The sequence below is a fragment of the Novosphingobium sp. FKTRR1 genome (genome assembly GCF_020404405.1).
Taxonomy (GTDB): domain Bacteria; phylum Pseudomonadota; class Alphaproteobacteria; order Sphingomonadales; family Sphingomonadaceae; genus Novosphingobium.
In genome coordinates, this window is sequence record NZ_JAIZDA010000002.1 from 284,408 (window position 1) to 397,922 (window position 113,515).

Sequence of the window (113,515 nt, forward strand, 5' to 3'; positions counted from 1 at the left end):
CGGGTGATCGGCCCCCCATGGCGGACCGCATAGACGACCATCGAGGCGATCCCGACGGCTACCAGCAGCACAGCGATCAGAACGCGCGCGCCAGACTTCGCCTTTTGGCTGATCATTCAACACCCTTTCGTCCCCGTTCCGCCATGGCACGGTGGTTCCGGCAAGATCGGACGTCTATCGGACACATGGTAAAAACCCGAGGTTTGCGCAGGCAGGGGGAACTGCGTAATCGCGCGGCGCGACCTCGCTTGCGGGGCAAACCGGACGACTGCCGACTTGCCCCGGCGGCGATCGCGCGGCATCCATGGATCATCCGGTTCATCAGGAGAATGCCCGTGCCCCGATACCCCGCTGCCCTTCGCACCACCGCGCTGGGGCTCGCTCTGCTGACCATCGCGACAGGCTGTCCGGCGATGGCGGCGGCTCCGGCTGCCAGCGGGGTGGAAAGCACTGCTGCCGCGACCCGTTTCGAAGGGCGCGACATCTTTGCCGTGCAGGTCGTCAGCGACCCGCAGATCAACCCCGATGGCCGTACGGTCGCCTATGTCCGACGCCAGGGCGATATCATGTCAGACCGGCAGAAGGGCGCGATCTGGCTGGTCGATGTGGCATCGGGCACCGAGCGTCCGCTGGTAACCGATGCCAGCCAGCCGCGCTGGTCGCCTGACGGCAAGCGGCTCGCTTATGTCGCGGCCGACGCCAAGGGCAATGCGCAACTGTTCGTGCGCTATATCGCCGAGGGCACCAGCCTGCGGCTCACCGCCCTGCCCGACGGACCGCAAGCGCTGGCCTGGTCGCCCGACGGCACGCGAATCGCCTATGTCATGCGCGTGCCCGGCGAGGCAGCACGACTGGGCAAAGCCCCGGACAAGCCCGAAGGGGCTGACTGGGCCAAGCCGCTCGAAGTGATCGACCGGATCGACTATCGCAGCGACGACGATGGCTATGTCCAGCCGGGCTACACCCACTTGTTCGTGGTGTCGGCCGAAGGCGGCCCGCCGCGCCAGATCACCGGCGGGGATTTCCCCGATGATGGCCCGCTCGGCTGGACGCCCGATGGCAAGTCCATCGTGTTCAGTGCGGTGCGCAAGCCGGATTGGCAGCGACAGGTGTTCGACAGCGAACTCTACGCGGTCGATGTCGACAGCGGTCGGATCGGCGCGCTGACCAGCCGCGTCGGCCCCGATCACGATGCGACCGTATCGCCCGATGGCCGCCAGATCGCCTATCTGGGCTATGACGACCGGCGCCGAAGCTATCAGAACACGCAAGTCCATGTCGCCAACCGCGACGGCAGCGGCGCGCACAGCATCAGCGCAGGGCTCGATATCGGCTTCAGCGCCGTGGTGTGGAGCGCGGACGGCCGCTCGCTGGTGGTGCAATATGACCTGAAGGGGGTCAACCGCATCGGCCGCCTGTCGCTCGACGGGCAGTTGACCGAACTGGCCGGGGGCCTGACAGGCACGGCGTTCGACCGACCCTACAGCGGTGGCGGGTTCTCGTTGGCCCGCAACGGCACGCTGGCGTTCACGGCGGGCAATCCGTTGCAACCGGCCGAACTGGCGATCGCGAGCAATGGCAAGATCCGCCAGATCACCCACCACAACGCCGAATTCCTGGCGCACAAGGCGCTGGGGCAGGTGAAACCGCTGGCGGTCAAGGCGCCCGACGGCAAGTCCATCGACGCCTGGCTCGTCACCCCGCCCGGCTATGTCCCGGGCCAGCGGGTGCCGTTGATTCTCGAGATCCACGGGGGACCGCACACCGCCTATGGTCCGCACTTCTCGTCCGATTTCCAACTTTATGCCGCTGCCGGGTACGCCGTGCTCTATGCCAACCCGCGCGGGTCGACGTCGTACGGCGAGGCGTTTGCCGAAGAGATTCAAGACAAGTATCCGGGCGATGACTATGGCGACCTGATGGCCGCAGTCGATGCTGCCATCGCCAGCGGCGTGGCCGATCCCGACAACCTGTTTGTCACCGGCGGATCGGGCGGCGGGCTGCTGACCGCATGGATCGTCGGCAAGACGGATCGGTTCAAGGCGGCCGCCACACAAAAGCCCGTGATCAACTGGATCAGCGAAGCGCTGACGATGGACAACACCCAATTCACCTCGCGCTATTGGTTTGCGAAGCTGCCGTGGGAAGACCCGATGATGTATTGGAAGCGTTCGCCGCTGAGCCTTGTCGGCAACGTCAAGACGCCCACGCTGGTGGTCGTCGGCAGCAACGATTACCGCACCCCGGTCAGCGAATCAGAACAGTACTATGCCGCCTTGCAGATCCGGGGCGTGCCGACCGCGCTGGTCAAGATCCCCGACGCCAGCCATGGCGGCATCGCTGCGCGGCCATCGCAAGCAGCCGCAAAAGCCAGCGCGATCCTGACCTGGTTCGACCGCTATCGCACCGCGAAGCCCGACGCCAGATAACCCCGGCGCGAAACGCACCGCCCAACGAAACAGGCCCCAAACGAAAAGCCCCGCCGGATCGCTCCGGCGGGGCTTTTGCTGTTTGGTCAGGTCAACCCTGGGTCAATCCCGCAGGATCAATCCTCGTCGCCCTTGATCAGGTAATCACCGGCATCGGCGTCGGTGCCGTGGGTTTCGCCCTCGACCGCCGCCAGCGGATCGTTGCCGATCGCCGCTTCCGGACCTTGCGCCAGTTCAGCGGCATGCTCTTCGGCCGCGCTGTGCGGAGCGACGAGCACTTCCTGCAGGCGACGGTTGGCCGCACGCAGGGCCGCATCGCGGCTGTTGGCGGTCACGCGCAGGCGATTCATGCTCGCGCCGGTACCGGCGGGGATGAGACGGCCAACGATGACGTTTTCCTTCAGACCGATGAGCGAGTCCTTCTTGCCTTCCACGGCCGCCTGCGTGAGCACGCGGGTGGTTTCCTGGAACGACGCGGCAGAGATGAACGAACGCGTCTGCAGCGAAGCCTTGGTGATGCCCAAAAGCACCGGCTTGCCTTCCGCCGGGCGCTGACCCGGCTGAAGCTTGGCGTTATATTCGTTCATTTCTTCCAGATCGACCTGCTCGGCCGCCAGCAACGTGGTGTCGCCGCCATCGGTGATCTCAACCTTCTGCAGCATCTGGCGAACGATCACCTCGATGTGCTTGTCGTTGATCTTCACGCCCTGCAAGCGATACACTTCCTGGATTTCCGCCACGAGGTATTCGGCCAAGGCCTCAACCCCCATGACTTCCAGGATATCGTGCGGATCGGGTGAGCCTGAGATCAGGTTGTCGCCCTTCTTGACATAGTCGCCTTCCTGCACGTCGATCACGCGGCTCTTGGGCACCAGATACTCGACCGGTTCACCCTCTTCCGGGATGATCGCGATCTTGCGCTTGGCCTTGTAATCGCGGACGAATTCGATCCGGCCGGCGATCTTGGCGATGATCGAGTTGTCCTTGGGCTTGCGCGCCTCGAACAGTTCGGCAACGCGCGGCAGACCACCGGTGATGTCGCGGGTCTTGGCGGCTTCGCGGCTGGCACGGGCCAGAATGTCGCCCGCGTTGACCGTCTGACCGTCCTCTACCGACAGCGTCGTGTTCGGCGCCATCATGTAGCGTGCCGCTTCACCCGAGTTTTCATCGAGCAAGGTCAGGCGCGGACGCAGATCGTCCTTCTTGCCACGGCTGTTGCCGCGGTTCTCGGTGACGACGCGCTGCGCGATACCGGTCGCTTCGTCGACCAGTTCGGTCAGCGTGCGGCCGTCGATCAGGTCCTGATAGCGCACGACGCCCGGCTTTTCGGTGATCACCGGCGTGGTGAACGGATCCCATTCGGCCAGGCGTTCGCCCTGCTTGATGGTGGCACCGTTCTCATGCAGCAGGTGCGTACCGTAAGGCACGCGGTGCATGGCGCGTTCGCGGCCGTCGGTGTCCATCACCACGATCTCGCCGTTGCGGGCAAGGCTGAGGCGACGGTTGCGGCTGTCGGTGATCGTCGGGATGTCGCGATAGATCACCGTACCGTCGCACAGCGATTCAAGGTTCGACTGCTCGTTGACCTGCGCCGCACCACCGATGTGGAAGGTACGCATCGTCAGCTGCGTACCCGGCTCACCGATCGACTGTGCCGCGATCACGCCGACCGCTTCACCGATGTTGACCGGGGTACCGCGAGCAAGGTCACGACCATAGCAGGTGCCGCAAACGCCCTGCGGCGCTTCGCAGATCAGCGGCGAACGGATGCGCGCCGACTGAACGCCAGCCGCCTCGATCCGCGCCACGGCGGCTTCGTCGAGCAGCGTGCCCTTGGTCACCAGCACCTGACCGGTCTTGGCCTCGATCATGTCCTCGGCCAGCGTGCGGCCCAGGATACGCTCGCCCAGCGAAGCGATGGTCGAACCGCCCTGCACGATCGCGCGCATTTCCAGCGCCCGTTCTGTACCGCAATCGATCATCGTGACCACACAGTCCTGCGACACGTCGACCAGACGGCGGGTCAGGTAACCCGAGTTTGCCGTCTTGAGCGCGGTGTCGGCCAGACCCTTGCGGGCGCCGTGGGTCGAGTTGAAGTATTCAAGAACGGTCAGACCTTCCTTGAAGTTCGAGATGATCGGCGTCTCGATGATTTCGCCCGAAGGCTTGGCCATCAGCCCGCGCATACCCGCCAACTGCTTCATCTGGGTTGGTGAACCACGCGCGCCCGAGTGCGACATCATGTAGATGGCGTTGATCGGCTTTTGACGGCCGGTTTCGGGATCGATCGGCGAAGCCTTGAGCTCCTCCATCATCGCGTTGGCGACCTGATCGCCGCAGCGCGACCAGGCGTCGATCACCTTGTTGTACTTTTCCTGCTGGGTGATCAGGCCGTCCTGATACTGCTGTTCGTAGTCGGCGACGAGTTCCTTGGTCTCACCGACCAGCGCATCCTTGCTGTCGGGGATGATCATGTCGTCCTTGCCGAACGAAATGCCCGCCTTGAACGCGTTGCGGAAGCCCAGACTCATGATCGCGTCGGCGAACAGAACCGTGTCCTTCTGCCCGGTGTGGCGATAGACCTGATCGATGACGTCAGCGATTTCCTTCTTGGTGAGAAGGCGGTTGACGACCTCGAACGGCACCTTGTGGCTCTTGGGCAGGCATTCGCCGATCAGCATGCGGCCCGGCGTCGTCTCGAACCGGCGCATGTACTGCTTGCCGGCCTCGTCGGTCTGCGGAACGCGCGCGATGATCTTCGAGTGCATGGTCACGGCACCGGCATGCAGCGCCTGATGCACTTCGGCCATGTCGGACATCAGCATGCCCTCGCCCGGCTCGCCGATGCGGTCCATCGACAGGTAGTACAGGCCCAGCACCATGTCCTGCGAGGGCACGATGATCGGCTTGCCGTTGGCGGGCGACAGGATGTTGTTGGTCGACATCATCAGCACGCGCGCTTCAAGCTGGGCTTCCAGCGAAAGCGGCACGTGGACGGCCATCTGGTCACCGTCGAAGTCGGCGTTGAAGGCCGAGCAGACCAGCGGGTGAAGCTGGATCGCCTTGCCCTCGATCAGCACGGGTTCGAACGCCTGAATGCCCAGACGGTGAAGCGTCGGCGCGCGGTTGAGCATGACCGGGTGTTCGCGGATCACCTCGTCGAGGATGTCCCAGACTTCCTTGCGTTCCTTCTCGACCCACTTCTTGGCCTGCTTAAGCGTCATCGACAGGCCCTTGGCGTCGAGCCGGGCGTAGATGAACGGCTTGAACAGTTCGAGCGCCATCTTCTTGGGCAAGCCACACTGGTGCAGCTTGAGTTCGGGACCGGTCACGATCACCGAACGGCCCGAATAGTCGACGCGCTTGCCCAGCAGGTTCTGGCGGAAGCGGCCCTGCTTGCCCTTGAGCATGTCGGACAGCGACTTGAGCGGACGCTTGTTGGCGCCGGTGATGACGCGGCCACGGCGACCGTTGTCGAACAACGCGTCAACCGCTTCTTGCAGCATGCGCTTTTCGTTGCGGACGATGATGTCCGGCGCGCGCAGTTCGATCAGCCGCTTCAGACGGTTGTTGCGGTTGATGACGCGGCGATACAGGTCGTTGAGGTCCGAAGTCGCGAAGCGGCCACCGTCGAGCGGCACCAGCGGGCGCAGTTCGGGCGGAATGACCGGCACCACGTCGAGGATCATCCACTCCGGACGGTTGCCCGAATCGATGAACGATTCGACGACCTTGAGGCGCTTGATGATCTTCTTGGGCTTGAGTTCCGACTTGGTGGTGGCGAGTTCCTGCAGCAGGTCTTCGCGCTCCTGAACCATGTCGAGGTCCATCAGCATGTGCTTGACCGCCTCGGCGCCGATCCCGGCGCTGAACGCGTCCTCGCCGTATTCGTCCTGCGCGTCGAGCAGTTCGTCCTCGGTCAGCAGCTGGTAACGTTCGAGCGGGGTGATGCCCGGCTCGATCACCACATAGCTTTCGAAGTACAGAATGCGCTCAAGCTGCTTGAGCTGCATGTCGAGCAGCAGGCCGATGCGCGAGGGCAGCGACTTGAGGAACCAGATGTGCGCAACCGGCGCGGCCAGTTCGATGTGGCCCATGCGTTCGCGGCGGACCTTGGTCACAGTCACCTCGACGCCGCACTTTTCGCAGACGACGCCCTTGTACTTCATGCGCTTGTACTTGCCGCACAAGCATTCGTAGTCCTTCACGGGACCGAAAATGCGCGCGCAGAACAGGCCGTCACGCTCGGGCTTGAACGTGCGGTAGTTGATGGTTTCGGGCTTCTTGATCTCGCCGAAGGACCACGAGCGGATCCGGTCCGGGCTCGCCAGACCGATCTGGATCTGGTCGAACGCTTCGGTCTTGGCGATCTGGTTGGTGAATTTGGTCAGGTCGTTCATCTGTTGCCGTTCCCTTGCCTCATATCGAGGCGCTGGACGTGAATTTCGGGGCCGTAAAACCTTGAGCGGAAAGTCGGGCGACAGGCTGGCTGCCGCCCGGCAATCTTACTCTGCGGCCTGTGCCAGATCGTCGTCGTCGGGCTCTTCGATCGAGGAGAGTTCGACGTTGAGGCCCAGCGAGCGCATTTCCTTGACGAGCACGTTGAAGCTTTCGGGAATGCCGGCCTCGAAGGTGTCGTCGCCCTTGACGATCGCCTCGTAGACCTTGGTCCGGCCGACAACGTCGTCGGACTTGACCGTGAGCATTTCCTGCAGCGTGTACGCCGCGCCATAGGCCTGGAGCGCCCAGACCTCCATTTCCCCGAAGCGCTGGCCACCGAACTGGGCCTTGCCGCCCAGCGGCTGCTGGGTGACGAGGCTGTAGGGCCCGATCGAACGCGCGTGGATCTTGTCGTCGACCAAGTGGTGCAGCTTGAGCATATAGATGATGCCCACGGTGACCTTGCGGTCGAACGCCTCACCCGTGCGGCCGTCGTACAGCGTCGACTGGCCCGAAGTATCGAGACCCGCCATCGTCAGCATCGCCGACACGTCGGCTTCGCGCGCGCCGTCGAACACAGGCGTGCCCATCGGCACACCGGCCTTCAGGTTTTCGGCCAGCTCGATGATCTCGGCATCGTTGCGCGCCGCGATCTCCTCACGATAGTTCTCGCCATAGATCTCGTGCAGCTTTTCCACGATGACCGAGGGCGGAGCCGCCGTTTCGGGGTTCGGGTTGGCATGGCGCCAATCCTCGAGCGCGTGCTTGATCTGCTGACCCAGCCCGCGGGCGGCCCAGCCAAGGTGCGTTTCGAAGATCTGCCCGACGTTCATGCGCGAAGGCACACCCAGCGGGTTGAGCACGATGTCGACGTGGGTGCCGTCCGCCAGGAACGGCATGTCCTCGATCGGCAGGATGCGCGAGATGACGCCCTTGTTGCCGTGACGGCCGGCCATCTTGTCGCCCGGCTGCAGCTTGCGCTTCACCGCGACGAAGACCTTGACCATCTTGAGCACGCCGGGCGCCAGTTCGTCGCCGCGTTCGAGCTTCTCCTTGCGGTCCTCGAACTTCTCCTGGATCGCCTTGACGGTCGCGTCGTACTGCGCCTTGACCGCTTCCAGCTGCTGCTGGCGCGCATCGTCGGCCACCGCGAACTTCCACCATTCGTGGCGTTCGACATCGGCCAGCACCTGCTCGTCGATCTCGACACCCTTCTTGACGCCCTTCGGACCGGCCGCGGTAACCTGACCCAGCAGCATGTCGCGCAGGCGGTTGAAAGTGGCACGGTTCAGAATGCCGCGTTCGTCCTCACGGTCCTTGGCGAGGCGTTCGATTTCCTCGTTCTGGATCGCGCGGGTACGGTCGTCGATCTCGATACCGTGACGGTTGAACACGCGCACTTCGACGATCGTGCCCGAAACGCCCGGCGGCAGACGCAGCGAGGTGTCGCGCACGTCGCTCGCCTTTTCGCCGAAGATCGCGCGCAGCAGCTTTTCTTCGGGCGTCATCGGCGATTCGCCCTTGGGCGTGATCTTGCCGACGAGGATGTCACCGGGGTGCACTTCGGCGCCGATGTAGACGATGCCCGCTTCGTCGAGGTTGCGCAGGGCTTCCTCGCCGACGTTGGGAATGTCGCGGGTGATGTCTTCCGGCCCGAGCTTGGTGTCGCGAGCCATGACCTCGAACTCCTCGATGTGGATCGAGGTGAACACGTCATCCTTCACGATCCGTTCCGAGATCAGGATCGAGTCTTCGTAGTTGTAGCCATTCCACGGCATAAACGCGACGAGGGTGTTGCGACCCAGCGCCAATTCGCCCAGCTCGGTCGAAGGACCGTCGGCGATGATGTCACCCGGATCGACCACGTCGCCCACCTTCACCAGCGGACGCTGGTTGATGCAGGTGTTCTGGTTCGAACGCTGGAACTTCTGCAGCGTGTAGATGTCGACGCCCGACTGGCCGGCCTCGATATCACCCGATGCGCGGATCACGATGCGGGTGGCGTCGACCTGATCGACGATGCCGCCGCGCAGTGCCGCGATCGCAGCGCCCGAATCGCGCGCCACGGTCTCTTCCATGCCGGTGCCCACGAACGGAGCATCGGCCTTGACCAGCGGCACCGCCTGGCGCTGCATGTTCGAGCCCATCAACGCGCGGTTGGCGTCGTCGTTTTCCAGGAACGGAATCAGCGAGGCCGCGACCGAGACGAGCTGCTTGGGGCTGACGTCCATCAGCGTCACGCTGTCGCGCGGCGCCATCACGAATTCGCCGTTCTGGCGGGCCGAGACGAGTTCCTCGGCGAATGAGCCGTCCTCAGTGGTTTCGGCCGAAGCCTGCGCCACGGTATGCTTCTGCTCTTCCATCGCCGACAGATAGACCACATCCTTGGTCACCTTGCCGTCGATCACCTTGCGGTACGGGGTTTCGATGAAGCCGTACTTGTTGACGCGGGCGAAGGTCGACAGCGAGTTGATCAGACCGATGTTCGGGCCTTCCGGCGTTTCGATCGGGCAGATGCGGCCATAGTGGGTGGGGTGAACGTCGCGCACTTCGAAACCTGCACGCTCACGCGTCAGACCGCCCGGCCCGAGCGCCGAAACGCGACGCTTGTGCGTCACTTCGGACAGCGGGTTGGTCTGGTCCATGAACTGCGACAGCTGCGAGGAGCCGAAGAATTCGCGCACCGCAGCCACGGCCGGCTTGGCGTTGATCAGGTCGTTGGGCATGACGGTCGAGACGTCGACCGACGACATGCGCTCCTTCACCGCGCGTTCCATGCGCAGCAGGCCGACGCGGTACTGGTTTTCCAGCAGTTCGCCGACTGAGCGCACACGGCGGTTGCCGAGGTTGTCGATATCGTCGACTTCGCCCTTGCCGTCCTTCAGGTTCACCAGTTCCTTGACCACGGCAAGGATATCCTCGGTGCGCAAGGTGGTGATGGTATCCGCCGCATCGAGGCTGAGACGCATGTTGAGCTTGACGCGGCCGACCGCCGACAGGTCATAACGGTCGGGATCGAAGAACAGGCCATCGAACAGCGCCTCGGCGGTTTCGCGCGTCGGCGGCTCGCCCGGGCGCATGACGCGATAGATATCGGCCAGCGCATGGTCGCGATCCTCGGCCTTGTCGGCCTTCAGCGTGTTGCGGATCCACGGACCGATGCCGACATGGTCGATGTCGAGCAGTTCGAGACGGTCGACGCCCGAACGGTCGATGGCATCGAGGTTTTCCGGCGTGACTTCGTCGCCAGCCTCGATCCAGATGCGACCGGTCGATTCGTCGATCAGATCCTTGGCCGAATAACGGCCGAAGATTTCCTCGGTCGGGATCAGCAGTTCCTGCAGACCGTCCTTGGCTGCCTTGTTGGCGGCACGCGGGCTGATCTTGGTGCCGGCCGGGAAGATCACTTCACCCGAACGCGCATCGACGATGTCGAAGGTCGGCTTGACGCCGCGCCATTGGTCGAGCGTGAACGGCACGCGCCAGCCGCCATCGCCGCGCGCCCACACAACCTTGTCATAGAAATGGTCGAGGATCTGTTCGTCCTGCAGGCCCAGCGCGTGCAGCAGCGCGGTGACCGGCAGCTTGCGCTTGCGGTCGATGCGGACGTTGACGATGTCCTTGGCGTCGAATTCGAAGTCGAGCCACGAACCGCGATACGGAATCACCCGCGCCGCGAACAAGTACTTGCCCGAAGAGTGCGTTTTGCCGCGATCGTGGTCGAACAGCACGCCCGGCGAACGGTGCATCTGCGACACGATCACGCGCTCGGTGCCGTTGATGAAGAACGTGCCGTTATCGGTCATGAGCGGGATATCGCCCATGTAGACGTCCTGCTCCTTGATATCGATGAGCGACTTGGTCTCGGTCTCGCTGTCGACTTCAAAGGTCGCCAGCTTGAGCGTGACCTTCATCGGCGCGGCATAGGTGATGCCACGCTGACGGCATTCGTTCACGTCGTACTTGGGCGCTTCAAGGACGTAGCCGTCGCGCTCCTTGATATCCAACGAGGCGGTTCCGGCGAAATCCTGGATCGGGAACACCGATCGCAGCGTCTTTTCCAGACCCGAAACGTAGCCGGTGGCGGGATCGGAGCGGAGGAACTGCTCGTACGATTCGCGCTGCACTTCGATCAGGTTGGGCATCTGCACGACTTCGTGGATGTCACCGAAGATCTTGCGGATACGCTTCTTCACGCCGGGGCGTGCGGGGGCTTTGGATGCCATGGAGGGAGCTTGCCTCTTGTCTAGTCCGATGCCGGAAAACCGGCGGAAATTCTGCCACGCGCGGCGTGTGGCGCCATCAAACACGAAAAGGCCGCATGGCACGACACTCCGATTTCGGAGTACCCTTGCCCGCAGCCTTGCGTCAGATGGATGATCCGAAGCTTCCTTCCTGAGCTATCCCCCGCGCATGGGAAAGCCTTGCTCGAAGCAACGAACTTGTCCGCCATATAGGCACGCCGCCGCCAAAAGTCAAAGCATGGCTGGTGCCATCCCGATCCAGTTGCACCCAAACTGGATGGGACATCGAATGCCTTATCGTTTTGCGATATTATTGATTGACGATATGTCGGCGCGCACTTATTGAATGTCGATATGACGCATATCGGAGAACGATCAATGATTCGTCCCACTCGCTCCATCGGGAACCACCTTGTGCGGATCATCGGCGCATTCGCCCTGCTGCTGCCGGCCACCGCCTGTTCGCCGCTGACGGCCGACGCGCACGATTACACCCCGCACTACCAACCACCGCTTGCCTGACAATCCCAGTTTACCGGAGATCTTGCCATGACGTTACGCCCACGCGATCCGCTGCTGCTGGCAGCCAGGGTCGTCACCCTCATCGGCATGAGCCTTGCCGCGCTGGTTGCCAGCGTGACGTTCATCGCGACGCCGGCCGTCGTGGTGATGCGCGACATGATCCTGCGCGAACTGGCCGCAAACGGCGACTGCGCCGCGCTATCAGCTTCCACCCCCTACGCCATAGCCCTGATCCTGCTGCTGATTTCGGCGATGGCGACTTGCGCCTTCCTGTTCCAGCGCCACTTGCTGCGCATTATCGACAGCGTCGGGCAGGGCGACCCGTTCCGGCCGGACAACGCCATCAGGCTGGCGGCAATGGGCTGGCTGACGCTGGCGATCGAAGCCCTTTCGGCACCGGTTTGCGCCATCGGCCAATGGGTTGCCGGGCAAGTGCAGGATGCCACTTCCGAATTCGGCATCGACATGAGCGGCGTGCTGCTGGCCCTGATCCTGTTCGTGCTGGCCCGCGTGTTCCGCGAAGGCGCGCGGATGCGCGAAGACCTTGAAGGGACCGTGTGATGCCCGTGTTCGTCAAACTCGACGCGCTGCTGCACGACCGGCGCATGACCATGACCGAACTGGCCGAGCGGATCGACCTCACGCTTGCCAACCTGTCGATCCTCAAGACCGGCAAGGCCAAGGCGATCCGCTTCGCCACGCTCGAGGCGATCTGTCGCGAACTCGATTGCCAGCCGGGCGATGTGCTCGGTTATCGCGAAACGGCGCCGGAATCGGACGACGAAAGCCGCTGAGCGCTTGACTCCAGCTTTGCCAATGCTAATGGCGCGCCCTGATCGACGGGCTCGCCCGCCGCTCATCCGTCCAAGACCGCTGGCGCAGGCTTCCTGCTTAATCGTCCAGCCTAGACGGGGAAAAGAGTTTACGGGGTTCGCCCCGACTGGCCCGAAGGTTCCATTCTCGGAACGTGCGGTGCCCTTGGCGCTCCTGCAGCGCAAACCTCCTTCCCTTGTCGCAACGGACCCGCCCGTGCCCTTTACCGGGTGCGGACAAACGTAGCCGGCTGTCATGGTTCGCCAGGACAGCCATTGTGAAGGAGTAAGGCATGGATCGTTCGCAAAAAGCCGATTCGGTCGCCTACCTCAACGGCGTGTTTTCCGAGGCCGGCGCGGTGATCATCACCCGCAACCTCGGCCTGACGGTGGCGCAAACCACTGTTCTGCGTAACAAGATCCGTGAAGTTGGTGCGACCTACAAGGTTGCGAAGAACAGTCTTGCCAAGCTTGCCGTCGCAGGCACCGATTACGAAGGTCTGGGTGATTTCTTCACCGGGCCGACCGCGATCGCTGCCTCGGTCGACCCGGTGGCTGCCGCCAAGGCAATCGTCGAGTTCGCCAAGACCACCGACAAGATCGAAATCGTCGGCGGTTCCATGGGGACGCAGGTTCTGAACGCGGATGGTGTCAAGGCTCTCGCCTCGATGCCCTCGCTCGACGAACTGCGCGGCACGCTCATCGGCCTCATTCAGGCTCCGGCGACGAAGCTCGCCCAGCTCGCAACCGCTCCGGCGGCCAAGCTGGCGCGCGTCTTCTCCGCTTATGCCGAGAAAGAAGCCGCATAAGACTGTTTGTTTTCCGCCGGGCCGTTGAACGGCCGGGCACCACACCATCTGGAGTGATATATCATGGCTGACATCGCCAATCTCGTTGCCGAACTGTCGAAGCTGACCGTTCTTGAAGCCGCTGACCTTGCCAAGGCTCTGGAAGAAGCATGGGGCGTTTCTGCCGCTGCTGCCGTTGCCGTGGCTGCTGCTCCGGCCGCTGCTGCCGAAGCCGTTGAAGAAAAGACCGAATTCGACGTCATCCTGACGGGCGACGGCGGCAAGAAGATCCAGGTCATCAAGGAAGTCCGTGCGATCACCGCGCTGGGCCTGACCGAAGCCAAGACCCTCGTGGAATCGGCTCCCAAGGCGATCAAGGAAGGCATCTCGAAGGCTGAAGCCGAAGAGATCAAGGCCAAGGTCGAAGCCGCTGGCGGCACCGTCGAAATCAAGTAATTCGACGCGATCGGGTCATGTGCTGCGGGGCAACCCGCAGCGCCTGAAGATCAGGAAAGGGCGGCTCCATCCGGGGCCGCCCTTTTCGTTTCAGGAAAAGATCTGGTTCAGGAAAAGACCGCGCCCGCGTTCTCCGGCGTCCTGACCGGCGGCAGGGCAAAGGCAAACAGCGCGGCGCCCACCGCACTGACTGCGGCGCACAGGGCAAAAGCGCCGCCGAAGCTGCCCGTGATATCGACGATCAACCCCGTCACGACCGGGCCGATGATGCCCGAAAGGCTGCCGATCGCGTTCTGGATGCCGATCCAGCTCGCCGCGCGCCCAGGCCCGGCATACAACTGCCCCATCGCATAGACCATCGTCGGCAGGCAGCCGAGGAACACCCCGGTTACCAGCAAGGCCGCAAGCAACCCGCCCGCATTTGGGGCAAGCGCCACCGCAATCACCGCCAGTGCCGATCCGGCAAGGCCGATGACGCTCAAGCCCCGGCGGACCGCGCCTTCATCGCGACCCTTGCGCACCAAGGCGTCGGACAGGTAGCCCCAGCCGAGCGATGCGAGCGCCTGCATCGCATAGGTCAGCCCGGCGTAGAGCGCCATCGTACCGATCGGCAGCCCGCGGCTCTTGACCAGATAGAGCGGTAGCCAGGTCGACACGAAGAAGAAGCCATAGTTGGCGCAGGCGTGGCACAGCCCCATCAGCCAAAGCGCCGGGTTGCGCAGCAAGGCGACGTAGCCGCCAGCCACAGCCGTGCTACGCTGCGCGACCACTGGCAAGCGGCGCGTGACCAGCAACCACGGCACCAGCCACAGCAGCGTTGCGGCGCCCGAGATCACGAACACGGCGCGCCATCCCGCTTGCGCCAGAATCGCGCCCCCGGCCAGCGTCCCCGCCGCCGGCCCCAATGCGAGGCCGACCGCAACGACCGCATTGGCCATCCCGCGACGGGCCGCCGGAACGTGCCCGGCAATCAGCTTGGACACGCATGGGAACAGAAAGCCCTCGCCAAGCCCGAGCACCAGCCGCAACCCGACCAGTCCGCCAAGTCCGGTCGCATGGCCAGTGAGCAGTGTCGCCAATGCCCACAAGGCAACCCCACCCGCCAGCACCAGCGCCGCCGACCAGCGGTCCGCCAACCAGCCGAGCAGCGGTTGCAGGGGGCCATACGTCCAGAAGAACGCCGACACCGCGATGCCGAACGCGGTGGCCGACAGGCCAAGATCCTGCTTCATCAATGGCGCCGCTACGCCGATTGCCCCGCGATCGACGAAGTTGAGCAAGACCGCGATCGCCAGCAATGCGACCAGTCCGGTCGCCTGAAACCGCTTTTCCCCCGCCACCGATTTGCCGTCGTTCAACGCTGTGCCCCCTGCTGTTCGCGCTGCCGACAATAACAAGCATACCGTGGAACGGAACCGCAAAGCCTGCTGACTACCAAGGCTGCGCTTTCCTTCGCCCCGTTCGGCCCCTATGGCGCACACTCGCCGCAAGAAAAGGCCGTCCCGTCGTGTTCGAGAATCCCCCCGGCAGCTGGCGCGAGGAACTGCGCGCAACGCTGCGCCTCGCCACCCCGCTGGTCGGCGCCAACCTGCTGCAAATGATGGTCTTTGCGCTCGATGTGGTGTTCGTGGCGCGGCTGGGGCCCGAGGCGCTGGCCGCCTCATCGCTGGCGGTGGCGCTGTTCGGGCTGCTGATCTGGAGCCTGACCGGGCTGGTCGGCGCCGCCTCGCCGCTGATCGCCGCCGAACTCGGCCGCCGGGCGCATGCCGTGCGTGAAGTGCGCCGCACCGTGCGCATGGCGGCATGGGCAGGCCTTGCCGCAGCGTGGGTGGTGATCGGCGTATGCAGTCTGGGCGGACCGTTGATGCGCCTGACCGGCCAGCACGAAGCGGTGATCGTGCGCGCGGTGCCGTTCCTGCAGATCTTGATGTGGGCGGTGTTCCCGATGATTCTGGCCGCGCTGTTGCGCACGGTCATCGCCACGCTCGGCCGCCCCGGTGTCGGTACCGCGGTGACCGCGCTGGGTGTCGCGGTCAATGCGCTGGGCAACTGGACCTTCGTGTTCGGCCACCTTGGCATGCCGGCGATGGGCCTTGCCGGCTCGGCCATGTCGAGCGTGGTCACCAGCACCGCCATGCTGGCCGCTTATATCGTGGTCATCTGGCGCGACCGTCGGCTGCGGCGCTATCACTTGTTCGGCAAGTGGTGGAAGCCGCACTGGACGCGGCTGGCCGATGTCTTGCGTATCGGCTTGCCGATCTGCGCCACGATCGTGGCCGAGGCCGGACTGTTCAACGGCGCCGCCTTTCTGATGGGACGCATCGGCGAGCAGGAACTGGCCGCCCACGCCATGGCGCTGCAATTTGCCGCAATGTCATTCCAGGTGCCGTTCGGGATTGCGCAGGCCGCCACCATCCGCGTCGGCCTTGCCTATGGTGCGCGCGACAACGCCGCGATCACCCGCGCAGGGTGGCTGGCGCTGGCGCTGGGCGTCGGCTTCATGGCGGCCACCGCGCTGATCATGCTGTTTGCGCCAGGACTGATCCTGTCGCTCTACATGGACCCGCACGATCCGGCCAACGCGCGCGTGGTCGCCTTCGCCCTGCAGTTCATGATGGTGGCAGCCGCATTCCAGTTGTTCGACGGCGCGCAGGCGGTTGGACAGGGCGTGCTGCGCGGGCTGCAGGATGCGCGGGTGCCGATGGCCATCGCGATCTTCGGTTACTGGGTGCCCGGCCTCGGCAGTTCGATCGTGCTGGGGTTGTACACCCCGCTTGGCGGTGTGGGGGTGTGGATCGGGCTGCTTGTCGGGCTGGTGGTCGTCGCCGCGCTGGTGCTGTGGCGCTGGAGCGCGCGGGGGCGGCTGGGACTGCTGCCCGTCTGACCTGCACACCCGACTGGCGCTGCGGACCAGAGCGGTGAAAATTTTCTGATAGCCCTGCCTTGACGCTGTCATGTGCGGTGACCATATCCGCCTCGCTGGCACTCACCCATGGAGAGTGCCAAGCAAAAATTCTGTCACCAACTGACTTATTGGAAGAGGGAGCAACCCCATGACTTTCCGTCCGCTGCACGACCGCGTGCTGGTACGCCGCGTCGAAGCCGAGGAAAAGACTGCCGGCGGGATCATCATCCCCGACAGCGCCAAGGAAAAGCCCGCCGAGGGTGAAATCGTTGCCGTTGGCACCGGTGCCCGCGCCGAAAACGGCACGATCACCCCGCTGGATGTCAAGGTTGGCGACCGCGTGCTGTTCGGCAAGTGGTCCGGCACCGAAGTCAAGGTCGGCGGCGAAGACCTGCTGATCATGAAGGAATCGGACATCCTGGGCGTGGTCGGCTGATCACCCGGATTTCCTGAATACTCATCTGATTTTCAAAGGAACACATCATGCCAGCCAAGGACGTAAAGTTCGGCCGTGACGCACGCGAACGCATTCTGCGCGGCGTCGACATCCTCGCCGACGCGGTGAAGGTCACGCTGGGCCCCAAGGGCCGCAACGTCGTGATCGACAAGAGCTTCGGCGCCCCCCGCATCACCAAGGACGGCGTTTCGGTCGCCAAGGAAATCGAACTCAAGGACAAGTTCGAGAACATGGGCGCCCAGATGCTGCGCGAAGTGGCATCGAAGGCCAACGACAAGGCCGGTGACGGCACCACCACCGCCACCGTGCTCGCACAGGCGATCGTTCGTGAAGGCATGACCTCGGTCGCCGCCGGCATGAACCCGATGGACCTGAAGCGCGGCATCGACATCGCCGTGACCAAGGTCGTCGAAGACCTCAAGGCGCGTTCGACCCCGGTTTCGGGTTCGTCGGAAATCGCCCAGGTCGGCATCATTTCGGCCAATGGCGACATCGAAGTCGGCCAGAAGATTGCCGAAGCGATGGAAAAGGTCGGCAAGGAAGGCGTGATCACCGTGGAAGAGGCCAAGGGCCTCGAATTCGAACTCGATGTCGTCGAAGGCATGCAGTTCGACCGCGGCTACCTGTCGCCCTACTTCATCACCAATCCGGAAAAGATGACGGTTGAACTCGACAACCCGTACATCCTGATCCACGAAAAGAAGCTGTCGTCGCTGCAGACGCTGCTGCCGATCCTCGAAGCCGTGGTGCAGTCGGGCCGTCCGCTGCTGATCATCGCCGAAGACATCGAAGGCGAAGCGCTGGCCACGCTGGTGGTCAACAAGCTGCGCGGCGGTTTGAAGATCGCTGCGGTCAAGGCACCGGGCTTCGGTGACCGTCGCAAGGCCATGCTGGGCGATATCGCCACGCTGACCGCTGGCGAGCTGATCTCCGAAGACCTCGGCATCAAGCTGGAAACCGTCACGCTCACCATGCTTGGTCAGGCCAAGAAGGTCACGATCGACAAGGATAACACCACGATCGTCGACGGCGCCGGTTCGGCTGACGAAATCAAGGGTCGCGTCGAACAGATCAAGGCCCAGATCGAAGTCACCACCAGCGACTATGACCGTGAAAAGCTGCAGGAACGTCTGGCCAAGCTGGCTGGCGGTGTTGCCGTGATCAAGGTCGGCGGCGCGACGGAAGTCGAAGTCAAGGAACGCAAGGACCGCGTTGACGACGCCCTGCACGCCACCCGCGCTGCGGTGGAAGAAGGCATCGTCCCCGGCGGCGGCACCGCGCTGCTCTATGCTACCAAGGCTCTCGAAGGGCTGAAGGGCGCGAACGACGACCAGACCAAGGGCATCGACATCGTGCGTCGCGCGATCCAGACCCCGCTGCGTCAGATCGCCCAGAACGCCGGTCATGACGGCGCCGTGGTCGCAGGCAACCTGCTGCGCGAAAACGACGAGAACCAGGGCTTCAACGCCTCGACCGACGTCTATGAAAACCTGAAGGCTGCCGGCGTGATCGACCCGACCAAGGTCGTGCGCACCGCGCTGCAGGACGCAGCATCGGTCTCGGGCCTGCTGATCACCACCGAAGCGGCGATCGCGGAACGTCCCGAAGACAAGCCTGCGATGCCCCCGATGGGTGGCGGCATGGGCGGCATGGGTGGCATGGACTTCTAAGTCCGGCCAACCAGCCAAACACGAAAACGGGGCCGGAGGGGAAACCTTCCGGCCCTTTTTCGTTTTGCATTTTCATGATGGAATCGCGTTGCCGCTCAGCCCCGGCTTCAGCCGCAGGTCAGAGCGAACGGCCCGCCCGTCCGGCCAGCTCGGTGATGAATTGCCACGCCACCCGGCCGGAGCGACTGCCGCGCCGCTTCGACCATTCCAGCGCCTCGCCCTGCTCCCAATCGAGCGCGTAATGCGCGGCATAGCCAGCGATGATCGCCAGATAATCGTCCTGCGGGCAATTGTGGAAACCAAGGCTGAGCCCGAAACGATCGGCCAGCGCCAACCGGTCATCCACCGCATCGCGCGGGTTGATCGGATCGTCCTGTTCGGACAAGTGCCGCTCGACGATGGCGCGGCGGTTCGAGGTCACCGCCAGACGCACATTGCCCGGGCGCGCCTCAACCCCGCCTTCCAGCCATGAACGCAGCTTTCGCGCGCCCTCGCTGTCGGCCGCATCGAAGCCAAGGTCATCCAGAAACACCAGAAAGCACCGGTCGATCCCGCGCAATACCGCAAACAGCGCAGCAAGGCCCGCATCGGGGCTGGCCTGCACGAGTGCGATGCGGCCGGGATGCACGGCCTGCGCATGGGCCGTGGCCGAACGCAGCAGGGCCGACTTGCCCATGCCCCGCGCGCCCCACAGCAGCATGTCATGCGCGGCAGCGCCAGCGGCAAGGCGCAGCACATTGCCGGTGACCGCCGCCTTCTGCGCATCGATCCCCCGCATCAGCGGCAGCGGTGGCGCATCAAGCACCGGCACCGCGCGCGCGTGCTGCCCCAGCCAGACATAAGCCGGATCGGCGCACCAGTCGGTTGTCGGCGCGGGCGGCGGCGCCAGTCGTTCAAGTGCCGCCGCAATGCGCCCCAGCACCTCGTCCGAAGCGCTCATCCCAGCAGCGCGGCCGTATCGAGTTCATAGACCAGCCCCGCCCCGGCCATCGCCGCCGCGCCCAGTCCGCGCGCTTCGGGGGCGATGGTGCGGTTGAAGAACTTGGTCACCGCGGTCTTGGCGGCATCGCCGGTCGCGCGAGCCTGCCGCGCAAGCTGCCATCCGGCCACGGCGACCGCCACCATCGTGGTGAAGGGCACGCTGCCGGCCAGCTTGTCGTCGAGCGTCGCATCCCCCGACGCCATCCAGTTGCCGATCGCTGCCGCATCCTTGGCCAGCGCGGTAATCTCGGGCACGTCGTCCATCTCGGTGATGATCTCGGCCAGCAGGGCCTGCAACACGCCGCCGTTGTCATAGCCCAGCTTGCGGGTGACGAAATCGGCGGCCTGAATGCCGTTGGTGCCTTCATAGATCGGTGCGATCCGTGCGTCGCGATAGTGTTGCGCCGCCCCGGTTTCCTCGACAAAGCCCATGCCGCCGTGGATCTGGATACCAAGGCTGGCCACCTCGATACCCGAATCGGTTGCCCAGGCCTTCAGCAATGGCACCAGCAATTCGGCCCGCTGCTGCGCGGCATGATTGCCCAGCGTGCCCCGGTCCACCTGCCCGGCGGTGTAATACAGCAAGGCACGCGACCCTTCGGTCAGCGCGCGCATCTTCAACAGCATGCGCCGCACATCCGGGTGCTCGATGATCGCCACCGGCGTCTTGTCGGGGCTGCTTGCGCGCGCCGACTGCACCCGGTCACGCGCATAGCCAAGCGCCTGCTGCAACGCGCGCTCGGCGATCTGCACGCCTTGCGAGCCAACGTTGATCCGCGCCGAATTCATCATCGTGAACATCGCGCGCAACCCACCATTCTCGTGGCCGACCATCTCGCCGATGCATTCGCCGTTGTCACCGAACGACAGCACGCACGTGGGCGACACGTTGATGCCGAGCTTATGCTCGATCGACACGCAGCGAATGTCGTTGGGTTCGCCCGGATTGCCAACGGCATCGAGATGGAACTTGGGCACGATGAACAGCGAGATCCCGCGCGAGCCTTCGGGCGCGCCGGGCGTGCGCGCCAGCACCAGATGGATGATGTTCTTCGCCAGATCATGCTGGCCCCAGGTAATGTAGATCTTGGTACCCGCGATGCGGTACTTGCCCGCGTGCGGCCCTTCGCTGATCGGGGTTGCAGTGGTGCGCAGCGCGCCCACGTCCGAACCGGCTTGCGGCTCGGTCAGGTTCATCGTTCCCGACCATTCGCCCGAGATCAGCTTGGGCAGATACGCGGCCTTCTGTGCCTCGCTGCCATGGTGGTCGAGCGCCTCGATCGCGCCGACCGTCAGGATCGGCAGCAGGGTGAAGCCCATGTTGGCAGCGCCCAGCGTTTCCAGCACGCAAGTGGCCAGCGTGAACGGCAGTCCCTGCCCGCCAAACGCTTGGGGCGCGGCGATCGAACTCCAGCCTTGCTCGACAAAGGCCTGATAGGCTTCGGCATACCCTGCTGGCACGTTGACTCGCCCGTCAGCCCATCGCGCGCCCTGTGTGTCCCCGATCCGGTTGAGCGGCGCCCATTCGCCGTCGGCAAAGGCGCCGATGCCCTCGGCAATGGCGCTGACCACATCGGGCGTGGCAGCGGCGAAACGCTCGGATTGCGCCAATTCGGCAATCCCGGCGTTGACGGTCATCGCCAGAATCTGGTCGGCGGTAGGGGCGGCAAACGTCATGTCTTGTTTTCCTTGGCAGGCCTCTGTCGCTGGCTATAGCGGCAAGCCATGCCAAAGCCAAAGCCCCCCGTTGGACACTTGCCGCAGGTTTGTACGGCCGAGCCCGCCGGAATCGCGCGCGCGGCCGAGGTGATCCTTGCCGGCGGTACGGTCGCGGTGCCCACCGAAACGGTCTATGGACTGGCGGCAAGAGCCGACGATGACGCCGCCGTGGCGGGGATCTATCGTGCCAAGGGCCGCCCCGATTTCAATCCGCTGATCGTTCACGTACCCGACCTTGCCACCGCGCAAGAACTGGCCATGTTCGATCCGCCCGCACTTGCGTTGGCGGAAGCATTCTGGCCCGGTCCGCTGACGCTGGTGCTGCCCCGCCGGGTCGGTGCCCGGCTTGCAGCGGCGGTAAGCGCCGGGTTGCCAACCGTTGCCTTGCGCTGCCCGGCACACCCGACGATGCAGGCTATGCTGCAGGCAGCAGCGCTGCCGCTGGCCGCGCCTTCGGCCAACCGCAGCGGCGGCGTCAGCCCGACCACGGCCGCCCACGTTGTCGGCTCATTGGGCGAGCGGGTGGATCTGGTCATCGATGGCGGCGAGACCGCGCGTGGTATCGAATCGACCATCGTCGCGGTGCGCCCGGACGGTGGCTGGCAGGTGCTGCGCCCCGGACCGATCACGCAAGCAGAAGTTGCCGCCGTGATCGGCGAGGCCAACGTCCTGGCGGCACCGGTGGACCGCATCGAAGCCCCCGGCCAGTTGTCGAGCCACTATGCGCCGGGCAAACCCGTGCGGCTTGATGCTGACGGTGCGATGCCGGACGAGTTCCACATCGGCTTCGGGGCGATAAAGGGCGATGTCTCGCTGTCGGCAAGCGGCGACCTCGCCGAGGCTGCCGCACGGCTCTACGCCTGCCTTCACGCTGGCGCAGCGGCCGAACAGCCACGTATCGCCGTGGCCCCGATCCCACAGACCGGCATCGGGGTTGCCATCAACGACCGGTTGGGGCGCGCCGCAGCCTGACAACGGGCTTGGCAGGCATTCAGCGTCGGAAAATCAGGGTGTGCAGACCAGTTTGCCCGAGCCCATCGCCGAAACCTTGCAGGTGGCGCGGCCCTTCACCCGAACCTCGCCCGAGCCCATGATATTGGCCTCAACCGCGCCGTCCGATGCAAAGCTGGCGCGGCCCGAGCCGGCCACGTCGACCTTGGCCGATCCGGCTCCCAGTCCATCCATCTTTGCCTCGCCGCTGCCGGCCAGCGTCAGCTTGAGCGAATCGACCTTGCCCCCGGCCTGCAACGTGCCCGAGCCAAGCACTTCGACGGCCAGATTGGCCGCTTCGATGCGGGGAGCATGGACCGTGCCCGACCCTGCGATGGTGATTCCGGCCTTGTCGCCCCGAACCTTGTCGGCATCAATCGTGCCCGATCCGGCAAGGATCAACCGTTGGGTCGACGGAACCGTCACCGTGACGTTGGCCACCGCATCGCTGCTCCACGCATTGTCCTTGCGCCCGATGCCGAGCTTGCCGTCGCGCAGCACGAAACGCAGTCGGTCCTTCACCGCCGGGTCACCATCGACGCTGATGGCCAGCCGCTCGCCGGTCACCACGTGGACGTTGTCCGGCCCCAACAAAGTGATTTCCGGCGCGGCATTGCCGGACAGATCAAGGTCCGCCAACGGCACGCCGCGCTGGCCGCCGATCGTCAGTCCTTCCGCATTGCAGCCCGTCAGCGAGAGGGCCAGTCCCAGCGTTGCGATACTGCCGAATGCGCGAATGAGGTGCTTCACCATGTCGATATCCCCCTGCAACTGAGCATGGGCCGATGATAGATCGAGACGGTGTCGCGCACCATGTCGTTGGCCGAAATGCACGAGCGGTTGGTGGAGCCATGGCGAGCGTCTGTCGGATTGCCCCCCGGACGGCCAATCGCGTAGCAAAAAGGGGCCGCCATCAGCACGATGGCGGCCCCTTTTTTGCAATCCTTCAGCAGATCAGGTCTGCGTCAGACGGCTTCGTAATACTTCGGCGCATGCTCGTTGAGGATCGCAAGGATCTTCTTCAAGGCTGACGGCTCATCGGTCTTTTCCATGGCCGCCAATTCCCGCGCGAGGCGCGAGGAGGCCGCTTCGAAGATCTGCCGTTCCGAATAGGACTGTTCCGGCTGGTCGTCGGCGCGGAACAGGTCGCGCGTCACTTCGGCAATCGAGACGAGATCACCCGAGTTGATCTTGGCTTCGTATTCCTGGGCACGACGCGACCACATGGTGCGCTTGACCTTGGGCTTGCCCTTGAGCGTGTCGAGTGCTTCACGCAGCGTCTTGTCCGACGACAGCTTGCGCATGCCGATGGCTTCGACCTTGTTGACCGGGACGCGCAGCGTCATCCGTTCCTTTTCGAAGCGAAGAACGTAAAGTTCCAGCTTCATTCCAGCGATTTCTTCGTTCTGCAGTTCGACTACCCGGCCCACACCGTGCTTCGGATAGACGACATAATCCCCAACATCGAAGGCAAGAGCCTTGGCTGCCATTGCATATCCTTTCGACGCAGGCAGGAACAGACAGGGGATCGGGCAGGGTACGCCCTGCGAAGGGAAATCCGGGCCCTTTGGGGAGAGGTCCGGCAAACGACCGACGTTGATGCGGTCGGCGAGCCCTGCGATCCGTTTGCCGTGTGTCCTGCCTTACTCGTGTTGCAACACGCCGGACAGGAGGAAACACAAGCCCGACGCTTGTGACTCGATATAGCAGCAGTGTAACAAAATTACCAGACCCAGCCGGCTACACAAACGCGCAATTTTACCCGAATCTGCACGGATTCGGGGGTAAAGTCGCAAGTCTGATCGCTTGCCCCGGCCAAATGCCAAGGCAGGTCACGGCCAGCGAACCGGCCAATGACCATCCGAATCGGTCAATTTCGCCCGATCAGTCGCCCTCGCCCGGTTCAGCCGAGAAGTACTTGTCGAACTTGCCATCCTCGCCCTTGTGCTCGTCGGCATCGGCCGGCGCGTCCTTCTTGGCGGTGATGTTGGGCCATTCGGCCGAGAACTTGGCGTTCAGTTCAAGCCACTGCTCAAGACCGCTTTCCGTGTCGGGCAGGATCGCTTCAGCGGGGCATTCAGGCTCGCAAACGCCGCAGTCGATGCACTCGCTGGGGTTGATCACGAGCATGTTTTCGCCCTCGTAGAAGCAATCGACCGGGCACACTTCGACACAGTCCATGAACTTGCAGCGAATGCAGGCTTCGGTGACGACGTAGGTCATGGCTCGATCACTTCCTCATGGGTCTGTTTGCGGGCTTGCTAGAGGCGGTTGGGCGCCCACGTCAAGCACCCGATAACAGCCTTGCGCTTCGGGGGCAGGTCCGCGCCGGGTCGGAAGCGCCACAATCTCGATCACCTTCACGCCCGAACGCATCGGCAGAACCAGCAGATCGCCCGCTTTGATCGCAGTGCTGGCGCGTTCGATCCGGCGGCCGTTGAGCCGGATGTGACCGCTGCCGACCCATTCCTGCGCAAAGCTGCGGCTGGCCGCGAGCCGCAGGAACCACAGCAGCTTGTCGATCCGCATCAGCGAATCAGTTCCGCCAGTGCGGCGAATGCGCCACTGGCTGGCACGGCGGGCCGAGCTTGCGGCGGCGCAACAAGGGCACGCGGGGCACGCCAGTCCCACAGCGGCGGTGCCAGTGGCCCGAATGCCCCTTCGGGCAGGGACAGCGGCATGTGCACCCGAAACCCGGCAAGGCGCATCAGAGCGGCGTAAGACGCCGTGCCAAGCCCCATCGAGCGCGCTACGGCGGGATCGAGAAACACCAGCCGCGCCGTGGCCGACAGCCGCTTGTGATGGGCGTCGCGCACCAGCCGGTCGGCCTGATCGACACGCAGCGCCTGCACACCAAGGCGCCGGTAGCCTGCGGGCGCCGACTTGCCGTCCACTACCGGCGGGAGATGGGCTGGCGGCGCGACGTGCGCGATGCCGCGCAGTGTGGCAAAACGGCTCCATAACCCCATCGCCGCCGGGCGCAGGGCGGCGGGCAGGAACACGTCGAGCGGCCCGATCCTGATCCCCAGCCGCCGCAAGGCATCACGCTGGCGCGGATCAAGCCGCTCCAGACCGGCCGCTTCGCGCGGCAAGGCACCGCCTGCATCGACCAGTTGCAGAAGCAGGGCGCGCAACGCCGGTCCCGAATCCTCCGCTCGCCCGATTTCGGCCAGCTTGCGCAAAGGGGCGAGCGGCCTCGCCCCATGCCGTGCCAGCCAGCCGGAAATCGCAGTGATCAGGTCGGCCCGGTCGCGCGTCGACAGCCGATCGAGCCCTGGATCCAGCCGCACCTTGGGTTCGAGCAGCGTCTTGCCCGGCTCAAGCCGCGCCACGACCGAACCGCGCCAGACGATTCCCCGATCCTCAAGCGCGAATCCATCAGCCAGTGCAGCGGCGGCAACCAGTTCGGCGGCGCGGCGCGCCAGCACGCCCGGCAAATGCCGCTCGGCCGCCGCCAGCAGCAGCTTGCGGTCCGCCGCGCGGGCGAGCGGATCGACCACGAAGCGAAAGCCATCGAGATGGCCGATCGGTTCGTCATCGACCAGCACCGCACCGCTGTCGTTCACCCGAACCGGCAGCAACGCCGCATCACCCCCGGCCTTGCGCATCAGCACGGTGGTGCGCCGGTTGACGAAGCGTTCGGTCAGGCGAGCGTGGAGCGCGTCGGACAGCCGCGCCTCCACCGCGCGGGCGCGCGCGGCCATTTCCTCGCGCGCCAGCACCCAGTCGGGCCGCTGCGCGATATAGGCCCAGCTGCGGATGGCCGAGATGCGCCCCTGCAGCGTGTCGATGTCGCCCGAAGGATTGTCGAGCTGGGCGATCGCCTGCGCCACATAGTCGGTGCCCAGATAGCCATGGCGCAAATCCTGCCACAGCCGGGCGACGAAACGGGCGTGAGTTTCGGGCCCGTGCTGCCGGAAATCGGGCAGGGAGCAGGCCTGCCAGAAACGTCGCACTGCGCCATGCCCGCGCACCGATGAGGCGGTCTCAGGCTCTTCGGACAGCCGCTTGAGCACGGCAAGGTCGATCGCCTGCGGCGGCGTCGCCAGCCCATCGCGCGGCGGCGGACTTTCCAGATCGTCGATCAGTCGGGCCAGCGAATCGAAGCGCAAGTCCGCCTCACGCCAGAACAGCCGGGTCAGCGGGGCGAAGCGGTGCTCCTCGATCGCATAGACTTCATCGTCGGTGAATTCGGGATTGTGCGCGCCCAGCCCCGCCAGCGTGCCGAACGTCCCATCGCGCTGGTGGCGCCCCGCACGCCCGGCAATCTGCGCCATTTCCGCTGTGGTCAGCCGCCGGTGGCGGTGCCCGTCGTACTTGCTGAGCCCGGCAAAGGCGACGTGGGTGATGTCGAGGTTGAGCCCCATGCCGATGGCATCGGTCGCAACCAGGTAATCGACCTCGCCCGCCTGATACATCGCTACCTGGGCATTGCGGGTTTGGGGTGAAAGCGCGCCCATCACCACCGCCGCCCCGCCGCGAAAACGCCGCAGCATCTCGGCCATGGCATAGACCTGCTCGGCGCTGAAGGCGACAATGGCGCTGCGCGGGGGAATGCGGCTGAGCTTTTTCGCGCCGGCATGGCTGAGCGTGGAGAAGCGCGGCCGCGAGACGATCTCTGCCTCGGGCACCAGAGCCTTGATCATGGGTTCCAGCGTGGCCGAGCCGAGCAGCATCGTCTCTTCCCGCCCGCGGGTATGCAGCAAGCGGTCGGTGAACACGTGGCCGCGTTCGGGGTCGGCGGAAAGTTGCGCTTCGTCGAGCGCCACGAATGCAAGATCGGGCCTGCTGGGCATCGCCTCGACCGTGCAGAGGTGCCAGCGCGCACCCTTGGGCTCGATCCGCTCCTCGCCGGTGATCAAGGCAACGTTCTGGGCACCCTTGATCGCGCAGACCCGGTCATAGACCTCACGCGCCAACAGCCTCAGCGGAAAGCCGATCGCCCCGCTCGAATGTGCACAGAGCCGCTCGATGGCGAGGTGCGTCTTGCCGGTGTTGGTGGGGCCAAGCACCGCCTTGACCGTGCTGCGGTCATCGCGAGCGTGCGCGTAGGGATGGTTGGCCATGCCCGGAAAAGTGGCGCGTGAAGGCGACGCAAACAAGAAGGCACCGGAGATTTATCCCCGGTGCCTTATGTTGTCAGAGAATCCCTTTCGGGAACTCAACCGTCGTAGTCGGCACCCAGCGAGGTGTTGCGCACCGGCGCTGCGGCGGTGATGCGCAGGGCTTCGGCAGACTGCGACAGCGAGCCGATGTCATCGACCACGTCGTCGTCATCAGGCAGCACGCGCTGCAGCGACTGCACGAGGTTTTCCTTGAGCACCACGGGGCGCACGGTTTCCTCGGCGATTTCGCGCAGGGCGACGACCGGGTTCTTGTCGCGGTCGCGATCGACGGTCAGTTCGGCACCGCCCGAGATCGAGCGGGCGCGCTCGGCAGCCAGCAGCACGAGATCGAAACGGTTGGGAACCTTGTCGACGCAATCTTCGACGGTAACGCGCGCCATGCGTTTACTCCGATAGGCAGGAATGGGTGAAAGACGGGCAGCTAGGCGCAGGGTGTGGAAAAGTCAAGTTTTGCGCAACCGCCGGATCACGCGTCCACTCACTCATCATCGTACGCCTGCGCCATCTGGTCGGGGGCAAGGTCGCTGAACCGGGTGATGCGCGCTTCGAAGCGCAGTCGCACCTTGCCGGTCGAACCGTGGCGCTGTTTGGCCACGATCAGTTCGGCAAGGCCATGAATGCGCTCCATTTCCTCGCGCCACTGGTTGTAGGCGGCTTCGACCGCCGCGCTGCTGCCATCCGAGGTCTTGGGTTCCTTCGACGCGTGGTAATAATCCTCGCGGAACACGAACCAGACCATGTCTGCGTCCTGTTCGATCGAGCCCGATTCGCGCAAGTCAGAGAGCATCGGCCGCTTGTCGTCACGCTGCTCCACCGCGCGGCTGAGCTGCGACAGCGCGATCACCGGCACCGACAGTTCCTTGGCCAGTGTTTTCAGACCACGGCTGATTTCCGAGATTTCGTTGACACGGTTGTCAGAGCGGCCCGAACCCTGCAGCAGTTGCAGGTAATCGACCACGATCAGGCCGATGTCGTGGCGCCGCTTCAAGCGCCGCGCGCGGGTGCGCAGCGCGCCGATGGTCAGCGCCGGAGTGTCGTCGATAAACAGCGGCAGTTCGGCCAGACGCTGGCTGGCAAAGGTCAGTTGCTGGAAATCCTCGCGGCTGATGCGGCCCATGCGCAGCGATTCGGAGCTGATGCCCGACTGTTCGGCCAGAATACGCGTGGCCAGCTGGTCGGCGCTCATTTCCAGGCTGAAGAAGGCGACCGCAGCCCCCACAGAATCCTTGCCGGGGATACCATCGGCCACGTCGCGGCGATAGCGATCGGCGGCGTTGAAGGCGATGTTGGTGACCAGCGAGGTCTTGCCCATGCCGGGACGCCCGGCGAGGATGATGAGGTCGGAATCGTGCAACCCGCCGATCTTCTCGTTGACCGAGGTCAGCCCGGTGGTCTTGCCCGAAATGTGGCCGCCCGACAGCAGCGCCTTTTCGATCATTTCCAGCGAAGCGCGGGTCGCTGCGGAAAAGCTTTGTGCCTCGCTGCCGGTCTGAGCGCCTTCGGCCACGGCGAACAGCGCGGCTTCGGCCTGCTCGACCTGCTTGAGCGGGGCGACCGATTCGCTGGTATCCATCGCACCCGACACCAGATTGCGCCCGACCGTGATCAGTTCGCGCAGCAGGGCCAGATCATAGATCTGCCCGGCCAGTTCGCGCGGGGCCAGCAGGCCCTGCCCGTCGGCCGTCAACCGCGCCAGATAGGCAGCCCCGCCCAGCGCCTTGAGATCCTCGTCCGCCTCGAAATAGGGCTTGAGCGTGACCGGGGTGACCACCGCCTTGCGATCGATCAGCGCCAGAACGCGCGTGAAGATGCGCCCATGGATCGGGGCGAAGAAGTGCTCGGGCTGAAGCGGGGTGGTCAGCTCCTCAAGAATGCGGTTGTCGATCAGCACCGCGCCAAGGAATGCGGCTTCGGCTTCGACGTTGGCGGGCAAGGCGCGAGGCGTTTCGGGATCGCGCGACAGGATGGCAGTTGCGGTGGACATCGCGCCATTGTGCCCGCCCCGGACGCCTGCGGCAAGCAAACGGGCCTGTGGATAGCGGGGAGCAAGTGCGAAAGGTTCGTCCAATCCGACCGATGGACCGACAGCACAGGGGTTGCAGGCGGCGTCTGGCTCTGCAACACAGGGTGCCTCATGGCGGAAGCGCGCATCTCGCATATCGAGCTGGACGAAGCGACCATCGTCTGGCGCAACGCGGATATCGAGCAAGAGCGCCGGATCGCGATCTTCGACCTTATCGAGGAAAACACCTTCAAGCCGCTGCGCGCGTTCGCAGCAGGGCATGAGGGGCCGTATCGCCTGCGCCTTTCGGTGGAGGACGGGCGGCTGGCGCTGGTGATCGCCGATGCCGACGGCGGCCCGCTGGAAACCATCGTGCTGGGTCTGGGACGGTTCCGCCGCCCGATTCGCGATTATTTCGCCATCTGCGATAGCTATTATCAGGCGATCCGCCGGGCCACCGCGCAAGAGATCGAGACGATCGACATGGCGCGGCGCGGTGTCCACAATGAAGCGGCCGATCTGCTGCTCGAACGACTCGACGGAAAAGTGGAAACCGACTTTGCCACCGCGCGGCGGCTCTTTACCCTGATCTGCGTGCTGCATATCAGGGGTTGAGAACAACTGCACTTGATCAGCGATTTCCGGGGCGCGATTCCATTCCATGAACAAGCAGGCCACAAGGCCCCGTGGGACGACCCGTGGGCCAACCCGTGGGGCACCTCCCCGCAGAACGGCGCAGCGGGCAACCCGCTGGCGGCTGGCTGCGGCCGCGCTGCTGGCGGTGCTGCTGGCCTCCGGCTTCGGCTGGTGGGAAGCGCGCAGCTGGATGCCCGATCGTGCGCGCTTTCCCGTTCAGGGCGCCTGGCTCGACACCACCAACGCGCCGGTCGACTGGCACATGCTGCGCGCGCGCGGCGCCGACTTCGTCTACCTGACGGCCAGCCAGGGCGCGACCAGCCGCGACCCGCTGTTTGCCGAAGGGCTGGACGCCGCGCGCGAACAGAAGCTGCAGGTGGGCGCGGTGCACGTCTATGACTTGTGCGCCCCGGCCGAGGCGCAGGCCGCAAACTTCGTCACCACCGTTCCGCGCGAAGCCGCGCTGCTGCCGCCCGCCATCGCCATCGACACGCGCCCGTCCTCGTGCATCGACCTGCCATCCGACGCCAAGCTGCAAAGCGAGTTGACCACATTCCTCAATCAGGTCGAACGCCACGTCGGCAAGCCGGCGATCCTGATGGTGTCGAGCGCGATCGAGGGCCGCTATCATCTGGCCGCCATGATCGACCGCAATTTGTGGGTGCGGCAGAACTGGCTGGAGCCGGGCTATGCCGGCCGCCCCTGGGTGATGTGGACCGCCACTGATGGCTTGCGCAGCGAAGGCCAGCCCGCACCATTGCGCTGGGTGGTGGTGCAGCCATGAGCGGCGCACCAGACCTTGACCGCGCAGCACTGCTGGCAGCAGCCCGTTTGGCCATGGACGCGGCATATGCCCCCTACTCCGGGTTTCATGTCGGTGCGGCGCTGCTGTTTGCCGATGGCACCATCCTGACCGGAAGCAATGTCGAGAACGCCAGCTACGGCCTGTCGCTATGCGCCGAAACCGTCGCCTGCGCGCAGGCCAGCCATGCCGGAAGGCGGGGCGGGCTGCTGGCCGTGGCGGTGATCGGCGGCAAGGATGGCGTTCCCGGTGCACCGCTCACCCCTTGCGGCCGGTGCCGACAGGTGCTCAACGAACTGGCAGCGCTTGGCGGGACCGATCCGCTGGTGCTGTGCGCCGGGGCGGATGACGTGGTCGAAATCCGGCTATCCACCCTCTTGCCGCATGCCTTCGGCCCGGCCAATCTGGCCTGAGCCCCATTCACACCGCATTTCTCCGGAGCACAATTCTTGGCCATTCAGTCCGACAAGTGGATCCGCACCCAGGCGCTCGAACACGGCATGATCGAGCCGTTCGTCGAGACCCAGCGCCGCGAAGGCTGCATCAGCTATGGCCTGTCGTCGTATGGCTATGACGCGCGCGTGGCCGATGAGTTCAAGATCTTCACCAACGTCGATTCGGCGATCGTCGACCCTAAAAACTTCGATGGCGCCAGTCTGGTCGACCGCAAGACCGACGTCTGCGTGATCCCGCCCAATTCCTTCGCGCTGGCCCGCACGGTCGAATACTTCCGCATTCCGCGCGATGTGCTGGTGATCTGCCTTGGCAAGTCGACGTATGCGCGTTGCGGCATCATCGTGAACGTCACCCCGCTCGAACCCGGCTGGGAAGGCCACGTGACACTGGAATTCTCCAACACCACACCGCTGCCTGCCAAGATCTATGCCAACGAAGGCGCCTGCCAGTTCCTGTTCCTGCAGGGCAACGAGCCGTGCGAGGTCAGCTATGCCGACCGCGCGGGCAAGTACATGGGTCAGCGCGGGGTGACGTTGCCGCGCCTTTGAAGGCCGCGCCTGTGAGAGGCCCTGCTTCAAGCTGCGAACGCGCCGGTTGATCCGCATTCGATCCTGCCTTAATCGTGCACTTAAACGATAAGGGAGAGCGGATGATGAGCAAGGCAGAACGACCTTTTGACGTGATCGTCTTTGGCGCCACCGGATATACCGGGCGCCTTGTCGCCGAATATCTTGCCCATGGGCATGGCCGGACCGGTCTGAAATGGGCGATGGCCGGGCGCAGCGCGGCCAAGCTGGCCGAAGTGCGTGACCTGATCGGTGCACCGGCCGACACCGCTCTGATCGTTGCCGACAGCAGCGATCCGGCCAGTCTTGCCGCAATGGCCGGATCGGCCCGTGCGGTGGTCACCACCGTCGGCCCATACCAGCTTTATGGCGAACCGGTGCTGGCGGCCTGTGTGGCAGCAGGCACCGACTACGCCGACTTGTGCGGCGAACCGGTGTGGATGCGCCAGATGATCGACAAGTATGACACGCAGGCCAAGCAGACCGGTGCGCGCATCGCATTTTCCGCAGGCTTCGATTCGATCCCGTTCGATTTGGGTGTGCTGATGCTGCAAAAGGCGGCGGTCGAGCGCTTCGGCCAGCCGGTTCCGCGGGTGAAGTGCCGGGTGCGCGAAACCAAGGGCGGCGTTTCGGGCGGCACGGCGGCAAGCCTCAAGGCGTCGCTTGCGGCCATTGCGGCCGAACCGGCGCTGGGCGCGATCATGGTGAACCCCTTCGGCCTGACGCCCGGCTTCACCGGCCCGGCACAGCCGCCCGCAGACAAGCCGATGCTGGATGAAGCAACCGGCAGTTGGGCCACCCCGTTCGTGATGGCGATCATCAACACCAAGAACGTCCACCGCACCAACTTCCTGCTCGGCCACCCGTGGGGCACCGATCTGGTCTATGACGAAATGGTGCTGACCGGCCCGGGCGAGCAGGGCAAGGCAGTGGCCGACTATCTGGCGGTTACCCCGATGATCGGCACGCCCAACGATCCGCTGCCCGGCGAAGGCCCCACCCCCGAACAGCGCGCGAATGGGCTGTACGATGTGCTGTTCATCGGCGAACTGCCAGACGGACGCAGCCTGCGCCTTGGCGTGAAGGGGCGCTACGATCCGGGTTATGGCTCGACCAGCCGGATGATCGCCGAAACCGGCATCGCGCTGACGCAGTCGGACGCACCCGGCGGCATCGGCACCCCCGGCGCGATCCTTGGTGAAGCGCTGGTCAAGCGGCTTGAGGAGTACGCTGAAATCACCTTCGCGGTTGAGGACTGAACCCTTTTCCCGCGCCGCTCGGGCTGGTCAAATTCAGATTGGCCGAACTCAGGGGGTTGGCGACGGTGTCGTCGGCCCCGGCAGCGGACGACGCAAGGCCGCGACACAGGCGGCCTTGTCCACATCGCGGCCATCACCGCGCCGTGCGTCGACGAACGTGGCCACCGCCCGCGCGCCGCGCGAACCGGGATAGAGGTAGGCATCAAGAATGCAGGCCGCCCCCGACCATTGCAGCTTGCGCGCATCGGCTTCGCGCACGTCGATGCGGGCGGGGCCGAACAGGCGGGTCAACTGATCTGCATCCGCACCGACCACGGCTTCCAACCCCGGTGGCACGGGCAAGGGCTGGGCCACACGCAAACCGGGCGCCTGGCGCGGCGGCGGAACGCTGACGATCGTCGGCGAACGACCTGCCGCTCCGGTTGGTCCGCCACAGCCGCCGAGCAGCCCGGCAAGGGCAGTCGACAGGGCCAAAAGCGGCACAAGGCGGGGCGAAGCCATGGCTTGCGCTGTTGCGGCAAGCGGACAGGCTGTCAACGCGCCCTGCGCCAGCCCGTGCTGCAGTATCGGCCGCAGCTTGCCGCGGCGCCTTCGCCCGGCTAGGCGCAAGCCATTCCAGCACTGCCGCAACGGAGCGCCCATTTCGTGACCAACCAGCCCGCCACGATCGACGTGATCGCCATCGGCAACGCCATCGTCGACGTGATGGCCCCGGCCAGCGAGGAGGATATCGCCCGGCTTGAAATGGCCAAGGGCGGGATGACGCTGGTCGATGCCGCGCGCGCCCACCACTTGTACGACGCGATGGGCCCTGCGCGCGAGATTTCGGGCGGTTCGGCCGCCAATACGCTGGCAGGCCTTGCCGCGCTCGGCGCCGATTGCGCCTTCATCGGACAAGTCGCGCAAGACCAGTTGGGCGAAGTCTTTGCCCACGACATCCGCGCCGGTGGCATCGCCTTCGCCACCCCCGCGCGCGCGGGCGACCCATCGACCGCGCGCTGCCTGATCTTCGTCACGCCTGACGGACAGCGCACGATGAACACGTTTCTGGGCGCCTCGCAGTTCCTGCCCGCCGATGCGCTTGATGAAACCACCATCGCGGCGGCCAAGGTGCTCTACCTTGAAGGCTACCTGTGGGATCCCGAAGAGCCGCGCCGGGCGATGCAACGCGCCATCGGCGCCGCGCGCGATGCCGGTCGTGAAGTGGCGTTCACTTTGTCCGACGCCTTTGTCATCGCCCGCCACGGCGACGATTTCCGCGCGCTGATCGCCGCCGGGCAGATCGACATCCTGTTTGCCAATGAACACGAACTGGCCGCGCTGACCGGTTGCGCCGATGCCGACGACGGCATCGCCAAGCTGGCTCCGCAAGTGCCGGTGCTGGTCGTCACCCACGGAGAAAACGGCGCGCAGGCGATTGCGCATGGCCAGCGCGCGCGGGTCGATGCCGCTCCCGTGGCGCATGTGGTGGACACCACCGGCGCGGGCGACCTGTTCGCCGCCGGGTTCCTGTTCGGCCATGTACGCGGCGCGGCACTGGAAACGTGCCTGAAATTGGGTGCGGCCTGTGCGGCAGAAGTCATCAGCCACTACGGCGCGCGCCCCGAAGCCGACATCAAGGCGTTGGTCGCCCCGCTGCTCGGTTGAGGCAAAGCCGCATGCGGACGGTCGGGCTGACCGTCCGCATGCGCTGATAACAGAACACTGGCGTCAGATCGCGGCATCCTCGCGCGCGATCTCGCGATAGCCGATATCGTTGCGGCAAAAGCCGTCGGCAAAGTCGACCAGCGCAACCGCGCGATAGGCAGCATCGCGCGCGGCGCGCACCGTGGACCCGCGCGCCGTCACGTTGAGGACGCGACCGCCACTGGCCACGATCTTGCCCGCGTCATCGGTCTTGGTGCCCGCATGAAAGACTTTGGCTCCGTCCGCCTCGGCCAAAGCGATTCCGCTGATCGCACCGCCTTTGACCGGGGTGTCGGGATAACCGCTGGCGGCCAGCACCACGGTGAGTGCCGGATCGGGCGAGAACACCGGGGCGGCGATTTCCGCCAGCCGCTCTTGCGCGCAGGCCAGCAGCAGCTCGACCAGATCGCTTTCCAGCCGCAGCATCAGCACCTGGCACTCGGGATCGCCGAAGCGGGCGTTGTATTCGATCAGCTTGGGGCCCTGCTCGGTCAGCATCAACCCCGCGTAGAGTACGCCCGAATACGGCGTCCCCTCTGCGGCAAGCGTGCGCACCGTCGGCGCGACGATCTGCGCCAAAGCTTGTGCTTCGAGTTCGGGGGTCAATACGCGCGCCGGGCTGTACGATCCCATGCCACCAGTGTTGGGGCCGGTATCGCCGTCGCCCACGCGCTTGTGATCCTGCGCCGATGCGAGTGGCACGATGGCAGTGCCATCGGTCAGCACGAAGAAGCTCGCTTCCTCGCCTTCAAGAAACTCCTCGACCACCGCTTCGGCGCCAGCCGCACCAAAACGCCCGGCGAAGATGTCTTCCACCGCCGCGACCGCCTCGGCCATGGTCATCGCCACGGTCACGCCCTTGCCTGCGGCCAACCCGTCGGCCTTGATCACCACCGGCGCGCCGAAACGGTCGAGCGCGGCAAGGCCTTGCGCAAGGCTGGTGACACGCTCGTACCCGGCGGTCGGGATATTGGCGCGGGCGCACAAGTCCTTGGTGAAACCCTTCGAGCCTTCCAGTTGCGCCGGTGCCTTGTCCGGACCGAACACCGGGAAACCCGCCGCCCGCAGCGAATCGCCAAGTCCATCGACCAGCGGCGCTTCGGGGCCGACGACGACCAGGCCGATCGCGTGATCGACACAGAACCGCACAACCGCCGCATGGTCGGCCACGTCCAGCGTGACAAGCTGCGCGTGATCGGCAATGCCCGGATTGCCCGGCGCGGCGTAGAGCTTGCCCAGCCGTGGCGATTGCGCCAGTTTCCACGCCAGCGCATGTTCGCGCCCGCCCGACCCCAGCAACAGGATATTCATGGCTTTCCCTTCCGCGCCCTATGACGACGACGATGACGGCAGCAAAGGCGCGCTCCTAGCGAGGGATGCGGCGGGCGACAACGCTCCGGCGCTGTCGATATCCGAGATTTCCGCGCTGTTGAAGCGGACGGTCGAGGATCGCTTCGGCTTCGTGCGGGTGCGCGGCGAACTTTCGGGCGTGAAGCGGGCTGCATCGGGCCACCTCTACCTGTCGTTGAAGGACGAGAATGCACGGCTTGACGGGGTGATGTGGCGCGGCAGCGTGCAGCGGCTCGGCTTCCGCCCGGCCGATGGCGTGGAAGTGATCGCCACCGGCAAGCTGACGACTTATCCGGGGCGCTCGAACTACCAGATCGTGATCGACCGGATGGAAATCGCGGGCGAAGGCGCGCTGCTGGCGCTTCTGGAAAAGACCAAGGCCCGGCTCGAGGCTGAGGGGCTGTTCTCGCCATCGCGCAAACGGGCGCTGCCGTTCCTGCCGCTTGTCATCGGGGTGGTCACATCGCCCACCGGCGCGGTGATCCGCGACATCCTCCACCGGCTGCGCGATCGCTTTCCCAGCCACGTGCTGGTCTGGCCGGTGCTGGTGCAGGGTCAGGGTGCAGCAGGCCAGATCGCGGCGGCGGTGCGTGGCTTTTCCGCCATCGCGCCGGGCGGCCCGGTACCGCGTCCCGATCTGGTGATCGTGGCGCGCGGCGGCGGCTCGATCGAGGACTTGTGGAGCTTCAACGAAGAAGAAGTCGTCCGCGCCGTCGCTGAATGCTCGATCCCGGTGATCAGCGCGGTGGGCCACGAGACCGACACCACCTTGTGCGACTTCGCCGCCGACTTGCGCGCGCCCACCCCTACGGCGGCCGCCGAGATCGCGGTGCCGGTGCTGGGCGAGCTGGCCGCCACCTTGGCCGACTTGCGTGCGCGTCAGTCTCGCGCTGCCGTCCGCCTGTTTGCCCAAGCGCGCGAACGGCTGGACTTGCGCGCGCGCCGCCTGCCCCAGCCGCACACCCTGCTGCAGGCGCAGGCGCAGCGGCTCGACGATCTGGGCGAGCGCTTGCGCCGTGCGCTGGGCCATCGCACCGACCTCGCCGCAGCCCAGCTCGCCCGCCATGCCGGAGCCTTGCGTCCCGCGCTGCTGACCGCGCAGACCACGCGCGGGCGTGAGCGACTTGCGGCAACGCGGCTGCGACCCGAACTGGTGCTGCAGCGGATCGACGGCTGGCGCAGACAATTGGATGGCCTCGAACGGTTGCGGCTGTCGCTCAACCCCAAGGCGCTGCTGGAACGGGGCTATGTACTCGTCACCGACCCGCACGGCCATGTCGTCAAGACGCGCGCCGATGCGACGGTCCATGCAACCTTGCGGCTCAACTTTGCCGATGGCACGCTCGATGTCGCTGCGACTGATTCCCCCGTAACACCGCCGCCCCCGCGCTCTGCCCCACGCGCCAGAACCGCAAAAACCAGCGACAATCAGCAGGAATTGTTTTGAGACGCGTTCGCGCCTAGATTGGCCCTATGTTGATGTCGCCTGCCGGCCGCCTTGCGCGCCTTCACTACCTGCCCGGAAGCTTTCGCCAGTTGAGCGCGGGTGATCACGTGGTCTGCGCGGTCAGCGGTGCGCCGATCCCGCTCGATGCGCTGCGCTATTGGAGCGCTGAGCGGCAAGAGGCTTATGCCACCGCCGATATCGCCACCAAACGCCTGTTGTCACCAGCCTGACCATGCACCGCCGCCACGCCCTTGCGCTTGCTGGTGGTGGACTTGCGGCACTGACGATCCGACAAGCGGCAAGGGCCATCTCGGCCATTGCCCAGCCGATCGAGATTCAGTCGCCAATGGCACTGACTCAGGGCGGATGGCTCCGCGCCCGCGCCATGCCGGGACAGGTCAAGCTGGACGGAATCGGACTTCCGGTTGCCGACGACGGCCTGTTCTTCACCGCCTTTGATCGCGATGCCCCGCCACGCATGGTCCTTCGGTACGAACCCGGCGACGGCGGGGTACCGTTCGAACTACCCCTGACCATTGCGCCCCGCGCATGGGCCATCGAGCATGTCGACACGCCGCTGCGCCCGCCATCGGCCGGGCCAGACGCCAGTTTCATGGCCCGGCGCAAGGGCGAACTCGCGCAAATCAAGGCCGCCCGTGCCCGCGAAACGGGCGCACAGGGATGGCGGCAGGCGATGGTGCGACCGGCACGAGGCCGCTTTTCCGGGCGCTTCGGATCGCAACGCGTCTATCAGGGCCAACCCGGCGCCTATCATTCCGGGCTGGATATTGCCGGAGCGGCTGGCACTCCCTATGTGGCCCCAGCCAGCGGCACGGTGGTTCTGGCGGCCACGGCACCCTTCACGCTTGAGGGGCACCTGTTGCTGCTCGACCACGGCATGGGGCTGTGCAGCGCGTTCCTGCATGCCGCGCAATTGCTGGTTGCCGAGGGGGATTCGGTGCAGCAGGGCCAGCCGCTTGGCCTGATCGGCCAAACCGGACGCGCCACCGGGCCGCATTTGCATTGGTCGCTTACCTGGCGCGGCAGTCGGCTCGACCCGCAGCTGTTCCTTGCGCCTGCGGGCTGAAATATTCCGCCCTGCGCACGCAGACGCAGCATTGTTTCAGCCGTAACCGTTCCAAGTGAAATTTTAATAGGCGGAAATGTCACACCGGGCAACTTCCGCGCATCGGCAGCAATCCAAAGCTGCGCCTGACCGTCACATTGCGTCGCAACACGTGTTGCTCTGTCGCAACATGTCTCGACCGATTTCGTACGTAGCCCTACTTCGCGCTTCCAAGCGGGCGTGCTTATCTTTCAGTAAGGTCCATCATTTCCCGAAAACCGTGGAGCCATGAGGACGTCCGGTACCGGCAAGCCAGAGCTTGCAGCCAGACATTCCTCGGGGGGATTCGGGAAATAGAACTTGCGGCATCCTTCCACCGGCGGGGTGTCAAAACGAGGACTGGACACGTGAAAAACACCAAGCTCACCACGTTGAAGCTCAGCGCTGCCCCGGTCGCGGTTGCGCTGGCGATGATCGCCGTTCCGGCATTCGCACAGGCCACCCCGGCCGGTGATGCCGCCGCGCCTGCCGCAACCGACGAAAACACCATCGTCGTCACCGGCAGCCTCATCCGCAACCCCAACCTCGTTCAGGCGACCCCGGTCAACGTGACCACGGCCGACCAGATCGAACTGAAGCAGTCGAACACCGCCGAAGACGTGCTGCGCGAAGTGCCCGGCATCGTGGCGAACATCGGTTCGGCCGTGAACAACGGCAACGGTGGTTCGTCTTACGTCGACCTTCGCGGCCTCGGTTCCAACCGCAACATCGTGCTGCTTGACGGCCAGCGTCTGGTTCCGTCCGACCTTCAGGGCCGCGTCGACCTCAACAACATCCCGCTGGCGCTGATCAACCGCGTCGATGCGCTGACCGGCGCTGCCGTGACCACTTATGGCGCGGACGCGATCACCGGCGTGGTCAACTTCGTCACCAAGAAGGACTTCACCGGCGTCGATCTGTCGGTGTCGGACCAGATCACCCAGAAGGGCGATGGCAACTACCTGCGTGCCGACGTGACCACCGGCGTCAACTTCGACGACGGCAAGGGCAACGCGGTCCTCAGCCTGGGCTACCAGAACTCCGACCCCGTCTATCAGGGCGCGCGCGACTTCTCGAAGTACCAGGTCGACAGCTTCTCGGGCACCGCCGGCGGTTCGGGCACTGCAGTGCCTGCGCGCTTCTCGATCAATGGCGCCAACCGCGTGATCGATCCGGCAACCGGCCTGTTGAAGCCCGGCTTCACGCCGTTCAACTTCAACCCCTACAACATCTTCCAGACGCCGTTCCGTCGCTACAATATCTTCGCTCAGGCGAACTACCAGATCAGCGACGCGGTCGAAGTCTATACCCGCGGCCTGTTCTCGAAGAACACCGTCAGCACGATCATCGCGCCGTCGGGCGTGTTCGCATCGTCGGTGACGATCCCTTACAGCAACCCGTTCCTGCCCGCCGGTGCCGCCGGTCAGTTCTGCGCCGCCAACGGTTTGACCGACGCGCAGTGCACCGCTGCCCGCGCCGCCACCAGCCCGACGGACCCGAACTACAAGACCTTCAACACCGTCCTGCGTCGCCGCATGACCGAAACCGGTACGCGTAACTCCGAGTACTCGTCGAACGTGTTCGACTACTCGCTCGGCTTCACCGGCCCGCTGACCAGCACGGTCAAGTGGGACGTGCGCGGCGCCTATGGCGAAAGCGACAAGACGCAGACCATCACTGGCTACGTCCTGACGTCGCGCGTGCGCGATGCACTGCTCGCCACCAACACGACCACCTGCATTTCGGGCAACGCGGGCTGCGTTCCGCTCAACGTGTTCGGTGCCGAAGGCACGATCACCCCGGCGATGGCGGGTTATCTGCTCAGCCCCTCGACCACCACGATCAAGACCTCGCTGCTGCAGGCCCGTGCACTGCTGTCGGGCGACTTCGGCTGGTCGGTTCCGGGCGCCAGCGAGCCGGTCGGCTTCGCTGTGGGCAGCGAATACCGCAAGTACCACGCCGCCCAGATCTCGGACTCGCTGTCGAAGACGCCGGGTGAACTCGGTGGCGCCGGTGGCGCTGCGCCCGACATCGACGGCGGTTATGACGTGTGGGAAGGCTACGGCGAATTGATCGCGCCGCTGGTTTCCGACAAGCCGCTGTTCAAGAGCCTGACCGTCGAAGGCGGCCTGCGTTACTCGAAGTATCGGGTCAACCAGGGTCCGTCGACCAGCGCATGGACCTACAAGGGCGGTGCCACCTGGGAGCCGACCGACGGGATCAAGTTCCGCGGCAACTACGCTCACGCCGTGCGCGCGCCCAACATCTACGAACTGTTCAACCCGGTCACGGTCAGCCTGACCAACCTCAAGACCGACCCTTGCGCCGGTACCGCCGTTCTGACCAACGCCAACCTCAAGGCTGTCTGCCTTGCGCAGGGCGCACCGGCGAACTCGATCGGCAAGATTGCCAACCCGACCGCGTCGCAGGCCAACGTCCAGATCGGTGGTAACAAGTTCCTGGCACCGGAAAAGGCCGACACCTTCACCGTCGGTACCGTGCTGCAGCCGGTTCGCGGCCTCAGCCTCTCGGTCGATTACTACAAGATCAAGGTCAAGGACGTGATCGGTTCGCCCACGCCTGGCGACATGATCAACTCGTGCTTCGGCAACCTGTCGGCCGCCAGCGCCACCAGCGCCGCTTGCACCGTGATCCGTCGCGATCCGGCCACCGGTGGTCTTGATGGCGATCCGGCAACCGTGCTGGGTCTCTATGGTCCGCTGAACAACCTGGGCACGCTGAAGACCGACGGCATCGACGTCATCCTCAACTACGTCCACTCGTTCGGCAAGGTGAAGTGGACCCTGTCGGCCAACGGCAACTACACCTTCCACGCGAAGTTCCAGGCAACTGCCACTTCGCTTGATCGTGAATGCATCGGCTACTACTCGGTCAACTGCAACTACTCGGGCTCGATCCAGCCCAAGTACACCTGGAGCGTGCGCAACACGGTTTCGGTCGATGCGATCGATCTGTCGCTGCTGTGGCGCCACATCTCCAGCGTGAAGCAGGAACCGCAGGACGTGATCGACTCCGGCGCCGCCTTCTCGGGCACGCTCCCTTCGGACATCGGTTCGCTGTCGGGTCAGACGGTCAACTTCGGCAAGATTTCGGCTTACGACATCTTCGACCTGACCGCCCGCTTCAACGTCGATCCGTTCACCCTCACCTTCACGGTGCAGAACCTGTTCGACAAGACGCCGCCGATCGTTGGCAACACCATCGGTTCGACCAGCTACAACAGCGGCAACACCTATCCGTCGACTTACGACGCGCTGGGCCGTCGCTTCGCGGTGGGCGCCCGCCTGAAGTTCTGATCCCTTACCGGACCGGAACAACGGCAAACCAGATCGGGGGTGGACCGCAAGGTCCGCCCCCTTTCGTTTGCACCACGCTCAAGCTTGACCTTGGCAGACCTTGCGCCAAAGAGTCTGCCCGATGACGCAGGATCTTGCCCAGGCCGCCGCCCTCGCCGCCGCTGCCGCCCGCGCCGGGCGGGCAACGGTTGACGACTGGAACACGCTCGGCTGGGCGCACGCGGTTTCTGGCGATGCCGATGGCGCGGGCCGGATGTTCCAGCAGGCCCTGGCGCTTGCCCCGCGCGATCCCGAAGCGCTGACCGGCCTTGCCGGGCTGCTCCGCGCTGCCGGGCAATTGCGCGATGCCGCGTTGCATTGCGACGCCGCCATCGCGGCGCGTCCCACCTATCCCGAAGCCTGGCTGGAACGCGCCTATGTCATGGCCGCAGGCGGCGCGATGGAGGAGGCCCGCGCCTGCTATACCCGCGTCGTCGCGCTGGTGCCGGGCCATGCCGCCGCGCATGCCGGGCTTGCCGCCATTGCCGCGCGCGACGGCGATGGCGCTGCCGTGCGCCAGCAGGCCAGCGCTGCCCTTGCCAGCGAGCCGGGTAACGCAATCGCTCTGGCCGCGCTTGCCACGGTCGAGCTTGAGGGCGGAAACGCTGCAGCCGCCCGCGCGCTGATCGAACCTGCAACGCTGGGGCTGCCCACCCCATCGCCCGAACGGATGCAACTGCTGCACTTGCTTGGCGATGCCTGCGCGCGAACCGGCGACGCCGCTGCCGCACACGCCGCCTATGCCCATGCCAATCAGGACTTCGCCACGATTAACGCCGCGCTGTTTGCCGGTCGCGAACCGCACGCCGATTTCGTGTCGCGGGTCGCGGCGCAGATCGGCGCGCTGAACCCGGCCCAGTGGGCTCCGCCGACCGACCCGTCACCCGCGTCGCGCCATGTTTTCGTGCTCGGCTATCCGCGCAGCGGCAACACCCTGCTGGAAAACATCCTCGCCTCGCTACCCAATACTCAGGCGCTTGAGGAACACCCAACCTTGCGCGAGGCGGACTTGGCGTTTCTGGCCGAACCGGGCGGCCTTGGCGCGCTAGACCAGCTGGATGCGGACCGTCTGGCCGAACTGCGCCATGCCTATTGGGAGCGCGTGCGCGCCGCCGGGATCGCTCCCGAAGGCCGCGTGTTCGTCGACATGGACCCGCTCAAATCGATCCGTCTGCCACTGATCGCGCGGCTGTTTCCCGAAGCGCGGGTGCTGCTGGTACGGCGCGATCCGCGCGACGTGGTGTGGAGTTGCTTTCGCACCGGCTTTGCCCTGACCAATGCGGCGATGGATTTCACCACGCTGCCCGGCACCGCACGCCACTATGCCGCGACGATGCGTCTTGTCGCCGCGGCATGCGCGCAACTTCCGCTAATGCTGGATGAAGTGCATTATCACCGGCTGGTGCAAGACTTCGACGCCACGACGCAGGCTATCTGCGCCTTTCTGGATGTGCCGTGGACCGAGGATCTGCGCCGCTTTGACCGCACGGCGCGCGCGCGCGGCGTCAGCACCGCCAGCGCACGGCAAGTCCGGCAAGGGCTTTATGACGGAACGCGCCAGTGGCAGCCGTTCGCGCCATGGCTTGAACCGGTGCTGCCGGTCTTGCAGCCATGGATCGAAGCCTTGGGTTATGAGGCTTGAAGCAGCGGAAAGGGCGGCTCCATCGCGATGCCAGCCTGTGCCGCAAGCTTGTCAGCCCAAGCCAGCACGATATCGATTTCGTTGGCATAAGCGGCGCGCGCCTGCGCGTATTCGCGCGTCCGATCAGCCGGCGTGAACGCCGCGCCCGACTTGGAATGGCGGGCAAAGGCGGGGCCAGCGGCCACAGCCGCCGCATCCAACGCCAGCCCATAGTGCGCGGCGACCGCAGCAATCGCTTCAGCCGGGCGCGCGGTCATGCGATCGGCATCGAGCGTGCGCAGCCGATGCGCCCCGACCTTTCCGGCAAGCGCGGCAAACAGGCGATGCTGCGCCAGCCAGCCGACCGCCGCCACTTGCAGGTCGGCCATGCCCAGCAAATCGTCGCCGCCAAGGCCGAGCGGCGCGATCATGCCTTGGGGCAAATAGCCTTGCAGCAATTCGCGCGCCCACAGGCGGCAGGGCAACCCCTTGCGTACCACCGAGACGAGGAAGCTTTCGAGTGGGGCATAGAGGAACACGGCGCGTGCCTGCGGGGCCAGCGCCAGCAGCAGTTCGGCCAGCGGGTTGATCACGTTCGACGGCTTGACCACCACCGCCTCGCCCGCGCCAAACGGCCTTGCCAGCAGGCGCAGCGCAGCATCGGTGCACCGCGCAACCGCCGCCGGGGCTGCCCCGCGTTGGCGAAAACCGACGACATCGTTTAGCACGACCGGCTCGGACAGGCCCATCGCCACGCCCGGCTGCGCCAGCGCCCGCGCGAGCAGGGTCGAACCGCAGAAGGCCGAATGGAACAGCAAGTGCAGCGGGCCCTTGCCAAGCGTTTCGAGCAACTGGCGCGCGGGCACGTCGATCGGCGTTGCGGTCAGCGCGCCGAGATGGTCATCGGTCAGGAACGGAACCGTGGCGTGGAAGCCGCGCGGCACATGCACGAAGCGGAACGCATCCTGGCCCTCGACATGGCGGTGCGCCAGCCATTCGGCATCAGCCAGATTGAAAGGGAGCGCGGACATCGCCTGTGCATAGGGAGGGCGCATTCCGGACGCAACGGCGCTTGGCTCCTCGCACCCGGGTCGATAGAGTTGGCCCATGACAAAGTATTGCCGACCATGACCGCCGATATCGCCCGAGCCCAGGCCGCCAATGCCCGCGCCGTCGAGGCGATCCGGCTGGGTGACGGTCCGCGCGCGGTGACTTTTGCCCGTCAGGCGGCGGACGCCGATCCCGGCGCGTTGTCGCTTTGGATCAATCTGGCGCTCGCCTGTCGCATGGTCGCCGATGTTGAGGGCGAAGAGGCCGCGCTGAACGCCGCGCTCGACCTTGATCGGGTGGATTTCACCGCACAACTGCGCATGGCCCAGTTGCAGCAGCGGCGCGGGCGCGAGGCCAAGGCGCTCACCGCGTGGGACGGGGTGCGCCAGTTGGCGGTGAACTATCCGCGCCTTCCGCCCCACGTGCTCGCTGAAATCGCCGAGGGTGAACAATATTGTGCCACCCTGCGCGAACGGCTCGATGTCGCCAGCCGCCGCGTGCTGAGCGCCTCCTCTACCGGCGCCGATGAAACCGATCGGCGGCGGCTCGACGCCTTTGCCGGGATCGCCAGCGGGCGACGCCGGGTGTTTGTCAACGAATGCGCCGGATTGCACTATCCGTTCCTGCCGGCGGACGAGTACTTCGACCGCAAACACTTCGGCTGGCTCGACAGGCTTGAGGCGGCAAGCGACACCATCCGCGCCGAACTGCACGCGCTGCTGGCCGATCCGGGTGAGGCACTGCGCCCCTATGTGAAGATGGAGCCGGGCACACCCGACAACAAATGGAGCCCGCTTGATGGCTCGCTCGATTGGTCGGTGCTGTTCTTGTGGGAATATGGTGTGCCCAACCGGGTGGTGATCGACCGCTGCCCACAAACTGCCGCCCTGCTTGAAAGCCTGCCGCTCGCCCGCATCCCCGACCGCGCGCCCAATGCCTTCTTCTCGATGCTGCGCCCGCATAGCCGCATCCCCCCGCATACCGGGGTCACCAATACGCGCGCGATCATTCATCTCGCGCTCGACGTGCCGCCCGGCTGTGCATTCCGCGTGGGCGGCGAGACCCGGCCGTGGGTGGCGGGCAAGGCTTTCGCCTTTGACGACACGATCGAGCACGAGGCGTGGAACGACAGCGACGCGCCGCGCGCCGTGCTGATCCTCGATGCGTGGAACCCGCACCTCAGTGAAAACGAGCGCACCGCGATCTCGACGTGGTTCGCCACGCAGGATGCCGCAGTGACATAGTCGGGGCGGGCCTTGCCTCACCGTGCCGCCAAATCCAGGCTCATTTCGTCAACGATCTGAATTCAAAGGAACTTGCAATGATCTTCATGATGCTGGCCGCCGTGGCAGCAGCCACCGTGCAACGTGCCGACATGGCCACTGTAGAGTTCGATCCGCGGCGAATGACCCAATCAGCCATCCGCGAACACAATACCGGACTGGATCGCAAGGATCCCAACTATATCCGCTGTGTGCGCGAGGATGAAACGGGTTCGCTGGTCAAGAAATCCGTCAGTTGTCGCACCAATGCGCAATGGGACGCCTCGTTCAAGGATGGGAACCAGAACGCGCACGATACCTATGAGGCGATGCGCGCCAAGACCATGAACGGCAACTGATCCACTCCGGTGCTGAGTGGTTCGCCACGCAGGATGCCGCACTATTCTGAACCGGGGTGCGGCCCTACTTGCCGCGCAAGCCGGCTGCGGTTAGGTTGACGACCACGTCATCCCCCCAACGAAAGCCCTTGGCATGCCTGCATTTTTCCTGATCGCTCTGGCTGCCGGTGCGGCGCCGGTGGCCGCCGCCCCGGCAGCCGACTTCGATCCGCGCCGAATGAAACCCTCGGAAATCCGTACGCACAACGCCTCACTGGATCGCAAGGATCCGAATTTCATCCGCTGCGTGGCGCAAGAGGAAACCGGTTCCCTGGTGCGCAAATCGGTAAGCTGCCGCACCAACGCGCAATGGGCCAGTTCGTTCAAGGACAACAACCAAAACGCGCGCGACACCTATGATTCGATGGTCGGCAAGGCGGTCAATCAGTCCAATTGATCGTAACGGTGATCCGGCTATCGGCTATTGCGCCAGCCGGATCACGCGGATCGTGGCGTCGCTGGCTACTTTGGCCAGATAGCCGTTCATTGCGCCGCGCCGGATGCGGATCTTGTCGCCGGGCTTGGCAAAGCTGATCCCGCCGTCGGTCTGCTTCCAGCGCGCACCATCGGGCAGGACGAACACGGCAAAGCCGTCGGGCGCCTTGCGCACGGTGCTGATCGTCGTCTCGATCTCGTTGACGTCCTCGCCCTCGGTGCTGCCGAACAGCTTCAGTTTGGGCAGGCTGAAGCCGAACAGGCCGCGCTTGGTTTCGTTGATCGTGGCGCGGTCGGCCACCACCAGATCCTGCTTGTCACGGGCAGAAGCCATTGCGGCGACGCTGCGATCGAAACAAGCCAGCCGGTCGGCATCGGCAGCCAGTGCGCGACAATCGACCACCGCCTGAAACACCGGTGGCAGCGCCCCCCCGGCCCCAGTCTTGTCCTTGTCCTTTGCGTTGGCAGGCGCTGCGCATAGCGCGAGCGTGAACACGGTTGCGATCGTCAGGCTGGACAGCAGGCGCAAGGCAGGTCTCCGCAAAAATCAGATGGCCTTGTCGCGCTCCTGCGGCGCGGGGTCAACCACGCGCCAGAACCGCATGTGCGATCCCGGTGCCAGATCGACCGGCTGCAACCACGCGGGGCCCCGGCCCTGCAGCAAGCGAGCCATCAGGCCATCGGGCGCATAGTGCGAGTAGGCGGCAGGTTCAGCGATATCGGGGCAGACGACGATCAGGGAGACATGGCGCGCCGCGATTATCGGCCGCGCCTGATCGGGCGAACCGAGGAAGGCTGCAATTACGTCATGCATCCCGGCCGAGCCGCGATGATGCCCGGTGGCGACGACCCGATGGCGCGAGCGCACCAGTAGATCGGGCCCGATGTCGAGCGGGGCGAGGATATCGGTCGGCGATAGTGTATCGAGCGCTTGCGCCGCCAATGGAAAGCGGCATTGCGACTGGCGCAGGGCGACCGAAAGTTTTCGCACGATCGGTTCATGATGGAGGATCTGGCCGTAACCGGTGTTCCACATCGCAACCGGAAGTCCCGGGAGTAGTGCCACAGCCAGTCCCAGATAGCCTGACACCTGTCGACGCAACGATACGCTGCGCAATGCCACGATCCAGCGCAACATCAGTCCAGCGGTCGGCACCGCGGCAAAGGCGCAAGCCGTGGCACTGGCACGCGCGACCGTCATGCCGATGACCCACGCCACCAGCAGGATCAGACCATGATCGATCCATGCTTCAGCGCTGGCGGCATCGCGGCTGCGGCGCCAGTGATCGAAACAAGCAAAAAGGCCGACCAAAGGCACACCGACCGTGTTGGCCGCGATCATCGCCGGCGAGCGCCAGAACGGCATGCCTTCGGCCACGCGGATGTACCAGTAATGTTGCACCAGCGGATCAAGCGCCACGAATGCGCCGCCCTTGCATTGTGGCGCTGCGCCCAGCATGATTGCCAGAGCGCCAAGTCCGGTCACGCCCAGCACGATGATCGCCGCCAGTGGCGTACGCGGCGCGACACTGTGAAGCGCCGCCAGCCCCAGTGCTGTCCAGCAGAACAAGGCCAGATGCACGGGCGAAAGCTGGTCGCAATGGGTGATCAGGTCGGTCGTTCCGCGCGTACCCAGGAACAGCGCCCCGCTTGCCAGTGCGAGCGTGACAGCTGCCGTCGCAAGCCCGGCAAAGCGCGTCTGCGCCTGCGCGGACGGTCGGCGCAACCCGCGCAGCGCCAGCACGCCCAGAAAACCGGCGGTGAGTGGGAGCCCCTCGATCGAGATCGTCAGCAAGGCCGCCAGCGACAGACCGATGAGCGCGCCGCCGCGCCGTTCGCTGTCTGCGAACAGGCCGCTCAACGCCGTAAGTGCGAACACGATCTGCCAGCCATGGTGGTCTATCCGCAGCGGACTCATCTGAAAGAGCACCAGACTGTTGATGCCCAGCACCAGGCAAGCGATCCCGGCGGTTTCTGCATCGAACCGTCTTGCGGCCAAGCGCGCGACCAGCAGCACCGCGCACAGCAGTGTGAGCAGCGGCACGGCAACCAGCGTGACGTGTTCGGCGAGCGGTCCCCCCAACAGCGGCCGCAGTAGCACGATCAAACCGGCGATCGGCAAATCGACGAGGCGCGACCAGTGCATCGCAACGCCTGCAGGCGCGGCGATGCGATACTGGTGAACGTCGAACCATGATTGACCTGCCAGCCAATCGCGCACCTCGACCAGCCGCAGTGCATCATCGGGATCGCCGAAGCGGACCGTTACGATCATCCGCCAGCCGACCATGATCAACACGAGTGACAGTGCCGCCCATATCAGCAAGGCTCGCCGAAACCAGCCACTGCTTGGCACTGTCGTGAGCTCGGCAGGCAAAATCGTAGATGTCGATGCGCGCGCTCTGCCCATCAGCGGAACACGATACGCTGGCGCAACAGCCAGGTAACTGCAAAGCTGGCGACGATCGCGGTCAATTTGGCCGCACGCGGATCGATTCCGGAACCGGTGAGCACACCGACCACCAGCGCTGTCAGCGCCAGTCCGATCAGGGCAGAGGCCACGAACAGCGCCTTTTGCCGTGCGCGTGCCGGACCGGTACTGGCGACCTGTTCGGTAAAGACCGCTCGACTTGACAGCAGCCAGTGCACCGCAATTCCGACGGCATAGCCGACGCCTGAGGCTGCCACGGCGGGCAGTCCCGCGTGAAGGAGTGCCAGAAACGTCCCCAGATCGACCGCCAGCGCACCCACACTGGCCAGAGCATAGCGCAGCAGCGTGACCTGCCGCAGGCGGTCAAGCAACGGAATGACCGTGCCTGTGATCATGGTGTCCTGCTTTCCGTTTACCGGTTTTGACGAAGGGTTCTGCTCAGGCCGCCTTGCGCGGTGGTGCGGACACGCGGCCCGGCACATCGCGCAACGAAGCCAGTGCGGCCGCCCGATCGGCATCGACCGCACGGCGCTCGGCACGTTCGGTGATCGCCTTCACGTCGCCCTCTGCACCGGCCTCGTGATATTCGGCATCCTCGTTCACGCACCAGATGTCGTAAATGCGCTTGCCTGCCAGAATATTCTCGACCGTCAGCATCGCGGTCATCATCGCGTGATCTTGATTGTTGTAGCGGTGCATGCCGTTGCGCCCGACCAGATGCAGCGTCGGATAAAGCGCTTCCAGTTCCTCGCGAAGCGCCGCGACGTTGGCGGCATAATCGTCGTCATAGACCGGATAGGCCTTTTCCTGACGCACCACGACTCCACCGATCACCTGTTCGGGCTGGACCAGGCCGAGGATCTGCATTTCGCTGGTGGCAAGCGCCACCAGTTCATCGTCGCTCGAGGCCCACAGATTGTCACCCTCGAAGCAGAAATATTCAAGGCCGACACATGCAACCGTGTCATCGGGCACCATTTCGGGCGACCACGAACGGAAGTTCTGAATGCGACCGACCTGCACCTTGCTGTCATGGATATAGATCCAGTTGTCGGGGAACAGATCGTCCGAGCGAATCTTGAGTGCCACGGTCAGGAAGTCGCGATAGCGCAAGCGGCTTGCCTCGATCGTGGTGGCAGGCAGCGGATGAACCCGCGCCGCCAGTTCGCGCATCGGCGCCGAACTTATCGCGTGGGCGGCGCGAATCACCGTTTCCGTAGCTCGACCCGAACCATCCTCGCACGACGCGGTCAGCCGCCAGCCGCCCTGTCCGTCGCTCGCCAGTTGTTTGAGCGCGTGGCCCATCAGGACCGGCGATCCGGCCTCGACGATGCGATCGCGCGCGGCTTCCCACATCATGCCCGGCCCCTGACGCGGGTAGCGGAAGGTTTCGAGCAAGGTCTTGGTCTGCATGCCGTCGTTCGGCCGCTTGTTGAGGCCCAGACTGCGCTTCAGTCCGTCGAGCACTGCTGCGCCGAGCGAAAGCCCCTTGATCCGCTGCGCGGCCCAGTCGGCGCTCATCTCGTTGCAGGGCATGCCCCAGACCTTCTCGGTGTAAGTCTTGAAGAAGATCGAGTAGAGTTTCTTGCCGAACTGGTTGCTGGTCCAGTCCTCGAAACTGCGGACCTGCTCGATCGGAAACAGGCGCGACCACAAGTAGCTGACCATGCACGTCGTCGAGCGCCACAGGCCGAGGTTGGCCAGCGCTTCGAACGCGCGCAGCGGATACGAGTAGAACTTGCCCTCGTAATAGATGCGGCTCATCCGGGGGCGCTGGATGAAATCGTCGGGCAGGATCTCGTTCCACAGATCGACGACCGCCTGCGATTTCGAGAAAAAGCGATGGCCGCCGATGTCGAAGCGAAAGCCGTCATGCTCGACCGTGCGGCTGATGCCACCGACGTAGCGGGTATCCTTTTCGATCACCGCAACCTTGAAGCCCTGCTTGGTCAGCAGATAGCCCGCGGTAAGTCCCGCCGGGCCTGCGCCGATGATCGCCACATCCACATCGTACTCGCAGGCCTGATCTTTGCGATGCACCGCCGGACCGCCAAACTTCTCAACCATTCCTTGCCCCCGTCGCGCGGTTTGTCCGGATTGTGGGGTGAACGAAAATGGCTAAAGCACCGTTAACGTTCCCGATCGATCGATCCGGTTTGGCGGCTTGTCCATACCGCCTAACCAAGCTGTCTGTCGCCGTCGGGTGAACCGGGCCGGATCGGCTGGCGCAGGGTCGCGATGTCGTGGCTGGCCAGGTGCTGCAACGGCAAGACCAGATGGCCCAGCTCATCGAGCTTGAAAGTCTGTTCAAAAATCAGGCCATAGCGCGGATGGCTGCGCCAGCGGACTTTGGCATACAAGGGTTGGGTCACGCCGGTTTCGATGCGCACCAGTTCATTCATCAACAGCCACTTATCCGACGTGATCGAAGCGCCTTGCTGGGAGATATCGTGCAACGCGATGCGCACGGTCTCTCCGCCGGAATGCAACAATCCATCCGATTCAACGCGCAACCTTACCTGCCGTTTGGGGTAGGAAGCGTGGGCTTCATCAAGCAGGCGCTCGACCTGAACCTGATCGCAAAAACGGAACCCGGCATAGTCGCCACGCGCCCAGACCAACTCTATCGGGAAGCGGTCACCATTGCCCAATTCCATCGCCAGATCATCGTGCACCGGCACGGGGGCAAACAGCCGCGCCTTGAAGCCGGTGGCCGAAGCATCGCGCAAAATGCATAAGAACTCGCGCCCATCGGCAATCAGCTTGGCCGCGCGGATCAACAAGGTGAAGCGGGGGGTGGCGCGCAGTTCGGCGCCTGCGGGTGCGGCACCGGTCCCGGAAACTTCGGTTCCAGGGTCGCCATCACCGAGACCTTCTGCCACCAACCCTCTGGCCCCGATCTCTCTGGCCCCGATCTCTCTGGCATTATCGAACGACGAAGGTTGCTGAACCAATTCGGCTCTCCAGATCGCAGAACCCGAGCATGCCATTTCCGCGCGTCGGGGCTCGATTCGGAACCTACGGTTTTCGCCTTGCGATCCGGTTACCTTCCGTAGGGGCGAAGGCGCATTTCGTGTCCTGAGGCGAACTCGGATGGCATCTCAAACCTCAGCAGGATCGACGTCCACCCACACGCGCATGGTCTGACCTGAGCCGCCGTGGAACACCCCATCGATCGGCGCAACGTCGGCATAGTCGCGGCCCATCGCGGTAAAGATGTGGTCGGTCCGCGCCAGCGTATCGTTGGTCGGATCGAACCCCACCCAACCCAGATCGTCGCCGCACCACAAAGCCGCCCACGCATGCGTGGCATCGGCCCCGCGCAGCTTGGGGCGACCGGGCGGCGGCAGGGTGCGCAGATAGCCGCTGACATAAGCCGCCGGAATCCCGTGCGCGCGGGCAGCAACGATCATCACATGCGCAAAGTCCTGACACACCCCGTGCCGCGCGCTGAACGCCTCCTCGGGCGGGGTGTCGGCGGTGGTAGCCGTGCCATCGTAAGTGAACTCGTTATAGATCGCGGCCATCAACGCATTGCCAGCATCGAGCACCGAGCGTCCGGCATCGAAAAAGCGCGCACCCCAAGCGCCGATCGCAACCGACGCCGGGGCCATCGGAGAGGGGTAAAGATAGCTGGCCGGCCCCATCGGCGACAAGTCGCGATGGCGCGCCGCCAGTTCGCGCACTTCGGCAATTGTCGGCGCGCTGTGGTCGGGATGGCGAAACAAGTCGGCGGCCGACGCGGGGTCGATGACCTCGACCCGAAAGTGGCTTTCGATCGAGAGTTGCGAAATCGGCTCGCGAAAGAACAGGCGCCGACGGTTGACCACCCACGGGCCGGGATGTTCTTCCATCGTGAATGGCACCGGATCGATCGACAGCATGAATTCGTGCAGGATCTGCCCCGGCCAGGGTGCCGGCTCCAGCCGCAAGTTGAGCCGCGCCAGCCGCACTTTGCTGGCATAGTCGATCGTGGTCAGATGGCGGACGTCATAAATCATGCCAGCAATCCTGCACCTGCGGGCACATCGGCCTTTTCGATCTGCAGGAAATAGCGGGTCGAGATCGTTTCCGACAAGGCCAGCAACCGCGCTTCAGTGGCGCCAAGGTGTTCGGCCGAATCGTAAGCCTCGATCGACATGGACTTGAGCGGGCCGAGCAGCGCCCGCGCCTCAAGCAATGGCGCTTCGGGCAACAGATCCTCCCCCAGACTGGGGAGCGCCTCGATATGACGGCAGATCGCGTTTGCCTGAAACGCCAGACTGCGCGGATTTTCCGGGTCGAGCAGCAGCAGATCGAGCACCGGCGCGCGGCGCGGGCCGGTCAGATAGCGTGTGCGATAGGTGATCTGACTGTCAGACAAGTCGAGCAGCGCCCCCAGCGCATCGTTGTGCTCACCATCATCGCCCGCCAGAAAGCTGACCGTGCTGCAGATCCCCAACGCGCGCTCGATCCGCCGTCCCATATCAAGGAAGCGCCACGAAGGTCCGCGCACGAAGTTTTCCGACAACAGCCCCGACAGCGCGCCCAGTCGCTCCACCAGTTCGCGCGCCACCCGCAAGAGCGCACCGGGGCGCTGCGAATCGAAGGGCGGCAGCGGACGGCTGGCGATTCGCCAGAAGTCCGACGTGAACCGGTCGCGCAAAGTCAGCCCGGTTGACCGGATGAACCCGAAAGTGGCCGCCACGCCGCCCGACATCGTGGTTTCCGCCAAGGCCGCATGGCAGGCCTGCGGGACCGGCAGCCGTGCCGTATGCGGCGTGATCGCGCCCCATTCGACCAGCAGCGCCAACATGCGTGACACCACTTCGGGATTGCTGCCCGCTGCGGCATCGACCTCGATCGTGCTACCCAGCAAGGCGCGAATGACCCGCACGGTCAGTTCCGCACGTTCGACATAGCGGGCAAACCAGAACAGGTTGTCGGCCGCCTGACTGGCCAGGATGCCGCCGCCACGCCGCACTTGCGGGGTTTCGTCCAGACGGCTTTCCACCGGCCGGCGCGGCGCGACCCGATCGACCACGCAGACATCGGCAGACAGATCGCCTTCGCCCATCAGGATTGCGTGATTGTCGCCCGAGGATGACGACGACAGCCGGGCGAAGCCGCCGGGCATCACCGTCCATTCGCCATCCGAACCACGCGCCACGAACGCGCGCAGCGTGAACGGGCGCGGTTCGAAGCGTTCGTCAATAAGGGCTGGCGTGGTCGAAAGCTGGACGGTCTCCTGCCCGCAATAGTCCATCGGACGGCGCTGCATGCCATCGAGCAGCGCACGGCGCTGGGCGCGGGTCAGATCGGCGCCCGCCACGGCGCGGCCTCCGGGCAGACCTTCGGCAAACTGGCCGAACGCCGACGTCACGACCAGTTCGTCCAGCCGCTTGCGCACCACATCGCCCTCGGCCGCCTGACCGCACCACCATGTGGCGATGTTGGGAAGCAGCGGCTGTTCGTTGAACAAGACCTTGCACAGCCGTGGCATGAACGCGGCAAAGGCGGGTGCTTCAAGCACTTCGGCACCCGGCCAGTTGGTCACTTCGGTGCGGCCACCCGCCCACGCCTCGATCAGGTCGGGTACGCCGATCGCGCTGCGCGCATCGAACGCCAGCGGATCGAGCGCATTGGTATCGATCCAGCGCCACACCGCGTCGATCCGCTTGGGGCCAGCGATCGTGCGCACGAACAGGCGGTTGTCGTTGACCGACAGATCGCGCCCTTCGACCAGCGGCAGCCCGAGGTACCGGGCCAGATGGGCCTGTTCGGGATAACTCTGGTTGAGCCGTCCGGGCGTGAGCAGCGCGATTCGGGGGTTTTCGCGCGCGCAGGTGCGGGCCATGCCGCTGCGCAGTTCGGAAAAGAACCGCGCAAGGCGCCGGGTGTGCACCCTGCCCAACAAGGCGCCGGTGCTACGCGAAAGGGCCAGTCGGTTCTCAAGGGCATAACCGATGCCGTTGGCCAGCCGCAGGCGGTCGCCGAGCACCCGCCATGTACCACGCCGCCCACGCGCCAGATCAACCGCATAAACGTGCAGGTGCGATCCCTTCCCGGGCTGGATACCGACGACGTTGCGCGCGAAATAGCGGCTGCCTGCGACCAGCGCCGCGGGCAGATGCCCCTCGGCCACCAGCTTTTGCGGCCCATAGATATCGCCGATCACCGCTTCGAGCAGGCGCGCGCGCTGGATCAACCCGCGCTCAAGCTCGGCCCATTCAGCCGAATCGATGATCAACGGCATTGGCGAGAGCGGCCATGGGCGCTCGTCATCGTCACCGGTGATCCGGAAGCTGAGGCCCAGATCCTGAATCTGGCGCGCCACCACCTCCTGCACCGGTAGGCCTGCTTCCTCGCGCAGCGCGGCAAGTCCGTCGGCCATCGCCAGCCATTTGGCCGCGACATCGGGGGGCGCATCGCGGAACAGATCGCCAGCGGTCACGTCAACCGGATAATCCTCCAGCCGCGCCGAAGCGGGCATGGTCACGCCGGGATCATTCACGATGGGTCACGATCAGGACAACCGCGCCGGACGACGCAAATCGAGCGAGAACGGAAACTCGCCCGGCAGTTCCGCCGGCGGCACCGGCTGCCAACCCGGCGAATGGCCATGCTCCTGGAAACGCGCCTTGCGCCGAGCCTGCGCTTCGTAGCCATTGACCGGAACGTCGTCATAGTTGCGTCCGCCCGGATGCGCCACGTGATAGACACATCCGCCCAGCGAGCGCCCGTTCCACAGGTCATGGATGTCGAAGGTCAACGGCGCATGCGGCGGCAATTGCGGGTGCAGGCAGTTGGCCGGCCACCATGCCTTGTAGCGTACACCGGCCACAGCTTCGCCGGGAACCCCGGTCGGCGCCAGCGGCACGCGTCTGCCGTTGCAGGTGATGACATGGCGCCCGGAAACAAGGCCCGTCGCGCGCACCTGCAAGCGTTCGGTGGAGCTATCGACATAGCGCACCGTGCCGCCGATCGCGCCGGTTTCGCCCAGCACGTTCCACGGTTCGAGCGCATGTGCGATTTCCAGCGTCACGCCGCCGCCCTGAACCGTCCCATGCACTGGAAAGCGGAACTGGCGCTGCGCTTCGAACCACACGGGATCAAAGTCATAGCCCGCGCCGCGCAAGTCGCTCAGCACCTCTAGGAAGTCGGCCCAGACGAAGTGGCCCAGCATGAAGCGATCGTGCAGCTGCGTGCCCCAGCGCACCAGCGGTCCGTTGACCGGTTCGCGCCAGAACCACGCGGCAAGCGCGCGGATCAGCAGTTGTTGCGCCAGACTCATCCGCGCATCTGGCGGCATCTCGAAGCCACGAAACTCGACCAGTCCAAGCCGCCCGGTCGGCCCGTCGGGGCTGAACAGCTTGTCGATGCAGATTTCGGTGCGATGGGTATTGCCGGTGACATCGACCAGCAAGTTGCGGAACAGCCGGTCGACCATCCATGCTGGCGGCTGCGGCTGGTCCGGCCCCGGCACTTGCGCCAGCGCGATTTCCAGTTCGTACAGCCCTTCGTGGCGCGCTTCGTCGATGCGCGGGGCCTGACACGTCGGACCGATGAACAGCCCTGAGAACAGATAACTGAGGGCCGGGTGCCGCTGCCAGTAGGTGACGAACGACTTGAGCAGATCGGGCCGGCGGATGAAGGGCGAATCGAGCAGGCTCGGGCCGCCCAGCACGATGTGGTTGCCGCCGCCGGTGCCGGTGGCCCGGCCATCGACCATGAACTTGTCGGCGGTCAGTCCTTCCTCGCGCGCAATTTCATAAAGCGTCTCGGTAATTTCCACCGATTCGCGCCAGCTTGCAGCGGGCTGAATGTTGACCTCGATCACGCCGGGATCGGGCGTGACCTTCAGCACCATCAGGCGCGGGTCGGGCGGTGGCGGATAGCCTTCGATCCGCACCGGCAGGCCGGTTTCTTCGGCCACCGCTTCGACGCTGGCGATCAGGTCGAGGTAATCCTCAAGCGCTTCGACCGGCGGAATGAACACGCACAGGTGATCGCCGCGCGGCTCCACCGTCACCGCGGTCCGCACCGCACCCTCGATCGCAACTTGCGGCACATAGCCTTGCTCGGACGGACGCTGTGCCTCCACCGGCACCGAGCGCTGCAACGGCACACCCGACTCGCGCACCTGATGCCCGCGTTCGATCACTTGCCCACGCACATCGGGCAAAGCGCCACGCGGTTCCGCCGTGTCGCGCGGGTGGATGTAAGGATAGTCCGAGGGCGGGACGAACGGCAGCGCGCCCAGCGGCAGGCGATAGCCCAGCGCCGAATCGCCCGGCACCGCGAACAGTACCCCGCGACGCACCCGCCAGCGTTCGGACCGCCATTTGCGCGCCGGGTGGCGCATGCCGGCCTGCCAGCGCTGGACGGGCAGGACATAGCCGGCCGGACGGCTGAGCCCGCGCTGGAACGTGCGCATGAACCGCGCACGCTCCTCTGGATCGTCCAGTTTGGGGTCTGTCGGCTCGGTATTGTCGGGCAGGTTGGCTTCGCGCACGATCCAGTCGACCGCATCCTCGAACACCGGCTGGGCGAAGTCGTCATCAATGCCAAGATTCAGCGCGGTTTCGCGGATGAACCGTTCAGCGTCGGTGGCATCGACGGTGCGGGTCGGGGCCTGTTCGGGCAACAGATTGCCCGCGATCAGGTTGGCATCGCGCCAGACCGGCACGCCATCCTTGCGCCAATATATCGAATAGCCCCAGCGAGGCAGGCTTTCGCCGGGGTACCATTTGCCCTGACCATGATGCAGCAGCGATCCCGGCGCAAAATGGTCGCGCAAACGCCGGATCAGCCGGTCGGCAAAGTATGCCTTAGTCGGACCGACCGCACCGCTGTTCCATTCCGGGGCTTCGAAATCACCATCGCGCACGAATGTCGGCTCGCCGCCGATGGTCAGCCGCATGTCCTGCGCGACCAGATCCTTGTCCACGCGGTCGCCCAGCGCCAGCAGCGCATCCCATCGCGCATCGGTGAACGGCTTGGTGATGCGCACCGCCTCGGCGATGCGCGAAACGTCCATTTCGAAATGGAAATCGCTGTCGACATGGTTGCCATCGAGCGTGGTGAAGCCACCCTCGATCGGCGAGGCCGAGCGATAATGCGGCGTCGCGCTCAAGGGGATGTGGCCTTCGCCCGCAAACAGCCCCCAGGTCGCGTCCAGCCCGACCCAGCCGGCCCCTGGCAAATAGACTTCGGCCCAGGCGTGCAGGTCGCAAATGTCCTGTGACACGCCCTTGGGACCATCGACTGCAGCCACATCGGGGGTCAACTGGATCGAGTAGCCCGAAACAAAGCGCGCGGCAAAGCCCAGACGGCGCAGCAACTGGACGAGCAACCATGCCGAATCGCGGCACGATCCGGTGCCGACCGCCAACGTCTCCTCGGGCTCCTGCACACCCGTTTCCATGCGGATGACATAGCCGACGGTCTGGTTGACCGCCTGATTGATCGCCACGAGAAAGTCGATGCAGCGCCCTTCATGCCTGGCAAAGCGCTGATAAAGCGCTTCGAACAGCGGGCCTTGCTCCTCAATGTCCCAATAGGCGGCAAGATCCTGTTGCAAGGCAGGCGCATAGGCAAAGGGGTAATTCTCGGCGTATTCCTCGACAAAGAAGTCGAACGGATTGATCACCGCCAGCTCGGCCAGCAGATCGACCTCGATCCCGAAGTGGTCCACCGGTTCGGGGAAAACCACGCGGGCCTGCCAGTTGCCGTGCGGGTCTTGCTGCCAGTTGATGAAATGGTTGGCCGGGCTGATCTTCAGCGAATAATTGGGCACCGCCGTGCGGCTGTGCGGTGCCGGGCGCAGGCGAATGACCTGAGGCCCCAGCAGCACGGGCTTTGCATAGGAATAGCGGGTGACATGGTGAAGGCCGGCCTTGATCATGACTTACGTTACTGCGCCAATTGATGTTGCGCCGCAACATCCAATCCCGATCCGCGCTTATTGCAATGGCCAGTGTGCTGCATCGGCGCCCCCTGACCGATCGACGCGGTCGCAACTGGGGCCAGCACCGTCCGCGCACCACGATCCGGCGCACCAAGGTTCCGCGCAACATGGTACGGACGGCGGGACTCGAACCCGCACGAGCTGAGCTCAAGGGATTTTAAGTCCCCTGCGTCTACCATTCCGCCACGTCCGCCCAATCGCGCAACGTCGATCGGTTCAAGCGTGCGCTTGGCACAAGCTCGCTACAACGGCAACGAGGCATTCACGCCTTGGGCAAAACCCGAGACGGTGCCCAACCGAAGATGCACGACTGAATGTCGCGAGGGGCGCTGTTCCGATTGCGCACTGCATGATTGTTGCGACACCGCCCTCGCAATGCCCGCCTCTGCGCCAAGGCAGTGGTGATCCGCTGGCGGCTTAGACACGGTGGCCGCATCGAAGCCGCACCAACGAACCTTAATCGGCGTTGAGACGCAGGCGCATTTCCTTGCCCGGCTTAAAATACGGCACCCGCTTGCCCGGCACTTCGACAGCCTCGCCGGTGCGCGGGTTGCGTCCCTTGCGCGGGTCGCGCGCGCGGGTCGAAAACGCGCCGAAGCCGCGCAGTTCTACGCGACCCCCTTCGGCCAAACGTTTGCCAATTTCGTCAAAGAACACATCGACGACGCGTTCAATCTCTTCGCCGCGCAGTTCAGGACTTTGCCTGGCCAGCTCTTGCAGCAATTCGGACCTGATCATCCGCTTTTGATCCTCCGCCGGATGCCGTTACGGCATCCACCCCCAAAACACATTGCGTGTGCGCCGGACCCCCGTCCCAAGCGCACTGAACAACTTGCCAGAGCAGCCAAGCCAACACAACCTTATCGAACGGTATGCTGCACCAATATGCACCCAGTTCAGGACATTTTCCGGTGCTTTGTCCATCGTTGGCCCGAATGGGCGAGTGCAAGGCGGCAAGGCCGGCGCCAAGGTGGTTTCCTTCGAAATTACCTTCTTCTCACACAGCCATTTCTCGTTAGGGTCGCGCCAGACCAAGACTGCCCTTCCACCGCACTGCGGAATGTGCAGCGTGGCATGGCAAAAATTCTCTGGGAGCGCCCTTTCTTGACGACGGAATCCAGGTCGGCCGATGCGGTCGAAGGCGTTACGGCCGAAAACGGCTGGTTCGGCCACCCACGACAGTTGGCGCGCCTGTTCACCACCGAAATGTGGGAACGCTTTGGCTATTACGGCATGCGCGCGCTGCTGACACTCTATCTGACCAAGCACTTCCTGTTCAGTGACGGCGCCACCAACGGCCTTTATGGCGGATATACCGCACTGGTCTATCTCACCCCTCTGGCCGGAGGGCTGATTGCCGACCGCTTCCTAGGCTCGAAGCGGGCGGTCAAGTTTGGCGCGCTGATGATGGCAACCGGGTACCTGGTACTGTGCTTCGGCGGTGAAACGGCCCGCCCCCATGCCACGATCGAGGGCACCCGGTACGAGGTCATCACCGAAAACGCCTATGACCGGCCGACCAACACCGGCGCGGAAAAGCGCTTTGTCGAAATCGCAGGCCAACGCCTTCTGATCAAGGGGCAGGAGGACGGCACTGTCGCTCTGATCGCCGCAGATGGTCATGTCGCGCGCAGCGTTCCGGCGGGCAAGTTCGTGGCAGGCGGCACCCGCGCGCCATTGTTCGTGGCGCTGATGCTGGTAGGCTTGTCGCTGGTCGCGGTCGGCAACGGCTTCTTCAAGGCCAACATCGCCACGATCGTCGGCGCGCTTTATGCGCCCGGCGACCGCCGCCGCGACGCAGGTTTCACCATATTCTACATGGGCATCAACCTGGGTTCGTTGTTTTCGCAGCTGTTGTGCCCGTTTCTGGCCGACGCTGTCGGATGGTGGGCCGGTTTTTCGCTGGCTGCGGCAGGAATGCTGCTGGCGTGGGGCCTGATCCAGTTCGACGGCGGACGGCTCGACGGCTATGGTGAAACCCCGCCCGACCAGACCCGCGACTGGGCCCCGGCGATCTATCTGGGGGGCCTGATCGCGGTCGGTCTGGTCGTGTTGTTGTTCCAGAACGTGCTGGCGTCGCCGATTCTGACGCCAGGTGATGGGCTCATCGCCTATGTCATCGCGCTGCCGCTGCTGGGCAAACTCCTGTTCGGCACCTTCCTCATCGGCGTGCCCACGATCCTGCTCTATGCCTGGCGAACCGGTAGCCGTGCCGAATTTGAAATGATGTTGGCGGCAATGATCCTGGTCACGTTCAACACCGTGTTCTGGACCCTGTTCGAGCAGGCCGGTTCATCTTTGACCTTGTTTGCCGACCGCAACACCGATCTGTCGGTGTTCGGCTGGTTCTCGATCTCCGCCGGGCAGACCCAGTTTTTCAACGCGCTGTTCATCGTTGTGCTGGCCCCGCTGATGACGATCCTGTGGGGCCGCCTGTCGGCACGCGGTGCCGAGCCTTCGATCCCGATCAAGTTCGGCATGGCGCTTGTCGGCGTTGGTGCGGGCTTCCTGTTTCTGGTGTGGGGAGCAAGCTTCGTCGGCAGCAGCTTCAAGGTTTCGCTGTGGTGGCTGGTCGGCCTCTATCTGATCCACTCGCTGGCCGAATTGTGCATCTCACCCGTCGGCATGAGCATGATCACCAAGCTGTCGCTGGCGCGCATCGTCGGTTTGATGATGGGGGTCTGGTACCTTTCGATCGCGGTCGCGCAATATGTTGCCGGGGTCATCGCGCAAGTCGCGAGCGTCGATACGGTGGGCGGGGAAGTCACCAACATGAAGCTCTCTCTGGACACGTATGTCGGCGTTTTCGGCACCATCGGCTGGACATCTGTGGCGATCGGCGTGGTGCTGCTTGCGCTGGCGGTGCCGCTGCGGCGACTGATGCACGGGGTTCGCTGAAGGCTTCAAAGTCCGTCGCCGCGAACCGGCGACGGACGCTTGTCCTGGGGATGAGCCAATTCCACGTACGTATATTGATCCAATATGGTTCAATCTGATGGCTTTTGTCTGCTCAAGCCGATAGGAAGATAACTTAGTGCGGTTCGGTTGTCTGGGCACTTGCCCGCATGACGATGTGTTGTTGCCAGACAATGCGAGCACCGAACCCGAAAAATGGGAGAGAGGCGTGGACCTGGTTCAACTCGGGATCGCAGCAAGCTTGTTCCTTGCCAGCCATTTCATCCTGTCGCACCCATTGCGCGCCTCTTTGGTCCGCAGCCTTGGCGCCGAGGCCTTTCTCGTCGTTTATTCGCTGATCGCGCTGGTCTCGTTCAGTTGGCTCATGCTGTGCTATGGCCGCGTGCCTGCCGGAGTCCCGCTGTGGGATGGGCATGCGCCTTTGCCCTGGGCAGCGGCCAGCGTGCTGACGGTCGTTGCGCTGGGCTTGTTTCTGGCCTCGCTCTACCGAAATCCCGCGCTTGCCGGGGCCAAGCTTTCAGGCCTTGAAACCGTGCTTCCCTACGGCGTGTTCCGGATAACCCGTCATCCGATGATGTTTGCCATCGCGATCTGGGCATTTTCGCATATCCTGATTGCGCCGACCGGGCGCGGTTTCGTGCTCATGGGCACGATGATCTTGCTGGCATTGGTTGGCTCGCACCTGCAGGACCGCAAGAAGCGCGCGCTCGATGGCAAAAACTGGCGGGCATGGATGAAACGAACCCCGTTCTGGCCCGATGTGCGCCAGTTTGGCCAGATCGGCGCACTCTGGGGCGTTGCGCTGGGTTTGTGGGTGTTGATCACGTGGGCGCACATCCCGCTGGCAGGGGAACCGGCCGGGATATGGATCTTGCGCCAGTCGCATCTGGGCTGATTCCCCGACCATCGGCGCTAACCGGGTCGGGTGCTGCCTGTCCCACATAGCCCGCTCGTCGGCCGGCACGCGCCGCTCAGGCCGACGGTATTTTGCCGCTCAGGCGCGGGCTTCCTGATAGCCTGCGCTGTTGTGCCGTAGCGCTTTCAGCACGCTTTCCACGATATGCGCGGCATTCAGCCCCGCCTCCTCGTATTGGCGATCCGGGCTTTCATGGTCCTGAAATACGTCGGGCAGTCGCAAGGTGCGGATCTTGAGCCCGGTGTCGGTCAGCCCTTCATCGCTCGCCATCGTCAGCACATGCGCGCCAAGGCCGCCGATGGCGCCTTCCTCGATGGTGATCACCACTTCGTGCGTGGCGATCAGGCGCCGGATCAGCTCGTGGTCAAGCGGCTTTGCAAAGCGCAAGTCAGCCACGCTGGTCGGAAGACCGCGCGCATCAAGCTGGTCGGCTGCCTTGAGCGCTTCTGCCAGACGGGTGCCGAGCGACAGGATCGCAACCTTGCTGCCTTCGCGCACCAACCGCCCCTTGCCGATCTCCAGACGCTGCGGCACCTCGGGCAGGGCCACGCCGGTGCCATTGCCACGCGGATAGCGGAACGCGATCGGGCCGGTATCATGCAGCGCGGCAGTGTGGGTCATGTGCACCAGTTCCGCCTCATCGGCAGCAGCCATGACGACCATGTTGGGCAGGCTGGCAAGATAAGTCACGTCGAACGAACCGGCGTGTGTGGCCCCGTCCGCGCCCACCAACCCGGCGCGATCGATGGCAAAGCGCACGGGCAGGTTCTGGATCGCCACGTCATGGACAACCTGATCATAGGCGCGCTGGAGGAAGGTGGAATAGATCGCACAGAACGGCCGCATCCCTTGCGCGGCCAGGCCTGCGGCGAAGGTAACGGCGTGTTGCTCGGCAATGCCGACGTCGAACGTGCGGTCGGGAAACGCCTTCTGAAACTTGTCGAGCCCGGTGCCCGAGGGCATGGCGGCGGTGATCGCGCAGATCGTGCCGTCGCGCTGCGCTTCGGCGACCAGCGCCTGAGCAAAGACATTGGTATAGCTCGGCGGACCGCCTGCGCTCTTGACCTGTTCGCCGGTGATCACGTCAAACTTCTGCACGCCGTGATACTTGTCGGCGGCGGCTTCAGCCGGGCCGTAACCCTTGCCCTTTTGCGTCACGACATGGATCAGACACGGCCCTTCGGCGGCATCACGCACGTTTTCGAGCACCGGGATCAACTGGTCGAGATTGTGCCCGTCGATCGGGCCGACGTAATAGAAGCCCAGTTCTTCGAACAAGGTGCCGCCCATCGCCAAGCCGCGGGCGAACTCGTCGGTCTTTTTGGCGGCCTGATGCAACGGACGCGGCAGACGACGCGACAACTTGCGCGCAAGACCCCGCAGTTCAAGGAACGGCCGCGATGACACCAGCCGCGCCAGATAGGCCGACAATCCGCCCACCGGCGGCGCGATCGACATGTCGTTATCGTTGAGGATGACTACCAGACGATTGCCCGCCTGACCGGCGTTGTTCATCGCCTCATAGGCCATGCCAGCGCTCATCGCGCCATCACCGATCACCGCGATGCCCTTGCCGGGCTGTCCGGCCAGCTTGTTGGCAACGGCGAAGCCGATCGCGGCAGAGATCGATGTGGAGGAATGCGCCGCCCCGAACGGGTCGTATTCGCTTTCACTGCGCTTGGTGAAACCAGACAGGCCACCGCCCTGACGCAAAGTGCGGATGCGGTCGCGCCGTCCGGTCAGGATCTTGTGCGGATAGGCCTGATGGCCGACGTCCCAGACCAGCCGATCGTCCGGGGTGTTGAACACATAGTGGATCGCGGTGGTCAGTTCGACCACGCCCAGCCCCGAACCAAGATGCCCACCCGTCTGGCCGACCGCAGCAATCATCTCGCTGCGCAGTTCGTCAGCAAGCTGGCGCAATTGCGAAGGTTGGAGTTTGCGCAGGTCGGCAGGCGTGTCGACCGTATCGAGAAGCGGCGTGGCCGGAGTAACAGACATCATGCCGCCTTACACCTTTGCAAACCGCGTGTCGAACCCGGCGTAGGGGCAACGAAGGATAGGCTCGACGCTGCGTTCGACACGCACGTTCTGCCCGGCTATCGTGGTTGGCCATCGCTGTCAGAGGGGAGTTGCCAATGCCGCAGGATCTTGTTGAGCATGGCCAAAGCCCGACATTGCGACCTGCGACGGTGGACGACCTGCCCGCGCTTGATGCCATGATGCAGCAGGCGATCACGCGGTTGCAGGCCGATGTATTGTCCTCGGCCCAGATCGAGGCGAGCCGCGCGATCATGGGGCTGGACCGGCAATTGGTGGCCGACGGGACATATTTCGTCGCGATGCTGGGCGATGCGCTGGCTGGCTGCGGCGGGTGGAGCAAGCGGGCTACACTCTATGGCGGCGATCACAGCACCGCGCTGCGCGAGCCGCGCCTGCTTGACCCGGCTACCGAACCCGCGCGGGTGCGGGCGATGTATACCGCGCCCGGTTTCGCACGACGGGGCATTGGCCGTGCGGTTCTGGCGCATTGCGAGGCCGCAGCACAGGCCGAGGGCTTCAGCGCAGTAGAATTGATGGGCACACTGGCGGGGCTGCCGCTATACTTGGCGGCAGGCTATGCGGTGATCGAGGAGGTGATCGACGACCGTGGCGGAGCGCCGGTACCGCTGAAACGCATGCGCAAGGTCTTGTAAAAAATACCTGCCGCAGTTCAGGCGCATTCCCGGCACAGGCCGCGAATTTCAACAACCGGGCGCACTTCGGCAAAGCCCGCCGCTGCTGCGGCCTGACGCAGAGCGCCGGTCAACACATCATCGTCGAGATGCATCGCCTGTCCGCACGAATCGCAGATCAGGAAGATGCAGTCATGCCGACAACCGGGATGGCTGTTGACGACATAGGCATTGGCGCTTTCGACCCGCCGCGCCAGATTGGTGCGCACGAACAAGTCAAGAATACGATAGACGCTGTTTGGGGCCACGGGCTTGTCGCGCAGCGCGCTGACATTGCGCGCAATGTCATAAGCGCTGGCCGGTTTTTGCAGTGCGGCCAAGGCGGCAAACACGTCGGCGCGCATCTCGGTCCATTGCTCGCCTGCATGAACCAGCGCGTTGCGCGCGGCATCGACCAGCCTGTCGCCCGCCAGATGATGATCGAGATGCGCACCCATGCCCGATAGATAAGCGCGCCGCTGCCGAACCGCAAATCAGTTTGCGGTGAAGGTCGGCTTCCACAATCCCGGGAACGTACGCTTCACAGCGGCAACCTTGGGCACGTCCCAGTACCGGATATAGGGATGATCGGGATTTTTCAGCGCGAAGTCCTGATGGTAATCTTCGGCCGGGAAAAAACCGCGATCGGGTTCGATAGCCGTGACGATCGGCCGCTTCCACGGATTGGCGGCCTTCAACTGATCGAGATAGGCGCGCGCGACCCGTGCCTGCTCGCCATTCAGCGGTACGATGGCGTTGCGGTACTGGGTGCCGCTGTCGGGCCCCTGCCGGTTGAGCTGGGTCGGGTCGCTGGCCACCGAGAAGAACACCTGCAGCAATTGGTCATAGCGGATGACCTGCGGGTCATAGGTGATCCGCACCGATTCGGCGTGGCCGGTGTCGCCATCGCTGACCCGCTCGTAATGCGCGGTGGCCTTGCTGCCACCGGCAAAGCCGGAAACGACACTGCGCACACCCTTGATGTGGCTGAACACCGCTTCCATTCCCCAGAAGCATCCGCCGGCCAGCACGGCGACTTGAGGGGCGCGCGCTTCTTTGGCGACCGACGCGGCGGGCGCGACAGACGTTACCGTTTCGGCACGAGCCGGTGCCTGACAGGCGGCAAGGCCGGGCAAGACGGTGGCAGCCAGCGCCATGGCGCAGACTCCTGAGAAACTGCGCCGCGTGGTCATTGCGTGCTGACCGCCCTTACCGAACCGCCGCTTTCGGCATGAACTTGTGCAGCGCCGACCGACAGCGCCATACCCGCGGTGCCGATCAGGAAACCAACCATCAAGGCGCGGTAAAAATCCTTGTCGAACAACTTCATCTCGAAAATCCGTCCATCCAGTCGTGCCAGCGGGTCCGTTTGCCAGACAATTGCTGCACAAACCGGGGCATCGGCCCTCGGGGCAGCTTCGACGGGATACGGAAGCAAATGCGGCTGTTTTGATATCGTGCTCGCGCTAAATGGCGCGTCGGCAATAAATTGCAAGACTTGCGGCAACTATTTGCCGTTACGGGATCACGTCTCGCCGCGCAGTGTCACCCACATCGGCGCATGATCGCTGGCCTTTTCCCGTCCGCGATGGGCCTTGTCGACGCCTGCGCCAGTAAGCCGGTCGGCCAGTTCTGGCGAAAGCAGCGCGTGATCGATGCGAAAACCGTGATCGCGCTGCCAGGCGCCTGCCTGATAATCCCAGAACGTCCAGATCCCGCCACGCGGGTGGTGGAGGTCGATCGCATCGGTCCAGCCATCGTTGAGCAGGCGACGATAGGCATCGCGCGATTCAGGCTGCATCAGCGCGTCGGACGCCATGGCCCGCACGTCCCAGATATCCTTGTCCTCGGGGATGACATTGAAATCACCGATCACCACTGCGGGAATTTCCAAGGCCGACAGCACCGCCATGCGCGCGCGCAACCGCTCCATCCAACGCAGTTTGTAGTCGAATTTCGGACCCGGCTGCGGGTTGCCGTTGGGCAGATAGATGCACACGACGCGGACACCGAACACGTCGGCTTCAAGATAGCGGGAGTGCTCGTCCTCGGGCTCACCCGCCAGTCCGCGCTGAACTTCGACCGGCTGCGTCCCGTCGGCGAGGATCGCCACGCCATTGAAACCCTTCTGGCCATGCCAGATAGCGCGATAACCGATGCGCTCGAACTCGGCAGCGGGAAAACCTTCGTCCTGCGTCTTGATTTCCTGCAGGCAGGCGACCGACGGACGGGTCTCTTCAAGCCATTCGAGCAGACGCGGCAGCCGGGCCTTGATGCCGTTGATGTTGAAGCTGGCGATCCGCAGCGACTCGGGAGCCGTGAATTCGGAGCGTAAGGTCTGGGGCTGAGACGTGTCGTGCGGCGCGGTCATGGTCGATCGGAGCGCCGCTTCAGACGGCAAAGCTGGCGCCACAGCCACATCCGGCCGCTGCATTTGGGTTGGTCACGCGAAAGGCGGCGCCCCCCAGCGATTCGACATATTCGACCACGCTGCCTGCAACCAGATCAAGGCTCATCGGATCGACCACCAGCCGTACCCCGTCGGTTTCGGCGATACTGTCATCGCCGTCTGGCGCGTCAGCCAGACCGAAACGGTACTGGAACCCCGAACATCCCCCACCTTCGACCGCAAGGCGCAGAATCGCCGGTTTGGCCTGCTTGGCGGCGATCGCCGCGACGCGCGCCGCTGCACTAGGGGCCAGGGTGACGACAGGGGAACCGGATGTTTCGCTCATGCCTTGAAGATAGGACGCGCGGGCGCGCGCCACAAGCACCGGTTGCAGATGGCGATCAGGCCGTCTGGATATAGGCGCGCATGGCCTCGGCCTCCGCCTCGATCCGATCGATCCGGTACTTAACCAGATCCCCGATCGAGATGAAGCTGACCATGCGACCGCCATCGACCACCGGCAAGTGGCGGAAACGGCGCCGCGTCATCAGCGCCAGCGCCTCCATCACGCTGGTGTCGGGCGAAACGGTCACAACCGGGCTGGTCATCACTTCATGCACCTTCAGCGCGAGGACATCACCACCATGGCGGCGCAGCGAATAAAGCACGTCACGCTCGGAAAAAATGCCGACCACGTCCTCGGTCGTATCGCGCACCGGCAATGCGCCGATCCGGCGGGTGGCAAGCACCTCAACCGCCTGAGCCACGGTATCGTCGGCATGGATGGTCCATACCTCGCCGGATTGGCCGGCAATCAGCCTGGCAATCGTCATGACATCCTCCTGTTATCCCAAAGGGACGGCTTTTGCCGTCTCCGCAAAGGGATCATGCCATCACGTCATCGAATCGCAAAGCGATTGCCTGATCCGCTATGGATGGGGATACGGCGGTGCCAAGGCGCAGTCACAAGGAGCCCGCAATTGCCCGACCGTCCACCACCGCTCAAGAGTTCGCACGGGCCGTCGGCGCTCGACGATCCAATGCGGGCGGCGCCGATCTGGGCGCATTACCGCAGGATGCTCCGCCTCGCAGGTGATGTCTCGCTGGGTGTGATTGGTATCGTCTGGGTGTACTTATACCACCTGTTTGGCCTGGTTTCGATCCACCTTTACATCGCCACGGCACTGGGCATCGGCGCGACGATCATGCTGATGGCTGCGCTGATGGGACTGGTGTTCCTGTCCAATGCCAGCGGCCATGACGATGCCATCGAAGACCGCCTCGAAGACGAGACCTGGAAATAGCTGGAATCGGCCCAGCATATCCTGCGACAGGGTCAATCTTGCGGCTGATGCAGACGGAATTCCTCGACAGGCTGGCCGCCGATCACGTGCTCCTGCAAAATGCGCTCAAGCACTGCGGGCGTGCACGAGTGATACCAGACCTCGTCCGGATAAACGACCGCGACCGGTCCAGCGAGGCACACCCGCAGACACCCCGCCTTGGTCCGCAAGATGCCTTGCGCACCGCCCAGCTTGAGTTCGCCCAGCCGCTTTTTCAGGAAGGCCCAGCTCGCCTCTCCTTCCGCGCGCGGGGCGCACTTGTCCTTCTCGGGCCCCGCGCACAGGAAGATGTGGCGCTGTGTGGCAAAGCCGCCAAGTTGGGCCAGCGCGCGTTCGGCCTGCACGACCTCGTCTTGCGAGTGACCCTCAGCAGGCACAGCGCCCGTCACGTCAGCGACCATTGTTCCAGAACCCCTCGAAACGCATCGGGCAGCGGCGTAGCGCGCTGACCATCGGTCATGACGATCACGGTGTTGCAGGTACCCACCGCAGTGCCCGCTTGCGTCACCAGTTGCTGCAAGGTCCAGCTGCTGCGTCCGATCGCGGCGACGCCGACGTAACAGGCCAGCGTCCCGGGATAATGCGCCTGCGCCAGATAATCGATCGATACGCTGGCCACCATCGGTCGCAGTGCTTCGGTTCGCTGGAACCCGATCGTGGCCTGAAAGCGCACCCGGCCATCCTCGAACACCGCAGCCATGGCAACGTTGTTGATATGATCGTTGGGATCGAGATCGGCAAAGCGCGTCGTCAGTTCGTGGACGAAACGATAGCGCGCAGGCAGCAGCAGTGCAGGATCGGGTCTGGACATGATACAGGCCTAACCCGCCTTGCCGCCCCGCTTCAACCAGCGATCGAGCCATTCGAACACGGTCTGGTGCCATTGCAGCGAATTCTTCGGCTTGAGCACCCAGTGGTTCTCGTCAGGGAACACCAGCAAGTCGCTGGGCACACCGCGCCGTTGCAGCGCGGAAAATGCGGCAAGCCCCTGCGTATAAGGGATGCGGAAGTCCCTTTCGCTGGTGATCACCAGCATCGGTGTGCGCCACTGCGTCACGTAGTTGACCGGGTTCCATTTCTCGTACTCGTCGGGCGCCTCGTGATAGGCGTGCCCGCCGTGCTCCCATTCGTCGAACCACTGTTCCTCGGTTTCATAGGCCATCGCGCGGGCATCGAACACACCATCGTGCTGCACGATGCACTTGAACCGGTCGGGCCAACGCCCTTCGATCCAGTTCATCATGTAGCCGCCATACGAAGCCCCGGCAGCGCAGGCGTTTGCGCCGTCGATCTGCGGATCGAGTGCCAGTGCGGCCTCAAGCCCCTTCTGCAAGTCCTCCAGCGGCTTGCCGCCCCAGTCGCGGTTGATCGCGTCGGTAAAGGCCTGACCGTATCCGGTTGAGCCGTGGAAATCGATCGCCACCACGGCATAGCCTTGCGCTGCCCAGACGCGCGGATTCCAGCGATTGGACCACGCATCATTGAACGAGCCTTGCGGTCCACCGTGGACGTAAAGAATGGCGGGAAGTTTGCCATCCGCAACGGCCTGCACGGGCTTGGTGATCTGGCCCCACACGATATCCCCACCCGCCCCGGCAAAGTGGAAGCGCTGCGTGACCACGCCCGCGCGTGCGGCCAGCGCCGACGTGGCGATGTCGGTCAGCTTGTCCGACCCTTTGCCGGGCCTGCCGATGAACAGTTCGGCCGGCGCCTCGATCGAATCACGAGTATAGCCCAGCCGCCCGTCCTTGAGTGGCACGACATTGCCGATATGCCCCTCACGCCCGGGATTGAAGGTCAGCCGTTCGACTTTGCCGCTGCGCGGGTCGATCCTGAAGGCCGGCGTATCGAGTACATCTTCAGCCGTTGCGATCAGCGCCTTGCCATCCGCAGTCCACGCCAGCGACGTGACCGAGCGATCCCACGCCCCGGTCAGGGCGCGCACGGCGCCAGTCTTGATGTCGCGCAAGTGGACCACCAGCCGGTCCGATTCATAACCCGGCCGTGCCATCGCCGCGTAAGCCAGCCAGCGTCCGTCGGGTGACACCGCAGGCATCGTGTCTGTCGCAAGGTTGCTCGCAGTCAGGTTGCGCGGCGCAGCGCCATCGACCGGAGCCAGCCACAAGTCGACATTGGTCGAGCGCGGCTCGTTGCGGTCGGCCAGCCGCGCGGCATAGATCACCGCGTTGCTATCGCGCGTCCAAGCGATTTCAGCACCGTCGCCATAGGGCTTGGTCGGCGCGTCGCCGACAAGGCCACCTGCGCGGGCATCGCCATCGAGCGCCTGCCCATTGCCGGTGGCCACCCCTTCTGCATCAAGCGCAAAGGCGAACAGGCGGCTGTAAGTGCCGGGATTTGCCCAAGTGTCCCAGTGACGGACGAAGCCGGTGCCATCGCGATAGAGGCGCCCGCTGCCCGGTCCCGGCTGCGCCCGACCAGCGGAATCCGCACAACCGCCAAACGTCGCGCAAGTGCGGGGCAGATCGGCCCAGACCACGACGCGTTTGCCATCGGGTGACAGCTTGAATCCAGCGGGCTCTGCTGCAAATGCGCTGGCACGGTGCCATTGCGGCGCCGTCGCCGCCTTTGCCGGGGCCGACAATTTCCAAAGCTGCGTGGCCGATGCGCCCTTTGGCGCCGCCGGATCCTTGCGGTCGGACAGCAGATACAGACTGCCATCGGGCGCGAACGCGGGGCTGTCGGCCGCACCTTCAAGCGCAACCGCAAACGCCGGTGCGCCAGCAGCCTTGATCCACAAGGCGGTGGTGCGCGCGTAACTGGCGGGATCGGTAGTCGTAACCACCCAGGCCGCGAGCGCGCCGTCGGGCGAAACCGCCACGCCGCCGAGCCGTGGCAACGTCACCAGATCCTGAGGGGAAAAGGGCGCAGGCACTTCTGCCGCCTGCACGGCGACCGATGAGACAAGCGGGGCGGCCAGTGCGATACACAACGCCGCGAACGAGAGCCGGGTGACCCTGATGGAACTGGTTTTCATGGAAACCGGATTAGCGCCTGCACGGCGGCAGGCAAACCGGATTTGTCGCTGAAAAAGTGGTTTCGAGCCGTGCCGCTCAGCCGCGCTTGCCGACGATCCGCGCGATTTCGGTCGCAACCAGCTTTTCGACCATCCCGGGCAGGTTGCGATCGAGCCATTCGGCGAGCATGGGCCTCAGCATTTCGCGCACCAGTCCTTCGAGCGAGGTCTCCCCGGAACGGACGATTTGCGGCCGTGCACCGGGCTGCGAAAGCAGGGCCAGCGCCTCAAGCGACTGGCGCATCGATGCGGTGGCAGCTTCTTGCAACAGCGGTTCGGCATCATCGGCCAGTTCCGAGCGGGCGGCGCCGTATGCGGCCGCCGGGGATTCACCGAGGATTTGCGCGGCAACCTCGCTCAGGTCGAGCACATCGCCATGGCGTTGGGCCATTGCGTCAGGGTTAACCGCCGGTGCGATCGTATCGCGGCGCCCTTTGGCAAGCGAGGCATCGGCCCGGTTGTCGCGCGCGATCACCTTCTTGATCGAATCGAGAATTTCCTCGACCGAAGGTTCCCCTGCCTGACGCATGGCCTGCTTATCCCCTGACTAAAGCCCGTTTCCAGCCGGTATCCACCGGCTGAACTGCCCCACTCTCGAATCAAATGGTTAACGCTTCGTCAAGGAAGCGCCTGCACCGCCACATTGGCGTCTTGCGCAGGCGAGTCAACCGTGCGGGTTCCGCGCGCCACCGGCGCCGGATCGCGGCTCCAGTCCCACACTTTGCCGCGGACACGATCATAGTTTGTGGCCGGATCGTACAACGCAGCACTCCCCCCCTCGCCTTCGAGAGCGAGATCCTTGGCCTGTGCCCGGCCCATCGTCGACAACAGGTTGAACCCGGCGACATAGGCATTGCGCCGCGCGGTCACCAATTGCACTTGCGCCCTGAGCAGTTCCTGCTCGGCGTCGAGGATGTTGAGGATCGTGCGATTGCCGACAGTGTTTTCGGCCCGCACACCTTCAAGGCTGAGCGCGGCGGCATCGACCGCAGTCTGGTTCAAGCCGATCACCGCCGTCGCCGCCTGCCAGTTGGAATAAGCCGCCCGAACGGCAGCGATCACGCTACGCTCGACCGAGATTTCCTGTTCAAACTTGGCGCCTTCGCTCGCCTGCGCCTGACGCTCGCGCGCGGCAGGCAAGCCGCCCTGAAACAACGGAATCGACGCCGTAAGGCCGAGCGCTGAACTGGCGATGTGGTTGTTGGTGCCCGATTTGATACCCAGCGGGATCGAATCCAGATAATTGCTGTAGCTGGTGCTGGCCGTGACCGACAGGCGTGGCAGGCGTGCGGCCCCCGCCGCCTTCACGTCATAGCCTGCCGCCTTGCTGGCAAGCCGTGCTGCGGCGAGATCAGGATTGGTATCGAGCGCGATCTGAACCGCTTCATCCACCGCAGGCGGCAAACCGGTCAGCGGCGGCGGCGTGGCCAGATCCCCCGGTGCCGTTCCAACGATCTGGATATAGCGCTCGCGGCTGGCGATCAGGTTGGCCTGAGCCGACCGCAAGTCGGCACGGGCGAGTGCAAGGCGCGAATTCGATTGGGCAACGTCGGTGCGGGTGACATCGCCGATCTCGAAGCGATCGCTGGTCGCCTTGAGGTTGACCTCCAGCACTTGCACGCTGTTACGGTTGAAATTGACGATGGCGGCATCGCGAATGACGTCGAGATAGGCGGCCACCACTTGCGAGAACACCGCCGATTCGGTGCTGCGCAAGCTGGCCTGCCCGGCTTCGACGCGGACTTTCGCAGCGGTGATCGCATTGCGGATGCCCCCGCCAGCATAAAGCGGCAGCCCGAGATTGACCCCGGTCGAGAAAATGCGCGTGGGATTGAACGTCGGTGCCGATCCCTTTTCCAACTGCTCGGTATAGCTTGCCGTTCCAGCGAGCGAAGGCAGGGCCGCGGACTTGGCGATCGGCACGTTTTCGTCGTTGGCGCGCTGGTTGGCGCGCGCCGCCTGCAGGTCAGGGTTGCTGTTATACGCCCGGATCAACGCTTCGCGCAGATCGTCGGCAAATGCCGGCGTGCTGGCCAGCGAACCGACAAGCGCCGTAGCCAGCGCGATCACGGTCAGGCCGGTTGACCCGCGAAGGGCCGGCGACAGCGGCTTGATCATTAGAAGCTCCAGCGCTTCGTGGCAGCGAATTCAGGCAGCGGTGCAAAGTCGGCCTCGCCCACGGTGGTGAACGCGAGCTCGCCCTGAACCTTGCGACCGATGGCGAGGCGGGTAACGCCACGCTCGACCAGACCGGTGACCACGCGGCCATGATCGGCCAGTACGGCGCTCAGGACCGCAGGTGCCTGCTCGATGGCGCCGTCGATCAGCACCAGCGAATATGCGCCCGCTGCACCGTATTCGGCGCCGGGAGCGGCAAGGACAACTTTCCCCGCCAGTTCACCAACCAGCGCAGCAAGGTAGGCGCCTGGCTTGCCGATCACCAGAACGGTGTCGGCGCGGCTGGGCACGGCGAGCGAAAGTTGCTGGCCATGGGTGAGCGCAGGGGCAAGCACGGTACCATCGCCCAGCGGCACGGCGCGATCGGCATAGGCCACTGCGCGCCGCTCTTCCGGCACGAAGTCTTCGCGGGCGACGGCGGCAAAAGCAGCCAGAATCGCCAGATCATTGACCCCGCTGACCCGCAACTGACTATCGATCATGGCCCGTCGCGCCAGCGCTGAACCGCTTTCAACCGGCCGTTCGTCAAGCAAGGTCATGATTTCCCTCATCCGCCCAAAAGCCGTCCGTCCCCCCGGATCCGGGGGCGCGCACGGCGGTCATTCCATGGAACGACGCACCGGCCGCCCCAACCGTGTGCATTGCACCAATCTGCCAAGGTCGCAACCGGCTGCCCGGTGACCTGTTCGTGCTCTTAGAATATTGCCATTCTTGCGCCAAGTGCTTTGCACGTTGCTTATCGGGGCGTAAGGGGCGCCTGTCGATTGCCGGCGCGGAATGCCCAAGAGGCAAACGCGCGGCACCACCCGGCCGCAAGCACGGCCAACCGGAACAGGGAGTCTGGCAAAAAATGGGCGAGATGGTGACGATCCGTGAAGCGGACCTGATCGAAAGCGTGGCCGACGCGCTGCAATATATCAGCTATTTCCACCCGATGGATTACATCCGTGCGCTGGGTGAGGCCTACAAGGCCGAAGCCGGGCCCGCCGCCAAGGATGCCATCGCCCAAATCCTGACCAACAGCCGGATGTGCGCCGAAGGCCACCGTCCGCTGTGCCAGGATACCGGCATCGTCAACGTGTTCATCGAATGGGGCCAGGATTGCCGCCTCGAATCCGACCTGTCTTTGCAGGATGTGGTCGATGAGGGGGTGCGCCGCGCCTACCTGAACCCTGACAACAAGCTGCGCGCCTCGGTCCTGGCCGACCCCGCTTTCACGCGCCGCAACACCCGCGACAACACGCCTTGCGTGCTCCATGTCGAAATGGTCAAGGGCAACACGATCACGGTCGATGTCGCAGCCAAGGGTGGCGGATCGGAAAACAAGTCGAAGTTCAAGATGATGAACCCCAGCGATTCAATCGTCGACTGGGTGATAGAGATGCTGCCCCAGATGGGCGCTGGATGGTGTCCGCCGGGGATGCTTGGCATCGGCATCGGTGGCACCGCGGAACACTGCGTGCTTCTGGCCAAGAAAGCGCTGATGGAGCCGATCGACATGGCCCAGCTCAAGCTGCGCGGCCCCAGCAACGACATCGAAAAGCTGCGCATCGAGATCTTCGACAAAGTCAACGCGCTGGGCATCGGCGCGCAGGGACTGGGCGGGCTCTCGACCATCCTTGACGTCAAGATCATGGACGCGCCCTGCCATGCTGCGGGCAAGCCGGTGGCGATGATCCCCAATTGCGCCGCCACCCGCCATGCCCACTTCACGCTCGATGGCTCGGGGCCGAGCTTCCTCGAACGCCCCAAGCTGGACGAGTGGCCGCAAGTGCACTGGGCGCCCGATGCAGCGGCCAAGCGGGTAAACCTCGACACGCTGACTGCAGAGGACGTGCAAGGCTGGAAACAGGGCGACCGCCTGCTGCTCAACGGCAAGATGCTGACCGGCCGCGATGCCGCGCACAAGCGGATCAAGGACATGCTGGCAAAGGGCGAGGAGCTGCCCGTCGATTTCAAGGGACGCGTGATCTATTACGTCGGCCCGGTCGATCCGGTGCGCGATGAAGTTGTCGGTCCTGCCGGTCCCACCACGGCCACGCGAATGGACAGCTTCTCCGACCTGATGCTCGATCTGGGACTGCTCGCCAGCGTCGGCAAGGCCGAGCGCGGGCCGGCTGCCACCAAGTCGATCGCCGCGCACAAGTCCGCTTACCTGATGGCAGTGGGTGGCGCTGCCTATCTGGTTGCACGCGCGATCCGCCACGCCGAAGTCGTCGGGTTTGCCGATCTGGGCATGGAAGCGATCTATGAATTCACCGTCGAGGACATGCCGGTGACCGTGGCCGTCGATTCCGAAGGCAACAACGTCCACCAGCTTGCTCCGCTGGTATGGAAGAAGAAGATCGCCGACGAACACCTGCTGGCTTGATGGGTATGGCGCGCGCTGCCTGATGTGGCGCGCGCGCCCTCACCTGTCGCAATCTCACACGTTTCGATCACCCGCTTCCTTTCGACCAACCACCGACCGGCACCGACCGTCGATCTGGCGCGGCGATGGCATCCCGGTGTAGATGCAACCGATGTCATCCCCTTCTGCCCCATCCACCGATGTTGCGCGCGACACCGGCACCGAACAGGCCAGTCGCCCGCACGTCCCAGCGCGACAGGTGCTGAAGTCTGCAGCGACGCTTTGGCTTGCCTACCTCGTGCTGGTTACGCTGCGGGCCTTGCTCGTCGATCTTGGTGATTTTCAGGATCTGCTGTGGCGCCGCGCGCTCGTTACCCTGGCCGGGATCGGGGTGACCTTGCTGGCATGGCCAGTACTGCGTCATTTCGATGGGCGCAGCACAGGCGTACGGATCAGCGCCGCGCTGGTGATCATGCTGCCTGCCGCATTGGTGCTGGCGATCGTCAACCAACAGGCGTTCGCGCCGGTCGAACAGCGTTGGCAGGCACAGGAAGCGGCACAGGCGGGTGGGCGCCATGCCGCACCCAATGCTTCGGCGCCCAAGGCAGCCATCACGGGTTCGAGCCCGGATCTGTCGGGCAATGTGCTGATCGACGGTCCGATGAAGGCGCTGCCGGCCCCGCCGCCCGAACCAGCAGAACCACATGCACCTGCCCCACCCGCCGAGCCAGCCCCGCCAGAGGCTCCGACGGGCGACGCGAAGGCCGCAGCGGACGGCGAATCGCAGGTCACGATCGTGCGCAATGGCGACGGCTCCTCCGAAATCCGCACCGGGGGACTGATTGTGCATTCCGAACCGGAAAGAGCAACGCCGGATCCTTCGCCAGAACCAGCCAGCACTGCAGCCGTCGCGGCAATCGCGGGATTGGCCAGCGACGACCTGTGGAAGCAACTGACCGATGTGGCGATGGGCCGCTACTTCCTGCTGATCGCCTGGGCCGCACTTTATCTGGCGCTGGGCAATGCCGAGATGGTCCGCGCGGTCGAGCGGCGCGAGGGTGAATATCGACGGGCGGCCAAGGCGGCGGAACTCCGCTCGCTGCGCTATCAGGTCAATCCGCACTTTCTGTTCAACACACTCAATTCGCTGTCGGCGCTCGTAATGGTCGGGCGCAACGAACAGGCCGAACGGATGATCCAGACGATTTCCAGCTTCTATCGCGCCAGCCTGGCGGGCGATCCGACTTCAGACGTGCCATTGGCTGACGAGATCGCGCTGCAGCAGCACTACCTTGAGATCGAGACGGTCCGTTTTCCCGAACGGTTGCGGGTCGAATTCGCCGTGCCGCCGGCACTGGAAAACGCGCATGTGCCGGGCATGATCCTGCAACCACTGGTCGAAAACTCGATCAAATATGCGGTATCGGCCACTACCCGGCCGGTGACCATCCGTATCGCCGCGCGCGAGGTAGCGGGTTTCCTGCTGCTGACCGTGGCCGATGACGGGCCCGGCAAGCCTGCGGGCCAGGGCGGCACCGGCATCGGTCTTGCCAACGTGCAAAGCCGTTTGCAGGCTCGCTATGGCAATGCCGCGCAAGTGGAGAGCGGCCCGCTGCCTGCGGGCGGCTACGCCACGGTCTTGACGATTCCGCTAGATCGCGGAGAATTGGCCAGCGTTTGACTTGGGCGCCGGAGTGACCGAAAATCAAGGTGTTGTGGGGGGAATTGGCGTTGCGGACCTTGATTGTCGATGACGAACCGCTGGCGGTAGAGCGCATGCAGATCCTGTGCGCGCGGCTGCCCGCGCTACAGGTGGTCGGCACTGCCAGCGATGGCGCACAGGCGTTGCGGCTGATCGAAGCGCTAGCCCCGGACCTCGTCCTGCTGGACATGACCATGCCCGAAGTTGATGGGCTGACCGTCGCCCGCGCGCTGAGCGGGCAAAGCCCCCGCCCGGCAGTGATCTTCGTGACCGCGCACGATCACTTTGCGGTCGAAGCCTTCGACTGCGATGCGGTCGACTATGTGCTGAAGCCGGTGGCGCAAGAGCGTTTGGCCAGAGCGGTCGAACGCGCGGTGGAACGTGCCCGGTCTCGCGACACGACAACAACGGCCCAGCCGCTCGCCACGCAACAGGCCATTTCCGCCAGCCAGTGGATCGAGGAATTCTGGGTTCCCCATCGCAGCGAACTGCTCCGCATTGCCGCCATCGACCTCGACCGCATCGATGCCGAGCGCGATTATGTCCGGCTGCATGTGGCCGATCGGTCGTACCTGATGCTCCACACAATTCAGGGGCTGGAGGACCGCCTCGACCCGGCACGTTTCATCCGCCTGCACCGCTCCACCATCGTGCGCCGCGACCGGATAGCGGGGCTGCGACACGATGGCCTGGGCGTGTGGTCAGCCGAACTGGCCGACGGCAGCTTGTTGCGCATCGGCCGCACCTACCTCGCCCGGGCAAAGGCCATGGCCGGGCGCTGAGCCCCGGCTTGCCATCGCGTACTCAAGGCTTGGGCTTGTTGAGCACCGAATTGTCGTCGCGCCGGATCGTTACAGAACCGCCAGACTTCGGTGCCGCCGGCATCGGGGTCGAAGGGATCGGGGTGATCGCCGCAGCCGGTTCCGCGCCGGGAGCAATCACCCGCCAGATCACGCCGCCGACATCGTCGCTGACCAGCAACGCGCCATCCTTGGCAAAGCTGACCCAGGTAGGCCTTCCGCGCGCCTTGTCCTGCCCGTCGAGAAACCCGGTCAACACCGGAATCGGCGGCGTGGGGAGCGCGTTGCCAAGATTGTCGAAGCGCACGAACACCACGTCGTAACCCGACAAGGGCTTGCGATTCCATGATCCGTGCCGCGCGATGAACGCACCGCTGGCAAAGCGTTCGCCCAGTCGGTTGCCCCCGCGCGCAAAGGTCAGACCCAACGGAGCAACGTGCGAACCGAGCGCATAGCGCGGCTTGCGCGTGTATTCCATCAGGTACTCGGGCATCGGCGCCTGGACTCGCCAGTCGATCTTGCTCTTCCAGTAGACCCACGGCCAACCGTACTGCGCGCCGACCGGAACGTCGGTGAGGTAATCGGGCACAAGGTCGGAACCCAGCATGTCACGCTCGTTCACCACGGTCCACAGCTCGCCCGAGCGCGGATTGAAATCAAGCCCGTTGGGATTGCGCAGGCCACCGGCATATTCGCGCAGCGCCTTCTTGGTGAAGTCGTACTCGTTGATCGTGGCGCGGCCCTTCTCGGGGGCGATGCCGTCATCAGCAATGTTCGAGGACGAACCAACGGTGATGTAGAGCTTGCTGCCGTCATCGCTCAGCTTGAGGTTGCGCACCCAGTGGTTGCCGCCCCCCGGCAAATCGACCAGCTTTTCCGGCTTGCCGACCAGGCTGGTCTGCCCGGCCGCAAATGGCCACGAGACGACCGCGTCATGATTGGCGACGTAGAGCCGCCCTTCGCGCAGCGCGAGGCCGAACGGCGAGGCCAGCGCTGGGTTCTGCATCACGAAGCGCTGATCGGCCTTGCCGTCGCCATTGGTGTCACGCAGCACCACGATCTTGTTGGGTGACGGTTCACCCGCCCCCGCCGCGCTGAACAGGTATCCGGCGACGAGCCCGGTCAGCCCGCCCGGTCCGCGCGATGGCGGCGCATTGGTTTCGGCCACGAGCACGTCGCCATTGTCGAGCACCACGACATTGCGCGGATGATCCAGCCCATCGGCAAACCGCGTCACCTGCAAGCCTTCGGCGGCGACCGGCGATTCGCCCGGTTGCCAGCCCACCGGCTTGGCAATGCCGATCGTCGGGAACCATTGCGGCGCCGCTTCGGCCATGCGCGGCTTGGGGCCGGTGGTTTCGTCTAGGTTGTACTGCGCCCGGTCGCCGTGCAGCAGCCAGGCGAAACCAGCCACGAGGGCGATGACGAAAACGGCAGAGCCGATCAGAATCTTGCGAAGCAGCGACATGGCAAGCAACCTAGGGCGGCGCGCGAATTCCCGCAATGGGCATGGTCATATCGCCAATGGGACGTTCACCTGCGATCCACCAGCTTACGCTGGCAGGCGCGACAAATCCCGTGCCAGCCCCTATATCAGCATAGATGTATACCTTCGAACCTACGATGGGCCAGGACAAGGCCAGCCTTTACCGGGACTTGCACGAGGCCGCGCAAGCGCTCACCGCCGATGAACCCGATGCCATCGCCAACATGGCCAATCTGGCGGCGCTGCTGTGGCAGTTCCTGCCCGATTTGAACTGGGCGGGTTTTTACCGCGTGGTCGACGGCGAGTTGGTCCTTGGCCCGTTCATCGGCAAGCCCGCCTGCATCCGCATACCGTTTGGTCGTGGCGTGTGTGGTGCCGCAGCCGCCAGCGCCACGACACAGCGGGTTGAGGATGTTCACGCTTTCCCGGGACATATTGCCTGCGATGCGGCCAGTCGGTCGGAACTGGTGGTGCCGGTGCTGCGCGATGGCGCGGTGATCGCGGTGATCGACCTCGACAGCCCGCTGCCTGCCCGTTTCGATGCTGACGACGCTGCCGGGATCGAAGCGCTGGCAGGGGCAATTGCCGGTCGGATCTGACCTTCGCGATGCTCCCGGCTTCGGCTTGTGCCGTTTCGGGGCAGCAGCAGATGGTGCCGTAGCCCATTGCCCGACAAGATGGTAAATCCCCTGATAATCACGTTCAGGCGCCCAGCCTGACGCCGGATTCAGGGGACCACCATGACCCGCCTTTTCACCCGCCTGATCGCCACAAGTCTGCTCCTCGCGTCCGGTCAACCGGTGCTAGCGCAAGATAACGCCGCTCCTCCGGCGCCCGTGGCCGGTCCCGGCACGTGGCAAGGAAGCTGGCAGGGGGGCAGCTGGCAGGGCCAGTGGATTCCGGGGGCCGCCGGCTATCCATCCGGCAGCTATCCTTACGGTGGATACCCTTATGCAAACTACCCATCAGGCGCCTATCAGACGGCAGAATCCGACCCGCGATATCGTGAGATGGAAGAACGCTGCCGTGATTACGGGCGGCGGGGCAATGGTGGCGGCGTTGGCGGAGCGGTGATCGGTGGCGTTGCAGGCGGCGTGCTCGGCAACCGGATTGCTCCTGGTGACCGCACGCTTGGCACCGTTGCCGGGGCGGCGATCGGCGCGCTGGCCGGTGCTGCCATCGACAAGTCGGAAAGCCGCAGACGCCAGCGCGCACGCGACCGCGAATGCGATGAATTTTATGCCCGCACCAGCGGTGCTGGATACCCCCAAACGCCCGGTTACGGTCAAGCGTATCCCGGTTACGCACCAGCTTACGGTTTTCCGGTAGGCTATGTGCCGATGGGTTATGTCATGGTGCCGGTTCAACCGGTTCAGGCCATGACCGCGCCGCAGCAACCTTGCACCGAAACGAAAACGGTCACCTATGAATACGTCACCGTTCCCACCCGTAAAATGTGGCGCCGTGCGCCGATCCGCCATGACAAGCGCGTGAAGGAAAAACGCGTCTACATGGGCAGTTGAGCGAGGGCGCGACGCAACCAAAGGCGAAAAGCAAAGGCCCCGCCGGTTTCCCGACGGGGCCTTTGCTTTGAAACCTCGGGCGCAGATCAGAGCTTGCGGCCGATCAACTCCTTCATGATCTCGTTGGTGCCGCCAAAAATGCGGGTGACGCGCGCACCGCGCCATGCACGCGCGATGGCGTATTCGTTCATATAGCCCGCGCCACCGTGCAGTTGCAGGCACTTGTCCATCACTTCCCACTGCAGTTCGGTGTGCCAAAGCTTGGCGGCAGCGCCCTCTTCGGGGGTCAGCTCCTTCTTGAGGTGGCGCGCGATGGCCCAATCAAGGTGCGCCCAGCCCACCTGCAGCTTGGCCTTGAGGTCGGCCAGCGTGAAGCGGGTGTTCTGGAAATCGAGGATCGGCTTGCCGAAAGCCTTGCGGTCGCGGGTAAATTCCACCGTATCGTCGAAAGCGCGCTGCGAGGACGCCTGCGCGCTAACCGCGATCGACAGCCGTTCCTGCGGCAGTTCGCTCATCAGATAGATGAAACCCTTGCCCTCTTCACCAAGACAGTTGGTGATCGGCACGCGCACATCATTGAAGAACAGTTCCGAGGTATCAGCCTCGTCCTGCCCGATCTTGTCGAGATTGGCCCCACGCTGGAACCCTTCGCGGGTGGCTTCGACCAGCACGATCGACACACCCTTCCATGCGGGTTGAACCTCGGTGTCGGTCTTGACGCAGACGAGGATGAGGTCCGCATTCTGACCGTTGGTGATATAGGTCTTCGAGCCATTGATGACGTAGTGATTGCCATCCTTCTTGGCGGTCGTGCGCATGCCCTGGAGGTCGGACCCGGTGCCCGGCTCGGTCATCGCAATGGCGGTGACGACCTCGCCCGATACCAACTTGGGCAACCATTCACGCTTCTGATCTTCCGAACCATAGGAAATCAGATAGTTGGCAACGATATCTGATTGCAGCGAGAAGCCGGTGACAGTGCGGCCGTAATACGAACCTTCTTCATCGACGATGGCATTGTAGCCAAAATCGAGACCCAAACCACCATAGGCTTCGGGCACTGTCGGGCACAGCAACCCCAGTTCACCAGCCTTGGGCCAGATCGACTTGGGCACTATGCCCGCGTCGGCCCATTCGGCCTGATGGGGGGCGATCTCGGTTTCCATGAAGCGGCGCACGGTCTGGCGGAAGGCTTCATGGTCTTCGTTATAGGCGGTGCGGGGAATCAGATCGAGCGACATTGGCACGGCTCTCCGGGTTATGCTTGCTTGGTTGAAAACAAGCATAGCCCACGGAGTCGGTCAATATAAATTAATCGAACGATTAAAGCCTTGCCCCTTTGGCCTAGAAGTCCCCGCCGGTCAGCCGCTGGCAAATCAGATCAAGCTGATCGAGCGACTTGTAACGGATCGTGACCGAACCGCTGCGGGGATCGGCCTCGGACTGGATCGTCACCTTCAAGCCAAGGAATTCCTCAAGATGCGCCTGCACCGCGGCGATATCGGCTGCGTTCGCGGGATCGCGCTCGGCGCGCGCGCGACGCGGCGTCGTTTCGGGACGCGTCGCCCGCTTGGCCAGGCGCTCGGCATCGCGCACCGAAAGCCCCTTGGCGACGATTTCGCGTGCCAAGGGCGCCGGATCGGGCAAGGCCGCCAGAGCGCGGGCGTGGCCCATCGACAGCTCGTCGCGCTCGATCAGATCGAGAACTTCGCCCGGCAATGTCAGCAACCGCATCAGATTGGCAACGTGACTGCGCGACTTGTCCACGAAGGTGGCGATCTCTTGCTGCGTCAGGCCGTCCTGCTCCGACAGACGGTGATAGGCGCGCGCCTCCTCGATCGGATTCAGATCCTCGCGCTGCAGGTTCTCGATGAGCGCAAGGGCGGTGACTTCGCGATCATCTAGCTTGCGCACGATCGCTGGAATTTCGTGGACGCGAGCACGCTGGGCGGCACGCCAGCGCCGTTCACCGGCAACAAGCTGGTAACGCCCCGAGGGCAGCGGGCGGACCACCACCGGCTGGATAACTCCACGCGCGGCGATTGACTGCGCCAGTTCGTTGAGCGCTGCTTCGTCAAAGTGACGACGCGGCTGATCGGGATGCGGCTCGATTTCGGCCACCGGCAACATCGCCAATCCAGAGTCTCGCGAACCCGTGACAAGATTGAGCGACTGATCGTTGGTCGGCACACCCCCCACTGCAGCGGAAGGCGCGTTGCGAACGGATTCCTCGCGCCGCGTCTCACCCAGCAAGGCGCCCAGGCCACGACCGAGCGCAGCCCGACGGACCGGCGCGACTTTCGCTGCCTCTTCGCTCATGCTGCTTTCCTCCGTTCGGGTAGGCGCGCGATCAGTTCGCGCGCCAATTTCATGTAAGCCTGCGATCCGGCGCAAGCATGATCGTAGATCAGCGCAGGCAGGCCATGGCTCGGCGCCTCGGACAAGCGCACATTGCGCGGAATAACCGATTCGAAAACCAGGTCGGCAAGGCAGGAACGCACATCCTCCGCCACCTGATCAGTCAGCCGGTTGCGTCGATCGTACATGGTCAGCACGATGCCGATGATCCCGAGATCGGGATTGAACCGCTCCTGCACGCGTTCGACCGTCTGCAGCAACTGGCTCAAGCCCTCGAGCGCAAAGAACTCGCATTGCAACGGCACCAGCAGAGTGTCGGCCGCCGACAGCGCGTTGAGCGTCAACAGGCCAAGTGAGGGCGGGCAATCGATCAGACAGATGTCGTGGCCGGCATCCGCCGCTTGCAAGGCGGCGCGAAGCCGACCGGTGCGGTTCTCGGCATTTACCAGTTCCACCTCGGCACCAGACAAATCGACTGTCGCTGGAACAAGGTCCAACCCAGGTATCCGCGTGGGGACAGCGCACTCGGGGATGGTCAGTTGATCGATCACCAGATCGTACGACGACGTGGTTCGGTCTGCCGCGTTGAGCCCGATACCGGTTGAGGCATTGCCTTGCGGATCAAGATCGATCAACAGCACCTTCCAGCCGGTTGCCGCAAGCGCGGTGGCAATGTTGATGGCGGTGGTCGTCTTGCCGACCCCGCCCTTCTGGTTGGCAATTGCAATGGTGATCACGCGGATTTGCCTTCCTTGCCGGATGTCCGGGACATGGGTCTGCTCGATCGTGTGGCCTGCATGGCAGCGACTGGCCGAACAGCTACAGGCCGACTGCTGATCGGCCCTCCCAAAAATTGACCTGCGATGATTCCGGCGTCGCGATCGGTGATCGACTGTTCCACGTGGAACAGGTGCCGCCACGTCTCCGGAAGCTCTGACAGTTCATGCCGGGCCTTGGCCCCCTTCGGCAACAACCAAATCGTCTCAGGTGTGGAAAAGCGCGCCGCGATGGTGACGAGCTTCTCGAGTGGAGCAAACGCGCGCGCCGAAATAACCGCGTGGGTTTGTAGCGGCAAATCCTCCACTCTTCCTTGTACGATCGAGACATTCGTCAGGCCGAGATCTTCGACCACACGCGACAGCCACTCCGTGCGCAACCGTCGCGAATCGACAAGTGTGACCGCGCGTTCTGGCTGCAGCGCTGCAATGACCAAGCCCGGGAACCCGGCCCCGGTACCCAGATCAAGCCAGGAACCCTCGCGCAGTGTTCCACGTGAAACAAGCAGCAGTTGCGCGCTATCGACGATGTGGCGTTGCCAGACCACCGCGAGGCTGGCTTGAGCAACCAGATTTTGGACTTGGTTCTCAGCAACCAACAGTTCAACGATGCGTGAAAGCCGGGCCATCGCGCCATCGTCGATCCCGAGAACCTCTCGCAACCAGGCTTGTGCCGCGGCCTCGGTGTCGATCAAGGTCACGCTCATGCAGCCACTCTCCGCCGAGCATGGACCAACAGGCTCGCCAATGCAGCCGGCGTAATTCCGCCGAGCCGGGAAGCCGCTGCGAGCGAATCGGGCTTCGCCCGCTCCAACCGTTCGACCATTTCGCGCGACAATCCGGGCACGTCAGCGAAGGGGAAGTCATCACCCAAAGGTACGCTATCGTTGGCGCGAAGGTGGCGCAGTTCGGCCTCCTGACGGACAAGATAGGGAGCGTAGGCGGCATCCTCCTCGAGTTCCTCCACCAACAGCGGGTCAAAGGTCTCGCCGTCCAACCACGGCCCAAGGTCCGAGAGCTTCACCTCGGGAAAGCGGAGCCATTCGATCAGCGGCCTCCGCGCACCATCGGCGCGAACCGACAATCCGCTGCGGTGGAGTTCGGTCGGCGTTGCCTCTACTGCGAGCGCCGATTCTAGACGCACCCGGGCAGCCTGATGTTCTTCCCACCAGTGGCGCCGCTCCACGCCCACACAACCGAGCGCGAGTGCCGCTGGCGTCAGCCGGGTCGAGGCGTTGTTCGAGCGCAGCCGCAGCCGGTACTCAGCGCGCGCGGTCAGCATGCGATAAGGCTCGCTGACCCCGTGGAGCGTCAAGTCGTCGACCATCACCGCCATATAGCTGTTGGCCCGGTCAAGCGATGGTGCTTCCCGGCCAAGCACCTGCGCAGCGGCATACATCCCCGCCATCAAGCCTTGCGCGGCGGCTTCCTCATACCCGGTTGTCCCGTTGATCTGACCTGCACAGTAGAGACCTGGCAGTACCTTCACCTCGAGACTGCGACGCAAAGCGCGCGGGTCGATGTGATCGTATTCGACGGCGTAACCCGGCACGACGATTTCGACCTGCTCAAGCCCCTCCATCGACCGCATCATCGCCCACTGCACATCGGTCGGAAGCGAGGTTGAAACCCCGTTGGGATAGACAAGCGAGTCGTCCAGACCTTCCGGTTCAAGGAATACCTGGTGTCCGTCGCGATCGCCGAAGCGATGGATCTTGTCCTCGATCGACGGGCAATAACGCGGGCCCGCCGCACCGATCGCGCCGCTGAACAAGGGTGAACGGTCCAATCCGGCGCGTATCACATCGTGCGTCCGATCATTGGTCCTGGTGATCGCGCAAAACACCTGCGGCAAAGCGCGGCCTTTGGTCAATGGCGACATCGTCCAAGGCTCGGCGTCGCTGGGCTGTTCAGCCAATCGGGCCCAATCGATGGTGCGACCATCGAGCCGCGGAGGCGTTCCGGTTTTCAGGCGCGCCATCGGCAAGGCCGCATCCCGCAATTGCGCGGCGAGCCGATGGGCTGAATTCTCGCCGATCCGACCGCCATCGAGCCGCTCTTCGCCGCGGAAGAGGCGGCCACCAAGGAACGTACCAGTGCACAGCACGACCCCTTGAGCGGCCAGCGCGGTTCCATCAGCAAGGTCGATCCCGGTCACCCGGCCATGCTTGATCCGCAACGCCGAAGCTTCACCGGCGACGACGGCGAGGTCGGATTGCCCCGCGATCATGCTTTGTATCGCAGCCTTGAACCGTTTGCGGTCGGCCTGAACACGCGGTCCCTGCACCGCGCTGCCCTTTGACCGATTGAGCATGCGATAATGAATCGCGCCAGCATCGGCTGCGCGCGCGATCAAGCCGTCAAAGGCATCCACTTCACGGACAAGGTGCCCCTTACCCAACCCTCCGATCGCTGGATTGCAGCTCATTGCCCCGATGGTGGCCGGGTCGAACGATACCAGCGCGACTTGCGCACCCATGCGCGCAGCGACGGCCGCCGCCTCGACGCCGGCATGTCCGCCGCCGACCACAATGATATCGAACTCGTGCATGTCAGGCAGGATACCGGATTGCGCGATTCGCGTCAAAGCAAGCCGGACATCGGCAAGTGATGTTTCACGTGGAACATCACTTGCCGATACAGAAGCGGCCAAAAAGCGCGTCGAGCATGTCCTCTGTCCCTGATCGACCGACGAGCGCATCGAGGGCAAACCGCGCAAGCCGCAAGTTCTCGGCGGCCAGCAATGCGTCCGTTTGCGTAGTCGCCTCTGCAAGCGCCCCCGCAACCTCACCAAGACAACGATGTTGACGGCTGTTCAGCGCAGCCTCGCCCGGCAACGGTAAAGCGGAGCGCGCCAAGTCAACAAGGTCGCGCCGCAACTCTGCAAGCCCAATCCCCGTCACCGCAGATAGCTGATGCCGAGGCGTCGCCTTGGCAGTCGCCAATGGTCGGTCAGCCTGGGCTGCTATCTCCCACAACGGGGCACCATTCGGGCCCTCCCCCTCGGGACCGAGCCAAAGCACCAAATCAGCGCGCTCGGCTTCAGCGCGTGCGCGGGCAATGCCAATCAACTCGACAGAACCGGCACCTTCATCGCGCAACCCAGCCGTATCGATGAACGTGAATGGCACCCCTTCGATGGCTACCCCACGGGTGATGACATCACGCGTGGTGCCTGGTTCCGGCGCCGTAATCGCGGCATCCGCTTCCACAAGCGCATTGAACAGCGTCGACTTGCCAGCATTGGGCGGCCCGGCGAGAACAACCCGGAAGCCCTCTTTCAAAGGCTCAGCGCGAGGTCTGCTCAGCCATTGCGCAAGCTCCTCACCCAAGCTGCGGCAACCGCCAACAAAGCCTGCAGGCAGCGAAGACGCGTCGTCGCCAACATCGTCCTCGTCGCTGAAATCGAGTGCGGCCTCAAGCATCGCCGAGAGACCGAGCACTGTTGTCCGCCATTGTTCCACGTGGAACGAGAGCACGCCGCTGGCCATCGCTTGCGCAGTTCGACGCTGCAACTCGGTCTCCGCCGAAAGCAGGTCTGCCAGTCCTTCGGCCTCGGCCAGATCGATCCGACCGTTGATGAACGAACGACGAGTAAACTCCCCGGGTTGAGCTTGCCGCAAGCCAAGATGATGCAGCACATCTTCTACCGCGCGAACCACGGCGCGACCGCCGTGAAGATGCAGCTCGGCGCAGTCCTCACCCGTTGCGGTCCTGGGTCCGGGCAACCACAGCACCAATGTTCGATCAAGTTCCGATCCGTCGCGCGGATCTGTCAGCGTGGCCAGACTGGCATGCCGCGGTCGCGGCAAACGATGTGCCAACGCTTGCAACGTTCGGCTTGCGTCAGGTCCGGATATCCTGATCACGGCAATTCCGGCAGGCGGCGATCCCGAGCTGAGAGCGAAGATGGTTTCAGGCATGACCGGTGCCTAGCGCGAATCACGCAACCGACCAACGCCGTCCGCCGGTCCTCAGCTCTTTTCGGTCGAGTCTTTCTTTGCTGCAGCTCCGGCCTTGAACCCGGCCATGGCCGCCCCGGTTCCCTGTTCGACAAACTGCTGGAACAGCTTCAGGCCCATCTCACCGACCGGGGCCAGTTGCTTGGCGTAACCGTTCAACTGTTCAAGCGAGCTGACCCCTTGCATCGCCTTGGCCACGGCATCGACATAAACGTCGTTAGCCTTGGTTACATCCGGCAGCCCGAGAAAGCGCCGTGCTTCCTCGGGCGAGCATTCGATTTCGATATTCATCTTCATCGGGTCGTCCCCTCCACCGCGCATCTGTTGTACAGACGAAGCCTGCCCAACCGCGTTGCGACAAAACTGTCATGCATGCTTGGCAAAGTCTACTCATGTGGCCAATCTGCCATTCGACCAACGACCTACGTCATAAGGACAGACTGCCATGGGTGAGAAAACGACAATCGCAGCTTTCGGCGCGACCGGCGAAATTCCCGTCTACATCGCCACGCCCGCTGAGCAGGCCACCGCCGCTATCATCGTGGTTCCCGAAATCTTCGGCGTGAACGAGGGCATTCGACGCAAGGTCGATGCATGGGCCGCGCTGGGCTATGTCGCGATCGCACCGGATATCTTCTGGCGCTTTGCACCCGGCGTCGAACTTGATCCCGACGTCCCTGCGCAGTTGCAGCAAGCGTTCGGCTATTTCCAGCAGTACGACATCGACCTGGGAGTGCAGGACATTGAAGCGACCATTCGATATCTGCGACAAGAACAGGGTCTTGAGAAAGTCGGTCTGGTCGGGTTCTGTCTTGGCGGTCGATTGGCCTATCTGGCTGCGACGCGTACCGACATCGACGCCGCTGTCGGTTACTACGGCGTGATGATCGATCAGGCGCTGGATGAGGCAAAGGCAATCGCCAAGCCGCTGGCGCTCCATATCCCGACTGCCGACCATTTCGTGGATGCCGCAGCACAAGCCGCGATCCACGCGGGGCTGGATGACCACGCCAAGGTCACCTTGTGGGATTATGAAGGGCTCGATCACGGATTTGCCGCCGAGATCGGCGAACGTCGCGATGAGGCTGGTGCGCAACTTGCCGACGAACGCACCCGTTCTTTCTTTGCAGAACACTTGGCGTAATACCGCGCTGCGTAGCGCTCTAAAGCCCTTCGCCGCTGCCGTAGCTGTCGATCGCCTGGAAAATCCGGGCGATCGCGGCGCGGTCTTCCTCGGCAATCTCCGGGCGCCAGACCTCGAAAAGCAGCACCACCCGCTCCTCGCCGCCCGCATTGCGCGCCTCGTGCTCCATCGAATCATCGAATATCAACGGCTTGCCGGTTTCCCATGTCCGTGTCTCGCTGCCGACCCGCAAAGTGCAGTCGGGCGCGGTGCGGATCGGGACATGGCAAATCAACCGAGTATTGAGCATGCCATGGTGTGGCGCAATATGCGTGCCGGGCTTGAGCCGTGACCACAGTGCGGTTGGAGCCCGACCCGGAATGCGCGGCATCGGGGCGATTGCAAGCGCAGCCATCGTCGCCGGGCAACGCGCAGCCGCAGCCGCAACCTCGGCCCCATCCTTCCAGAAATAATGCGCGCCCCAACGTGGGTCTTGATAGAGCGGATTGTTCGGAACGGGCCGGTCGGTCGATCCGGTAACATAGGGCACGAACGACTCGCTGCCTTCGTCAGCCTGCACCGCCGCGAGTTCGGCCTGCATCGCAGGCAGCAGCTCAAGCATCGGTTGCAACCAGGGGAATTCCTCAACTTCGAAGAACCGACGCTGCGGCAAACCGGGAAAGTAGAACACCGAAGGGCGTTGCAGATCGATTTGGCGCTGGCCGGTCAACAGATCGATCGCCTCAGCCATGCGTGGTGACACCTTGCCTTCGACTTGCGCCAGCAAATGGTCCGCAAAGCGTAAGTCGGCGGTTTGAAGGAAGGCCTCCGCTTGCTGCGCCAAAGTCGCAAGGCTGCCGGGTATGCCGCTGACCGCACCTTGACTGAGCGCCGTGCGATAGAAACTGGACGCGGCGCGATCATCCCCACCTTGTTCGCGCAGATAACCCTTTAGCAAGAGGGCGCCGACGTCGCGAAAGGCCAGTTGCAATTGCTGGTCGATCGCAGCTTCAGCAGCACCCCGATTGCCCAGCGCCAGTTCCGCCTGAGCAAGCGCGGGCCAGAGCATCTTTGCAGCATCGACTTGCTTTGCCGCCGCGCGCAGCAGTTCAGCCGCACGGGGCATGTCGCGCGCACGCAAAGCGGAAAGGCCGGCGGACAGAAGGTCGGATGAGCTCACCATCCAGCGATAGCGCGAAGTTGTGCAGGATCAATGGCACAACGCATCGGCTTGCGGCATGATGGTGCGAGCAACAACACGACATGCCAACAACAACACAAGGGAGAACAACCCCATGCAACTCGGACTCGCCGCATGGCATCGCTACATGGTCGGTCACGACCTCGGCCTGCTTGAAGAACTGATCGCGCCCGACGCGGTGTTCCATTCACCAGTGGTCCACACCCCGCAGGCGGGCCGCGAAAAAGTGCTGATGTACCTCACCGCAGCGGGCAAGGTGTTTGGCAACGACACTTTCCGCTATGTGCGCGAGGTGATCGACGGGCCCGAAGTTGTGCTGGAGTTCACCGCCGAAATGGATGGCATCAAGGTCAACGGCATCGACATGATCCGTTTCGACCTCGAAGGCCGGATTGTAGACTTCAAGGTGATGGTCCGCCCGCTGAAAGCCATCAACAAAGTCTGGGAAATGATGGCTGTGCAACTTGAAAATACCTGACGGAATTTGCGCCTATTGATCTGAAAAGTATACGAAAAACCCCGGGAACTGTAGTTCCCGGGGCGTTGCGATGCGGTACTGGCTGAACCGGTGTTACTGGTTCATCGTGCCGAAAAAGTCTTCGTTGGTCTTGGAATCCTTGATCTTGTCGAGCAGGAACTCCATCGCGTCGATCGTACCCATTTGCATGAGGATACGGCGCAGCACCCACATCTTTGACAGTTGATCCTTGGGTACCAGCAGTTCTTCCTTGCGGGTGCCGCTCTTGCCCACGTCGAGCGCCGGGAAGATGCGCTTGTCGGCAACCTTGCGGTCGAGCACGATTTCGCTGTTGCCGGTGCCCTTGAACTCTTCGAAGATCACTTCGTCCATGCGGCTGCCGGTGTCGATCAGCGCGGTGGCGATGATCGAGAGCGAGCCGCCCTCCTCGATGTTGCGCGCAGCACCGAAGAAGCGCTTTGGACGCTGCAAGGCATTGGCATCGACACCGCCGGTCAGCACTTTGCCCGAACTGGGCACGACGGTGTTGTAGGCACGGCCAAGGCGCGTGATCGAATCGAGCAGGATGACGACGTCGCGCTTGTGTTCGACCAGTCGCTTGGCCTTTTCGATGACCATTTCGGCCACCTGGACGTGACGGCTGGCAGGTTCGTCGAAGGTCGAGGAGATGACCTCGCCCTTCACGCTGCGCTGCATGTCGGTCACTTCCTCGGGCCGCTCATCGACCAGCAGGACGATGAGGAAGACTTCGGGATGGTTGTCGGTGATGGCTTTGGCCATGTTCTGCAACAACACGGTCTTGCCGGTACGTGGTGGCGCGACGATCAACGCGCGCTGACCCTTGCCTTGCGGGCTGACCAGATCGATCACCCGGGCCGACTTGTCCTTGACCGTGGGATCGAGCGTGTCGAGCCGCAAGCGCTGGTTCGGATAGAGCGGGGTCAGGTTGTCGAAGTTGACGCGATGGCGCACTGCATCGGGTTCATCGAAGTTGACCTTGATGAGACGCGTGATGGCAAAATAGCGCTCGCCATCCTTGGGAGCGCGCACTTCGCCTTCGACCGTGTCACCGGTGCGCAGGCCCCATTTGCGGACCTGATTTGGCGACACATAGATGTCGTCCGGCCCTGCAAGGTAATTCGCTTCGGGGCTGCGCAGGAAGCCAAAACCGTCGGGCAGCACTTCGATCGTGCCGATGCCGAGGATTTCCTCACCATCTTCGGCCATTTCCTTGAGAATGGCGAACATCAGATCCTGGCGGCGCAAGGTGCTGGCACCTTCTACGCCCAGCTCTTCGGCCATGCCGACGAGTTCGGCAGGAGTCTTTTTCTTCAGTTCCTTGAGATGCATGGCAAGAACAATTCCGTCGCTGCAAGGGCGCCTGACCGGTTGGTCGGCGGACATCCGGGTGGTCGAAGGGCTTGGAGAAAGCAGACCATGCGGGCAAAGCCGAAACGGCAGAGCGCAAAACCGGAGATGGCGGACGCATAAACGCCCGCTTGTGCAGCGTCAATCATGGATCATACGCAAGATCGATCAGAAAGGCTTGATCACCACCAGTATGACGATCAATGCCGCTGTGACGCCGGGCACTTCGTTGAGCAGGCGCAATTGCTTGCCAGACAGGCGCGCCTGTCCCTTCGCCAGCCCTTGCGCATAGCTGGCCAGCCACACGTGATAACCGCTCAAGAGCACCACCAGTGCCAGCTTGGCATGGAGCCAGCCACCTTGGGTCAGCCAGCTTCCGGCGATCGTCAACGACAGCCCCAGTACCCACACCACCACCAATGATGGCCACAGGATGATCTTGAGCAACTTGCCTTCACGATCGACCCAGCGTTCGTGTTCTGCGCCGTTGAGCCCGCCTTCCTGATGGTAGACGAAATAGCGCGGCAGCATGAACAGGCCCGCCATCCAGAAGATCACGAAGATGACGTGACCAGCCTTGAGCCAGAGGTAGATCATCGCAAGCACCTGTACCATGAGGAATAGATAGGACAGGATATGCGCTGCCGGAAGGGGTCTCGCTTGGCAAGTGCGCGCATGGGTCAATCGGTCGGGCGAGGTATGCGTTTGCCTTTGCGTCGGCTGGTCAGATGAAATGCATGACAGCGGTCGCAACGATAGCTGCGCAAGCTTTCGTCAAAGCCTTGAGCCGCTTGTTCGGCAGCCTCGACAGTGGCGAAACGGCGCTTGCGCATGCAGATCGAAAGACGGGTTCGCACGTTCAGTCGCTTTGATTCAGGCTCAGGCTCATCGCGCAATGCTTGCGCCGGATCGACCCCACAAACCAGCCTTTTGCGCGACGTTTCGACCACTCGCCAAGCCGTCACTTATCGCTTAAGCGCGTGACCGGGCATGAACCGATTGCGTCATCTTGTCACCGGACGTCGGAACTGGACCGCGCTGATCCTTGCGCTGGTGCTGGCGATGCGTGTGATCATGCCGCAAGGTGTGATGGCCGCACCGGACATGACACCCGGTCATACCGGACAACTGGTCGTTCTGCTGTGCGATGGATCAGGTCCGGTCGAGCGTCACCTGGTGCCGCTGGGCGGAAAGCATGGCCAGGATGAAGCCGCTTCGCCATGCGCCTTCGCCGCATTGGCCGATCATGCCGACAATGCCGACACGACCACCGCATTTACCGCAAGGCCATCGGCAAAGGCGCTGCCAACAGGCTTAGCCCTGCCCACGTTGGCAGTGCGCGATGCGGATCATCACCGCCCGCCGTCGCAAGGACCGCCACTTTCACGCTGACACCTTCTCAGCCTGTCAAAGTCGAATTCTTGCCGAACGGATTGAATCATCATGCGTCTTATCAAGACGGCAGCGCTGTGTGCTGCCATCACCCCGGCTCTTGCCGCAACCCCTGCCCTTGCCTGCGCTTCATGCGGTTGCACCTTCACCTCGGACTGGTTGGCACAAGGACTGGTTACCCAGCCCGGCCAGGCGCTGACCATCCGCTATGACTATGTGCCGCAGGCAGTGCTGCAGACCGACACTCATCGCGTCGATACCGCAGCAATCGAACTGCCGCCCGAGCGCGAGATCGAGCGCCGTACCGACAACCACTACCTGACCGTCAGCTATGACCGCCAGTTCGCCAACGACTGGGGAATCAGCGTGGCGGTGCCGGTACTGTGGCGTCCACACCGCACGATCGGTGAGGATACAACCGAGGAAACCCGTTCGAACACGCACGGGATCGGCGATATCCGCCTAAGCGCGCGCTGGCAGGGATTGTCGACGCCCAAAGGGGTCACCGGCCTGCAGTTCGGGCTGATCCTGCCGACCGGTGGATTCCACCAGACCTTCACCTCAGGCCCCGGTGCGGGCGAGGTCGTCGATCGCGGCTTGCAGCCCGGCAGCGGTACCACGCAAGCCGTGCTGGGCGCCTATCACTATCGCCGCCTTGGCAGCGAAGTCGCACTCGTTGCGCAGGCTCAAGTCCAGTTTGCACTCAATTCGCGCGAGGATTTCCGGCCGGGCACTGTCATCGAAGGATCGACGGCGGTGCAGTGGCTGGGCCTTGGCAAAGGCACGATCGTTCCGCAAATTCAGATCAACGGTCGCGTTTCAGTGCGCGATCGTGGCGACAATTCGGATCGGGAAAACAGCGGCGGTGAGCAGATCTATGTGGCGCCGGGGTTCACGGCCAAGCTCAACAGCGCGCTGTCGGCCTTCGCCAATGTCCAAGTTCCGCTGTACATGCGCGTCAACGGCTATCAGTTGACGCCGCGTGTGGTGCTTTCGACCGGGCTCCACGCGCGCTTCTGATCGCCTATTTCTCCGCCAGCAGTGTCGGCAGGAGTTGGTCGAGCGCGGCCTCGTCCAGCATCCTGCCACCTGCGCCAAAGCGAGCGCGCAGGCGGCCATCGCGGCCATAGACAAGCGTTTCGGGTAGAGCCGACGGGATCGCGCGCGCTGGAATCCCGGTATCGCCGGCGCGTATCAAGGCAAAGCCGACATTGGTCACCGCAGCGCGGATCTTTTGCCGACTTGCCCCCGAATCAAGCGCTACCCCCACGATCTGCACACCATGGGCATGTCCGATTCGATCGAGCAGGGGCATTTCGACCCGGCACGGTACGCACCAGGTGGCCCAATAATGGATCACCACCACCCGATGCGCTGCGGGATCGACGCGCAAGGCAGCGCCATCCACAGTAGTCCCGGCAAATGCAGGCAATTGCGGTGGAGCAGCGCCGCTCAGCGCCAGCATCGCTGCGAGCAGGCCAGTTACGCGCCGCACCGCTTCAGCGGCTCCAGCCCCGTACGGTGGCAAGCAATTGCTCGACATGCGCAATCGGGGTGAACTGACCGATGCCATGGCCAAGATTGAAGACATGCGGCCGGTCGGCAAAGGCATCGAGCACGCGCAGTGCCTGCCGCTCCTGCTCCGGCCCACCCGCAAGCAATAGCAGCGGATCGAGATTGCCCTGCACCGGCAAGCCTGATGGCAATTCACGCGCGGCCCACAGCGGATCGATGGTTTCATCGACGCCCACCGCATCGACTCCGGTTTCCCGCGCATAGGCCGCCAGCTTCTCGCCTGCGCCCTTGGGGAAACCAATGATCGGCACATCGGGGTAGCGCGCGTGCATCGCGCTGGCGATGCGGGCATTGGGCGCGATCACCCAGCGTTCGAATTCGGCAGGAGCCAGACTGCCTGCCCAACTGTCGAACAGTTGCAGCCCTTCAGCCCCGGCTGCGGCTTGCCCGGCGAGGTATTCGATGGTCACTTCGGTGATGGCATCGATGATCGCCTGAAACGCTACTGGATCGCGATAGGCCATGGCGCGCGTGTCGTGATGATCGCGGCTGCCCTCGCCTGCCACCATGTACGTCGCCACGGTCCAGGGGCTGCCGGCAAAGCCCAGCAGCGTGGTCGCAGCGCCGTCTGTGGCGGCCAGAGCATCCCTGACCAGCCCGACTGTCCGGTAGATCGGCTCAAGACGCTCAGGCACGCTCTGGAGGCTCTCCAGCGTGGCATCGAGCAGGCGTGGCGACATGCGCGGCCCCTCACCCGCCAGAAATTCCAGATTCTGGCCCATTGCATAAGGCACGATCAGGATGTCGCTGAACAGGATCGCCCCATCAAATCCAAAACGCTTGATCGGTTGCAGCGTGATTTCTGCAGCAGCCTCGCTGTCATAGACGAGTGCGAGGAATCCGCCTTTGTCGGCGCGAAGGGCGCGATATTCGGGCAGATAGCGGCCAGCCTGACGCATGAGCCAGATCGGGCGGGAGGCAAGGTTTTCACCCTGCAAGGTGCGCAGCAGCGGACCGGGCATCGTTCTTCAATCCAAATAAATAGATTCTTAGAATCTGGTTGTTGGAGTCTGTTGGCCCTGTGGATAGCGGGGACGACGCGGCTCTGCCCGATTTGTGCGGAACTTCCCACAAAAACTTCGGACGCCGACTCTGCACGGTTGCGTGGGCAAGGCAAAGTTCTACGCACTTTCCACAGCCTGTGGTTAACCCTTTCCACCTGTGGTCAACGCGTGGCGGGAAGGACTCGTGTCGGGCACGGAATCGGCGTGGCAACTTGTCGTCGGCTTTATCCCGTGGTTTACCTTCAGCCTGTCCACAGCTTCATCCCGAGGCTGGAAAAACGGGGCTTCATGCAGCGGCTGCACCTTCATCTCCTGTCGGACTCCACCGGCGAAACGCTTGAAATGATCGCCAAGGCGGCGCTGGCCCAGTTCGACGAAGCCGATGTCGTGCGCCATTTCTGGCCGATGGTCCGTTCGCAACAGCACCTTGATCGGATCATGAGCGAAATTGCCGCCAATCCGGGGCTGGTGTTGTTCACACTGGTCAGCGACGAGATGCGCTCGCGGCTTGAACAGCGCTGCGCGACGCTTGGCCTGCCGAGCGTCGCGGCGCTTGATGCAGTCACGTTGGCGCTCGAGGAGCAGCTCGGCATGGAAGCCAAGGGCCGTCCGGGCAAGCAACATGCCATGGACGAAGCCTATTTCCGCCGGGTGGATGCGATTCAGTTCACGATTGCGCACGATGATGGCATCGGTTGGGACAACTGGGAGGAAGCCGATATCCTGCTGGCAGGGGTTTCACGCAGTTCCAAGACCCCAACGTCGATCTACCTTGCCAATCGCGGGTACAAAGTGGCCAATATCCCGATCGTGGTCGAAAGCCCGCCGCCGTCCAATCTCTACACCGTGCGCAGGCCGTTGATCGTGGGGCTGACCACCAGTCCCGAGCGGTTGATCGCAGTGCGCCGCAACCGTCTGTTATCGTTGAACCAGGCGCCCGAAACCGCCTATGTCGATTCCGAACAGGTCAACCGCGAGGTCCAGTATGCCCGCCGTCTGTTTGCCGACAACGGCTGGCCGGTCATCGACGTTTCGCGCCGATCGATCGAGGAAACCGCAGCGGCGGTGATCAATCTGTACAACGAGCGTATCGCCGCCGGGGGCGATGCCGCGCTGGGAGGACGTCCCCTGTGAAGACTGCTTTTGTGAAGGTTGTTGCGAAGAAGGCCTTGCAATCATGATCGTGCTGGCCTCGCAAAGTGCTTCACGCAAGGCGATGCTGGCCGCTGCCGGGGTGCCGTTCGAAGCGCGATCCGCCGATGTCGATGAAGGCGCGATCAAGCGCGAACTGATCGGTGTGCCCGCTTGCGAGATCGCGACGATCCTCGCCGAAGCCAAAGCGCTGGCAGTATCGGTGGCCACGCCCGGACGGCTGGTGCTGGGCGGGGATTCGCTGGTCGAAGTGGCCGGTCGCCTGTTCGACAAGCCCGTCAGCCGGGAAAACGCCGTCGAACACCTCGAATTCTTCTCGGGCAAGACGATGAACCTGCATTCGGCAGCGGTTCTGTTCCGCGATTCCGTGCCCGCCTGGCGGCACTGCGAGCGCGCTGTGCTCAAGGTACGCACATTGTCTGCACAGTTTATCGACAGCTATCTCGACAGCGAATGGCCCGCCGTTGCCGGTTGTGTCGGCGTGTTCCGGATCGAAGCGCTCGGTGCGCAACTGTTCGAGCATATCGACGGCAGCCACTTCACCGTGCTGGGCATGCCATTGCTCGCGCTGTTGCGCGCGTTGCGCGATCAGGGTGAGATGGTGGCATGACCGTGCGTCCGTATGCCGAAGTGATCGGCGATCCGATCGCTCAGTCGAAATCGCCCGCGATCCACGGCTTTTGGCTGGAACGGCTGGCTATCGATGCCGACTACCGCGCGGCTCACGTTCGCTCACATGAATTGGCAGACTATCTTGCCGCGCGGCGTGACGATCCGGCCTGGCGCGGTTGCAACGTCACGATGCCGCACAAGCAGGCGGTCATTGCACTGATCGACCGGCTCGATCCGCTCGCCGCGCGGATCGGCGCGGTCAACACCGTCATACCCGAAGCCGGTAAACTGGTCGGCTACAATACCGATGCACCGGGCTTTCTGGAGCCGCTGCGGCCTCTGCTCGACCAGACTCATCTGTTCCGCATGGCGCGAGTCATCGGCACCGGCGGTGCTGCCCGGGCGATTATCACCGCCTTGGCCAGCGAAAAGCTGATGATCGTGCTGGCCGGGCGCAATCCGGCCAAGGCGCGGGCACTGCTCGACGAGCTTGATCCGGGCGGCGAGCACCATGTCGCCGATCTCGGTCACTTTGCCCCGCCGACCGACTTTGCCTTCGATGACCGCGCCGGGTGTCTCGATCTGGTGGTCAATGCCTCGTCGCTCGGGATGGCGGGTCAGGCGGAACTGGCCTTCGATCTCAGCCATGCGCCGCCCGGGTCGGTGTTCTATGACATCGTCACGAGCCCGCTCGATACCGATCTGTTGCAGCGCGCTCGTGCCGCCGGATTCCGCACGATCGATGGGCTGTCGATGCTGATCGGGCAGGCCGATCATGCCTTCCGACGCTTTTTTGGTGCCTTGCCACCACGCGGGGAAGCCGACGCCGAACTGCGTCGCCGATTGGGTGCGGCATGAGCGCGGCGCATCCCGGCCGGCCCTTCATCCTTGGCCTGACCGGTTCGATCGGCATGGGCAAATCGACCGTTGCCACGATGCTGCGTGAACTGGGTGTTCCGGTATTCGATGCCGATGCCGCGGTTCATCAGCTTCAGGGGCCGGATGGTCCGCTCTTGCCCGAGATCGAGGCGGCCTTTCCCGGAACAACCGGGCCCGAGGGGGTGCGTCGGGCCGAGCTGGGCGCGCAAGTGTTCGGCAACCCGGAAGCCCTCAAGCGACTCGAGGCGATCGTCCACCCCGCTGTCGCCCGCCTGCGCAATGCGTTCCTGATCGAGCATGCTGGTCAGCCGCTGATCGTGTTCGATATTCCGCTATTGTTCGAGAAAGGCCACGGCGCGGGGCTCGATGCCGTCGCGGTGGTTTCCGCCCCGCCAGAGCAGCAACGCCATCGTGTGCTCGGACGGCCCGGTATGACCGCGGAGAAATTCGCGCAAATCCTCGCCTTGCAAGTCCCCGATGCGGACAAGCGCGCGCGCGCCGATTTCGTCGTCGATACGGGTGTCTCGCTCGACCAGACACGGCAGGCTGTCGGAAACCTTGTCGAACAGATCCGGGAAAAAAACCGCCGCTGAAGCCTTGCAAGGCCAACAGCACGGGTCCATCGTCCCCCGAATGCGAGAGATCGTTTTCGACACCGAAACCACCGGGCTTGATCCCAGAAGCGGCGACCGACTAGTCGAGATCGGCTGCATCGAAATGGTCAACCGCGTGGCTACGGGCGCAATATTCCATGCTTATTTCAATCCAGAACGCGACATGCCGGCTGAGGCAGAGGCGGTCCACGGATTGTCGATCACGTTCCTGTCCGACAAACCCAAATTCGCCACCCGCGCGGCCGAACTGCTCGACTTTCTGGCCGATTCGCCGCTGGTCGCCCACAATGCCGGGTTCGACTTCGGCTTCCTGAACACCGAACTGGCGCTGTGCGGCCTGGGTGAGATCGGCCGCGACCGCATGGTCGATACCGTCGCGATCGCCCGGCGCAAGCATCCCGGCGCCAAGCTCAGCCTAGATGCGCTGTGCTCGCGCTATGGCATCGATCGCAGCCACCGCACCAAGCACGGCGCGTTGCTCGATGCCGAATTGCTCGCGCAACTCTATGTGGAATTGATGGGAGGCCGCCAGATCGGCCTCGAACTCGCGGCCGATGCTGCCGTGGTGACGCGTGGCGAAGTGACCGCGCCAGCCACCCCGTCGGCAACGCCGCGCAGCTTTCGCGCGCCCCGGCCCCATGCGGCCAGTGCGGCGGAACGGGCCCGGCATGAGCAATTCATGGCGGGTTTCGGGGATGCGCTGTGGAATCGCTCCTGATTTGAAGGAGCAATTCTGCAGCCCCATGCTCAAGGAGATGGACTGATGGATATTCGCGTTTCGGGACACCAGGTCGAGACCGGCACCGCGTTTGAAGCCCATGCGAACGAACGGCTGGCGGTCATCGTCGACAAATACTTTTCCCGCGCACTGTCCTCGCACGTCACGCTGGGCAAGGCCCCGCACGGCGGTTTTCGCTGCGACATCGTCACCCATGTCACGCAGGGCCTGATCCTCAAGGGCAGCGCGGTGGCGCAGGATGCCCACCTCGCGCTCGACCAGTCAGCCGACAAGATCGACACCCAATTGCGCCGCTACAAGCATCGCATCAAGGATCGCCACGAAACCGCACTCCACGCCCGCCGCCAGGAAGAGGCGAACTTCGTGATCGAGCCGACCGGTCCGTTGGAGAACGCGGCCTATACCGTGTTCGTGGTCGAGGACGATGATACCGACGAGCCCGCCGACGCGCCGCTGGTGATTGCAGAAACCCGCGTCGATGTGCCCACCGCAACGGTTTCGGACGCTGTGATGATGCTCGACTTGCGCAACACCAATGCGCTGTTGTTCAAGAACGCCGGAACCGGGACTCACAACATGGTTTATCGCCGCGGTGACGGCTCGATCGGTTGGGTCGAACCGTCCAAGTGATCCATTGGCCACCGCAGGGCCGGTCCCGCATGACCGGCCCTGCATGACTGGCCCAGTATGGCTGGCCCAGTATGACTGGCGCCGTCGGCAAGGGATGACGTCCGAGCGCTACAAAGGCGGCATTCGGTGCTTGCACAAGCGCCCGAACCGGCGCATTGGGCAGCCCAATTGATCGTGCCCTGTCGCACGTTGGGGCTTTACCAGTCCATGTCTGCTCTATTTTCCATTGATTCCCAAGCTGTTCGCATCGTTCGAGCCGAAACCAAGCAGCAGATTTTCGCCGAACTCTCCGCCTGCTTCGCGCAAGTCTACGGGCTTGATCGAGAGCATGTGCTTGAGCGTATCGAAGAACGCGAGGCTTTGGGCAGCACTGGCTTTGGTCGGGGTGTTGCCATTCCGCACGCCCGCATCGAAGGGCTGGCGCGGCCGGTTGCGGTGTTTTTCCGTCTGCAGAATCCGGTCGAGTTCGCCGCTGCTGACGGAATGCCGGTCGATTGTGTCTTTGGCCTGCTGTCTCCAGATCATGCCGGCGCAATCCATCTTCAGGCGCTGGCCGCGATTTCCCGATTGATGCGCGATGATCGCATGCATGAGCGGCTGGTTTCGGCAACCGATGCCGACGCGCTTTATGCCGTGCTGGTCAACGTCCTCGATCTCGACGCGTCCTAGGGCGGACGAAGCGGGTGATCGACGATTCCCGCCTGCCTGCACGGCTTGAAGTTGGCGGGTTGCTGCGGGCGTGCGAATCAGCCGGGGGCTTTGCCACGGTGCTACGCAAGGGTGATCCTGATAGCGGTACGATTCTGGTAATTGTCGTTGATTCCAAAGGGCTTGGCGCACTTTTCGAACGCTTGCCCCAAGCCGATGGGCCACGCCTGTGGCAGGAAATCAGGCATCAAGAGGCTGATAACAAACAGGATTTCGAGGAATTCTTGCAGCGTCGGGCGAGTCGCGATCCGGATCTGTGGATGATCGAACTTCTCATCGCGGACTCGGCTCGTTTCGACCTGAACCGCAGGTGAAGGCATTGACTCGCCCCGAAGCCCCCAGCATGGCAATCCTCTGACCAATGCGCAGGCGGCGTTCATGGGCACAAGGCCCGGAACGACAGCACGCAGACGGGGGGCCAAGGGCCGGGTAAACGCCGCGAATTGCGGCACCATGATCGCTATCGTGGTGCTCGCGCGCAGCGCTCCCGGAGCCAAAGCTCACCGCCCGATCTGGACGATACGTGAGTAGATCCCTTCGCATCGCGAGTGCCATCAGCATCACCGCGACTTTTTTTGCAGCGCTCCTTGGCACCACCGGTGCAGGCGCTGAGTCTACCCGCCAGCAGGCCACAGACCTGCAGGTGCTGGTCCGCGAAGCGCCAGGCGCATCGCCGGTGACATCACTTTCCGATCAGCCGACCGTGCGTGTCGAGCAACAGGATGGTGTCACGCCAAATCTACAATCCATCGACAACGCGGCAACTCTCACGCTTTCACCGCCGGCTGCTTCGCTAGCCGCTGCGGTTGATGCCACGCCAGCACCATCTGCGCTGTCCGACGAGCTGCACTGTCTGGCCACCGCCATCTATTTCGAAGCCAAGAGCGAGACTCTCGCCGGGCAGCTGGCTGTTGGTCGCGTCGTCGTGGCCCGCGCCCGCTCGGGCCGTTTCCCCGCTTCATATTGCGGTGTCGTGCTGCAACCTTCGCAGTTTTCGTTTGTTCGCGGACGCGCCTTGCCCGCAGTCGATAGTTCGAACCGCGGTTGGCTACAGGCTGCCAAAGTCGCCATGATCGCCGATAGCGGCGCGTGGAAAAGCCCGGTCGAAGGCGCGATGTACTTCCACGCGGCACGCGTCGGCCCAGTGTCCGGCAAGACCCGGATGGCGCGCATCGACAACCACGTATTCTATCGTTGAACCGCACCGCCGGCGCGTAGCCGGGCTGTGCGATCAGCGCTGCATGCAGGGGAGGGGCCTTCGGAATGACCGGAGGCCCCTTTTCGGTGTCGGTTCAGACGCGTCGTGTCATTGCCAGAGCCGAGACCGAGATTGCGCCGATCGGCCCGGACAGGTCGTGCAACCAGACCAGACCGCTGGCTACACCGTCAGTCGAACCATGCGGGGCCAGTTCATAGCCGAGCCATTCACCCACGGGTAGCCGGTGCAGATGCACCGTGAAATCGGTGTTGACGAAGTCGATCCCCTGTTCACTGCTGTGCGAAAGCGGACTGGCGAAATCGGCGGTCAGGAATACCCGGGCAAAGGGTGTAAGCGGCGCTCCGGCCACCACCTCGCCCGCAGCGCGCAACCATGTCTGCCGCGCATTGGCGGGCGCCAACTGGCCCAAAACCGGCGGATTGCTGTCTTCGGCGCGGCTTTGGCCGGGTGACGTACGATCGAACCGGGCGTGCCCTGCAGGGATCGGTCGCGCGTCCCAGCGCCCGAACTGCTTGAGCGAAGGCAATGTCTCGGGATGGGGCGCGGGCCAGGCTGGCGCTTGCCACACCGGGTTGGCGGGCTGCTGGCTGGTGCGGAGCAACTGGCAGACAGCGCGCGCGCACAGTCGGCCATCTTGTATCAGGCTGGCTTCGACCAGCCTGATACGCCCGCCTTCGTGCAGCACCGTCGTATCGACGGTCAGGGGCGCGGCAGTTGCCATACGCACCATGTCCACGCCAAAGCGTGCGGGAACCCAGCTTTCGTCTAGATGGTCATGTTCGATTACATGGCCGAGCAGCGAAGCCATGGCTGATCCGCTCAATGTGCCCTTTTGCCAATATCCGTGTGCGCTCCGTGTGGGAACAAAGACGTTATCTTCAATGGTATAAAATGCCTCAACCACGCAGACGCTCACCCCGTTCACCCCGAAGGTGAGGGTTTAATTGCACGATTAAGGCTGAAAGGAAAGGCCCGCCGAACGGCCGGGCCCTGTCCTGCCTCAGTGACGGAAGTGGCGCATGCCGGTGAACACCATGGCAAGACCGGCCTCATCGGCGGCCTTGATCACTTCGTCATCGCGGATCGATCCGCCCGGCTGGATCACGCACGTTGCCCCCGCTTCGACCGCTGCGAGCAAGCCATCGGCAAAGGGGAAGAACGCATCGGATGCAACGGCCGAGCCGACCGTGTGCGCCTGCGCCCAACCGTGCGTTTCGGCGGCTTCCTTCGCTTTGGCGGCGGCAATGCGCGATGAATCACGGCGGTTCATCTGGCCAGCGCCGATACCGGCGGTCACGCCTTCGCGCGCGTAGACGATCGCGTTCGACTTGACGTGCTTGGCGACGGTCCACGCGAACAGCGCGTCTTTCAGCTCCTGTTCGCTCGGTGCGCGCGCGGTCACCACCTTCAGGTCAGCCGGATCGAGCGCGCCGTTGTCGCGGTCCTGCACCAGCAGACCTCCCGCGATGGGTACGGTGACCAGACCGGCGCGCCTGGCATCGGGCAAGGAATCGACGAGCAGCAGGCGCAAGTTCTTCTTGCGCGCAAACGCGGTCCGTGCGGCGTCATCGGCACCGGGCGCGACCACGACTTCGGTGAAGATCTCGCAGATGGCGCTGGCGGTGGGACCGTCGAGCGGTACGTTCGTTGCTACGATACCCCCGAATGCCGAAACCTGATCGCAGGCCAGTGCGGCCTGCCAGGCATCGAGCAAGGTGTCGGCGCTGGCCACGCCGCACGGGTTGGCATGCTTGACGATGACGACGGTCGGCTTGGCCCCGGCGAACTCGCCAATCAGCTCCAGTGCGGCGTTGGCGTCGTTATAATTGTTGTAGGACAGTTCCTTGCCCTGCACTTGTTCGGCCTGCGGCAGACCGGTTTCGGCGGGGCGCCGCGCAACATAGAGCGCGGCCGACTGGTGCGGGTTCTCGCCGTAGCGCAATGCGGTGACGCGCGTGTGGGCACCGGCCAGTACCTCGGGGAAATGCTGCTGTTGGTCGACCCGCGCGAACCATTGCGAAATCGCTGAATCATAAGCGGCCGTGGCGGCAAACGCCTTGGCAGCCATGGCGCGGCGGAACCCTTGCGTGGTGGCACCGTTGTTGCTTTCAAGCTCCGCCAGCAGCGTGGCATAGTCCGCCGGATCGGTCAGGATCGTTACAAAGCCATGGTTCTTGGCCGCCGACCGGACCATCGAGGGACCACCGATGTCGATGTTCTCGATCACCTCGTCGCGCTCGGCCCCGCGCGCGACCGTCGCCTCGAACGGGTAGAGGTTGACGACCACCAGATCGATCGTCGCGATGTCATGGTCGGCCAGCGCCGCTGCGTGCTCGGCATTGTCGCGCACGGCCAGCAGGCCGCCGTGGACCTTTGGATGCAGCGTCTTGACCCGGCCATCCATCATCTCGGGGAAACCGGTGACTTCGGAAATGTCACGCACCGGCAAACCTGCTTCGCGCAAGGTGCGGGCGGTCCCGCCGGTGGAAACCAGATCGACGCCGCGCGCGGCCAATGCCTGGCCGAGTTCGACCAAACCGGTCTTGTCGGACACCGAAAGCAGTGCCCGTTTGATCTCTACAGTGCTCACAATGCTATCCTGTCTATCGCATTTTCTTGAGCAGCCAGGAGAAGGTCTCCCCGCTGCGCGGAATCTTGGCCGCGACGACGAGCTGCCTGATGCCGACCGGGCGACCTAGCCCATCGGCCCAGATGCTTTCCTCGACAGTGACCGGATCGCGCCCCGAACGGAACTGCCAAAGGCTGCCATCGGGAAGCGCGAGCGTCACGCCAAGGCCGTCCTGACCTTGCGCCAGCTCGATATGCGGACCGAGGTGGAAGCGCAAGGCTACGCCGATGGTGCCACGCTTGCCTTTGCGCCCAGTCGGGACCAGCACGTCCTCTCCGCGCAGCTCGGTGCCATCATCGCGCAGGATCAGCACGCGACGGTGGGTCAGCCCGTACCGCGCGACATAGCCGTTGTGGCTGGCTTCCAGCCGGGTGGCTCCGGCATTGCCGCCCTCTGGCGCAAGCAGGCGCCGGTCGATCTCGACCTCGGACACGCCGCTGCCCAACTTGCCGTTGATCAGCACGGCGGTGGAGTTGAAATCGTCAATCGTTAGCGTCGAATGAGCGGCGGTGGCGCGCAGCCCTTGCGCCAGACGATGCGGGATCAGCCCACCGGCTACTGCTGCGCCGCCGCAGTTTACGATGAGCCGGTCGGCCCCATGACTGAACTCGAACGCCAGGGTCGAGGCGCAGCCTTCGCGCGCGTGGCGGCTGGCGGGCGGTGGGGCGGCGTCGAACTGCAGGATGGCACGCTGGGCCGAAACGCGCTGATAACCCCACTGCCGCGCGTCGCGCAGCGGACGGGTGCGCACGCCGCTGGCACGCACCAGGCCCGAAATACGGTGTGCTGAAACCGCGCCGCTGCCTTGCCACGAGCCGAGCGCGCCATCGCCGTGAAGCATGGCCAGCAGCGGCGGTACCAGCAGCGCCAGGATGGTATCGATCTGCGGCGGGGGATCGCTGCGCACGGCGGCGTAGCAGGCCTTCAGCGCCACCAGCAGTTCGATCGCCTCGATCTGACAGAGCGGGCTGCGCGACAATACCCCGCCATCATCGCCCACCAGATCGCCCAGTGCGCGGATCAGGCCCGCCTCTCCATACAAACGGCGCGCGCGGCCGTCGGCGAGCAAAAGCCCCGCGGCGGTGATGCCCACCCAACCTGCGACCTCACCCAGTTTGTCCTTGGCGCGGCCGATATGACGATCAAGCCACCGCGCGGTCGAGGCCATGGCGCCGAGCATTTGCGCGCGGAACTTGCGATCGGTTCCGGACAGCAGCAGCGGCGCGTGTACCAGCCAGGCCAGCAGCCGGTGCCCGGTATGGCCGACATCCCATGCAGGCGTCGCGTTCGGTGCGGGGTTGGCCGCGAGCCATGTACCGGTGATCCGCTCAGCCACTGCCGTGCATTGCGCGCGCGGCGCGCAAGCATCGAGATCGGTCAGCCAGCCGAAGCCATGGATGAGGCGTTCGAATGGTGGCGAAAGGCGTGGCCCGGAAAATTCGACATCGGCGATCGGAGCCTTGACCCCGTGGAGCAGGAAATGCCCTGCGCGTAACGCGGTGCCCGCCGCCGGATCGCCCTGCAGCGGGCTGCTGACCGTAGCGGTGATGCGGGGGGCCGTGCGCTTGCGGAAGGGATTGATCGCGCTGGCGGGCAGGCCCACCGCATAGGCCAACCGGATCAGTCGTTCCCCCGCGCCAACGGCCGGAGGAGAGAAATCGGCGAGGGCCAGCGCGCGCCCCGGTTCGATCACTCCGGTTTCGATTTGGGCTGCTTCGATCTGGGCGGTTTCGAAAGGATCCGCATTGCTGGCCGACTTGCCGGTCATGCGCGGCGGGGTTCGCGCTTCGCGTCGCAGGGGATCGATCCCATCCCCGAGGGGCAGCCCACTGCGATGAGGATCGGCACCGCTTGCGCCGTCGTTTGCGGCCCCGCCAGAGCCATCGGGATCACCCCGAACGATGGTGAGGCGGGGTGATGCCATGCGATCAATCGGCTCCCTTCAGCGCCGCGATGTTCGCAGCATACCGGTCCGGTCCGCCGCGGAAGGTGGCGGTTCCGGCCACCAGCACATCGGCCCCTGCGTCAACGCACTGCCGGGCCGTGGCAAGGTCGACACCGCCGTCGACCTCCAGATGGATGGGGCGACCCGACTTGTCGATTGCCTTGCGCACCGCTTCGATCTTGCGCAACTGGCTGGAAATGAAGCTTTGTCCGCCAAATCCAGGGTTCACGCTCATGATCAGGACCAGATCGATGTCGTCGATCAGGTAGTCGAGCATCTTGGCAGGCGTGCCAGGATTGAGCGATACGCCAGCCTTCTTGCCCAAGGCCTTGATCGCCTGCACGGTGCGGTGGATGTGCGGTCCCGCTTCAGGATGGACGGTGATGATGTCGGCCCCGGCAGCGGCAAACGCTTCGAGGTAGGAATCGACCGGCGAAATCATCAGGTGAACGTCGAACGGCTTGGTGGTGTGCGGACGCAGCGCCTTCACCACCATCGGTCCGATGGTGATGTTTGGCACAAAGTGCCCGTCCATCACATCGACATGGATCCAGTCAGCGCCTGCCGCATCGATCGCGCGCACTTCCTCGCCCAACCGGGCGAAATCAGCCGACAGGATCGACGGCGAAATCAGCGGAGCGGCGGGGCGGGGCAGCAATTCATCGGAACTTGAAACGAGGAGCGATGTCAAAAGAGCTAATCCGGGTGCAGCGTGCGATAGAAAAGGGCGGAAGGCTTTGGCAAGGGACGGTTCATGTAGGGCCGATCCGGCGCACACTTCAGCACGTGGTGCCGCCGCGCACTCCCCAAGCCCAAGCCAAGCGATTACCGGGGGGCAGTGCTGCCTACAAGTTCGTATCCACCCGTTTTCCACACGCTATGTCTGGAAACGGGTCATTTCCGAGGCAACTACTTGCAGGCGGCAACCATCATGCAGGCCTTGTCGCTCGGCGCAGGCCTCGTTCATGGCCGATCAAGCAGACGGGCGCAAAGAGCTTGGTCCTGGCGTCGTTTACGGCATAGGTTCCGCCGCGATTCGAACTGGCGTCTTGCTTGTCGTTCTTGAACCATGTTCAGGCAGAAACCGTTTTCAGGCCGAAACCATCCTCAGGATTGCCCCGTGTCATCACCACGACTGCCCATGACCTTCCCGATGAGTAAAGCCGTGTTCAGGCATGCATTTGCGGCCATGACTATTGCACTGGTCGGCTTGGTGGCAACCACTCCGGCGGTTCAGGCAGCAACCCCGAATTGCATTGGCCGGGCCAGCGACACGTGGATCTACATCTCCGTCGATGGTGTCCGGAATGCCGCCGGTCAGATTGCGGCAACGCTCTATGCCGATGATTCGAGCCGCTTTCTGGTGAAGAATGGTTCGCTATATGTAGCCCGCACACCAGCGGTTGCGGGTGTTACCCGGTTCTGCCTGTTCGTGCCACATCCCGCAGTCTACGCGATCGCCATCTATCATGACGAGGATAATTCGGGAACGATCAACCGCGGCGGTTTGCTGGGAATTCCGACCGAAGGGTTCGGCTTTTCGAACAACCCGCCAACGATCGCGAGCCTGCCTGCCTTCCGTTCGGTGCGCCTGAACGTGAGCAAGCCCAACCTGGCCACGACCATTCACCTGTCCTATCCATGAGCGTGGCTGCACGGCCTGAAGTGCTGGTTGCTGCCGCCTTGCCGCCGGTGACCATGGCGGCACTGGAAACCCGGTTTGCCATTCATCAACTGTCAGACGGGCTTGACCCTGCGATACTGGCGCGGATTCCGGCGATGGCGGCCAGCACACTGGCCGGACCTATCGGTGAAGCCCTGCTGGCGCGCATGCCGGCCTTGCGGATCATCGCCAATTTCGGCGTCGGCTATGACAACATCGATATCGCTGCGGCGTTGGCGCATGGGGTGATCGTGACCAATACCGGCGGAGTGCTCGACGAGGAAGTCGCAGACCTGACCATCGGATTGCTGCTCGCGACAATCCGGCGCTTGCCGCAGGCGGACCGGTTCGTGCGGGCAGGAGGCTGGCTCAAAGGGGCGTTCCCGCTGTCGCCATCGCTGCGCGGGCGCACCATAGGCATTCTCGGGCTGGGTGCGATTGGCAAGGCGATTGCGCGGCGGCTGGATGGCTTTGGCGTGGCCATCGCCTACCACGGCCGCTCGCCGCAGGCCGATGTGGGCTATCCGTGGTATCCCTCGGCGGAGGCGCTGGCGGCGGCATGCGACGTGCTGATCGCCATCGTGCCGGGCGGGGTGGCGACACGCCATCTGGTCGATGCTGCCGTCCTGCGTGCGCTCGGGCCCTCTGGCGTGCTGATCAATGTTGCGCGCGGGTCCGTGGTTGACGAGGACGCCCTTGTCACAGCCTTGCAAGCGGGCACGATCGCGGCGGCGGGGCTTGATGTCTATGCCGACGAACCGCGCGTGCCTGCGGCTTTGCTGGCGCTCGACAACGTGGTGCTGCTGCCGCACCTCGGCTCGGCCTCGGATGTGACGCGTCAGGCGATGGGCCAGCGGATGATCGACAATCTGGCGGCGTGGTTCGATACCGGCCGCCCGCTGACCCCGGTTCCCGAAACGCTTCATCTGGTCGGCTGAGCGCCGACCGCGGTCAGAAGCCCGAGGCGGCCAGTGTCGGCGAAAGGTGCCAGGGGGCCATTTCCTCGGCCAGTGCGTGGGCGCGCGGATCGTCGACATCGATCCACCAGGCATCGTCGATATCCATCGTGTCGGCGCGATTGTAATCGGCCAAGACCTGCATGCCATCGGATAGAGAGCCGGGCTTGCCGGCAGCAATCGCCGCGCGAATGGCGGCGGCAAGATCGGGCGTGGCGTGGAACGCCCCGCAATCGACCGCGTCGTAATCGGTGATGGTCTTGCCGATCGCCTTGATCAGACCACTGGCGTCGGTCCGCACCCATGTGGCGTCGTCTGGATCGACCAGCGGGTTGTCGAGCCTCCGGTCGATCGCCAGCGTCACGCCGTTTTCGGGTGCGCCATGCGCGATCAGGCGGGCAAGGATATCTGCCTCGAAGATGTGATCGGCCATCACCAGCAGGAAGTTGCCGGTGCAGCGGGTTGCGCCTGCAATTACCGAGTGGCCGTTGGGCAATGACCAGTCGGCCAGTCGGACCGGGATGATCTCGACCTGCAGTCGCAACGACAGTTCGGCAAGAAACGCTTCGACCAAGGCGGCCTGATGGCCGGTGACGACGATGAAGCGGGTTGCGCCTGCGACCAGCGCCTGACGGATCACGATCTCGATCAGCGGCACATCGCAGATCGGGGTGAGCGGTTTGGATGTCGAAAGGTCAGCCAGCCTGCTGCCGTAACCGGCGGCAATGATCAGGGTATCCATGGGTCGTCCGTGTCAGCGTGGTTTGCGAAGGTCCGGGGTGGTCAAAGCAACAGCGGCGCCGGTCCCGGGACCGACGCCGCTGAGCAAATGCATGAGCAGGTCTTACTCGGCCGCGATGGCCGGTTCGCTGATGAATTCTTCCACCAGTTGTGCGGCCACATCGTCGTGGAACTGCTGCGGCGGGTGCTTGCAGAAATAGGCCGAGGGGCCGATCAGCGCCCCGCCTTCACCGCGCTCGAGCGCAACCTTGCAGCAACGGATCGCGTCCATCACGCAAGCCGCCGAATTCGGGCTGTCCTCGACCGAGAGGCGCAGTTCCAGGTTCATCGGAACATTGCCCCACTGCGTGCCTTCGAGGCGAAGGAAGCACAGCTTGTTGTCCTTCTGCCATGGCACGTAGTCCGACGGGCCGACGTGGATGTTTTCGTCCGCGAGGCGCTGCGCCAGCATGGCCTGCACCGCTTCGGTCTTCGATTCCTTCTTGCTGCCCAGCCGCTGACGGTCGAGCATGTTCATGAAATCGGTGTTGCCGCCGGTGTTGAGCTGATAGGTCTTTTCGACCGTCACGCCGCGTGCGCCGAACAGGCTGGACAGCACGCGATGGACGATAGTTGCGCCGACTTGCGCCTTGATGTCGTCACCGACGATCGGCACGCGCTTGGCGCGGAAACGCGCTTCCCATTCGGGGGTGCTGGCGATGAACACCGGCATGCAGTTGACCACCGCAATGCCCGCTTCGAGCGCGCATTCCATGTAGAATTCAGTGGCGGTCTGCGAGCCGACCGGCAAGAAGTTGAGCAGGACTTCGGTGCCGCTGTCCTTGAGCGCGGCAACGATCGATTCGTGCGTCGCTTCAGGCTCGTCAGCAAGGATGAAACCGCGATCGCCCATACCGGTCATGTGATCGGCAACGCCATCAAGGATCTTGCCCATGATGACCTTGGCGCCGGTTGCCGGCACTTCAGGCTGAAAAACGGCGGTGCAATTGGGTCCGGCGAAGATCGCCTCGCCAATATCTTTGCCGACCTTGCGCTTGTCGACGTCAACACCAAGCACGAATTCGACATCGCCTGCACCATAGCCGCCGAT

107 protein-coding genes and 1 tRNA gene (2 of these 108 cut by a window edge) are annotated in these 113,515 nt (G+C 64.1%); 48 read left to right on the top strand and 60 right to left on the bottom strand.

Annotation, left to right across the window (positions count from 1 at the left end):
* A protein-coding gene (locus tag LDN95_RS03120) for a methyl-accepting chemotaxis protein (RefSeq protein ID WP_226016161.1) crosses the window boundary here: on the bottom strand, positions 1-116 show its start. The gene continues 1,687 nt to the left of window position 1, outside the view; only the first 116 of its 1,803 coding nucleotides appear in the window; its start codon is at positions 114-116; its stop codon lies off the left edge, out of view.
* 213 nt (positions 117-329) lie between these two features.
* On the opposite strand from LDN95_RS03120, the gene LDN95_RS03125 reads away from it, so the two are divergent.
* On the top strand, positions 330-2,429 hold the full coding sequence (locus LDN95_RS03125) for a prolyl oligopeptidase family serine peptidase (RefSeq protein ID WP_370631638.1): 2,100 nt from the start codon (positions 330-332) through the stop codon (positions 2,427-2,429).
* A 116-nt stretch (positions 2,430-2,545) separates the two neighbouring features.
* On the opposite strand, the gene rpoC is transcribed toward LDN95_RS03125, so the two are convergent.
* Positions 2,546-6,829 carry a DNA-directed RNA polymerase subunit beta' gene (gene rpoC / locus LDN95_RS03130; RefSeq protein ID WP_226016162.1) on the bottom strand — a complete coding sequence of 1,428 codons (4,284 nt, stop codon included), beginning with the start codon at positions 6,827-6,829 and terminating at the stop codon, positions 2,546-2,548.
* Positions 6,830-6,934: 105 nt separating this feature from the next.
* Positions 6,935-11,095 carry a DNA-directed RNA polymerase subunit beta gene (gene rpoB / locus LDN95_RS03135; RefSeq protein ID WP_226016163.1) on the bottom strand — a complete coding sequence of 1,387 codons (4,161 nt, stop codon included), beginning with the start codon at positions 11,093-11,095 and terminating at the stop codon, positions 6,935-6,937.
* A 396-nt stretch (positions 11,096-11,491) separates the two neighbouring features.
* Here rpoB and LDN95_RS03140 point away from each other — a divergent pair, with 396 nt between their 5' ends.
* From LDN95_RS03140 to rplL, 5 genes are all read left to right on the top strand, one after another.
* The gene (locus LDN95_RS03140) at positions 11,492-11,635 is read left to right on the top strand and encodes a hypothetical protein (RefSeq protein WP_226016164.1); all 144 of its coding nucleotides are present in this window, start codon (positions 11,492-11,494) and stop codon (positions 11,633-11,635) included.
* 27 nt (positions 11,636-11,662) lie between these two features.
* A complete protein-coding gene (locus LDN95_RS03145) occupies positions 11,663-12,196 on the top strand; it encodes a DUF2975 domain-containing protein (protein WP_226016165.1) in 534 nt (177 codons plus the stop codon).
* Positions 12,196-12,429 (top strand): helix-turn-helix transcriptional regulator, encoded by a 234-nt coding sequence (locus LDN95_RS03150; RefSeq protein ID WP_226016166.1) that lies wholly within the window; start codon positions 12,196-12,198, stop codon positions 12,427-12,429. Before LDN95_RS03145 ends, LDN95_RS03150 begins: the two co-directional genes overlap by 1 nt.
* A gap of 311 nt (positions 12,430-12,740) precedes the next feature.
* Positions 12,741-13,256, top strand: a complete 516-nt coding sequence (gene rplJ / locus LDN95_RS03155; RefSeq protein WP_226016167.1) for a 50S ribosomal protein L10 — start codon at positions 12,741-12,743, stop codon at positions 13,254-13,256.
* A 63-nt stretch (positions 13,257-13,319) separates the two neighbouring features.
* On the top strand, positions 13,320-13,691 hold the full coding sequence (gene rplL / locus LDN95_RS03160; RefSeq protein WP_226016168.1) for a 50S ribosomal protein L7/L12: 372 nt from the start codon (positions 13,320-13,322) through the stop codon (positions 13,689-13,691).
* 107 nt (positions 13,692-13,798) lie between these two features.
* Here the strand turns inward: rplL and LDN95_RS03165 are convergent, their stop codons facing one another.
* Complete coding sequence (locus tag LDN95_RS03165) at positions 13,799-15,049, bottom strand: MFS transporter (protein ID WP_226016169.1); 1,251 nt, start codon at positions 15,047-15,049, stop codon at positions 13,799-13,801.
* Between the two features lie 149 nt (positions 15,050-15,198).
* On the opposite strand from LDN95_RS03165, the gene LDN95_RS03170 reads away from it, so the two are divergent.
* From LDN95_RS03170 to groL, 3 genes are all read left to right on the top strand, one after another.
* The gene (locus tag LDN95_RS03170) at positions 15,199-16,575 is read left to right on the top strand and encodes an MATE family efflux transporter (RefSeq protein ID WP_226016170.1); all 1,377 of its coding nucleotides are present in this window, start codon (positions 15,199-15,201) and stop codon (positions 16,573-16,575) included.
* A 169-nt stretch (positions 16,576-16,744) separates the two neighbouring features.
* A complete protein-coding gene (gene groES / locus LDN95_RS03175) occupies positions 16,745-17,032 on the top strand; it encodes a co-chaperone GroES (protein ID WP_226016171.1) in 288 nt (95 codons plus the stop codon).
* A gap of 47 nt (positions 17,033-17,079) precedes the next feature.
* Positions 17,080-18,723, top strand: a complete 1,644-nt coding sequence (groL, locus tag LDN95_RS03180) for a chaperonin GroEL (RefSeq protein WP_226016172.1) — start codon at positions 17,080-17,082, stop codon at positions 18,721-18,723.
* Positions 18,724-18,841: 118 nt separating this feature from the next.
* Here the strand turns inward: groL and LDN95_RS03185 are convergent, their stop codons facing one another.
* Both LDN95_RS03185 and LDN95_RS03190 read right to left on the bottom strand, forming a co-directional pair.
* Entirely contained in the window at positions 18,842-19,663 is an 822-nt protein-coding gene (locus tag LDN95_RS03185) for a DUF815 domain-containing protein (RefSeq protein ID WP_226016173.1), read from the bottom strand.
* Entirely contained in the window at positions 19,660-21,381 is a 1,722-nt protein-coding gene (locus tag LDN95_RS03190) for an acyl-CoA dehydrogenase family protein (protein ID WP_226016174.1), read from the bottom strand. The genes LDN95_RS03185 and LDN95_RS03190 overlap by 4 nt, the downstream gene beginning before the upstream one ends.
* Positions 21,382-21,429: 48 nt before the next feature.
* Between LDN95_RS03190 and LDN95_RS03195 the strand changes: the two genes are divergently transcribed.
* Positions 21,430-22,395, top strand: a complete 966-nt coding sequence (locus tag LDN95_RS03195) for an L-threonylcarbamoyladenylate synthase (RefSeq protein ID WP_226016175.1) — start codon at positions 21,430-21,432, stop codon at positions 22,393-22,395.
* Positions 22,396-22,428: 33 nt separating this feature from the next.
* Here the strand turns inward: LDN95_RS03195 and LDN95_RS03200 are convergent, their stop codons facing one another.
* The 8 genes from LDN95_RS03200 to LDN95_RS03235 all read right to left on the bottom strand — a co-directional run bounded on the left by LDN95_RS03200 (position 22,429) and on the right by LDN95_RS03235 (position 29,523).
* Complete coding sequence (locus tag LDN95_RS03200) at positions 22,429-23,166, bottom strand: head GIN domain-containing protein (protein WP_226016176.1); 738 nt, start codon at positions 23,164-23,166, stop codon at positions 22,429-22,431.
* Positions 23,160-23,327, bottom strand: a complete 168-nt coding sequence (locus LDN95_RS03205; RefSeq protein WP_226016177.1) for a hypothetical protein — start codon at positions 23,325-23,327, stop codon at positions 23,160-23,162. Before LDN95_RS03205 ends, LDN95_RS03200 begins: the two co-directional genes overlap by 7 nt.
* Positions 23,328-23,378: 51 nt before the next feature.
* Entirely contained in the window at positions 23,379-23,903 is a 525-nt protein-coding gene (locus tag LDN95_RS03210) for a CarD family transcriptional regulator (RefSeq protein WP_226016178.1), read from the bottom strand.
* 394 nt (positions 23,904-24,297) lie between these two features.
* Entirely contained in the window at positions 24,298-24,636 is a 339-nt protein-coding gene (gene fdxA / locus LDN95_RS03215; protein WP_226016179.1) for a ferredoxin FdxA, read from the bottom strand.
* 15 nt (positions 24,637-24,651) lie between these two features.
* Positions 24,652-24,942, bottom strand: coding sequence for an RNA-binding S4 domain-containing protein (locus LDN95_RS03220; protein WP_226016180.1), 291 nt, complete (start codon positions 24,940-24,942; stop codon positions 24,652-24,654).
* On the bottom strand, positions 24,942-27,479 hold the full coding sequence (locus LDN95_RS03225; protein ID WP_226016181.1) for a helicase-related protein: 2,538 nt from the start codon (positions 27,477-27,479) through the stop codon (positions 24,942-24,944). Before LDN95_RS03225 ends, LDN95_RS03220 begins: the two co-directional genes overlap by 1 nt.
* A gap of 95 nt (positions 27,480-27,574) precedes the next feature.
* Positions 27,575-27,919: a DNA-directed RNA polymerase subunit omega gene (rpoZ, locus tag LDN95_RS03230; RefSeq protein WP_226016182.1), complete on the bottom strand. Its 345-nt coding sequence runs from the start codon at positions 27,917-27,919 to the stop codon at positions 27,575-27,577.
* 98 nt (positions 27,920-28,017) lie between these two features.
* Positions 28,018-29,523 (bottom strand): replicative DNA helicase, encoded by a 1,506-nt coding sequence (locus tag LDN95_RS03235; protein WP_226016183.1) that lies wholly within the window; start codon positions 29,521-29,523, stop codon positions 28,018-28,020.
* A 150-nt stretch (positions 29,524-29,673) separates the two neighbouring features.
* Here LDN95_RS03235 and LDN95_RS03240 point away from each other — a divergent pair, with 150 nt between their 5' ends.
* From LDN95_RS03240 to LDN95_RS03260, 5 genes are all read left to right on the top strand, one after another.
* Positions 29,674-30,156: a UPF0262 family protein gene (locus LDN95_RS03240; RefSeq protein ID WP_226016184.1), complete on the top strand. Its 483-nt coding sequence runs from the start codon at positions 29,674-29,676 to the stop codon at positions 30,154-30,156.
* 46 nt (positions 30,157-30,202) lie between these two features.
* The gene (locus LDN95_RS03245) at positions 30,203-30,961 is read left to right on the top strand and encodes a glycoside hydrolase family 25 protein (protein WP_226016185.1); all 759 of its coding nucleotides are present in this window, start codon (positions 30,203-30,205) and stop codon (positions 30,959-30,961) included.
* On the top strand, positions 30,958-31,392 hold the full coding sequence (locus LDN95_RS03250; protein ID WP_226016186.1) for a cytidine deaminase: 435 nt from the start codon (positions 30,958-30,960) through the stop codon (positions 31,390-31,392). Before LDN95_RS03245 ends, LDN95_RS03250 begins: the two co-directional genes overlap by 4 nt.
* A 36-nt stretch (positions 31,393-31,428) precedes the next feature.
* On the top strand, positions 31,429-31,983 hold the full coding sequence (gene dcd / locus LDN95_RS03255) for a dCTP deaminase (protein WP_226016187.1): 555 nt from the start codon (positions 31,429-31,431) through the stop codon (positions 31,981-31,983).
* 104 nt (positions 31,984-32,087) lie between these two features.
* On the top strand, positions 32,088-33,260 hold the full coding sequence (locus tag LDN95_RS03260; RefSeq protein ID WP_226016188.1) for a trans-acting enoyl reductase family protein: 1,173 nt from the start codon (positions 32,088-32,090) through the stop codon (positions 33,258-33,260).
* A gap of 48 nt (positions 33,261-33,308) precedes the next feature.
* Here the strand turns inward: LDN95_RS03260 and LDN95_RS03265 are convergent, their stop codons facing one another.
* The gene (locus LDN95_RS03265) at positions 33,309-33,761 is read right to left on the bottom strand and encodes a hypothetical protein (RefSeq protein ID WP_226016189.1); all 453 of its coding nucleotides are present in this window, start codon (positions 33,759-33,761) and stop codon (positions 33,309-33,311) included.
* A 204-nt stretch (positions 33,762-33,965) separates the two neighbouring features.
* Here LDN95_RS03265 and LDN95_RS03270 point away from each other — a divergent pair, with 204 nt between their 5' ends.
* Positions 33,966-34,907 (top strand): adenosine kinase, encoded by a 942-nt coding sequence (locus tag LDN95_RS03270; RefSeq protein WP_226016300.1) that lies wholly within the window; start codon positions 33,966-33,968, stop codon positions 34,905-34,907.
* A gap of 63 nt (positions 34,908-34,970) precedes the next feature.
* Here LDN95_RS03270 and purD read toward each other — a convergent pair whose 3' ends face one another.
* Positions 34,971-36,257: a phosphoribosylamine--glycine ligase gene (gene purD, locus LDN95_RS03275; protein WP_226016190.1), complete on the bottom strand. Its 1,287-nt coding sequence runs from the start codon at positions 36,255-36,257 to the stop codon at positions 34,971-34,973.
* On the opposite strand from purD, the gene xseA reads away from it, so the two are divergent.
* From xseA to LDN95_RS03300, 5 genes are all read left to right on the top strand, one after another.
* Entirely contained in the window at positions 36,256-37,743 is a 1,488-nt protein-coding gene (gene xseA, locus LDN95_RS03280) for an exodeoxyribonuclease VII large subunit (RefSeq protein ID WP_226016191.1), read from the top strand. The genes purD and xseA overlap by 2 nt on opposite strands.
* A 26-nt stretch (positions 37,744-37,769) precedes the next feature.
* Complete coding sequence (locus tag LDN95_RS03285; RefSeq protein WP_226016192.1) at positions 37,770-37,973, top strand: DUF2093 domain-containing protein; 204 nt, start codon at positions 37,770-37,772, stop codon at positions 37,971-37,973.
* A 2-nt stretch (positions 37,974-37,975) separates the two neighbouring features.
* The gene (locus LDN95_RS03290) at positions 37,976-38,830 is read left to right on the top strand and encodes a M23 family metallopeptidase (RefSeq protein ID WP_226016193.1); all 855 of its coding nucleotides are present in this window, start codon (positions 37,976-37,978) and stop codon (positions 38,828-38,830) included.
* Positions 38,831-39,279: 449 nt separating this feature from the next.
* Positions 39,280-42,165, top strand: a complete 2,886-nt coding sequence (locus LDN95_RS03295) for a TonB-dependent receptor domain-containing protein (protein WP_226016301.1) — start codon at positions 39,280-39,282, stop codon at positions 42,163-42,165.
* A gap of 121 nt (positions 42,166-42,286) precedes the next feature.
* The gene (locus LDN95_RS03300) at positions 42,287-43,846 is read left to right on the top strand and encodes a sulfotransferase (protein WP_226016194.1); all 1,560 of its coding nucleotides are present in this window, start codon (positions 42,287-42,289) and stop codon (positions 43,844-43,846) included.
* Here LDN95_RS03300 and LDN95_RS03305 read toward each other — a convergent pair.
* On the bottom strand, positions 43,834-44,856 hold the full coding sequence (locus LDN95_RS03305; protein WP_226016195.1) for a hypothetical protein: 1,023 nt from the start codon (positions 44,854-44,856) through the stop codon (positions 43,834-43,836). The two genes, LDN95_RS03300 and LDN95_RS03305, sit on opposite strands and share 13 nt — an antisense overlap.
* 96 nt (positions 44,857-44,952) lie before the next feature.
* Here LDN95_RS03305 and LDN95_RS03310 point away from each other — a divergent pair, with 96 nt between their 5' ends.
* The 3 genes from LDN95_RS03310 (at position 44,953) to LDN95_RS03320 (ending at position 46,932) form a co-directional block, all read left to right on the top strand.
* Positions 44,953-46,119, top strand: a complete 1,167-nt coding sequence (locus LDN95_RS03310) for an aspartyl/asparaginyl beta-hydroxylase domain-containing protein (protein ID WP_226016196.1) — start codon at positions 44,953-44,955, stop codon at positions 46,117-46,119.
* Between the two features lie 77 nt (positions 46,120-46,196).
* On the top strand, positions 46,197-46,496 hold the full coding sequence (locus LDN95_RS03315; RefSeq protein ID WP_226016197.1) for a hypothetical protein: 300 nt from the start codon (positions 46,197-46,199) through the stop codon (positions 46,494-46,496).
* 133 nt (positions 46,497-46,629) lie between these two features.
* Positions 46,630-46,932 carry a hypothetical protein gene (locus tag LDN95_RS03320; protein ID WP_226016198.1) on the top strand — a complete coding sequence of 101 codons (303 nt, stop codon included), beginning with the start codon at positions 46,630-46,632 and terminating at the stop codon, positions 46,930-46,932.
* A 24-nt stretch (positions 46,933-46,956) separates the two neighbouring features.
* Here the strand turns inward: LDN95_RS03320 and LDN95_RS03325 are convergent, their stop codons facing one another.
* The 10 genes from LDN95_RS03325 to LDN95_RS03370 all read right to left on the bottom strand — a co-directional run bounded on the left by LDN95_RS03325 (position 46,957) and on the right by LDN95_RS03370 (position 60,088).
* A complete protein-coding gene (locus LDN95_RS03325) occupies positions 46,957-47,499 on the bottom strand; it encodes a hypothetical protein (RefSeq protein WP_226016199.1) in 543 nt (180 codons plus the stop codon).
* 18 nt (positions 47,500-47,517) lie between these two features.
* Entirely contained in the window at positions 47,518-49,260 is a 1,743-nt protein-coding gene (locus LDN95_RS03330) for a hypothetical protein (protein WP_226016200.1), read from the bottom strand.
* A 119-nt stretch (positions 49,261-49,379) separates the two neighbouring features.
* Entirely contained in the window at positions 49,380-49,796 is a 417-nt protein-coding gene (locus tag LDN95_RS03335) for a GtrA family protein (protein WP_226016201.1), read from the bottom strand.
* A gap of 43 nt (positions 49,797-49,839) precedes the next feature.
* Complete coding sequence (locus tag LDN95_RS03340; RefSeq protein WP_226016202.1) at positions 49,840-51,468, bottom strand: NAD(P)/FAD-dependent oxidoreductase; 1,629 nt, start codon at positions 51,466-51,468, stop codon at positions 49,840-49,842.
* A 110-nt stretch (positions 51,469-51,578) separates the two neighbouring features.
* Positions 51,579-52,283 carry a PilZ domain-containing protein gene (locus tag LDN95_RS03345; protein WP_226016203.1) on the bottom strand — a complete coding sequence of 235 codons (705 nt, stop codon included), beginning with the start codon at positions 52,281-52,283 and terminating at the stop codon, positions 51,579-51,581.
* A 219-nt stretch (positions 52,284-52,502) separates the two neighbouring features.
* Positions 52,503-53,402, bottom strand: a complete 900-nt coding sequence (locus LDN95_RS03350) for a transglutaminase family protein (protein WP_226016204.1) — start codon at positions 53,400-53,402, stop codon at positions 52,503-52,505.
* Positions 53,399-55,873 (bottom strand): circularly permuted type 2 ATP-grasp protein, encoded by a 2,475-nt coding sequence (locus LDN95_RS03355; protein ID WP_255630509.1) that lies wholly within the window; start codon positions 55,871-55,873, stop codon positions 53,399-53,401. The genes LDN95_RS03350 and LDN95_RS03355 overlap by 4 nt, the downstream gene beginning before the upstream one ends.
* Positions 55,874-55,906: 33 nt before the next feature.
* A complete protein-coding gene (locus LDN95_RS03360; protein WP_226016206.1) occupies positions 55,907-59,287 on the bottom strand; it encodes a DUF2126 domain-containing protein in 3,381 nt (1,126 codons plus the stop codon).
* 171 nt (positions 59,288-59,458) lie between these two features.
* Positions 59,459-59,543, bottom strand: a tRNA-Leu gene (locus LDN95_RS03365).
* A 263-nt stretch (positions 59,544-59,806) separates the two neighbouring features.
* Positions 59,807-60,088, bottom strand: coding sequence for an integration host factor subunit beta (locus LDN95_RS03370; protein ID WP_226016207.1), 282 nt, complete (start codon positions 60,086-60,088; stop codon positions 59,807-59,809).
* A gap of 366 nt (positions 60,089-60,454) precedes the next feature.
* On the opposite strand from LDN95_RS03370, the gene LDN95_RS03375 reads away from it, so the two are divergent.
* Both LDN95_RS03375 and LDN95_RS03380 read left to right on the top strand, forming a co-directional pair.
* Entirely contained in the window at positions 60,455-62,248 is a 1,794-nt protein-coding gene (locus LDN95_RS03375) for a peptide MFS transporter (protein ID WP_226016208.1), read from the top strand.
* A 226-nt stretch (positions 62,249-62,474) separates the two neighbouring features.
* On the top strand, positions 62,475-63,161 hold the full coding sequence (locus tag LDN95_RS03380) for an NnrU family protein (protein WP_226016209.1): 687 nt from the start codon (positions 62,475-62,477) through the stop codon (positions 63,159-63,161).
* 99 nt (positions 63,162-63,260) lie between these two features.
* On the opposite strand, the gene dxs is transcribed toward LDN95_RS03380, so the two are convergent.
* Positions 63,261-65,183 (bottom strand): 1-deoxy-D-xylulose-5-phosphate synthase, encoded by a 1,923-nt coding sequence (dxs, locus tag LDN95_RS03385; RefSeq protein WP_226016302.1) that lies wholly within the window; start codon positions 65,181-65,183, stop codon positions 63,261-63,263.
* Positions 65,184-65,320: 137 nt separating this feature from the next.
* On the opposite strand from dxs, the gene LDN95_RS03390 reads away from it, so the two are divergent.
* Positions 65,321-65,878: a GNAT family N-acetyltransferase gene (locus LDN95_RS03390; protein ID WP_226016210.1), complete on the top strand. Its 558-nt coding sequence runs from the start codon at positions 65,321-65,323 to the stop codon at positions 65,876-65,878.
* Between the two features lie 17 nt (positions 65,879-65,895).
* Here the strand turns inward: LDN95_RS03390 and LDN95_RS03395 are convergent, their stop codons facing one another.
* The 6 genes from LDN95_RS03395 to LDN95_RS03420 form a co-directional block, all read right to left on the bottom strand.
* Positions 65,896-66,354, bottom strand: a complete 459-nt coding sequence (locus LDN95_RS03395) for a Fur family transcriptional regulator (RefSeq protein ID WP_226016211.1) — start codon at positions 66,352-66,354, stop codon at positions 65,896-65,898.
* Positions 66,355-66,390: 36 nt separating this feature from the next.
* Complete coding sequence (msrA, locus tag LDN95_RS03400) at positions 66,391-67,053, bottom strand: peptide-methionine (S)-S-oxide reductase MsrA (protein ID WP_226016212.1); 663 nt, start codon at positions 67,051-67,053, stop codon at positions 66,391-66,393.
* A gap of 32 nt (positions 67,054-67,085) precedes the next feature.
* Positions 67,086-67,403, bottom strand: coding sequence for a hypothetical protein (locus LDN95_RS03405; protein WP_226016213.1), 318 nt, complete (start codon positions 67,401-67,403; stop codon positions 67,086-67,088).
* A gap of 18 nt (positions 67,404-67,421) precedes the next feature.
* A complete protein-coding gene (gene xth, locus LDN95_RS03410; RefSeq protein ID WP_226016303.1) occupies positions 67,422-68,201 on the bottom strand; it encodes an exodeoxyribonuclease III in 780 nt (259 codons plus the stop codon).
* Between the two features lie 85 nt (positions 68,202-68,286).
* Positions 68,287-68,631 carry an iron-sulfur cluster assembly accessory protein gene (locus tag LDN95_RS03415; RefSeq protein WP_226016214.1) on the bottom strand — a complete coding sequence of 115 codons (345 nt, stop codon included), beginning with the start codon at positions 68,629-68,631 and terminating at the stop codon, positions 68,287-68,289.
* 55 nt (positions 68,632-68,686) lie between these two features.
* A complete protein-coding gene (locus tag LDN95_RS03420) occupies positions 68,687-69,118 on the bottom strand; it encodes a CBS domain-containing protein (RefSeq protein WP_226016215.1) in 432 nt (143 codons plus the stop codon).
* Between the two features lie 147 nt (positions 69,119-69,265).
* Between LDN95_RS03420 and LDN95_RS03425 the strand changes: the two genes are divergently transcribed.
* A complete protein-coding gene (locus LDN95_RS03425) occupies positions 69,266-69,589 on the top strand; it encodes a hypothetical protein (RefSeq protein WP_226016216.1) in 324 nt (107 codons plus the stop codon).
* Between the two features lie 32 nt (positions 69,590-69,621).
* Here the strand turns inward: LDN95_RS03425 and LDN95_RS03430 are convergent, their stop codons facing one another.
* The 6 genes from LDN95_RS03430 to LDN95_RS03455 form a co-directional block, all read right to left on the bottom strand.
* Positions 69,622-70,029, bottom strand: a complete 408-nt coding sequence (locus tag LDN95_RS03430; protein WP_226016217.1) for a ferredoxin — start codon at positions 70,027-70,029, stop codon at positions 69,622-69,624.
* The gene (locus LDN95_RS03435) at positions 70,014-70,439 is read right to left on the bottom strand and encodes a thioesterase family protein (RefSeq protein ID WP_226016218.1); all 426 of its coding nucleotides are present in this window, start codon (positions 70,437-70,439) and stop codon (positions 70,014-70,016) included. Before LDN95_RS03435 ends, LDN95_RS03430 begins: the two co-directional genes overlap by 16 nt.
* Before the next feature lie 9 nt (positions 70,440-70,448).
* The gene (locus LDN95_RS03440; protein WP_226016219.1) at positions 70,449-72,623 is read right to left on the bottom strand and encodes a S9 family peptidase; all 2,175 of its coding nucleotides are present in this window, start codon (positions 72,621-72,623) and stop codon (positions 70,449-70,451) included.
* Positions 72,624-72,699: 76 nt separating this feature from the next.
* Positions 72,700-73,191, bottom strand: a complete 492-nt coding sequence (locus LDN95_RS03445; RefSeq protein ID WP_226016220.1) for a DUF2497 domain-containing protein — start codon at positions 73,189-73,191, stop codon at positions 72,700-72,702.
* 89 nt (positions 73,192-73,280) lie between these two features.
* A complete protein-coding gene (locus LDN95_RS03450; RefSeq protein ID WP_226016221.1) occupies positions 73,281-74,780 on the bottom strand; it encodes a TolC family outer membrane protein in 1,500 nt (499 codons plus the stop codon).
* On the bottom strand, positions 74,780-75,379 hold the full coding sequence (locus tag LDN95_RS03455; protein ID WP_226016222.1) for a protein-L-isoaspartate O-methyltransferase: 600 nt from the start codon (positions 75,377-75,379) through the stop codon (positions 74,780-74,782). The genes LDN95_RS03450 and LDN95_RS03455 overlap by 1 nt, the downstream gene beginning before the upstream one ends.
* A gap of 311 nt (positions 75,380-75,690) precedes the next feature.
* Here LDN95_RS03455 and LDN95_RS03460 point away from each other — a divergent pair, with 311 nt between their 5' ends.
* The 3 genes from LDN95_RS03460 (at position 75,691) to LDN95_RS03470 (ending at position 79,674) form a co-directional block, all read left to right on the top strand.
* Complete coding sequence (locus LDN95_RS03460; RefSeq protein WP_226016223.1) at positions 75,691-77,211, top strand: fumarate hydratase; 1,521 nt, start codon at positions 75,691-75,693, stop codon at positions 77,209-77,211.
* 151 nt (positions 77,212-77,362) lie between these two features.
* Positions 77,363-78,871 carry a histidine kinase gene (locus LDN95_RS03465; RefSeq protein ID WP_226016224.1) on the top strand — a complete coding sequence of 503 codons (1,509 nt, stop codon included), beginning with the start codon at positions 77,363-77,365 and terminating at the stop codon, positions 78,869-78,871.
* Between the two features lie 95 nt (positions 78,872-78,966).
* Positions 78,967-79,674, top strand: coding sequence for a LytR/AlgR family response regulator transcription factor (locus LDN95_RS03470; protein ID WP_370631645.1), 708 nt, complete (start codon positions 78,967-78,969; stop codon positions 79,672-79,674).
* A gap of 22 nt (positions 79,675-79,696) precedes the next feature.
* On the opposite strand, the gene LDN95_RS03475 is transcribed toward LDN95_RS03470, so the two are convergent.
* Positions 79,697-81,160 (bottom strand): sorbosone dehydrogenase family protein, encoded by a 1,464-nt coding sequence (locus LDN95_RS03475; protein ID WP_226016225.1) that lies wholly within the window; start codon positions 81,158-81,160, stop codon positions 79,697-79,699.
* Between the two features lie 134 nt (positions 81,161-81,294).
* Here LDN95_RS03475 and LDN95_RS03480 point away from each other — a divergent pair, with 134 nt between their 5' ends.
* Both LDN95_RS03480 and LDN95_RS03485 read left to right on the top strand, forming a co-directional pair.
* A complete protein-coding gene (locus LDN95_RS03480; protein ID WP_226016226.1) occupies positions 81,295-81,777 on the top strand; it encodes a GAF domain-containing protein in 483 nt (160 codons plus the stop codon).
* Between the two features lie 141 nt (positions 81,778-81,918).
* Positions 81,919-82,701, top strand: a complete 783-nt coding sequence (locus LDN95_RS03485) for a glycine zipper 2TM domain-containing protein (RefSeq protein ID WP_226016227.1) — start codon at positions 81,919-81,921, stop codon at positions 82,699-82,701.
* An 86-nt stretch (positions 82,702-82,787) separates the two neighbouring features.
* Here the strand turns inward: LDN95_RS03485 and LDN95_RS03490 are convergent, their stop codons facing one another.
* From LDN95_RS03490 to LDN95_RS03520, 7 genes are all read right to left on the bottom strand, one after another.
* On the bottom strand, positions 82,788-83,942 hold the full coding sequence (locus tag LDN95_RS03490) for an acyl-CoA dehydrogenase family protein (RefSeq protein WP_226016228.1): 1,155 nt from the start codon (positions 83,940-83,942) through the stop codon (positions 82,788-82,790).
* Between the two features lie 103 nt (positions 83,943-84,045).
* Positions 84,046-85,020 carry a ParB/RepB/Spo0J family partition protein gene (locus LDN95_RS03495; RefSeq protein WP_226016229.1) on the bottom strand — a complete coding sequence of 325 codons (975 nt, stop codon included), beginning with the start codon at positions 85,018-85,020 and terminating at the stop codon, positions 84,046-84,048.
* The gene (locus tag LDN95_RS03500; protein ID WP_226016230.1) at positions 85,017-85,796 is read right to left on the bottom strand and encodes an AAA family ATPase; all 780 of its coding nucleotides are present in this window, start codon (positions 85,794-85,796) and stop codon (positions 85,017-85,019) included. Before LDN95_RS03500 ends, LDN95_RS03495 begins: the two co-directional genes overlap by 4 nt.
* Positions 85,793-86,542 (bottom strand): 16S rRNA (guanine(527)-N(7))-methyltransferase RsmG, encoded by a 750-nt coding sequence (rsmG, locus tag LDN95_RS03505; RefSeq protein WP_226016231.1) that lies wholly within the window; start codon positions 86,540-86,542, stop codon positions 85,793-85,795. The genes LDN95_RS03500 and rsmG overlap by 4 nt, the downstream gene beginning before the upstream one ends.
* Positions 86,539-88,386, bottom strand: a complete 1,848-nt coding sequence (gene mnmG, locus LDN95_RS03510; RefSeq protein WP_370631639.1) for a tRNA uridine-5-carboxymethylaminomethyl(34) synthesis enzyme MnmG — start codon at positions 88,384-88,386, stop codon at positions 86,539-86,541. The genes rsmG and mnmG overlap by 4 nt, the downstream gene beginning before the upstream one ends.
* 76 nt (positions 88,387-88,462) lie before the next feature.
* Positions 88,463-89,758: a tRNA uridine-5-carboxymethylaminomethyl(34) synthesis GTPase MnmE gene (gene mnmE, locus LDN95_RS03515; protein WP_226016232.1), complete on the bottom strand. Its 1,296-nt coding sequence runs from the start codon at positions 89,756-89,758 to the stop codon at positions 88,463-88,465.
* 51 nt (positions 89,759-89,809) lie between these two features.
* Positions 89,810-90,094: a DUF6489 family protein gene (locus LDN95_RS03520; RefSeq protein WP_226016233.1), complete on the bottom strand. Its 285-nt coding sequence runs from the start codon at positions 90,092-90,094 to the stop codon at positions 89,810-89,812.
* 148 nt (positions 90,095-90,242) lie between these two features.
* Between LDN95_RS03520 and LDN95_RS03525 the strand changes: the two genes are divergently transcribed.
* Entirely contained in the window at positions 90,243-90,941 is a 699-nt protein-coding gene (locus tag LDN95_RS03525) for a dienelactone hydrolase family protein (RefSeq protein WP_226016234.1), read from the top strand.
* Between the two features lie 19 nt (positions 90,942-90,960).
* Here the strand turns inward: LDN95_RS03525 and LDN95_RS03530 are convergent, their stop codons facing one another.
* The gene (locus LDN95_RS03530; RefSeq protein WP_226016235.1) at positions 90,961-92,046 is read right to left on the bottom strand and encodes an aspartyl/asparaginyl beta-hydroxylase domain-containing protein; all 1,086 of its coding nucleotides are present in this window, start codon (positions 92,044-92,046) and stop codon (positions 90,961-90,963) included.
* 169 nt (positions 92,047-92,215) lie between these two features.
* Between LDN95_RS03530 and LDN95_RS03535 the strand changes: the two genes are divergently transcribed.
* Positions 92,216-92,599, top strand: coding sequence for a nuclear transport factor 2 family protein (locus tag LDN95_RS03535; protein WP_226016236.1), 384 nt, complete (start codon positions 92,216-92,218; stop codon positions 92,597-92,599).
* Positions 92,600-92,692: 93 nt separating this feature from the next.
* On the opposite strand, the gene rho is transcribed toward LDN95_RS03535, so the two are convergent.
* The 3 genes from rho to LDN95_RS03550 form a co-directional block, all read right to left on the bottom strand.
* Positions 92,693-93,949 (bottom strand): transcription termination factor Rho, encoded by a 1,257-nt coding sequence (rho, locus tag LDN95_RS03540; RefSeq protein WP_226016237.1) that lies wholly within the window; start codon positions 93,947-93,949, stop codon positions 92,693-92,695.
* 186 nt (positions 93,950-94,135) lie between these two features.
* Positions 94,136-94,582, bottom strand: coding sequence for a CopD family protein (locus LDN95_RS03545; RefSeq protein WP_226016238.1), 447 nt, complete (start codon positions 94,580-94,582; stop codon positions 94,136-94,138).
* Between the two features lie 65 nt (positions 94,583-94,647).
* Entirely contained in the window at positions 94,648-94,917 is a 270-nt protein-coding gene (locus LDN95_RS03550) for a hypothetical protein (RefSeq protein ID WP_226016309.1), read from the bottom strand.
* Positions 94,918-94,957: 40 nt separating this feature from the next.
* On the opposite strand from LDN95_RS03550, the gene LDN95_RS03555 reads away from it, so the two are divergent.
* Together LDN95_RS03555 and LDN95_RS03560 are read left to right on the top strand one after the other, a co-directional pair.
* The gene (locus LDN95_RS03555; RefSeq protein WP_226016239.1) at positions 94,958-95,359 is read left to right on the top strand and encodes a hypothetical protein; all 402 of its coding nucleotides are present in this window, start codon (positions 94,958-94,960) and stop codon (positions 95,357-95,359) included.
* Positions 95,360-95,410: 51 nt separating this feature from the next.
* Entirely contained in the window at positions 95,411-96,379 is a 969-nt protein-coding gene (locus LDN95_RS03560; RefSeq protein ID WP_226016240.1) for a transporter, read from the top strand.
* Between the two features lie 4 nt (positions 96,380-96,383).
* Here LDN95_RS03560 and LDN95_RS03565 read toward each other — a convergent pair whose 3' ends face one another.
* Together LDN95_RS03565 and hemE are read right to left on the bottom strand one after the other, a co-directional pair.
* The gene (locus LDN95_RS03565; RefSeq protein ID WP_226016241.1) at positions 96,384-96,854 is read right to left on the bottom strand and encodes a TlpA disulfide reductase family protein; all 471 of its coding nucleotides are present in this window, start codon (positions 96,852-96,854) and stop codon (positions 96,384-96,386) included.
* Positions 96,855-96,858: 4 nt separating this feature from the next.
* Positions 96,859-97,896 carry a uroporphyrinogen decarboxylase gene (hemE, locus tag LDN95_RS03570; RefSeq protein WP_226016242.1) on the bottom strand — a complete coding sequence of 346 codons (1,038 nt, stop codon included), beginning with the start codon at positions 97,894-97,896 and terminating at the stop codon, positions 96,859-96,861.
* Between the two features lie 330 nt (positions 97,897-98,226).
* On the opposite strand from hemE, the gene LDN95_RS03575 reads away from it, so the two are divergent.
* From LDN95_RS03575 to LDN95_RS23275, 9 genes are all read left to right on the top strand, one after another.
* Positions 98,227-99,072 carry a pyruvate, water dikinase regulatory protein gene (locus tag LDN95_RS03575; RefSeq protein WP_226016243.1) on the top strand — a complete coding sequence of 282 codons (846 nt, stop codon included), beginning with the start codon at positions 98,227-98,229 and terminating at the stop codon, positions 99,070-99,072.
* Between the two features lie 43 nt (positions 99,073-99,115).
* Positions 99,116-99,700, top strand: coding sequence for a nucleoside triphosphate pyrophosphatase (locus tag LDN95_RS03580; RefSeq protein ID WP_226016244.1), 585 nt, complete (start codon positions 99,116-99,118; stop codon positions 99,698-99,700).
* Complete coding sequence (gene aroE / locus LDN95_RS03585) at positions 99,697-100,560, top strand: shikimate dehydrogenase (protein ID WP_226016245.1); 864 nt, start codon at positions 99,697-99,699, stop codon at positions 100,558-100,560. The genes LDN95_RS03580 and aroE overlap by 4 nt, the downstream gene beginning before the upstream one ends.
* Entirely contained in the window at positions 100,557-101,174 is a 618-nt protein-coding gene (gene coaE, locus LDN95_RS03590; RefSeq protein ID WP_226016246.1) for a dephospho-CoA kinase, read from the top strand. The genes aroE and coaE overlap by 4 nt, the downstream gene beginning before the upstream one ends.
* 40 nt (positions 101,175-101,214) lie before the next feature.
* Complete coding sequence (dnaQ, locus tag LDN95_RS03595) at positions 101,215-101,913, top strand: DNA polymerase III subunit epsilon (protein ID WP_226016247.1); 699 nt, start codon at positions 101,215-101,217, stop codon at positions 101,911-101,913.
* A 45-nt stretch (positions 101,914-101,958) separates the two neighbouring features.
* On the top strand, positions 101,959-102,564 hold the full coding sequence (gene hpf / locus LDN95_RS03600) for a ribosome hibernation-promoting factor, HPF/YfiA family (protein ID WP_226016248.1): 606 nt from the start codon (positions 101,959-101,961) through the stop codon (positions 102,562-102,564).
* 207 nt (positions 102,565-102,771) lie between these two features.
* On the top strand, positions 102,772-103,233 hold the full coding sequence (locus tag LDN95_RS03605; protein ID WP_226016306.1) for a PTS sugar transporter subunit IIA: 462 nt from the start codon (positions 102,772-102,774) through the stop codon (positions 103,231-103,233).
* A 14-nt stretch (positions 103,234-103,247) separates the two neighbouring features.
* Positions 103,248-103,586, top strand: a complete 339-nt coding sequence (locus LDN95_RS03610; RefSeq protein ID WP_226016249.1) for a DUF1491 family protein — start codon at positions 103,248-103,250, stop codon at positions 103,584-103,586.
* A 209-nt stretch (positions 103,587-103,795) separates the two neighbouring features.
* The gene (locus tag LDN95_RS23275; RefSeq protein WP_226016250.1) at positions 103,796-104,470 is read left to right on the top strand and encodes a cell wall hydrolase; all 675 of its coding nucleotides are present in this window, start codon (positions 103,796-103,798) and stop codon (positions 104,468-104,470) included.
* Positions 104,471-104,564: 94 nt separating this feature from the next.
* Here LDN95_RS23275 and LDN95_RS03620 read toward each other — a convergent pair whose 3' ends face one another.
* The 4 genes from LDN95_RS03620 to rpe form a co-directional block, all read right to left on the bottom strand.
* Positions 104,565-105,416: a thioesterase family protein gene (locus LDN95_RS03620; RefSeq protein WP_370631640.1), complete on the bottom strand. Its 852-nt coding sequence runs from the start codon at positions 105,414-105,416 to the stop codon at positions 104,565-104,567.
* 75 nt (positions 105,417-105,491) lie between these two features.
* Positions 105,492-107,081 (bottom strand): bifunctional phosphoribosylaminoimidazolecarboxamide formyltransferase/IMP cyclohydrolase, encoded by a 1,590-nt coding sequence (purH, locus tag LDN95_RS03625; RefSeq protein ID WP_370631641.1) that lies wholly within the window; start codon positions 107,079-107,081, stop codon positions 105,492-105,494.
* Positions 107,082-107,094: 13 nt separating this feature from the next.
* Positions 107,095-109,044: a heparinase II/III family protein gene (locus tag LDN95_RS03630; protein ID WP_226016252.1), complete on the bottom strand. Its 1,950-nt coding sequence runs from the start codon at positions 109,042-109,044 to the stop codon at positions 107,095-107,097.
* A gap of 4 nt (positions 109,045-109,048) precedes the next feature.
* Positions 109,049-109,756 carry a ribulose-phosphate 3-epimerase gene (gene rpe / locus LDN95_RS03635; protein WP_226016253.1) on the bottom strand — a complete coding sequence of 236 codons (708 nt, stop codon included), beginning with the start codon at positions 109,754-109,756 and terminating at the stop codon, positions 109,049-109,051.
* Positions 109,757-110,206: 450 nt separating this feature from the next.
* Between rpe and LDN95_RS03640 the strand changes: the two genes are divergently transcribed.
* The gene (locus LDN95_RS03640) at positions 110,207-110,710 is read left to right on the top strand and encodes a DUF2141 domain-containing protein (RefSeq protein ID WP_226016254.1); all 504 of its coding nucleotides are present in this window, start codon (positions 110,207-110,209) and stop codon (positions 110,708-110,710) included.
* 2 nt (positions 110,711-110,712) lie between these two features.
* Positions 110,713-111,666, top strand: coding sequence for a 2-hydroxyacid dehydrogenase (locus LDN95_RS03645; protein ID WP_226016255.1), 954 nt, complete (start codon positions 110,713-110,715; stop codon positions 111,664-111,666).
* A 13-nt stretch (positions 111,667-111,679) separates the two neighbouring features.
* Here LDN95_RS03645 and LDN95_RS03650 read toward each other — a convergent pair whose 3' ends face one another.
* Positions 111,680-112,426 (bottom strand): NTP transferase domain-containing protein, encoded by a 747-nt coding sequence (locus LDN95_RS03650; RefSeq protein WP_226016256.1) that lies wholly within the window; start codon positions 112,424-112,426, stop codon positions 111,680-111,682.
* 102 nt (positions 112,427-112,528) lie between these two features.
* Positions 112,529-113,515, bottom strand: partial view of an inositol-3-phosphate synthase gene (locus LDN95_RS03655; RefSeq protein WP_226016257.1) — the 3' portion only. Its footprint extends 114 nt past the window's final position; the window shows 987 of its 1,101 coding nt (coding positions 115-1,101); the start codon falls outside the window, past its right edge; its stop codon occupies positions 112,529-112,531.

Excerpts from the sequence above, each read along its gene's own strand:
- LDN95_RS03440 (WP_226016219.1), bottom strand. The coding sequence starts at position 72,623 with ATGAAAACCAGTTCCATCAGGGTCACCCGGCTCTCGTTCGCGGCGTTG.
- LDN95_RS03250 (WP_226016186.1), top strand. The coding sequence starts at position 30,958 with ATGAGCGGCGCACCAGACCTTGACCGCGCAGCACTGCTGGCAGCAGCC.
- LDN95_RS03310 (WP_226016196.1), top strand. The coding sequence starts at position 44,953 with ATGACCGCCGATATCGCCCGAGCCCAGGCCGCCAATGCCCGCGCCGTC.
- LDN95_RS03640 (WP_226016254.1), top strand. The coding sequence starts at position 110,207 with ATGACCTTCCCGATGAGTAAAGCCGTGTTCAGGCATGCATTTGCGGCC.
- LDN95_RS03580 (WP_226016244.1), top strand. The coding sequence starts at position 99,116 with ATGATCGTGCTGGCCTCGCAAAGTGCTTCACGCAAGGCGATGCTGGCC.
- LDN95_RS03195 (WP_226016175.1), top strand. The coding sequence starts at position 21,430 with ATGCCAAAGCCAAAGCCCCCCGTTGGACACTTGCCGCAGGTTTGTACG.
- LDN95_RS03490 (WP_226016228.1), bottom strand. The coding sequence starts at position 83,942 with ATGTCGCTCGATCTGATTCCCCGCACCGCCTATAACGAAGACCATGAA.
- LDN95_RS03485 (WP_226016227.1), top strand. The coding sequence starts at position 81,919 with ATGACCCGCCTTTTCACCCGCCTGATCGCCACAAGTCTGCTCCTCGCG.
- LDN95_RS03320 (WP_226016198.1), top strand. The coding sequence starts at position 46,630 with ATGCCTGCATTTTTCCTGATCGCTCTGGCTGCCGGTGCGGCGCCGGTG.
- LDN95_RS03220 (WP_226016180.1), bottom strand. The coding sequence starts at position 24,942 with ATGCGGATCGACAAGCTGCTGTGGTTCCTGCGGCTCGCGGCCAGCCGC.
- rsmG (WP_226016231.1), bottom strand. The coding sequence starts at position 86,542 with ATGAGCGTGACCTTGATCGACACCGAGGCCGCGGCACAAGCCTGGTTG.
- LDN95_RS03360 (WP_226016206.1), bottom strand. The coding sequence starts at position 59,287 with ATGATCAAGGCCGGCCTTCACCATGTCACCCGCTATTCCTATGCAAAG.
- LDN95_RS03260 (WP_226016188.1), top strand. The coding sequence starts at position 32,088 with ATGAGCAAGGCAGAACGACCTTTTGACGTGATCGTCTTTGGCGCCACC.
- LDN95_RS03575 (WP_226016243.1), top strand. The coding sequence starts at position 98,227 with ATGCAGCGGCTGCACCTTCATCTCCTGTCGGACTCCACCGGCGAAACG.
- LDN95_RS03530 (WP_226016235.1), bottom strand. The coding sequence starts at position 92,046 with ATGCCCCGTGCGGCTGAACTGCTGCGCGCGGCGGCAAAGCAAGTCGAT.
- LDN95_RS03475 (WP_226016225.1), bottom strand. The coding sequence starts at position 81,160 with ATGTCGCTGCTTCGCAAGATTCTGATCGGCTCTGCCGTTTTCGTCATC.
- LDN95_RS03315 (WP_226016197.1), top strand. The coding sequence starts at position 46,197 with ATGATCTTCATGATGCTGGCCGCCGTGGCAGCAGCCACCGTGCAACGT.
- mnmE (WP_226016232.1), bottom strand. The coding sequence starts at position 89,758 with ATGCCTGAAACCATCTTCGCTCTCAGCTCGGGATCGCCGCCTGCCGGA.
- LDN95_RS03470 (WP_370631645.1), top strand. The coding sequence starts at position 78,967 with ATGCAGATCCTGTGCGCGCGGCTGCCCGCGCTACAGGTGGTCGGCACT.
- LDN95_RS03300 (WP_226016194.1), top strand. The coding sequence starts at position 42,287 with ATGACGCAGGATCTTGCCCAGGCCGCCGCCCTCGCCGCCGCTGCCGCC.
- LDN95_RS03285 (WP_226016192.1), top strand. The coding sequence starts at position 37,770 with ATGTTGATGTCGCCTGCCGGCCGCCTTGCGCGCCTTCACTACCTGCCC.
- rpoC (WP_226016162.1), bottom strand. The coding sequence starts at position 6,829 with ATGAACGACCTGACCAAATTCACCAACCAGATCGCCAAGACCGAAGCG.
- LDN95_RS03480 (WP_226016226.1), top strand. The coding sequence starts at position 81,295 with ATGTATACCTTCGAACCTACGATGGGCCAGGACAAGGCCAGCCTTTAC.
- groES (WP_226016171.1), top strand. The coding sequence starts at position 16,745 with ATGACTTTCCGTCCGCTGCACGACCGCGTGCTGGTACGCCGCGTCGAA.
- purD (WP_226016190.1), bottom strand. The coding sequence starts at position 36,257 with ATGAATATCCTGTTGCTGGGGTCGGGCGGGCGCGAACATGCGCTGGCG.
- coaE (WP_226016246.1), top strand. The coding sequence starts at position 100,557 with ATGAGCGCGGCGCATCCCGGCCGGCCCTTCATCCTTGGCCTGACCGGT.
- rpoZ (WP_226016182.1), bottom strand. The coding sequence starts at position 27,919 with ATGGCGCGCGTTACCGTCGAAGATTGCGTCGACAAGGTTCCCAACCGT.
- groL (WP_226016172.1), top strand. The coding sequence starts at position 17,080 with ATGCCAGCCAAGGACGTAAAGTTCGGCCGTGACGCACGCGAACGCATT.
- LDN95_RS03465 (WP_226016224.1), top strand. The coding sequence starts at position 77,363 with ATGTCATCCCCTTCTGCCCCATCCACCGATGTTGCGCGCGACACCGGC.
- LDN95_RS03415 (WP_226016214.1), bottom strand. The coding sequence starts at position 68,631 with ATGAGCGAAACATCCGGTTCCCCTGTCGTCACCCTGGCCCCTAGTGCA.
- hpf (WP_226016248.1), top strand. The coding sequence starts at position 101,959 with ATGGATATTCGCGTTTCGGGACACCAGGTCGAGACCGGCACCGCGTTT.
- LDN95_RS03650 (WP_226016256.1), bottom strand. The coding sequence starts at position 112,426 with ATGGATACCCTGATCATTGCCGCCGGTTACGGCAGCAGGCTGGCTGAC.
- LDN95_RS03145 (WP_226016165.1), top strand. The coding sequence starts at position 11,663 with ATGACGTTACGCCCACGCGATCCGCTGCTGCTGGCAGCCAGGGTCGTC.
- LDN95_RS03295 (WP_226016301.1), top strand. The coding sequence starts at position 39,280 with ATGATCGCCGTTCCGGCATTCGCACAGGCCACCCCGGCCGGTGATGCC.
- mnmG (WP_370631639.1), bottom strand. The coding sequence starts at position 88,386 with ATGCACGAGTTCGATATCATTGTGGTCGGCGGCGGACATGCCGGCGTC.
- LDN95_RS03140 (WP_226016164.1), top strand. The coding sequence starts at position 11,492 with ATGATTCGTCCCACTCGCTCCATCGGGAACCACCTTGTGCGGATCATC.
- LDN95_RS03435 (WP_226016218.1), bottom strand. The coding sequence starts at position 70,439 with ATGTCCAGACCCGATCCTGCACTGCTGCTGCCTGCGCGCTATCGTTTC.
- LDN95_RS03630 (WP_226016252.1), bottom strand. The coding sequence starts at position 109,044 with ATGGCATCACCCCGCCTCACCATCGTTCGGGGTGATCCCGATGGCTCT.
- xseA (WP_226016191.1), top strand. The coding sequence starts at position 36,256 with ATGGCTTTCCCTTCCGCGCCCTATGACGACGACGATGACGGCAGCAAA.
- LDN95_RS03420 (WP_226016215.1), bottom strand. The coding sequence starts at position 69,118 with ATGACGATTGCCAGGCTGATTGCCGGCCAATCCGGCGAGGTATGGACC.
- LDN95_RS03185 (WP_226016173.1), bottom strand. The coding sequence starts at position 19,663 with ATGAGCGCTTCGGACGAGGTGCTGGGGCGCATTGCGGCGGCACTTGAA.
- LDN95_RS03125 (WP_370631638.1), top strand. The coding sequence starts at position 330 with ATGCCCGTGCCCCGATACCCCGCTGCCCTTCGCACCACCGCGCTGGGG.
- LDN95_RS03555 (WP_226016239.1), top strand. The coding sequence starts at position 94,958 with ATGAACCGATTGCGTCATCTTGTCACCGGACGTCGGAACTGGACCGCG.
- LDN95_RS03150 (WP_226016166.1), top strand. The coding sequence starts at position 12,196 with ATGCCCGTGTTCGTCAAACTCGACGCGCTGCTGCACGACCGGCGCATG.
- dxs (WP_226016302.1), bottom strand. The coding sequence starts at position 65,183 with ATGTCTGTTACTCCGGCCACGCCGCTTCTCGATACGGTCGACACGCCT.
- LDN95_RS03210 (WP_226016178.1), bottom strand. The coding sequence starts at position 23,903 with ATGGCAGCCAAGGCTCTTGCCTTCGATGTTGGGGATTATGTCGTCTAT.
- rplL (WP_226016168.1), top strand. The coding sequence starts at position 13,320 with ATGGCTGACATCGCCAATCTCGTTGCCGAACTGTCGAAGCTGACCGTT.
- LDN95_RS03445 (WP_226016220.1), bottom strand. The coding sequence starts at position 73,191 with ATGCGTCAGGCAGGGGAACCTTCGGTCGAGGAAATTCTCGATTCGATC.
- LDN95_RS03350 (WP_226016204.1), bottom strand. The coding sequence starts at position 53,402 with ATGATTTATGACGTCCGCCATCTGACCACGATCGACTATGCCAGCAAA.
- dnaQ (WP_226016247.1), top strand. The coding sequence starts at position 101,215 with ATGCGAGAGATCGTTTTCGACACCGAAACCACCGGGCTTGATCCCAGA.
- LDN95_RS03340 (WP_226016202.1), bottom strand. The coding sequence starts at position 51,468 with ATGGTTGAGAAGTTTGGCGGTCCGGCGGTGCATCGCAAAGATCAGGCC.
- rpoB (WP_226016163.1), bottom strand. The coding sequence starts at position 11,095 with ATGGCATCCAAAGCCCCCGCACGCCCCGGCGTGAAGAAGCGTATCCGC.
- LDN95_RS03190 (WP_226016174.1), bottom strand. The coding sequence starts at position 21,381 with ATGACGTTTGCCGCCCCTACCGCCGACCAGATTCTGGCGATGACCGTC.
- LDN95_RS03545 (WP_226016238.1), bottom strand. The coding sequence starts at position 94,582 with ATGGTACAGGTGCTTGCGATGATCTACCTCTGGCTCAAGGCTGGTCAC.
- LDN95_RS03395 (WP_226016211.1), bottom strand. The coding sequence starts at position 66,354 with ATGGGTGCGCATCTCGATCATCATCTGGCGGGCGACAGGCTGGTCGAT.
- rho (WP_226016237.1), bottom strand. The coding sequence starts at position 93,949 with ATGCATCTCAAGGAACTGAAGAAAAAGACTCCTGCCGAACTCGTCGGC.
- LDN95_RS03225 (WP_226016181.1), bottom strand. The coding sequence starts at position 27,479 with ATGGCCAACCATCCCTACGCGCACGCTCGCGATGACCGCAGCACGGTC.
- LDN95_RS03200 (WP_226016176.1), bottom strand. The coding sequence starts at position 23,166 with ATGGTGAAGCACCTCATTCGCGCATTCGGCAGTATCGCAACGCTGGGA.
- LDN95_RS03245 (WP_226016185.1), top strand. The coding sequence starts at position 30,203 with ATGAACAAGCAGGCCACAAGGCCCCGTGGGACGACCCGTGGGCCAACC.
- LDN95_RS03235 (WP_226016183.1), bottom strand. The coding sequence starts at position 29,523 with ATGTCCACCGCAACTGCCATCCTGTCGCGCGATCCCGAAACGCCTCGC.
- LDN95_RS03495 (WP_226016229.1), bottom strand. The coding sequence starts at position 85,020 with ATGAGCGAAGAGGCAGCGAAAGTCGCGCCGGTCCGTCGGGCTGCGCTC.
- LDN95_RS03330 (WP_226016200.1), bottom strand. The coding sequence starts at position 49,260 with ATGGTCGGCTGGCGGATGATCGTAACGGTCCGCTTCGGCGATCCCGAT.
- LDN95_RS03240 (WP_226016184.1), top strand. The coding sequence starts at position 29,674 with ATGGCGGAAGCGCGCATCTCGCATATCGAGCTGGACGAAGCGACCATC.
- LDN95_RS03370 (WP_226016207.1), bottom strand. The coding sequence starts at position 60,088 with ATGATCAGGTCCGAATTGCTGCAAGAGCTGGCCAGGCAAAGTCCTGAA.
- LDN95_RS03525 (WP_226016234.1), top strand. The coding sequence starts at position 90,243 with ATGGGTGAGAAAACGACAATCGCAGCTTTCGGCGCGACCGGCGAAATT.
- LDN95_RS03305 (WP_226016195.1), bottom strand. The coding sequence starts at position 44,856 with ATGTCCGCGCTCCCTTTCAATCTGGCTGATGCCGAATGGCTGGCGCAC.
- LDN95_RS03535 (WP_226016236.1), top strand. The coding sequence starts at position 92,216 with ATGCAACTCGGACTCGCCGCATGGCATCGCTACATGGTCGGTCACGAC.
- LDN95_RS03265 (WP_226016189.1), bottom strand. The coding sequence starts at position 33,761 with ATGGCTTCGCCCCGCCTTGTGCCGCTTTTGGCCCTGTCGACTGCCCTT.
- LDN95_RS03355 (WP_255630509.1), bottom strand. The coding sequence starts at position 55,873 with ATGCCCGCTTCGGCGCGGCTGGAGGATTATCCGGTTGACGTGACCGCT.
- LDN95_RS03270 (WP_226016300.1), top strand. The coding sequence starts at position 33,966 with ATGGCCCCGGCCAGCGAGGAGGATATCGCCCGGCTTGAAATGGCCAAG.
- hemE (WP_226016242.1), bottom strand. The coding sequence starts at position 97,896 with ATGCCCGGTCCGCTGCTGCGCACCTTGCAGGGTGAAAACCTTGCCTCC.
- LDN95_RS03335 (WP_226016201.1), bottom strand. The coding sequence starts at position 49,796 with ATGATCACAGGCACGGTCATTCCGTTGCTTGACCGCCTGCGGCAGGTC.
- msrA (WP_226016212.1), bottom strand. The coding sequence starts at position 67,053 with ATGGCGCTGGCTGCCACCGTCTTGCCCGGCCTTGCCGCCTGTCAGGCA.
- LDN95_RS03460 (WP_226016223.1), top strand. The coding sequence starts at position 75,691 with ATGGGCGAGATGGTGACGATCCGTGAAGCGGACCTGATCGAAAGCGTG.
- LDN95_RS03520 (WP_226016233.1), bottom strand. The coding sequence starts at position 90,094 with ATGAAGATGAATATCGAAATCGAATGCTCGCCCGAGGAAGCACGGCGC.
- LDN95_RS03560 (WP_226016240.1), top strand. The coding sequence starts at position 95,411 with ATGCGTCTTATCAAGACGGCAGCGCTGTGTGCTGCCATCACCCCGGCT.
- LDN95_RS03450 (WP_226016221.1), bottom strand. The coding sequence starts at position 74,780 with ATGATCAAGCCGCTGTCGCCGGCCCTTCGCGGGTCAACCGGCCTGACC.
- aroE (WP_226016245.1), top strand. The coding sequence starts at position 99,697 with ATGACCGTGCGTCCGTATGCCGAAGTGATCGGCGATCCGATCGCTCAG.
- LDN95_RS03205 (WP_226016177.1), bottom strand. The coding sequence starts at position 23,327 with ATGGCGGCCCCTTTTTGCTACGCGATTGGCCGTCCGGGGGGCAATCCG.
- LDN95_RS03390 (WP_226016210.1), top strand. The coding sequence starts at position 65,321 with ATGCCGCAGGATCTTGTTGAGCATGGCCAAAGCCCGACATTGCGACCT.
- LDN95_RS03605 (WP_226016306.1), top strand. The coding sequence starts at position 102,772 with ATGTCTGCTCTATTTTCCATTGATTCCCAAGCTGTTCGCATCGTTCGA.
- LDN95_RS03455 (WP_226016222.1), bottom strand. The coding sequence starts at position 75,379 with ATGACCTTGCTTGACGAACGGCCGGTTGAAAGCGGTTCAGCGCTGGCG.
- rplJ (WP_226016167.1), top strand. The coding sequence starts at position 12,741 with ATGGATCGTTCGCAAAAAGCCGATTCGGTCGCCTACCTCAACGGCGTG.
- LDN95_RS03290 (WP_226016193.1), top strand. The coding sequence starts at position 37,976 with ATGCACCGCCGCCACGCCCTTGCGCTTGCTGGTGGTGGACTTGCGGCA.
- LDN95_RS03430 (WP_226016217.1), bottom strand. The coding sequence starts at position 70,029 with ATGGTCGCTGACGTGACGGGCGCTGTGCCTGCTGAGGGTCACTCGCAA.
- fdxA (WP_226016179.1), bottom strand. The coding sequence starts at position 24,636 with ATGACCTACGTCGTCACCGAAGCCTGCATTCGCTGCAAGTTCATGGAC.